Source organism: Kitasatospora sp. NPDC059747, from assembly GCF_042732955.1.
Taxonomy (GTDB): domain Bacteria; phylum Actinomycetota; class Actinomycetes; order Streptomycetales; family Streptomycetaceae; genus Kitasatospora.
In genome coordinates this window covers 68410-157040 of record NZ_JBHWGV010000006.1, presented here as the reverse complement: position 1 = coordinate 157040, position 88631 = coordinate 68410, and the positions used below count along the sequence as shown (strand labels likewise).

Sequence of the window (88631 nt, the reverse complement as noted above, 5' to 3'; positions counted from 1 at the left end):
GGCCGCCACCCTCACCACCACCGACCTCGCCCGCCTCGCCCGCACCGGCATCACCCCCCTCACCACCACCGAAGCCCTCACCCACTTCGACACGGTCCTCGGCTCGAACCCGGCACTCGCCGTACCCGCGAGGTTCGACACGGCCGCGCTGCGGGCACTCGGCGACCCGGGCAGGATGGCACCGGTCCTGCGCGGTCTGGTCCCGCTGCGGGTGCCGCCGGCCCCGGCGGGCCGCCCCGCGGCCTCGGCCCCGGCCGGCGGGGACAACACCCCGCCCTGGGTGCGAACGCTCTCCGGGACCGCCGAGGCCGACCGGCCGAGGACCGTCCGCGAGCTGGTGCGGGCGAGGGTCACCGAGGTCCTGGGCCGGCCGGCGAACCGCCCGGTGCCCACCGACCGCGGGCTGATGGACCTCGGGTTCGACTCCCTCACCGCCGTCGACCTGCGCAACCGGATCGGCGCGGACACCGGCCTCCGGCTGCCCACCACCGTGCTCTTCGACCATCCGACGGTCGACGCGCTCGCCGCCCACGTACACGGGGAACTGGCCGACCGGCTCCCGGGCGCCACGGCGGAACTACTCACCCGGATCGCCGAGTTGGAGGCCGCCGTCGACGGCACCGGCACGCCGCTCGACGAGGAGGCGCGCGAACGCGTCACCGCCCGCCTGTCCTCCGTCCTGGCCCGGCTCTCGCCCGACCCGCACGGCACCGGCCCCGCCACCACGACCGCACAGGTCGAGCACGCCTCCGACGACGAGCTGTTCGAGCTCATCGACGGACAGCTCGGCCTCGACTGACCCGCACCCCACATTCCGGTACCACATCCCGTACGACGCACGACGAGGAGAGTTGACGTCTCATGACGAGCGAGGCGACGAACGAGGCCAGGCTCCGCGACTATCTCAAGCGCGTGACGAACGACCTGCTGCAGACCAAGCAGCGCCTGACCGAGGTGGAGGCCGAGCGGCAGGAGCCGATCGCGATCGTCGGCATGGCCTGCCGCTACCCGGGCGGGGTGCGCACCCCGGAACAGCTGTGGCGGCTCGTCGAGTCGGGCACGGACGCGATATCCGCCTTCCCCGACAACCGGGGCTGGGACATCGCCGGGTTGTACGACCCGGACCCGGACCGGGTCGGCCGGACCTACACCCGCGAGGGCGGGTTCCTGCACGACGCCGACCGGTTCGACCCCGCGTTCTTCGGCATCAGCCCGCGTGAAGCCGTCAGCATGGACCCGCAGCAGCGGCTGCTGCTGGAGACCGCGTGGGAGGCGTTCGAGCGGGCCGGCATCGACCCGACCTCACTGCACGGCTCGCGCACCGGCGTCTACGCCGGCGTGATGTACGCGGACTACGGCGGCCGGATCAGGAAGGCGCCGGACGACCTGGAGGGCTACGTCGGCACCGGCAGCGCGGGCTCGGTCGCCTCCGGCCGGATCTCCTACACCTTCGGGCTGGAGGGGCCGGCGGTCACGATCGACACCGCGTGCTCGTCCTCGCTGGTCGCGCTGCACCTCGCGGTGCAGTCCCTGCGGCGGGGCGAGTGCGACCTGGCGCTCGCCGGCGGCGCGACCGTGCTCGCCACACCCGGGCTGTTCGTGGAGTTCAGCCGGCAGCGCGGACTGTCCGCCGACGGCCGCTGCAAGGCCTTCGCCGCGGCGGCCGACGGCACCGGCTGGGGCGAGGGCGCGGGCCTGCTGCTCGTCGAGCGCCTCTCCGACGCCCGCCGCAACGGCCACCACGTGCACGCCGTGATCCGCGGCACGGCGGCCAACCAGGACGGCACGAGCGGTCAGCTCTCGGCGCCCAACGGACCCTCACAGCAGCGGGTGATCCGCGCCGCGCTCGCCGACGCCGGGCTCACGGGCGCCGACGTCGACGCGGTCGAGGCCCACGGCACCGGCACCCGCCTCGGCGACCCCATCGAAGCCCAGGCGCTCCTCGCCACCTACGGACAGGACCGGCCCGCCGAACACCCCCTCCTGCTCGGCTCCTTGAAGTCCAACATCGGCCACACCCAGGCCGCCGCAGGAGTCGGCGGAATCATCAAGATGGTCGAGGCCATGCGCCACGGCCTCCTGCCGCGCACCCTGCACGTCGACGAACCCACCCCCCACGTCGACTGGACCACCGGCGCCGTCGAACTCCTCACCGACAACACCGCATGGCCCGCACACGACCGCCCCCGCCGCGCCGCCGTCTCCTCCTTCGGCATCAGCGGCACCAACGCCCACGTCATCCTCGAACAGGACCGCATCGAGGACACCGAGCCGGTGGGGCCGGTCACGCCCGCCACCGGCCCGACCGTGTTCCTGCTCTCCGCCCACACCGAACAAGCCCTCCAGGAACAGGCCCGCCAACTCCACACCTACACCCACACCCACCCCGACACCGACCCCGCCGTCATCGCCCACACCCTCACCACCGGCCGCGCCACCCACACCCACCGCGCCGCCATCACCACCACCCCCCACAACACCCGCGAACAACTCCTCACCGCCCTCAACGCCCTCGCCACCAACACCCCCCACCCCCACCTCACCACCGCCACCGCCACCCCACCCGGCCGCACCGTCTTCGTCTTCCCCGGCCAAGGCCCCCAATGGGACGGCATGGCCCGCGAACTCCTCACCACCTCACCCGTCTTCACCCAACACCTCACCACCACCGCCAACGCCATCCAAACCCACACCGGCTGGAACCTCCTCGACGTCCTCAACGGCCACCCCGACGCACCCCCCACCGACCGCGTCGACGTCATCCAACCCGCCCTCTTCGCCATCAACACCAGCCTCGCCAAACTCTGGCAACACCACGGCATCCACCCCGACACCGTCATCGGCCACTCCCAAGGCGAAATAGCCGCCGCCTACATCGCCGGCGCCCTCACCCTCCACGACGCCACAAAAATCGTCACCCTCCGCGCCCAAACCCTCCGAACCCTCGCCGGCACCGGCGCCATGGCCTCCATCCCCCTCACCCCCGACCAAACCCAAACCCACCTCGACAACCACCCCGACCTCCACATCGCCGCCATCAACGGCCCCACCACCACCATCATCGCCGGCAACCCCCACACCCTCACCCAACTCGTCACCCACCTCAACAACCACAACATCCAAGCCCGCACCATCAACGTCGACTACGCCTCACACACACCCCACGTCCACCCCCTCCAACACACCCTCAACACCCTCCTCCACGACATCACCCCCCAACCCACCACCACCAACTTCTACTCCACCCTCACCAACACCTACCTCGACCCCACCCACCTCACCCCCGACTACTGGTACCAAAACCTCGCCAACCCCGTCCTCTTCCAACCCGCCCTCCAAACCCTCCACAACGACGGCCACACCACCTACATCGAAATCAGCCCCCACCCCGTCCTCACCACCGCCATCCACGACACCACCACCCCCACCCACCCCCACACCACCCCCACCATCACCGGCACCCTCCGCCGCAACGAAGGCAACCTCCACCGCTTCCACCAATCCCTCGCCCACCTCCACACCCACGGCCACACCATCACCTGGAACCCCACCACCACCCCCACCACCCACACCCCACCCCCCAACCTCCCCACCTACCCCTTCCAACACCAGCGCTACTGGCTGGAGGACGCCGCCACCGGCACCGACCCCGAGCACCTGGGACTGCAGAGCACACACCACCCGCTGCTCACGACCGCCACCACCCTCGGCGGCGGCGACGCACTCCTGCTCACCGGCCGCATCTCCCACCAGACCCACGGCTGGCTCACCGAGACCGACCTCAACGGGACGGTCCCGCTCGAACTCGCCCTCCAGGCGGGCCGCCCGCACGAACTCGCCGTCGAACGGCTCACGCTCACCACACCACTCGTCCTGCCCCCCGCGGGCGGCGTGGACCTGCAACTCACCGTCGGCGCCCCGGACGACGACGGCCGCCGGGACGTCACCCTCTACGCCCGCCCGTACGAGGACGCGGCGGACGACGATCCGCTGCTGCGCCCCTGGACGACCTACGCCACCGGCACACTCGTGCCCGCACCGGCCGACCGCGCGCCGGACCCCCTCACCGCCTGGCCGCCCGTCGGGGCCACCGCGCTCGACGATGCGGCACCGGACGGACCCGCCCGGCTCTGGCAGCACGGGGAACTGATCTACGCGGAGCTCTCCGCACCCGAGGAGGCGGCCCCCGAGGCCGGCCGCTACGGCCTGCACCCCGCCCTGCTCACCGCCGCGCTCCAGCCGCTGCTCGGCGAGGCCGACGAGTCCGCCGCACCCGCCGACTGGCGCGGCGTGACCCTGCACGCCGTCGGCTCCGGCACGCTCAGGGTCCGGATCTCGCCCCGGGCCGGCTCCTTCGCGCTCGACCTCGCCGACGCGACCGGTGCCCCCGTCGCCACCGTCGAGTCGGTCGGACTGCGCCCCGTGCGGCAGGCCGACCGCGTCCGCCACGACTGGCTGCTCGGCCTGGATTGGCCCGAGCTCGAAACCGACTCCCCGGCCGCCCCGGCGATCGGCTCCTGGACGGTGAGCGGCGAGACCCCGCCCGGCCTCGCGGAGGCTTTTGGCGCGGCCGGCTTCGTCCCCTACCCGGAGGCCTACGGGACCGCCGGGGACGACACGACGACCCCGGCGCCCGAAACGGCGGTGCCCGAGGTGACGGTCCTGACGGCCCGTTCCGCGAGCGACCTGCTGCCGCGGCTCCAGGAACTGCTCGCCGACGACCGGGCGGAGTCGACCGGCCTCGTGGTGCTCACCCGGCACGCCGTCACGACCCACCGGGAGGACGTCCAGGACCTCGCGCCCGCGCCGGTCTGGGGCGTGGTCAGGGCCGCCCAGGCCGAACACCCCGGTCGGATCACGCTCGTCGACCTCGACGACGCCCGGTCCTCGCTGCGCTCCCTGCCCGCCGCCCTGGCCACCGGTGAACCCCAGCTCGCCCTCCGCGAGGGCGGGATCAGGATCCCCCGACTGGTCAGGAACACCCCCGAGGACCACGCGGACGCTCCGGTCGAGGACGCCGCGCCCGCCGGCGCCGGCACGGTGATCGTCTCCGGCGGCGGGGACCTCGCCGCCGCCGCCGCCGAGCACGCCGTCTCCACGCAGGGCGCCCGGCACCTGCTGCTGCTCGATGCCGACGAGGGCCTCGCGGAGCGGCTGACCGCGCTCGGCGCCGAGGTGCTCGTCGCCGAGGGCGGCGCGGGCGACCGCGACTGCCTCGCCGCCGCCCTCGCCGCCCTGCCCGCCGCCCACCCGCCGACCGGCGTGATCCACGCGGCCACGTCCGCACCCCGGACGGTGCTGCTCTCCACCGACCCCGAGACGTTCTCGGACGCCCTGCGCGCGGCCGTCGCCCCCGCCTGGAACCTCCACGAGCTGACGCTCGGACTCGACCTGACCTCGTTCGTGCTGCTCGCGCCCGACACCTCCGCCACCCTCGGCGGCACCGGGCAGACCTCCCGCGCGGCCCTCGGCGCCTACCACGACGCCCTCGCACACCACCGCCGCGCGCTGGGCCTGCCCGGACTCTCCCTCGCCTGGGGCCCGCGCGAGGAGGACGACCCCTCGGCCGTCCGGGGACTCGCCCGGTTCACCGCCGACCAGGTCGCGACCGCCCTGACCGCCGTCCGGCACACCCGGCCGCGCGCCGCGCTGCTCCCCGTCCGGCTGGACCGGACCGCCCTGGCCCGGCAGGCCGAGGCGGGACTGCTGCCCCCGGTGCTGCGCTCGCTGGTCCGGACCGTCCGGACCGCGGCCACCACCACCGCGCAGGCGGACACCCTCGCCTCCGCGCTGGCCGGGCGGCCCGAGTCCGAACAGCGCCGCCTGCTGCTCGACCTGATCCGCCGCCAGGTCGCCGCCGTCCTCGGCCACACCACGACGGAGGCGGTGGACGCCGCGCGGGCCTTCAAGGACGCCGGCTTCGACTCGCTGACCGCCGTCGAACTGCGCAACCGGCTGAGCACCGCGACCGGCCTGAAGCTGCCGAGCACCCTGATCTTCGACCACCCGTCCCCGCAGGCACTGGCCGCCCACCTGCACGCCGAGCTGCTGGGCACCGCCGGCACGGCGGCCGTCCGCGTCGCCACCGCCCACGACGGGGAGCCGATCGCCATCGTGGCGATGGCCTGCCGCTACCCGGGCGGGGTCCGCACGCCGGAGGACCTGTGGCAGGTGGTGGTGTCCGAGAGCGACGTCATCTCACCGTTCCCGACCAACCGCGGCTGGGACCTGGACCGCCTGTTCGACCCGGACCCGGAGCACGCCGGCACCTCGTACGCCCGTGAGGGCGGGTTCCTGCACGACGCCGACCGGTTCGACCCCGCGTTCTTCGGCATCAGCCCGCGCGAGGCGACCAGCATGGACCCGCAGCACCGGCTGCTGCTGGAGACCGCGTGGGAGGCGTTCGAGCGGGCCGGCATCGACCCGACCTCGCTGCACGGCTCGCGGACCGGCGTCTTCGCGGGAGTCGTCTACACCGACTACGGCTCGCGCGTGAAACTGCCCGCCGACATGGAGGGCTACCTGGGCTTCGGCAGCGCCGGCAGCATCGCCTCGGGCCGGATCTCCTACACGCTCGGCCTGGAGGGGCCGGCGGTCACGGTCGACACAGCGTGCTCGTCCTCGCTGGTCGCGCTGCACCTCGCGGTGCAGTCCCTGCGGCGCGGCGAGTGCGACCTGGCGCTCGCCGGCGGCGCGACCGTGCTCGCCAACCCGGACATCTTCATCGGTTTCAGCCGCCAGCGCGGACTCGCCAGGGACGGACGCGTCAAGGCGTTCGCCGCGGCGGCCGATGGCACGTCGTTCGGTGAGGGCGTGGGCCTGCTGCTGGTCGAGCGCCTCTCCGACGCCCGCCGCAACGGCCACCACGTGCTCGCCGTGATCCGCGGCACCGCGACCAACCAGGACGGCGCGTCCAACGGCATCACCGCCCCGAACGGGCCCTCGCAGCAGCGGGTGATCCGCGCCGCGCTCGCCGACGCCGGGCTCACGACCGCCGACGTCGACGCCATGGAGGCACACGGCACCGGCACGACGCTGGGCGACCCGATCGAGGCCCAGGCCATCCTGGCCACCTACGGGCAGGACCGGCCCGCCGGACGTCCGCTGCTGCTGGGCTCGTTGAAGTCCAACATCGGCCACACCCAGGCCGCCGCAGGAGTCGGCGGAATCATCAAGATGGTCGAGGCCATGCGCCACGGCCTCCTGCCCCGCACCATCAACGTCGACGAGCCCACCCCGCACGTCGACTGGACCGCCGGCGCCGTCGAACTCCTCACCGAGGCAAGGGAATGGGCCCCCGGTGACCGTCCGCGGCGAGCAGGTGTGTCGGGCTTCGGGATGAGCGGCACCAACGCCCACGTCATCGTGGAGGAGGCGCCCGCGCTGGCGGAGGCCCCGACCACCGAGCCGGTGGGGCCGGTCACGCCCGCCACCGGCCCGACCGTGTTCCTGCTCTCCGCCCACACCGAACAAGCCCTCCAGGAACAGGCCCGCCAACTCCACACCTACACCCACACCCACCCCGACACCGACCCCGCCGCCATCGCCCACACCCTCACCACCGGCCGCGCCACCCACACCCACCGCGCCGCCATCACCACCACCCCCCACAACACCCGCGAACAACTCCTCACCGCCCTCAACGCCCTCGCCACCAACACCCCCCACCCCCACCTCACCACCGCCACCGCCACCCCACCCGGCCGCACCGTCTTCGTCTTCCCCGGCCAAGGCCCCCAATGGGACGGCATGGCCCGCGAACTCCTCACCACCTCACCCGTCTTCACCCAACACCTCACCACCACCGCCAACGCCATCCAAACCCACACCGGCTGGAACCTCCTCGACGTCCTCAACGGCCACCCCGACGCACCCCCCACCGACCGCGTCGACGTCATCCAACCCGCCCTCTTCGCCATCAACACCAGCCTCGCCAAACTCTGGCAACACCACGGCATCCACCCCGACACCGTCATCGGCCACTCCCAAGGCGAAATAGCCGCCGCCTACATCGCCGGCGCCCTCACCCTCCACGACGCCACAAAAATCGTCACCCTCCGCGCCCAAACCCTCCGAACCCTCGCCGGCACCGGCGCCATGGCCTCCATCCCCCTCACCCCCGACCAAACCCAAACCCACCTCGACAACCACCCCGACCTCCACATCGCCGCCATCAACGGCCCCACCACCACCATCATCGCCGGCAACCCCCACACCCTCACCCAACACGTCACCCACCTCAACAACCACAACATCCAATCCCGCACCAACAACGACGACTACGCCTCACACACACACCACCTCCACCCCCTCCAACACACCCTCAACACCCTCCTCCACGACATCACCCCCCAACCCACCACCACCAACTTCTACTCCACCCTCACCAACACCTACCTCGACCCCACCCACCTCACCCCCGACTACTGGTACCAAAACCTCGCCAACCCCGTCCTCGTCCAACCCGCCATCCAAACCCTCCACAACGACGGCCACACCACCTACATCGAAATCAGCCCCCACCCCGTCCTCACCACCGCCATCCACGACACCACCACCCACACCAACCCCCACACCACCCCCACCATCACCGGCACCCTCCGCCGCAACGAAGGCAACCTCCACCGCTTCCACCAATCCCTCGCCCACCTCCACACCCACGGCCACACCATCACCTGGAACCCCACCACCACCCCCACCACCCACACCCCACCCCCCAACCTCCCCACCTACCCCTTCCAACACCAGCGCTACTGGCTGGAAGGCCCTGCGGCCAACAGCGACGCGGGGAGCCTCGGCCTCGACTCGGCCGACCACCCGTTCCTGACCGGTGCCACCACACTCGCCACCGACGGCGCACTGCTGCTCACCGGTCGCGTCTCCCACCAGTCCCACGGCTGGCTCGCCGACCACGCCGTGAGCGGCACCCCGTTGCTGCCCGCGACCGCGTTCCTCGAACTCGCCCTTCAGGCCGCCCAGCAGGTCGGCGGCAACGGGGTGGAGGAGCTCACCCTGGAGGCGCCCCTGGTGCTGCCCGAGCGCGGTGGTGTGCGGCTGCAGGTGTCGGTGGAGGCACCCGACGAAGACGGCCGCCGCGGCGTCAGCGTCCACTCCCGGCCCGACGCTGCCGAGCCGGACGCCCCGTGGCTGCGGCACGCCTCCGGCGTCCTGGCCCCCGAGGCGCCGGCCGCGACCGCGTCGGCCGCGGGAGCGCCGGAGTGGCCGCCGCCCGGCGCGACCCCGCTGGACGCCGACGGGCTCTACGAGGAACTCGCCGCGCTGGGCTACGAGTACGGTCCTGCATTCCGCAACCTCACCGCGGCCTGGAAGGCCGGGGACAGCGTCCACGGCGAGGTGTCGCTGAGCCCCGAACACCACGCCGAGGCCGCCCGCTTCGCGCTGCACCCCGCGCTGCTCGACTCCGCCCTGCACACCATGGGGCTCGGCGACTTCCTCGGCACCGGTGTGCGGCTGCCGTTCAGCTGGTCCGGGGTCGCCCTGCACGCCGCCGGGGCCACCGCCCTCCGCGTGACCGTCGCACCGGGGACCGGCGGCGAGGACACCGTCACGGTCTCCGTCTCGGACCCCACCGGTGCCCTGGTGGCGACGGCGGAACGGCTCACCCTGCGGCCGGTCGCGCCCGGCGGGCTGCGGTCCGCCTCGCCCCGGGCCGGGGCCGACGGGCTCCACGTGCTCGAGTGGACCGAGTTGCCGGAGCCCGGCCCGGCCGTGCCCCCGCCGTACGAGCTCCTGGAGACCGAGACGGCGTCCGCCGCGGGCGAGCCCGTCCCGCACGCCGCCCGCGGCGCCGTGCTCGCGGTGCTCGCACGGCTCCGGCAGTGGCTGGCCGACCAGGAGCGGGACGAGGAGACCCGCCTGGTGGTCCTCACCCGCCGTGCGGTGCCGGCCGCCCCCGGCGACCCCGTCGACCTCACCGCCGCACCGCTGTGGGGCCTGGTGCGGTCCGCGGCCACCGAGCACCCGGAGCGGATCGTCCTGGTCGACAGCGACGGCGAACCCGCCTCCGAGCTGGTCCTCGCCGCCGCGCTGGCCACCGGCGAGCCCCAGTTCGCCCTCCGGGACGGCCGGGTCCTCGTGCCGAGGCTGGCCAGGACGGCACCGGAACCGGCGCTCACCACCCCGGAGGACGGCTCCGCCTGGCGTCTGGAGACCCCCGGCGGGTCGCCCGACGACCTGCACGCGGCCCCGTACCCGGCGGCCGGGGCCCCGCTCGGCGCCGGGGAGGTCCGGATCGCGGTCCGCGCGGCCGGGCTCAACTTCCGGGACGTGCTCACCTCGCTCGGTGTGGTCCCGGTCGGCGCGCCGCTCGGCACCGAGGCCGCCGGGACCGTGCTGGAGCTCGGCCCCGGTGTCACCGGACTGGCCGTCGGGGACCGGGTGTTCGGCCTGGTGCCGGGCGCGGTGGGACCGGTGGCCGTCGCCGACCGGCGGCTGGTCGCCCGGATGCCGGCCGACTGGTCCTTCGCCGCCGCCGCGGGTGTGCCCGCCGTCTTCACCACCGCCTACTACGGGCTCGTGGAACTGGCCCGGGTGCGGCCCGGCGAGCGGGTGCTGATCCACTCCGGAGCGGGCGGCGTCGGTCTGGCCGCCCTCCAGGTCGCCCGGCACCTCGGCGCCGAGGTGTTCGCCACGGCGAGTCCGGGCAAGTGGGGCGCGCTGCGCGCCCTCGGGCTGGACGACGAGCACCTGGCGTCCTCCCGGAGCACCGCGTTCGAGCAGCGGGTGCTCACGACGACCGGCGGCCACGGTGTCGACGTCGTCCTCAACTCGCTGACCGGGGAGTTCATCGACGCCTCGCTGCGACTGCTCGGCCCCGGCGGCCGGTTCGTCGAAATGGGCATCGCCGACCTGCGCGACCAGGCGGCCGTCACGGCGGCCCGGCCGGGGGTCGAGTACCAGCCCTTCGAACTGCTCGGCATGGACCCCGACCGGGTCGGCGAGGTGCTGGCCCGCGTGCTCGACCTGTTCGAGCAGGGGGCGCTGACGCCGCTGCCCGTCACCACGTGGGACGTCCGCCACGCACCTGCCGCGTTCCGCTACTTCGGGCAGGCCCGGCAGGTCGGGAAGGTCGTGCTCACGCTCCCCGCGGCCCCCGTCGGCGAGGGCACCGTCCTGGTCACCGGCGGCACCGGCACCCTGGGGGCGGCCCTGGCCCGCCACCTGGTGACCGAGCACGGTGTGCGGCACCTCCTGCTGACCGGCCGCCGCGGCCCCGACGCCCCCGGTGCCGACCGACTCGTCGCCGAACTCACCGCGCTGGGCGCACACGTGCGGATCGCCACCTGCGACGCGGCCGACCGGGAGGCGCTCGCCCGACTGCTCGACGGCATCGCTCCCGAACACCCGCTCACCGGTGTCGTCCACGCCGCCGGCGTCCTGGACGACGGCGTCCTCGCGTCCCTGACCGACGAGAAGGTGGAGGCGGTGCTGCGGCCCAAGGTGGACGCGGCCTGGAACCTGCACGAGCTGACCCGCCGTCTCGACCTGTCCTGGTTCGTGCTGTTCTCCTCCGCCTCCGGCCTGCTCGGCGGCGCGGGACAGGCCAACTACGCGGCCGCGAACGTCTTCCTGGACGCCCTCGCCCGCGAGCGGCGCGCCGAGGGCCTGCCCGCGGTGTCCCTCGCCTGGGGCATGTGGGAGGACGCGAGCGGGATGACCGGGCACCTGGCCGCGGCGGACCTGGCCCGCATCGCCCGCGGCGGCCTGGTCCCGATGCCGCTGCCCGTCGGCCTGGCACTGTTCGACGCATCGCTCGCGGACGGCCGGCCGTTCCTGGTCCCGGCACCGCTGGACACCGCGGGACTGCGCGCACGGGCCGGCAGCGGCGAACTCCCGGCGGTGCTCCGCTCGATGGTGCGCGGCCAGGTCGTGCGACGGGCCGCCCAGGGCGTCGCCGCGTCCGCCGCCACCCTCGCGGACCGACTGGCCGCGCTGCGCGGTCCCGAACGGGCTCAGGTGCTCCTGCGCCTCGTCCGCGAGCAGGTCGCGGCCGTGCTCGGCCACCTGAACCCGGACGACGTCGACGCCGACCGGGCCTTCAAGGAGGCCGGCTTCGACTCGCTGACCGCGGTCGAGCTGCGCAACCGGATCGGCACCGCCACCGGGCTGCGGCTGCCGACCACTCTGGTGTTCGACCACCCGACCCCGGCGGCGCTCGCCGGCCACCTGCTCACGCTGATCGCACCGGACGACGCCGCGGCCGAACTGGACCGGCTCCTCGCCTCGGTGAGTGTCGACAGCGGGGAGTTCCCGAGGCTGCGGGAGCGGCTGCGCGCCGCCCTGTGGCGGTGGGACGAACTGGCCGCCGGCCCCTCCGAGGAGCCGGAGGTCGACCTCGAAACGGCGACCGACGAGGAACTGTTCCGCGCGCTCGACGAGGAACTGGATGCGTCCTGACCCCGAGCGCGCCCCGACCAAGCCGACGCCAGCAGAAGAGAGAGTGCGACAGTGGTGAGCAACGAAGACCGGCTCCGCGACTACCTGAAGAGGGCCACGGCCGACCTGCGCCAGGCCAACAAGCGGATCCGGGAACTGGAGGACCGGGAGCACGAGCCGATCGCCGTGGTGGGCATGGCCTGCCGCCTCCCCGGCGGTGCCGACTCCCCGGAGGCCCTGTGGCGGCTGGTCGCCGAGGAGCGCGACGTCGTCTCCGGCTTCCCCGAGGACCGCGGCTGGGACCTGGCGTCGCTCTACGACCCGGACCCCGACCGGGCCGGCACCACGTACACCCGCGAGGGCGGGTTCCTCGACCGGGCCGGCGGGTTCGACGCCGCGTTCTTCGGCATGGGGCCGCGCGAGGCGGTGGCCGCGGACCCCCAGCACCGGCTGCTGCTGGAGGTGGCGTGGGAGACGTTCGAGCGGGCCGGCATCGCACCGGACTCGCTGCGCGGCAGCCGGACCGGCGTCTTCGCGGGTCTGGTCTCCCAGGCGTACGTCCCGCCGCCGGACCGGGTGCCCGCGGGGTACGAGGGCCACCTGATGACCGGGAACGCGACCAGCGTCGCCTCCGGCCGGGTCGCCTACCACCTGGGGCTCGAAGGACCCGCCGTCACCCTCGACACGGCCTGTTCGTCCTCGCTCGTCGCGATGCACCTCGCGGCGCAGTCGCTGCGGCGCGGCGAGAGCGACCTGGCGCTGGCCGGCGGCGTCACGGTGATGGCGACCCCGATGCTGCTGGTGGAGTTCAGCCGGCAGCGCGGTCTCTCCGCGGACGCCCGCTGCAAGGCGTTCGCCGCGGCGGCCGACGGCACCGGGTTCGCCGAGGGCGCCGGCCTGGTGCTGCTGGAGCGCCTTTCCGACGCCCGCCGCAACGGCCGCCGGATCCTGGCCCTGCTGCGCGGTTCCGCGGTCAACCAGGACGGCGCGAGCAACGGCCTGACCGCTCCCAACGGCCCCACCCAGGAGCGGGTGATCCACCAGGCCCTGGCCGACGCCCGACTGGCTCCCCAGCAGGTGGACGCGGTGGAGGCGCACGGCACCGGCACCCGCTTGGGGGACCCGATCGAGGCACAGGCCCTGCTCGCCGCGTACGGGCAGGGCAGGCCGGAGGGCGAGCCGCTGCTGACGGGCTCGCTCAAGTCGAACATCGGTCACACCCAGGCCGCCGCGGGCGTCGCGGGCGTCATCAAGATGGTGGAGGCCATGCGGCACGGCGTGCTGCCGCGCACCCTGCACGTCGACGAGCCGACCCCGCACGTCGACTGGTCGGCCGGCTCCGTCGAACTGCTCACCGAGGCCCTGCCGTGGCCCGACCGGGGCCGACCGCGCCGCGCCGGGGTGTCCTCCTTCGGCATCAGCGGGACCAACGCACACGTGATCCTCGAACAGGCTCCGCCGGACCCGGACCAGGACCCGACGGCCGAGGACGCCCACCTGGACGGTCCGGCCCCGCTCGCGCCCTGGCCGCTGTCGGGGCGCACCGAATCGGCGCTGCGCGCCCAGGCCGCCCGGCTGCACGACCACCTGACTGGGGCCCCGGACACCGCCCCCGCCGAGGTGGGCCGCACCCTCGCGCTCGGCCGGACGGCGTTCAAGCACCGCGCGGTCGTCCTGCCCGGCTCCCCCGCGGAGCGGCTCGCCGCGCTGGCCGCTCTCGCGGCCGGCCGGCCGGCCCCCCACGCGGTGCGGGGAACGGCGGCCGAGCGCCTGCCCACCGCCTACCTGTTCACCGGCCAGGGAAGCCAGCGGATCGGCATGGGACGGGAGTTGTACGAGAGCAGGCCGGCCTTCCGGGTCGCGCTCGACGAGGTGTGCGAGGCCTTCGTACCGCTGCTCGACCGTCCGTTGAAGTCGCTGCTGTTCGCGGCACCGGACAGTCCGGAGGCCGCATTGCTCGACCGCACCGAGTACGCCCAGCCCGCCCTCTTCGCCCTGGAGACCGCGCTCTTCCGTCTCCTCGGCGACCTGCTGCCCGAGCCGGACCGGGTGGCCGGACACTCGCTCGGCGGTCTCACCGCGGTCCACGCGGCCGGGGTGCTGTCGACGGCCGACGCGGCCGCCCTGGTCGCCGCGCGCGGCCGGTTGATGCAGGAACTCCCGGCCGGCGGGCTGATGGCCGCCTGCGAGGCGTCCGAGGAGGAGGTGCTCGCCGTCCTCGCCGAGTACGACGGCCGGGCCGACCTCGCGGCCGTCAACGGGCCCGGCTCGGCCGTGGTATCCGGCGACGCGGACGCGGTGCGCGAGATCGTCGCCCGGTTCGGGGCCCAGGGCCGCAGGACCCGCCTGCTCCGCGTCAGCCACGCCTTCCACTCGCACCACATGGACGGGGCGCTCGACCGGCTGCGCCCGGTGGTGGAGGGGCTCGACTTCCGCCCGCCCGCGATCCCGGTCGTCTCCGACCTGACGGGGCGGCCGGTCACCGTCGACGAACTGCGGCAGCCGGAGTACTGGGCCCGCCAGCTCCGCTCGCCGGTGCGTTTCGGCGCCGTGGTCGCCACGCTGCACGAGGCCGGGACCAGGGCGTTCGTGGAGGTCGGCCCGGACGCCGTGCTCACCCCCATGGTGGGGGCCTGCCTGCCGGACGCGGCTCCGGTGGTCACACCGGTCCTGCTGCCCGACCGGCCGGAGGAGGAGTCCCTGGTCACCGCGGTGTCGCGACTGCACGCCGCGGGCGGGTCGGTCCGCTGGGACGCCTGGTACGGCGACCACCACCCGGTGCCCGCCGAGTTGCCGACCTACCCGTTCGAGCACCGGAACTACTGGTGGACGGACGTCACCGTCCCGGCCGGCCCCACCGCGGCCTCCGGGGCGGCTGTCTCCGGAGCTCCGGCCCAACCACGGCAGGACTCCGGGGCACCGGCCGACCAGGCCGACCAGAGCGGCCTGGTCGACGAGCTGTCGCTGCTGGACCTCGTCCGCGTCCACGCGGCCGAGGTGCTCGGCCACTCCGCCCCCGGCGAGATCGCGGCCGACGACAACTTCCTCGACATCGGCTTCTCGTCCTTCTCCGCCCTGGAGGTGCGCAACCGCCTCTGCGAGGCCACCGGACTGCTGCTGCCGGCGGTCCTGCTGTACGACCACCCGACACCCGCCGCCGTGGTCACCTTCCTGGAGGAGCAGCTCGCGGCGGCCTGACGCCAAGAGCGGTGGGGGGGGGGGGGGGGCCCGGCCCCCCCCCCCCCCCCGCCCGCCCCGGGGGCCCACCCAATCCCCCGCGCCCCCGCGATCACACAAGCACACCCCCCCGCGGGGCTCTCTCCCCCTCGGTGGCGGGCGGGGGGGGGGCGCGCCCCGGGGGGGGGGGGGGGGGGGGGGCCCCCCCCCCCCCCCCACCACGGCCCTTCCGGTACCGTTCGCGACTACCAGGCGACGGGCAGCCGGTAGACCCCTTGCACGGAGCCGCCCGGCTTGACGGCCAGCGCCTCGACCGGCTCCGTCGGCCGCAGGCCCGGTATCCGGACCGCCAGTTCGTACAGCGCGATCTCCAGCTCGGCACGTGCCAGGTTCTGCCCGATGCACTGGTGGACACCGTAGCCGAACGCCAGGTGGCGCCGGTCGGCCCGGCGGATGTCGAGGCGGTCGGGGTCGGAGAAGACCTCCGCGGACCGGTTGGCCGCCGCGTTCGGCAGGTAGACCCCCTCGCCCTCGCGGATGACGACACCGCCGATCTCGATGTCCGCGGCCGCGACCCGCTGCAGCTCGTCCGCGACGGAGAGGAACCTGAGCAGCTCCTCGACCGCACCCGCGGCGGCGCCCTCGTCGGCCCGGAGCAGGGCCAGCTGCTCCGGGTGCACCAGCAGCGTCAGGACGCTGAGCGCGAGCATGTTCGCGGTCGTCTCGTGCCCGGCGACGAGCATGAACATCGCGATCGAGGTCAGTTCGGTCCGCCCCAGCTCACCGGTGGCGAGGCGGTCCGCGATCAGTTCGTCGAGCAGCCCCTCCCCCGGTCGCGCCTGCTTCACCGAGATCAGCTCGTCGAAGTACGCCATCAGTGCGGCGCTCGCCGCGGCCGCCTCCTCCGCCGTGCTGCTGGCCAGCACCATGCGGCGGGTCTGCTCCTCGAAGAACTCGTGGTCGGCGTACGGGACACCGAGCAGCTCGCAGATGACGGTGGACGGCACCGGCAGCGCGAACTCCTGGACGAGGTCCGCCTGCGGCCGCTCCTTCGCCAGCATGGCGTCGATCCGCTCCCCGACGATCCGCCGGATCGCCGGCCGGAGGCCGTTCACCCGCTTCACGGTGAAACTGGGGATCAGCATGCGCCGCTGCACGTCGTGCTCCGGCGGGTCCATGCCCACCAGCGCCGTGAGCTTCGCCGCCGCCATCCTCGGCACGAGCACCGGGAAGTCCGGGCGCGCCCGGTCGGAGGAGAGCCGCGGATCGATCAGCAGTCGCCGCGCCTCCTCGTACCCGGTGACCACCCAGGCCGTCCGGCCGTCGAACAGCCGGACCCGGGCCACCGGACCGGCCTCCCTCAGCCGCCCGTAGCCGGCCGGCGGGTGGTAGGGGCAGCCGCGCGTCATCGGGAAGTCCGGCAGCGTCTCCACGCCCGTCGCTGCGCCCGTCGTCTCACTGGTCATTCGATCCCCAGAACCCTCGGGTCACGGCCGGCTCTCGGCCGAAGCCCCCGGATTCTCCGCCGCCGGGGTAAGGCGGTTCTGAAGCCGGAGGCCCGACGGTCTCAGCGGGTGCGGCGCCTGGTGGCCGGCGGTGGGGTGAGGCGGACGGGCTGGTCGACCGGGGCGTTCTCGATGTCGTCGAGCTGGGCGAGGACCGTGGTGCGCAGGTCGGCGTAGTCCTCGAAGTCGTGGTCGTGGAAGAGGGTGTGGCCCGTCCACATCAGGTTGGCGCACACCCGGGCGGGGACGCGCCCGGTCTGCGCGCCCATGCCCACCAGGGCGACGGAGCGGATGCTGCCGGGGGCCTTGCGATTCTGCTGGTGGACCGCCTGGAACGCGGCGGCGCACGCGAGGGCCACGTTGAGCGTCTCGCTGACGTTCTGCGAGGACTCCTCCATCGTCGGGGCGGAGATCAGGAACTTCGGGTGCTCCGCCCCGGACGGCACGCACACCGCAGCGCCCACCGGGAGGTGACCGGCGAAGCCGGTGCGTATCGCGCGCTGGACGCGCAGCTGGATGCCGGCGCCGAGGTGGCGCTTGACGGCGGCGTCGGTGCCGCCGTCCATCCGGCCGCGGGAGTTGGTGGGGCTGACCCAGGCGTCGACCTTCTCGTCGAGGATCGAGCCGGTGCGGATCTCGACCCCGGGCGTGTCGGCGAAGGCGGCCCGCCACGCCCGCACCACGGTCGAGTTGAGGTCGGTCAGTACCACCCTGAGCGGCGGCTGCGTGCGGTCCATGGGCGTGCTCCGATCGGGATCGCGTTCGTCATCTCGTTGGTCGTCGCGTTCGTCATCGCGTTCGTCGTCGCGTTCGTCGACGGCTTCGTCGTCGCGTTCTTCCAACGGACCCGAAGCTAGCGCGCCGCACTGACAAACCCGGCCGGCGCCGTTGTCGGTGGGTCCTCGTACTGTCGGCAGCGACTTCCCGACGTCAGCACCGCGTGAGAACCCAGGAGTTGTGCCGCCATGAGCGAAGCCACCGCCCAGCCCGACCCGAACGACCCGCTCGCCCTCGCCGACCTGTTCAAGGGCGGCGGCGAGCCCTGGCTGCCGCTGCTCAAGCCGGTCATCGAGGCGCAGCCGGACGCGGCCTCCTTCATCGGCCCGAACCGCGCCCCCGAGGTCGTGCCGGTCCGCGAGCTGACCTTCCAGGCGCTCAAACCCAACGCGCCGCACCAGTGGAAGGTGGTGGTCTTCGGCCAGAACCCGTACCCCCGGCCGGAGAGCGCCACCGGCATCGCGATGTTCGACAACACCTTCCACGACTGGAAGGACAGCCAGTTCGGCCGGGTCGTCAGCATCCGCTGCATCATCAAGGCCGCGGCCATGTGGAAGTACGGCATCCCCAAGAAGACGCCGATCGCCGACATACGCGCGCTGCTGAAGGAGCGGGACACCGTCCAGCCGCCGGAGTGGTTCCAGGCGATGCTCACCCAGGGCGTGCTGCTGCTCAACGCTGCCCTGACGGCGAGCAGCAGCGGCGGGGCGGGCCCCGACCGGCACACCGCGTTCTGGCGGCCGGTGGCGGAGCGGATCGTCGAGGAGATCCTCAGCGCGAAGCAGCAGGCCGCCGAGGAGGACCGCGCCGTCGTCTTCGCGTGGTGGGGCGCGCACGCGCGCAGCCTGAAGCGGGTCGTGCAGCGGCTGGAGAAGAAGTACCCCGGTGTCGAGGTCCGGCACATCGACCACGCCAACCCGGCCGCGCAGGGCGACATCTTCTGCGACGACGAGCACTTCGGCACGGTGAACGCCGCCCTCGCCTCGCTCGGCCTCGACGAGGTCGACTGGCTGCCGAGCAAGGGCTGGAACCAGCAGGCGGCCGAGGGCGGCCAGGCGGACGACGGCGTCGCCGAGCGCATGGGCGCGTTCATCGCGTCCACGATGGAACTGCACCAGCTGTACCTCGAACGCCTCGCGAGCGTGAAGGACGAGGGCCTCGAACTCCCGGCGATCACCGGGGTGTTCGATACGCCCCTGATGGACTTCCGGGACGCCGTCGGCCCGGTCGCCGAGCTGCTGCGCGGCCTCGGCGGGCACGTCGAGCGCTCGCACGAGTTCGGCAAGCGGCGGGCGGACGCCGACGCGGGCCGGGGGCTCTCCGGCGACGCGATCGCCGCGCTGTACCTCTACACGTGCGAGTCGGCGTTCTACCGGGAGATCAACGCCGTCCTGCGCTCCCCCGACCGTGCGAAGGTCGTGCCGTACCTCCCCTACCTGCGCCTGCTGTTCGCGGCGGTGTCCGGGCTGCCGGCGCGCACCGCGCCGCTGTGGCGCGGGGTGCCGCTGGACCTCCGCGCCCAGTACCCGCTCGGGCGGACGGTGACGTGGTGGGGCGTCTCCTCGTGCACCTCCGAGCTCGGCGTGGCCCGGTCGTTCCTCGGCAGCCGCGGGAAGCGGACGCTCTTCGAGGTGGTTCCGGCCCGGGCGGTGGGCATCCGCGACTTCTCGTCGTTCACGGGAGAGGAGGAGTTCATCCTCCTGCCGGGCACGCAGCTGAAGGTGACGGAGGTGAAGGCCGAGCGCGGCGGCCTGTGCACCGTCCGCCTGACGGAGGTGGAGGAGGAGCCGCTGGTGTCCTGAGTCGGAGCGCGAGCCAATCGCGGTCATGGGCGCGTCGCCGTGCGGCGGGGCGGTCGGCGCGGTTGTCTGTCCGGATGCGGATCATGAACCAGGGGCGACGGGCGGTCGGCCGATGGGTGCTCGTGCTCGCCGTCGGCGGCGGGCTGGCGGCGTGCGGGCCCGCGACGGACGCCACGGACCGGGCCCCGGCGGCCGCGGACCGGCCCGCTCCCGAGGGGCTCGGCCCGGCCGCGCCGACGCGGATCCGGATCCCCCGGATCGGCGTGGACGCGCCGGTCGCGGGGGTCGGGCTCGACGGCCGGGGGCACCTGGAGCCGCCGTCCGAGACCGACCGGAACCTGGCCGGCTGGTACCACGACGGCGTCTCCCCCGGCCAGGTCGGCACGGCCGTCGTGCTCGGGCACGTCGACACCCGTCAGGGCCCCGCGGTGTTCCGGCGGCTGGGCACGCTGCACCGGGGCGACCTGATCGACATCACCCGCGCCGACCGGCACACCGCCCGGTTCGCGGTCGACGCCGTCCAGGCCGACACGAAGGCCGGCTTCCCGGACGACCGCGCCTACGCCGCGGCGGCCGACGCCCAACTGCGGCTGGTCACCTGCGACGGCGACGCCACCGGCGCCCACGGCGACATCGTCATCTACGCCCACCTGGCCGAGACGGACTGACACCACCGGGGCGACGGCCTCACCACGGCCGCGCACGACCGGGCCGCGCACGACCGGGCGGCGCTCACCTCCGCGCGTGCCCGAGGTACGTGACCAACGGCCGGGCGCCCGCCGCGAGGACGAAGTCGACCAGCGGCGGGATCTCGTCGTCGGTGATCCGCCCGGCCCTGCGGGCACGGATCGCCCGGACGAGCGCGCGCGGGTCGCGCGGCTTGAACTCCCGGACGTCCTGGTTGCGCAGGCCGTGGCGGGCCAGGGCCGCGGTCAGTTCGGCCGGGGTGCGCAGCCGGTCGGCGGCGTAGCGGCCCGGGGGCATGATGCGGGTCATCGGGAGGGCCTGGAACGCGCCGAGGTAGACCAGCCGCGCGAGCGGCGTCCGGTTGACGGTGTCGTAGACGAGGGTGCCGCCGGGGCGCAGGACACGGGCGGTGTGCCCGAGGACGCGGTCGAGGTCGGCGGTGACCTCGAAGGTGTCCGCGACGTAGACGAGGTCGAACTCCCCGTCGGAAAACGGCAGTTCCTCGGCGGTTGCGGTCTCGTCGGCGATCGCCAGCCCGTCCCGCGCGTGGGCTGCCCGCGCCGCCGCGGTGGCCACCGGGGACGGGTCGACGGCGGTCACCCGGTAGCCGAGGCGGGCGAGTGCGGCGGCGGGCAGGCCGCGACCGCCGCCGACGACCAGGGCCGGACGCCCGCCGCCGTCCGGGGCGACCTCGGCGAGGTACGCCGTGCGGACGGCCTGGAAGGCGAGGGCGCGGATGTGCCGGCCGTCGATGGCACCGGGGTGCGCTGAGTCGAGCTCGATGTGCGGGGTGGTGCCCATGGCGATGCTCCTAACTGCTCGGGTCCGGGCCCGGTGCCGGACCCGGCCCCCGGATGGAGGTCGGGCCCTGACCCGGAGTCGGGGTCCTGCCCCGGAGCCGGAGTCCTGACCCGGAGTCAATGTTGCGTTCCCTGAGGAAACCTAACAGGGACAGGTTCCCTCAGGGAACCCAGGAACCGGTCTAGGCTGGCCGCCATGACCCGCACCTCCCTCGCCGACGTCGCCTGCTCGATCGCGCGCGCCACCGACCTGTTCGGCGACGCCTGGACGGCCCTGATCATGCGGGACGTCCTCGCGGGCATCGGCCGCTTCGACGACCTGGCGCACGACCTGGGCATCTCCCGCAAGACCCTGGCCGCCCGGCTCGCCCGGCTGGTCGACGAGGGCGTGCTCGTCCGCGAGCGCTACCAGGACCACCCGCCGCGCGAGCACTACCGCGCCACCGAGAAGGGCGCCGACCTGCACGCCGTCCTGCTCGCCCTGATGAACTGGGGCGACCGCTGGTACGCGGGCGAGGCGGGACCGCCGGCCCGCGTCCGCCACCTGGACTGCGGCCACGCCGCCACCCCCGTCATGGCCTGCGGGAACTGCGGAGAACCGGTCACCGCCGCCAACACCACCGCGCTCCCCGGCCCCGGCGGCCGGACCGGTCCGGGCACCCGCGCCCTCGGTCCGCTGCTCGCCGCCCGCGGCCGGGACGACGCGGCTCACCCGATCGTCACCACCCGCGCCCAGGCGGGAGGCCCGGGCGGGGGCTCGTAGTCCGGGTCCTTCTCCGCCCACCTCGGGGTGCCCCGGGGGAACAGCCCGACGACCGTCCGGCACGGCGGCTTGGTCGACGGCCACGGCGTCTGGCCGTCCGTCAGCGCCACGATGACGTCGGGCCGCGTGCGCAGCGCCGCCGTGAACCCCTCCCGCATGTCCGTGCCGCCCCCGCCGATCAGCGGGATGCCCTCGGCCTTGCACAGCGGGTGCACCGTCCCCACGGCCGCGTCGCAGGAGAGCACCGTCACCAGGTCCCGCCGACCGCCTACCGCGCGGGCGATCGCCGCGACCTCCAGCAGGGCGCTGCCCAGTTCGGCGTCGCTGACCGACCCCGAGGTGTCCACCACCACCGCCACCCGGGGCGGACGGCGGCGCAGGCTCGGCAGGACGATCCCGGGCAGGCTCACCGAGCGCCGGGCCGGGCGGCCGTACGAGTAGTCCTGGCCCACACCGCCGCCCGAGGCCGCCGAGCGGACCGCCGCACCGAGCAGCTCCCGCCACGGCTGCGGCGGGTGGAACGCCTCCTCGGCCCAGCGCCGCCAGCCCTCCGGGGCGTTCCCCGGCCGGCCCGCGATGCCCTCGGCCACCCGGAAGCGCACCGCGTCCCGCTCCTGCCGGCTGAGCCCGTGGGCGCCGTCCGGGCCCAGGTCCCACGGGCGCGGCCGGCCGTCGACGCCGCTGCCGCAGTCGAGCCAGGCCAGGTGCTCGGTGAGCTGCCCGAGCCGGAACCGCCCGAGGTAGTCCTCCATCAGTTCGCCCGCCGGCAGCTCCAGGTCCGCCGGGACGACGGCTCCCTCGGGGCACACGAGGCCGTCGCCGTAGACGTCGTCGTTGATCTCGCAGTCGGCCGCGATGTTCATCCGCAGCTGCTCCGCCGGACCGGTCAGCCCGTGCCGCTTCGCGTAGCGCGCGCTGCGCCCGTGGTGGTCGCGCAGGAGGTGCGACACCTCGTGCACCCACACCCCGGCGAGGTCCTCGACCGGTGTCCGGGCGACGAAGCCCGGGGAGACGTAGCAGCGCCAGTGGGCGTCGACGGCCATCGTGGGCACGTCCCTCGACTCCGCCACGTGCAGGGCGAACAGCGCCGTCGCCAGGTAGGGGCGGGCCCGGGCGGCCATCAGGCGGGCGGCGAAGAGCTTGTCGACGTCGAGACCGAGGGCGGCCGCGCTCACCGTCGCCGTCACCGGCCGCCCTTGCCCGCGAGCGCCGCCACCCGGTCCGCCACCCGGCCCGCCGCCGCGTCCGCGCGCCGGGACAGCGTCACCGCCCCGGCGAGCCGGTCGATCGCGGCCGGCACGTCCCAGTCGTCGCGGCGCAGCGAGGCGAGCGTGGTGGCGGGGACGACCACGACGTCCGGGGCGCCGGTCTCCATCGCGCGGACGAGCAACGCCCAGGCCGCGTCCCAGCGTTCGCGCGTCGCCCGGTTGCGGACGGCGGCCACGACGCCGTCGAGGACGGCCTGGCGCAGGTCGCCGCGCTCGGGCAGGCCGGCGGCGGCCGGGTCGGCGAGGAGGTCCTCCGGGTCCGGCAGGTCCATCCGGTCGATGCTCGCGAGGAGTTCCAGCCCGGGGCCGTCCCCGACGGTGCCGCGCACGAGCAGCGACAGGACGTCCCGCGAGGAGCCGGCGGCCGTGGCGAAGGCGATCAGGCGCAGCGCCATGTCCCAGCTGCGCGGGGACGGCCAGGCGCCGCCGCGGCGGGCCTCGCTGCTCGGCAGCTGGTGGACGAGCTTGGGACGGGCGGCGAGCAGCCCGCAGACGGCGCGCCGGGCGAAGGCCACCGCCTCGGGGAGGGCGGCCCGGTCGAGGCTCGGCAGGGTGGCGCGCGGCCAGGTGCCGCCGAGGCCGCGGACGACGACCTCGTGGTCGTGGACCCACTGGAGGTGGACGAAGCGGTTGGCGAGCGGCGGGCTCAGCTCCCAGCCGTCGGCGGCCGAGGAACGCGGGTTGGCGGCGGCCACGATCCGCACACCGGGCGGGAGTTGGAGGGCGCCGATGCGGCGCTCCAGGACCAGCCGGAGCAGCGCGGCCTGCACGGCGGGCGGCGCGGTGGACAGCTCGTCGAGGAACAGCAGCCCGCGCCCGGCCCGGACGAGGCGCACCGCCCAGTCCGGCGGGGCCAGCGGGACGCCCTGTTCGGCGGGGTCGTCGCCGACGATCGGCAGTCCGGAGAAGTCGGAGGGTTCGTGGACGCTGGCGATCACGGTGGTGAGCGGGAGGTCGAGGGAGGTGGCGAGCTGGGTGAGGGCGGCGGTCTTGCCGATGCCCGGCTCGCCCCAGAGGAGCACGGGGAGGTCGGCGGCCACGGCGAGGGTCAGGGCCTCCAGCTGGTCGTCCGGGCGGAGTTCGGTGGCGGTGTCGGCAAGGAGTGCCAACAGGTCCGCGGCGACGGTGAGTTCGGAGTTTTCGGGCAGGACGGAAAGAGCCATGGGGATCACCTTTTTGACGGAGGGTCAGTAGCAGCGGCTGTGCCGCGAGCACCAGGAGTGGAGGGGGCGGGGCCTGGGCGGGCAGTGACCGCCGGTCAGGCCGGCGCGGTAGAGGCCGTACGCGATCCGGCGCTGCGCCGCGGCCTCCAGTTCGTCCCGCAGCGGTCCGTCGCGCAGCACGGCGGCCGGGCCGAGCAGTTCCTCGACGACGGCGAGGGCCCCGGCGGTGTCGCCGTGGTCCAGGAGTTCACGGACGCCGTCGAGCCCGGCCGGGCTCCTGTGGGTGAGGTCGATCGCCCGCAAGCACGGCAGGGGCGGGCCCCCGAGGCCGACGAGCAGCTCCTCGCGGCGGAGCTCCTCGGGGTCGTGGTCGAGCGCGGCCAACACCCCGTCCACCAGCCCGATCCGGTGCCGGGAGCCCCGGCAGTCGACGAACCGCGGCCCGTCGGGGGGCCGCATCCGGGCCGCCGGGACGTGACCGGCCACCAGGGCGGCGGCCACCAGCGGGTGCAACCGGTCGGGCTCGACGAGCCCGGCGCGCAGCAGTTCCACGTCCGGCGGGATCCACGTCGCCGCGTCGGGCAGCACCGGCAGCCCGTCCGTCACGCCGGGCGCGGGCGTGCCGTCGACGCCGAGGACGAGCCGGTGGCGGCCCCCGAGCCGGACGGCGACGGGGCCCGCGGGCAGCCCGTCGGCCGCCAGCAGGACGCGCGCCTCCGCCGCCCAGCGGTCGACGGCGCACGGCAGGCCCGGCGGCACGGCCGGATGCACCGGCTGCGCCGCGCCGTCGCCGCCGCGCGCGCCCAACTCGCCTGCGCGGTCGGCGTCCCAGAGGTGCCGGTGCAGGTCGAGCCGGTAGCGGCGGCTCGGCCGCGGATGCGGATGCGCGCCCGCGTCCGCGCCGTCGGACCACAGCGCGAGACTGATCCGCTGGCCGCCGTCCGCCCACGCGGGCGGGGTGCGGACCACCAGGTGCACGGGGCTCCGCCCGTCGCGCCCGGTGCCGGCGTACCGGGCGAGCGGGACGGTCAGGCCGGCCCGCAGCAGCCCGTCCGGAGCGGTCCTGGGCAGGTGCCAGCGCAGCAGGTCGGGCGCCAACCTACGGAGGTCGGCGCGGAGTTGCTCGACGAACGCGCGGCCGTGGGCACGGGCGGCGGTCTTGAGGTCGAGGTCGACGTCGAGCCGCGCGGCGGCGCACGCCCCGGCCCAGTCGCCGGTGCGGCGGCGGGCGGTCGCGGACTCGATCATGGTGGGCGGCACGGCGAACTCGCGCACGCGCAGCCAGCGGAGGAGACGGGGATCCCGGTTCGCGGAGTGAGTGGCCATCAGCACTCACCTTGCGCGGACGGGACCTCCATCCTGAGAGAGGAGAGAGTCGTCATCGCCGGGGAGCATAGCCGCACGGCCGCCGATCCGCCAACGCCTTCCCCGGGAAAACCCGTTCACAGCTCTACGAGCACCTTGCCCCGGCTGGCCGCCCGGTCCGTGTACAGGCTCCGGTAGGCGGCCGGGATGCTGTCGAAGCCGCGGTGCACGGTCTGCTCGTAGGCGATCTCGCCCCGGCGCACCAGGCCGCCCACCTCCTCCCGCAGGCCCGCCCAGTTCTCGTCGGTGAACCACTCCGGCGCGAAGATCCCGCGGATCGTCGTCCGCGGGAACATGATCATCGGCAGCAGCCGCGGCCCGGTCCAGTCCCCGCCGACCTGGCTGGCCCACTGCCAGCACACCGCGACCCGGCTGTCGATGTTCAGCATCGTGAACACGACGTCGGTCAGCGTCCCGCCGAGGTTGTCGAAGTACCGGTCGACGCCGGCCGGCGCCGCCTTGGCCAGGTCCTCGCGCAGCCGCTCGGGGTCGTCCCCGTCGCGGTACAGCACGACCGCGTCGAAGCCGAGCCCGCTCAGCCGGGCCACCTTGGCGGGCGAGCCGGTCGTGCCCACCACCCGGGCGCCGCGCAGCCGCGCCAGCTGGCCGACCAGCGAGCCGACCGAGCCGGACGCGCCGCCGACCACGACGGTGTCCCCGGGCCGGACGTCCAGGAACTTCGTCACCGTCGCCCACGCCGTCATGCCCGAGCCGCCCAGCACACCGAGCACCGTCGACAGCGGCAGCGCCTCGTCGTAGTGCGCGGGGTCGAGCAGCCGGTACTCGGGGAAGACCATCGGGAACGTCCCGGTCTGCCACGGCGTCGCGGCGCCCGTCCCGATGACGTGGCTGCGCCAGCCGCCGAAGCCGTGCACCAGGTCGCCGACGGCGAACCGCGCCCGCGGCCCCGCCTCGACCACCTCCATGACGGAGTCGCCGCCCGCGTGGTCGCCGATGGGCGTGTCCAGGGTGATCCCCTGGAGGTACGGGTCCACCGAGACGTACCGGGTGCGGAACAGCATCTCGTCCGGGGCCAGCCGGACCTCGACGTCCTCGACCACCTTCTCGTACGTCCGCTCGACGTCCGGTACGCCCTCGACGTGCTCGCGGACGATCCACTTCTCGATCCGAACCACAGGTGTGCTCCTCAGAACTCAGAACCGACCGAAGAACTCAGAACCGACCGACACGGTCGACGAGATGGGTGGGCGGCGGGGCGATGTCGTCCACCGAAGCGGTGAACGGGCGGCCCTCGTCGTGGCAGATGAACTGCATGACGTGCCGGCCGGAGGCGGCGGCCCGGATCAGGCCGCCGGTGGTGGCCCACACCCCGGAGAGGTAGAAGTCGCGCAGGCCGGGCAGCACCGGGCCGTTGCGCTTGATCTCCTCCTCCATGGTCTCGCCGCTCTCCACGAAGGGCTGCCAGCCGAGCACCGAGCCGTCGTAGTTGCCGGTGTAGCGCAGCTGGGTCAGCGGGGTCGACACGTCCTTGACGGTGATCGCGGACCGGATGCCGGGGTGGTGGCGTTCGAGCAGCTCGATGACGGCGTCGCGCACCCGCCGCTTCTCCCGCTGGTACTCCCGGCCGCGCCCGACCGGCAGGGTGTGCAGCTCCTCGCCGCGGCGGATCCGGGCGGCCTGCTCGGGGCCGGTGCTCAGCGCCCGCCAGGGGGCGATGTCGCTGAAGTAGCTCGCGAACACGACGCCGGTGCCGGCCGGGGAGAGCTCCGGGTAGTGGCGGCTGCGGAACTGGATGTTGATGCTCGGGTGCCGGATCCCGGTGAGCCGCCCGGCGAGGTCCTCGTCGAGCAGGTACGTCGTGCACGGGTCGCCGACCGGGAACGGCTCGCGCAGGCCGAGGAAGACGGCGACGTAGCCGGGGAAGACCTGGTCCCGCTGGTCGATGCACTCGGTGTACAGGCGGCGGTACGTGTCGTTCAGGTAGCGGCCCTTGAGCAGGTCCATCACCGTCGCCCGGCCGTCGCAGGCCGACACCACGACGTCCGCCGGGATCTCGGTGCCGTCGCTCAGCCGCACCCCCACCGCGCGGTCGTCCTCGACGAGGATCTCCACCACCTTGGTGTTGCACAGCAGTTCGCCACCGAGCCGCCGGTAACGGTCCTCGATCGAGCGCGCCAGCCCGAGCGAACCTCCCTCCGGCACCCCGGCCGACAGGCCCTCGTGGGCGGCCAGCTGGAAGTAGAACGGCAGCACCGGGAAGTTGGGGTGCTTCTCGTAGAGGATGAAGTTGAACGCCTCGCGCAGCAAGGGGTCCTGGAAGCGCTGAGAGTAGTCCGTCATGAGGACGCCGAGCGAGCGGCGGATGAGGTTGAAGTACGGGACGAACGACGCCAGCATCCGGTACCGCGCCCAGCGGCTCATCAGCCCGACCGGGCTGAGGAACGGGTAGAGCGTGAGGCAGCGGCGGAACCGGCGCAGGTCCCCGCAGAACTGCCTGATCGGGCGGGCGTCGGCCGGCGAGAGGCCGAGCAGGTGCGCCTCCAGCCGGTCCGGGTCGGAGTAGAAGTAGACCGCCCGGCCGTCCCGCCCGCGCACGACGTTGAAGGCGTCGAAGTTGCGCATCCGCTTGCCCTGGAGGGCGCCCAGCTCCAGCCAGATCTGGTGCATCTCGTTGCCCGGACCGCTGCCGAGCAGCCAGCTGATGGTGGGGTCGAACGTGAAGTCGCCGCGCTCCCAGCCGGTGCAGCAGCCGCCGGGGATCTCGTGCATCTCCAGCACCTTGGTGCGGTAGCCGTTCATCTGGCCGTAGCAACCGGTGGACAGGCCGCTGAGGCCGCCTCCGACGATCACCATGTCCGGCCTGGTCGTCGAACTCATTCCGCCGCTCCCACGGTCGTCTCCACGGCCCCGAGGTCCGCCCGGCCGAGCCGCGGCACCCGGCCCCACTTGCCGGGGTGCCAGGGCTCCTGGTCGTCGCTGGGCCAGGCCCGGAACTCCAGGCCGAGTTCCCGGCAGAGGTACTGGACGGCGAACCGCCCGCTGGTGGCCGCCCGGATCAGGCCGCCCATGCCGACCCACTGGCCCGCCATCGAGAAGCCGCTCAGCCCCGGCAGCCGCATGCGGTCCTTGTTGACCAGCCGGTTGGCGGCGTCCTCGGCGTCGGAGAACGCCTGCCAGGCGAGGATGCTGCCGTAGGTGTTGCCGGTGAACCGCTCGGTCGTGACGGGCGAGGCCACGGTGAGCAGCTCGATCCGGCCCGCCAGCCCCGGGTGCGTCCGCTCCAGGAACTCCCGGACGAAGTCGGCGACTTCCTGCTTCCTCGCGCGGTACGCCCGGCGGTCGGCCGCGCGGAGCGCCTTCCACGAGGCGTGGTCGCTGAAGTACATGCAGTGCAGGATCGACTTGCCCGGCGGCGCGAACCCGTCGCCGTAGCGCGAACGCAGCTGCACCACGAGGCTGTCCTGGAGCGCGCCGGGCAGCCGGGCGCCCTCCTCGGGGGTGAGCAGGTACGTCGTGCTGTGCGCCCCGCCGGGCGGCAGCGGGCCGTCGACGCCGACGAAGACCGAGACGGCGGCCGGGTACAAGTTGCCCGGGCTGTCGAGGAGTTCGTGGTAGAGCCGGTCCGCCGTCGGGCTCGTCCAGCGGCCCTCCAGCAGGCGGTCGACGGTGGTCGGGCCGTCGCACGCGGACACCACGTGGTCGGCGTAGTGCGTGCTGCCGTCCCGCAGCCGCACCCCGACCGCCCGGCCGTCCTCGACCAGGATCCGCTCGACCCGGCGGCGGTAGCCGACCACCCCGCCGAGCGAGGTGTAGCGCTCCTCCACCGAGCGGGCCAGCCCGAGCGAACCGCCCTGCGGGAAACCGGCGTTGCCGTTGTGCGCGGCGGCCAGCGTGTACAGGTACGGCAGCAGCGGGAAGCCGGCCGGCTCCTGGAGGAACATGTTGGGCAGGGCCCGCCGGAGCAGCGGGTCCTGGAAGCGGTCGGCGAAGCCCCGCATCGGGGTGGTCGCGGTGCGCCAGAACAGCCGGAACGCGGGCAGGACGGCGCGCGCGGTGCGCAGGCGCTGGGCCGCCGTCCGCAGTGGCGGGGGCGTCACCTCCCAGGGCAGGTCGAGCGCGGCGAAGCGGCGGAAGTCCTTGCAGAAGGAGCGGATCAGCGGCGCGTCGGCCGGGGAGGTCTCCAGCAGGTGCCGTTCGAGCCGGTCGGGGTCGTTGTAGAAGGTGACGGCCCGGCCGTGCTCGTCGACGACGCGGTTGAAGACGTCGAACTCGGTCACCGACTTGCCGTCCAGCGCGCCGAGTTCGCGCCACACCTGGTGACCGCCGGCGCCCGGTGCGGTGCCGATCAGCCAGTCGATGCAGTAGTCGAAGAGGTAGCCGTCGCGGGACCATGCGGTGCAGCAGCCGCCGGGCAGCACGTGCTTCTCGAAGATGCGCGTCTCCATGCCGCTCATCTGCGCGTAGCAGCCGGTGGCGAGGCCCGCGATGCCCGCGCCGATGACGATCACCCGGGGCGGGCCGCCGGGAGGGCGCTCCCGGGCGGTCCAGTCCTGGCCGCGGTCAGGCGTGGCCATCGGCGCCGCCTCCGGCCAGGATCGTGCCCGCCAACTCGGCGTTCCGGGCGGCGAATTCGCCGTCCATCATCTCGGCGTGGGTGCCGTGCCCGCCGAGCACCGCGGTGCCCGCGGTGGAGGCGCCCTGCCAGGAGCCACCCGACCCGCCCGTGTGGAGGACCACCTGCTCGCGGTCGCAGACCACGGTGAGCGGAGCGACGACGGTGCCGGTGTTGGGTGTTCGGCTGCAGAACTCCAGGTAGTCCCGGGCCTGTTCGAGGGTCTCCTGGGCGACGATCGTCGACCCGGTGTGCCGATGCAGGTGCTCGCGGAGCTCCCGCTCGAACGCGGCGAGGTGCTCCTCGCCGAGCGCGTAGGCCTCCGTGATCCGGTAGGAGTCCAGGACGACGACGGCGCTCACCGCGCGGCCGCGCCGCTCCAGCTCCTTGGCCACCTCGAAGGCGAGGTTGCCGCCGAGCGAGTAGCCGAGCAGGGCGTACGGGCCGTCCTCGTGCAGCGCCTCGACGAGGTCCGCGTACCGGGCCGCCTTGTCCTCCCCGGAGAGGTAGTTGAAGGCGGCGATCCGGTGGCCGGGCAGGTGCGCGGCGAGCTGGCGGTAGACCAGGCCGTGCCCGCCGGCGGGCGGGAAGCAGAACACCGTCCGCTCGGGCGGCGCGTCCCGGTTGAACCACAAGTGGGGCTCGCCGCCCGCCGCCTCGCCGGTGATGATCTGCTCGACGGCGCGCGCCATGCCGTGCAGGGTGGTGACCGCGAAGAGCCGGCCGACCGGGACGGCGATGTTGAACTCGGTCCGCAGGTGGTGGATGAGCTCGATCAACCGGATGGAGCTGCCGCCGAGTTCGAAGAAGTCGTCCTGCAGGCCGACCCCGTCCACCCCGAGCAGCGCCTCCCAGTGGGCGGCCATCCGGGTCTCGTAGAGCGTGACCGGGGGCTCGTGCCGGTCGCCGCCGGCCTCGACGCGCGGTTCCGGCAGCGCGGCGAGGTCGACCTTGCCGCTCGACGTCAGTGGCAGGGCGGGCAGTTCGGTGAACCAGGACGGGATCATGAAGGTGGGAAGCCGCTCGGACAGGTGGCGCCGCAGCTCGCCGCGGTCCAGTACGGAACCCTCCGCCGGGACGCAGTACGCGCACAGGACGGCCTCGCCCGCCACGTCCTGACGGATCGTCACGCACACCTGCGCCAGTTCCGGCCGGTCGGCCAACTGGGCCTCGACCTCGCCGAGTTCGATCCGGTGGCCGCGCACCTTCACCTGGTTGTCGATCCGGCCGAGCAGGTGCGCGGTGCCCCCGGCGTCCCAGTGGCCGAGGTCGCCGGTGCGGTAGAGCCGGACCGGCCCGTCCAGGTCGAGGGTGGTGAAGCGCTCGGCGGTCTGCCCGGGGTCGTTCGGGTACCCGTCGGCCACGCCCGCGCCGCCGATCCACAGTTCGCCGGGGACGCCCGGCGGCACCGGCTCGCCGTGGCGGTCGAGGATGTAGAGCGCGCTGTTGGGGAACGGCCGCCCGATGGGCACCAGCCGGCCCGGCTCCAGGGCGTCCACCGGCCCCTCGAAGTAGGTGCTGTCCACGGTGGCCTCGGTCAGGCCGTAGGAGTTGACCACCCGGGTCCGCGGGCCGCACAGGGCGCTCAGCCGGGCGTGCTCGCCGGCCTTCCAGAGGTCGGAGCCGACGACCAGCAGCCGCAGGAAGTCCAGCCGCAGGCCCTCGCGTTCGCAGTGGGCGAGCAGGGCGCGGGCGACCGCCGGGACGAACTCACCGCCGTCGACGGCCTCTTCGCGCATCGTCCGGTACAGCCGGGCGGGGTCGAAGAGCAGCTCCCGGTCGACCAGGACGAGCGTGCCGCCCGAGCCGAGCGCCCGGGCGAGGTCGCCGGTGAAGACGTCGAAGGAGACGCCGGCCATCTGCAGGTGCACCCGGACGTCGGTGTCCAGCCGGTACTCGGCCCGCCAGCCCGCGGCGACCGCGGCGAGGCTGCGGTGGGCCACCCGGACGGCCTTCGGGCGGCCGGTCGAGCCGGAGGTGTGGATCACGTACGCGGGCCGGTCCGGGTCGGTGCCGGGCAGCGGGGCGTCCTCGGCCGCCGGCCCCGCCAGGTCCTCCAGGGTCACCAGCGGGACGGGCAGCCCCGCCGGGGCCGGGAGCTCCTGGTCGACGACGACGAGGACGGCGCCCGCGTCGGCGACCTGGTAGGCGAGGCGGTCGGCCGGGTGCCCGGGGTCGAGCGGCAGGTAGGCGGCGCCCGCCCGCCAGACCGCGAGCAGCGTGCCGATCAGCTCGGGCGACTTGGCCAGGCAGACCGCCACCACCGAGCCCTCCCGCACGCCGAGTTCGCGCAGCCGCAGGGCGGCCCGCTGGGAGCGGTGGTCGAGCTCCGCGTAGGTGAGCCGCCGCGCCTCGGCTGGCCCCGTGCGGCCGGGCGCCACCACGGCGACGGCCTCGGGGTGTTCGGCGGCGGCCTTGGCGAACAGGTCGGGCAGCGGCACGTCGTGGTCCAGGACGCGTCCGGCGCCGCTGAACTCGGTGAGCACGAGCCGCCGTTCGTCCGCGCCGAGCATCGGCAGCCGGTCGGTGGGCCGCTCGGCGGCGGCGCGCGTCATGGCGTCCACGAGGTTGCGGTAGTGCCCGGCCATCCGCTCGACGGTCGGGGCGTCGAAGAGGTCGGAGTTGTACTTGAACACGCAGTGGAAGCAGCCGTCCGCCGCCTCCTCGTAGGCGGAGAGCGTCAGGTCGAACTGGCCTTCTTCCTCAGGAAGTTCGATGTAGTCGAGGCGGTAGCCGTCGCGCTCGACGGCGACCTTGTGGGTGAGCAGGATGAACATCGCCTGGAACACCGCCGAGCGGCTGGGGTCGTGCTGGAGCCCCAACTGCTCGACCAGCAGCACGAACGGGTACTCCTGGTTGTCCAGCCCGCCGAGCACCGTCTCCCGGACCCGCCCCAGCAGCTCGGCGACCGTCGGCTCCCCGGCCAGGCTCACGTGCAGCGGCAGCGGGTTGACGAAGTACCCGTAGACGGAGGCGAATTCCTCTTGCGTGCGCCCGGTCACCGGGCTGCCGACGATGATGTCCTCCTGCCCGGACCAGCGGTTCAGCAGCAGGTAGTAGGCGCTCAGCAGGACCATGAACGGCGTGGCGTTGTGCGCGCGGGCCAGCTCGTGCACACGCGCACTGAGCTCGGCGTCCAGCTGGAAGAAGACCGACGCGCCGTTGTGCGTCTGCACGGCCGGCCGCGGCCGGTCGGTGGGCAGGCTGAGGATCGGCACCTCGGCGGGCAGGTGGCCGCGCCAGTAGTCGAGCATCCGGCGGGCCTCGGGACCGGCCAGGAAGCGGTTCTGGTGGTTGAGGAAGTCGAGGTAGCGGGCGGGCACCGGCGGCAGCTCGGGCGTGCGGCCCGCCGTCAGCGCCTCGTAGACCTCGAACAGCTCCTCGATGAAGGTGAACGTCGAGATCGCGTCCGACACGATGTGGTGGACGGCCTTCATCAGCACCCAGTGCTCCGGCCCGCGCCGGAACATCCGCAGCCGCACCAGCGGGTCGCGCTCCAGGTCGTACGGCTTGCGGTACTCCGCGACGATCAGGTCCCGGACCTCCGCCCAGGGCCGGCCCTCGACGTCGACCAGTGCCGTGTCGACGACGGCCTCGTCCCGGATCCGCTGCACCGGGCGGCCCTCCTCCGCGGTGAAGGCGGCGCGCAGCGCGGGATGGCGGGCGACGACGGCGCGGAAGGCCTCGGCGAACAGGCCGGGGTCGATCGCGGTGCGGACCTCGACGGCGCCGCCGATGTTGTAGGCGAAGCCGTCGGGGTGGAGCTGCTTGAGGAACCAGAGCGCCTTCTGGTTGTGGGTGAGCGGGTAGCACCGCTCGTCGGTGTGCAGGTCGACGGCCGCGCGCGCGGCCGTGCCGTCGTCGGCGGCCAGGGCGGCGAGGCCGTCGTGCAGGAGGTCCAGCAGTTCGCCGGCCGGGCCGTTGCTCAGCAGGGCCACCACCGGCAGCGCGACGCCGAGTTCGCCGAGGACGCGGGCGCGCAGCTCCATGGCGAGCAGCGAGTCCAGGCCGTGCGCGCCGAGCCGGGTGTCCTCGTCGATCCGCTCGGCGCCGATCCGCAGCACCGCGGCGACGGCGGCGGCGAAGCGCTCGGCGACCAAGGCATGGCGGCCCGCCGGGTCGGCGGCGCGGAAGGCGGCCAGGAGGCCGCCGGTCTCGGCCTGGGCGGGTTCGGCGGCGTCGGCCGCCAGGTCGGCGACGAGCGGCGGCGGCGCGGGGTACCAGGCGAGGAAGACCGGCCAGTCGACGACGGTCGCGACGAGCAGCTGGGCCCGGTCCTGCCCGATCACCCGTTCCAGGACGGCGGTGCCGGCCTCGGGCGGGAGCGAGCTCATGCCGCGGGCGTCCCGGTAGTGGGCGACGAGGCCGAGCTCCTCGATCATGCCGGTGGCCCACGGGCCCCAGTCGAGGCTGATCGCGGGCAGGCCGTCGGCGCGGCGGTGGTGGGCGAGCGCGTCGAGGAAGGCGTTGCCCGCCGCGTAGTTGGTCTGTCCGGCGGTGGTGAGCAGGGAGGCGACGGAGGCGAACAGCACGAAGTGGTCGAGCGGTTCGTCGCGGAGCAGCCGGTGCAGGAGGTGGCCGCCGGCCACCTTGGGCAGGTAGCCGGCGTCGAAGGCCGCGCGGTCCATCTGCGGGAGCAGGGTGTCGCGGACCTGTCCGGCGAGGTGGAACGCGCCCCGGACGGGCGGGAGTTGGCGGTCCCGGTAGTCGGCGAGCCAGGCGCCGAGGGCGGTCTCGTCGGTGACGTCCACCGGCGCCACGAGGGCCTCGGCACCGAGTGCCTCCAGCTCGCGCAGGAAGGCGATGCGGGCACCGGCCGGGCTGTCGGGGTCGGTGTGCCGCCACTGGTCGCGCCCGGGCAGGGCGGTGCGGCCGAGCAGAATCAGCCGCCGGGCGCCGCGCCGCACGAGGGTGCGGCACAGCAGCCGGCCGAGGGCGCCGAACGCCCCGGTGACGAGGTAGCTGCCGTCGGGCCGCAGGCTCAGCGGCAGCGGCTTGGTGAGCCCCTCGGCGGGGCGCAGCCGGCTGGTGAGGCGGCGGCCGCCGCGCAGGGCGATCTCCTGCTCGCCGTGCGCGGCCGACGCGGTCAGTTCGCGCAGCAGCGCGTCGACCTCGTCGAGCAGGTCCGTGGGGGCGTCGAGGCCGATCGGCCTTCCGCGCCCGGTGGCGCCGTCCAGGTCGATCAACGTGCCGCGCTGGGCGACGAGTTCCTGTTGCCACAGCACCCGGCCGAGGCCCCACGCGGGGGCGCCGAGCGGTTCGACGCGGTCGTCGGGGCCGGTGGCCTGGGTGCCGCGGGTGACGATGTGCAGCCGTCCGTCCGGTCGCGCGTCGGGCAGGGCCTGGGCGAGGGCGACGAGCGAGTAGGTGCCGAGGCCGGCCAGGCGGTCGAGGTCGGTGTGGAGGGAGTCGTCCAGGCGGGGCTGGTCGAGGTTCCAGAGGTGGGCGACCGTACGGAACGCGGGGTCGAGGTCGGCGAGGAGGCGGGTGAAGTCCTCGGCCGCCCCAGGGCGGACGGTGGAGCCTTCGGGGGTGTGCCGGTAGCCGTCGCCGGGCCGCACGAGGTGGCAGCGGATGCCGCGCTCCCCCGCCCGGGCGGCCAGGCGTTCGGCGAGGCCGCCCGCGTCGGCGAGCAGGACGAGGCCTCCGGCGTCGGTCTCCTCGGACTCCCCGGCCTCCTCGGGCCCCTGCACCTCCTCGGACTCCTGTGCCTCCACCCAGGCGAGTTCGGTGAGCCAGCCGTCGATGGTGGCGAGGCCGACGGAGGAGGCGGCGCGGGCGACGTCGGCGACGCGGAAGCCGGTGATCCGGCCGAGCGGGGCACCGTCCTCGGCGTACACGGCGAGGTCGCCGAGGAGCTCGTCCCCGGTGTCGCGGGTGACGGTCGCGTGGGCCCAGACCGGCTGGTCGCCGACCGGGCCGAGGCGCACCTCGCCGATCGACACCGGCAGCCGCACGCCGTCGCCGTCGCTCTGGAGCACCTGGGCGGCGAGGAGCGTCTGGAAGCACGCGTCGAGCAGCACCGGGTGCACGTGGTGGCCGGCGGCGTCCTCGACCGTGGGGCTGATCCGGGCGAGCGCCTCGCCGGGTGCCGTCCACACCTCGTCGACGGCCTGGAAGGCGGGGCCGTAGTGGTAGCCCCGGGCGGCCAGCGCGCGGTAGCAGTCGGCCTTCCCGTGACGGGTGCCGCGCGCGCGGACGGCGTCGGCGTCGAGCGCGGGCCCGTGGGCACGGCGCTGGCCGGTGCGGATCCGGCCGCTCGCGTGCACCACCGGGTCGGCGCCGGCGGGCAGCGACGCGACGCCGAACCGGCCGTCGTCCGGAAGGAAGGAGAACTGCGCCCTGGTGGGCTCCGCGTCGGAGAGCACCAGCGCCCGGGCGAGGTCGACGTCGGCGAGCACCGCGTCCGTCCCGCCGGTCAGCGTCCGGACGGCCTGGGCGGCCATCTCCAGGTAGCCCGCGGCCGGGAACACCGCGCTGCCCTCGATGCGGTGATCGGACAGGTACGGCAGCTTCTCGACGTCGAGCGCGATCTCCCAGGTCGGTTGCGCGGCGGCGGTCCGGCGGCCGAGCAGCGGGTGGTCCGACTCGCCGCGCCGGACCTGCTCGACCGGCTTCGGCTCGGCCCAGTACCGGTCGCGCCGCCACGGGTAGCAGGGCAGCGGCACCGCGCGGCCGGCCGGGTGGAGGGCCGGCCAGGACGGCTCCACCCCGAGGGTGTGCAGCTCGGCGAGGGTGCGGGCGACGCGCTCGGGCTCGTCCTCGCGGCGACGGACGGAGGGCAGCGCGCGGACGTCCGGGTCGCGGTCCGCCAGGCACTCGCGGATCGCGTGGCCGAGCACCGGGTGCGGGCCGACCTCCAGGTACAGCCCGTACCCGTCCTCGGCCATCAGCTCGACGGCGGCCCTGAAGCGCACCGGGTGGCGGACGTTGCGCCACCAGTACGCGGCGTCCAGCTCGGGCCCGAGGGCGCGGCCCTCGTCGGCGGTCAGGTAGAGCGGGACCTGCGCCGCGCGCGGCTTGATGCCCGCGAGCGCCGTCAGCAGCTCCTCGCGGATCGGGTCCATCCGCACGCTGTGGTAGGGGACTTCGACGTCCAGGAACTTCGCGAACACCCGCTCCTGCCGCAGTTCCTCGGCGAGGGCGCCGAGCGCGTCGGCGTCGCCCGCGAGGGTAACCGCGCTCGGTCCGTTCACGGCCGCCAGCGACACCCGCTCGCGGTGCGGGCGGATCCGGCGCTCCGCGTCGGCCTCCGGCAGGCCGACGGCGAGCATCGTGCCCGTCCCGGCGAGGCGGTGCTGGAGGCGGCTGCGGTGCAGCACCACCGTGACGGCGTCGGCCAGGTCGTACACCCCGGCCTCGTGGAACGCGGCGACCTCGCCGGTGCTGTGCCCGACGACCGCGTCCGGCCGCAGGCCGCGGCTCCGCCACAGCGCCGAAAGACCGACCTGGAGAGCGAAGTTGGCGGTCTGCGCGAGCCAGGTCTCGGCCATCCGCGACTCGCCCTCGCCGCGGGCGAGTTCGTCGAGCAGCGACCACCCGGCCTGCGCGCGGATCTCCCGGTCGCACGCGTCGACCGCCTCGCGGTAGACCGGCTCGCTCGCGTACAGCCCGCGGCCCATCGCCCACCACTGCGGCCCCATGCCGGTGAACACCCAGGCCAGCCGGCGCTGTCGGCGCTCGCGGGCCCGCCCCTGGACCACCCGGGGGTGCGGTTCGCCGCGCTCGTACGCGGCCAGCGCCTCGTCCAGGGACTCCCGGGAGGCGTACGCGACGGCGAGGCGCTCGGGCAGGTGCTCGCGCCGGTGCGCGAGGGTGTGCGCGAGGTCCACGAGGTCCGTGCCGTCGGCGAGTTCACGGCGGATGCCGGCGGCCAGCTCGGGCAGTGCGGCCGCGTCGCGGGCGCTCAGCGGTAGCACCGTGGACGCCGGCGCGGGCAGTGCCGCGGGATCCGGGGCGACGGGCTCGCGCGGCGGCGGCTCCTCCAGCAGGACGTGCGCGTTGGTGCCGCCGAAGCCGAAGGAGTTGACCCCCGCCCGCGCCGGCCCCTCGTGCTCGGGCCAGTCGACGGCGGTGCGCGGGATCTCGAACGGCAGCGCGTCGAGGTCGATGTCGGGGTTCGGCCGCTCCAGGTTGATGTGCGGCGGGATCCGCCGGTGCTCGAGCGCCAGCGCCGTCTTGATCAGCCCGGCCACTCCGGCGGCGGACTCGGCGTGCCCGATGTTGGTCTTGACCGAGCCGACGTAGCAGCGTTCCCCCGGCCGCCGCCCGACCGCGAGCACCCGGCCGAGCGCATTGGCCTCGATCGGGTCGCCGACCGGGGTCGAGGTGCCGTGCGCCTCGACGTACTGCAGGCCGCCGGGCCGCACCCCGGCCTCGGCGCACACCCGCTCGATCAGCGTGACCTGGGCGTCCGCCCGCGGCACGGTGATGCCGTTGGTGCGGCCGTCCTGGTTGACGCCGCTGCCGATGATCACCGCGTGCACCGGGTCGCCGTCGCGCAGCGCGTCCGACAGCCGGCGGAGCACCACCACGCCGACGCCCTCGGCCCGCACGTACCCGTCGGCGGCGGCGTCGAAGGCCCGCGAGCGGCCGTCCGCCGAGAGGAACCCGCCCTTCGTCTCGCCGATCGTGTACTGCGGCGCCATGTGCAGCAACGTGCCGCCGGCCAGGGCGAGTTCGGTCTCGCCGCGGAGCAGGCTCTGGCAGGCCAGGTGCACCGCGACCAGCGAGGAGCTGCACGCGGTGTCGATCGAGACGCTCGGGCCGCGGAAGTCGAAGCAGTGCGAGATCCGGTTCGACACCATCGTCATCATGGTGCCGGTGGCGGTGTGCGCGGCGAGCGTCTCGAAGCCGAGGTCGGCGAACTGGAGGATCTTGTAGTCCAGGGTGAACGCGCCGACGTACACCCCGACGTCCCGGCCCGCGAGCTCCGACGGCCGCTGCCCGCCGTCCTCCAGCGCCTCCCAGGTGACCTCCAGCAGCTTGCGCTGCTGCGGGTCCATGTAGGCGGCCTCGCGCGGGCTGATGGCGAAGAACTCCGGGTCGAAGGTGTCGAAGCCGTCGATGTACCCGCCCCGGCCGCCGATCAGCCGCCCCGGTTTGGCCCGGTCCCGGCTGCCCAGCGACGCGACGTCGTAGCGGTCGGCCGGCGTCGGGACGAGACAGTCCCGGCCCGCCAGCAGGTTGCGCCAGTACGACCGGTGGTCGTTGGCGTGGCCGGGCAGGCGGCAGCCGATCCCGGTGATCGCGATCCGTTCGCTGGGCACGTCGAGGGGCGAGGAGGTCATGGTCCAATCCGGGGGTTCGGTTCGCGTTCACGAATTCCCTGGACGGAGAAACTCGTTTCGACTGCGAACACGCGGTCCTATGGAAATCCGATTCCTAAGAAAATCCGATCACTACTGCCGGCGGGCACAGCGTGATTTATCACGCCTCGAATAATCCGGCAGAGACGGGTGGAAGCGGACATCTGACCCGACGGGCAATGGCGGACAGCACGTGCTCCCAGGCTTTTCGATGGCGGACGAACGGAAACGCCAGTGATGCTAGCCGGAGGCACCCACTACGAAGCTGATTCGACGTGCGGATTACACGAATGGCGGAATATTCCAGAGCGTCTTTGACGATCTTCTGGATCGATCGTGCACACCCCGGCAAAGCTGGTGGCAGACCCATTGGCCACGAACCCCGCCCACGGGGCCGCCGGAGGATCCATGTCCATCGATGAGCGCACGCTGATTCCCCTGCACCGCCGCAAGCCCGCCGCGCACGGCGCGCCCCGGCTCACCGCGCTGCCCAACGGCACGCCCGCCTGGCTGATCACCCGCTACCCCGACGTCCGGCAGGTGCTCACCGACCCGGCGTTCGGGCGGGCCGCGCTGTTCGCGCCGGACGCCCCGTCGCTCGGCTCCGTCTCCGGCCTGGAGGGCGACCCCGGCTTCATCAGCAACATCGACGGCCCGGAGCACCGGCAGCTGCGCGCCCTCATGCAGCAGGCCTTCACCCGCAAGGCCATCGACGCATGGACGCCCTGGCTGACCTCCGTGGTCGAGCGACTCGTCGACGACGTGGTCGACCAGGGCCCCCCGGCCGACCTGGTCGCCTCGCTGACCATGCCGCTGCCGGTCGACGTGATCAGCCGTCTGATGGGCGTGGAGGACGTCGACCGGCAGCGGCTGCGCCACTGGACCGACCACCTGTTCGCCGACCGCAGCCAACCCGTCGACGAAGTCCGGGCGGTGCTGGCCGAGTTCTACGCCTTCGCCGCCGAACTCCTGGACCGGCGGCGGCGCGAGCCCGGGGAGGATCTGGTCAGCCGCATGGTGGCGGCGGCCGACCAGCAGGGCGGCGTCTCCGAGGAGCGCATGGTCAAGCTGATCTGCGGGCTGATCGCCGGCGGCCACGAGACGACCGTCGCCACGCTCGGCAACTTCCTGGTCTACCTGCTCGACGAGCGCCCGGACGCCTGGCCCCGCCTCACCTCCGAGGATGCCGCCCAGGCGGCCGCCGACCGGCTGCTGCACACCATCCCGCTCGGCGACGGGCAGGGCGCCCTGCGCCGGTCCGTCCGGGAGACGGTGGTCGGCGGGGTGACGATCCCGGCCGGCGCGGTGGTGATCGTCGACCGGGCGAGCGCCAACCAGGACCCGGAGGTCTTCGCCACCGGCCTGGCCGGCGGACTCTTCGAACCGCTGGAGGCCACGACCCTGGCCTTCAGCGCCGGACCGCACCACTGCCTGGGAGCCTGGCTCTCCCGGCTCGAACTGCGCCTCGCCCTCCACCGCCTCGCCACCCGCCTCCCGGGCCTGCGGCTCGCCGAGCCCGTCGAGGCCATCGAGTGGCGCTGCGTGTTCTCCACCCGCAGCCCGCGCCGGCTCACGGTGACGTGGTGACGCCGGGCGGGCGACCGGGCGTCCGACCAGCCTTCAGCAGGCGCAGGAGATGCCCGAGCGCGGGGCCGTCAGGTCGTCGATCGGCCGCTGCTCGGTGCCGTTGTCGGTGTCGTACGCGAAGCCCTCGCGGGCCCAGTACTCGAAGCCGCCGAGCATCTCCTTCACCCGGTAGCCGAGCCGGGCGAAGGCGAGGGCGGCCCGGGTGGCGCCGTTGCAGCCGGGGCCCCAGCAGTAGGTGACGACGGTGGCCCCGCGGTCGACCAGCCGCGGGGCCAGCTCCGCGATGCGGGCGGTGGGCAGGTGCAGGGCGCCCGGGATGCGGCCCTGGGACCACGCCACCTCGCTGCGCGAGTCGACGACGACCAGGCCCGGGACACCGGCCACCAGGTCGGCGCGCACGTCCGAGACATCCGCTTCGAAGGTGAGGCGGGAGAGGAAGTGGGCGGCGGCGAGGGCCGGGTCGGCGGCGGGGACGGAGAGGACGGCGCTGGTCATCGGGGTTCTCCTGGGGTGGTGGCTCGGTGCGATGTGCTCATCCTGGCCCGCGCCCCGACCCGCCCACGAGTGTCGTGATCGCCTGTCTTCGTCAAGATCCCGCCAGCTCCCGATGGGCCGTGCCAGGGAGCTTTCAGAACCCCGCCAGCTCCGCGAGCCGGTGCGCCTCCACCGGCCGGTGTGCAGCCAATCGCTCGCGCAGGCCGCGCAGTTCGCGCCCGACCAGCGCCGGCAGGACCTCCTCCGGTGCCGCCTCCAGGGTGCGGCCGAGCAGCGCGACGGCAGTCTGCGGGTCGTGCGCGCACGCGTGACAGTCGGCGACCCGGACGGTGAACAGCAGCCGCGTGGACGGTAGTTGGGCAGGCCCGAGGAGGTGCAGCGCGCTCTCCGCGGCGGCCAGCGCGTGCCGGGCGAGCACCGGGTCGCCGACGGCGGCGGCAACATCCCGCAGGGCCGCAGCCGCGCCGGACTCGACCCGCATCCGCATGGAGGCGATGGAGAGCCACGGCGCGTCGGCCTCGTCGCGCGGCCCGATGTGGTCGAGGTGGAGCCGGGCGCGGCCGATGTGCCGGACGGTCTCGCGGACGTCGCCGGTCAGCGCGTGCGCCCTGGCCCGGCCGATCTGGCCCATCGCCGCCGCCCAGTGCCGCCCGGGCGCGACCCGGCCGGTCTCGCGGGCGTAGCCGAGGGCGGCCGCCGGATCGCCGTCGAGCCGGGCCAGGGTGCTCATGTCGCTGAGCGCGGCGACCTGGGTGGCCGTGTCGCCGGCGAGTTCGGCCCAGGTGAGCGCCCGGTCGAAGCAGGCCATGGCGGTCGCGTTGCGGCCGCCCTGCATGCGCAGCGCGCCGGCGGCGTGCGCGTACTCGGCGGCGAGGCGGGCCAGCGGGCGCCGCTGATCGGCGGAGGCGGACGCGGAGGCGAGCCGGGCGAGGACGGCGCGCAGGGTCCGCTCGACGGCGGCGGCGAGGCCGGGGTGGGCGGCGGTCTCGCCGGAGCGCAGCCGGGCGGCGAGGAGCCCGGTGAGGGCGTGTGCGGTGTCGGCGTCCAGGGGTGGCGGGGCGGCGGGGTCGGCCGCGCAGAACCCGGCGTGCAGGGCGGCGAGTTCGGCGGGTGCGGGCACGGCGCAGCCGTCGGCGCCGTGGAGGGGGCAGAGCAGTCCGTAGTCGGGCAGGCGGCGCGGCGGCGCGCACCACGGGGCTTGCGGGCCGCGCTCGTCGGGGTCGCCGGGCAGCGGCGGGCGGGTGAGGCCGGGGGCGAACGGCAGGACGGCGGCGTTGAGTTCGGCCTCCTCGGCCCGCGCGAGGGCGCCGCGCAGTTCGCCCCCGGCGGCGAGGAGGTCGTCGAGCCGGTCGGCGACGCGCGGGGTGACCCGGCGGGTGCCGTGCTCGATCTTGCTGACGGCGGTGTGGTCGTAGCCGATGCCGGCGCCGAGCTGGGCCTGGGTGAGTCCGGCCCGCCGCCGCCAGTGGCGCAGCCGGGCGCCGAACTCGCGCCAGGGCCCGTCCGGTTGGGGCGTCGACGGCTGGGGTGCGGACGGCCGGGCCGACGACGGCTGGGTCGTCGACGGCTGGGTCGTCGACGGCTGGGGCACGGCCACCCGGTTCCGGTGCACGGCTGCCTCCCGCGGTAGCGCTCCAACTCCGGCCCCCGGGACGTTCACGGACCGTCCGACGATGAGGACGGTACTCGATGGCACGCGATCCGTACATGACGTGGTCTCAACCAATTCGGGCTTCCGGACGACCCCGGGCGGACCCCCGGCGCCTTGACGGAATTTGCCAACCCTTGGGCACCCCCGCACCGCCCATTGACCCGGCCATGACGACATGTGAGGGTTCCGGCACCCGAGCGCGGACGGCCCGCCGCGAACCGCCGGCCCCCCCCCCCGGCCCCCGCCACCCGAACAGCGCAAGGGCCCGTGTGGCATGCCTCACGACGCCGATTTTCACCTGACGTTCCGTCAAAACGACTGACGCTCCATCACATCCGAACCACGACCCATCAGTTAACAACTGACGAACAGTCAGATTCGGTCACCCATAGTCGAGTTGCATGCGCTACCCGCCAGTAGCGCCCCCGTCACCCACCGCACCCCCGGGCTACCATCGGTCGGTTGTCTACTCCAGCCCCGGAGTGGAACGGGGCGAGGACAAGGAGTCACGGGCTGCCATGACAGGTGAAGCGAACCATCCGGTCGAACCGAACCAGCCTGACCAGCAGGACGCCTCGGCCCGAGCCGTCTTCCCCGGCCGCCCGGCGCCGGCCGCGCGCACGCTCGTCGACGTCCTCGACGCCACCGTGCGCAGCCACCCGAACGAGCCCGCCCTCGACGACGGCCGCACGGTGCTCAGCTACCGCGCCCTGGCCGCCGAGGTCGAGCAACTGCGCCGCCGCCTGGCCGCCGCCGGGATCGGCCGCGGCGACCGGGTGGGCGTGCGCGTGCCGTCCGGCACCAACGACCTGTACGTGTCGATCCTGGCCGTGCTCGCGGCCGGCGCCGCCTACGTCCCGGTGGACGCCGAGGACCCGGACGAGCGCGCGCAGCTGGTGTTCGGCGAGGCCGCCGTCGCCGGCGTGCTGGGCGCCGAGCGGGTCCTCACGACAATCGCCGAACCGACGACCCCCGAACCGACGACCCCCGAACCGACAACCGTCAAAACGACGACCCCCGAACCGACGACCGCCGAGCGCGCGCCCGCGCCAGAGCACCGCGCGCCCGCGCCGGAGCACCGCACCACCCGCCCCACCCCGGCCGACGACGCCTGGATCATCTTCACGTCGGGCTCCACCGGCCGCCCCAAGGGCGTCGCCGTCACCCACCGCAACGCCGCCGCGTTCGTCGACGCCGAGGCCGCGCTCTTCCTGCAGGAGGAGCCGATCGGCCCGGGCGACCGCGTGATGGCGGGCCTGTCCGTCGCGTTCGACGCCTCCTGCGAGGAGATGTGGCTGGCCTGGCGGCACGGCGCGTGCCTGGTGCCGGTGCCGCGCTCGCAGGTGCGCAGCGGGGCCGACCTCGGCCCGTGGCTGGCGGACCAGGAGATCACCGTGGTCTCCACCGTGCCGACGCTGGCCGCGCTGTGGCCGGCCGAGGCGCTGAACGAGGTGCGGCTGCTGATCTTCGGCGGCGAGGCCTGCCCGCCCGAGCTGGTGCAGCGGCTGGTCACCGAGGGCCGCGAGGTGTGGAACACCTACGGCCCGACCGAGGCGACCGTGGTGGCCTGCGCCGCGCTGCTGACCGGCGACGGCCCGGTGCGGATCGGCCTGCCGCTGGACGGCTGGGACCTCGTCGTGGTCGACGAGGCCGGGCAGCCGGTCGCGCCCGGCGGCACCGGGCAGCTGGTGATCGGCGGCGCCGGTCTGGCTCGGTACCTGGACCCGGAGAAGGACGCCGAGAAGTACGCGCCGCTGCCCTCGATGGGCTGGGAGCGCGCCTACCGCAGCGGGGACCTGGTCCAGGCCGACCCGGCCGGGCTGCTGTTCCTCGGCCGCACCGACGAGCAGATCAAGCTCGGCGGGCGCCGGATCGAGCTCGGCGAGGTCGACGCGGCGCTCCAGGCGCTGCCGGGCGTCGCGGGCGCGGCCGCCGCCGTCCGCACCGCGCGCGGCGGCAACCAGCTGCTGGTCGGCTACCTGGTCCTCCACGGCGCCGACGACGCACCGGGGGACCCGAACACCCACGAGCCCTTCGACCGCGAGAAGGCCGTCGAGCGCCTGCGCGCCGAGCTGCCCGCCGCGCTCGTCCCGCTGCTCGCTCCGGTCGACACGCTGCCCACCCGGACGTCCGGGAAGGTCGACCGCAACGCCCTGCCCTGGCCGCTGCCCGACCTGGAGACCGGCGGCCCGACCGAGCAGCTGTACGGCACCGAGGCCTGGCTGGCCGAGCAGTGGTCCGAGATCCTCGGGGTCACGGTCGGCGGCCCGCGCGACGACTTCTTCGCGATCGGCGGCAGCAGCCTGGCCGCGGCCCGGCTCACGACGCTGTTGCGCACCCGCTACCCGAGCGCGGCCGTCCTCGACATCTACCAGAACCCGACGCTGCGCAAGCTGGCCCGGCACCTGGAGCGCTCCGCCGCCGACGGGGGCGAGGCCCGGACGATCAGCCCGGTGCCGACCAGGGCCAAGCTGTTGCAGCTGCTCCTGATGCTCCCGCTGTTCACCGTGGTGGGCCTGCGCTGGACGGTCGCCCTGCTGGCGGCCGGCAACCTCCTCACCCACCTCGGCGACTACCCGTGGGCGCCCACCGCCTCCTGGTGGGCGGTCGGCGCGGGCGCGCTCGTGCTGTACACCCCGGCGGGCCGGCTCGCGATCGCGGCGGGCGGCGCCCGGCTGCTGCTGCGGGGCCTGCGCCCGGGCAGCTACCCACGCGGCGGCAGCACCCACCTGCGGCTGTGGGCCGCCGAGCGGCTGGCCGAGACGAGCGGCGCGACGGAGCTGTCCGGGGCCTGGCTGGTGCACTACGCCCGCGCGCTGGGCGCCAAGGTCGCGGCCGAGGTGGACCTGCACTCGCAGCCGCCGGTCACCGGCATGCTCAAGCTGGGCCGGGGCTGCGCGGTCGAGGCCGAGGTGGACCTGTGCGGCTACTGGCTGGACGGGGACCGGCTGGAGGTCGGCCAGGTCAAGGTCGGCTCGGGCGCCGTGGTCGGCACCCGGTCGACGCTGCTTCCGGGCGCCAGGATCGGCAAGCGCGCCCAGGTGGTGCCGGGCTCCAGCGTCACCGGCCAGGTCCCGACCGGCCAGCTCTGGGGCGGCGCGCCCGCCGTCAAGCTGGGCCGCGCGGAACGCGCGTGGCCGAAGGAGCGCCCGCTCCGCCGGGCCCGCTGGTCCGCGATGTACGGCGTCAGCGGCACGGCGCTGAGCCTGCTGCCGGTGCTGCCGGCGGCCGCCGCCCTCGCGCTGCTCTCCCTGTTCGTCCGCCCCGGCGACGACCTCGGCGCGGCCGTGCGCGGCGCCCTGCTCGGCCTGGTGCCCGCGACCCTGGCGTACGGCGCGGTGTACGCGGCGCAGCTGGTGGCCGCCGTCCGGCTGCTGAGCGTCGGCCTGGTCCCGGGCGTGCACGCCCTGCACGGCCGGGTCGGCTGGCAGGCGTGGACGGTCACCCAGCTGATGGACCGCGCCCGCGAGGTGCTGTTCCCGCTGTACGCGGGCCTGGTCACGCCGCTGTGGCTGCGGGCGCTCGGGATGCGGGTCGGCCGGGGCGCCGAGGTGTCCACGGTGCTGGCGCTGCCGAGCCTGACGACGGTCGGCGACGGGGCCTTCCTCGCGGACGACACCCTGATGGCGCCGTACGAGCTCGGCGGCGGCTGGCTGCGCCTGGGCGAGGCGAAGGTCGGCGAGCGGGCGTTCCTCGGCAACTCGGGGATGACGGCGCCCGGGCGGGCGGTGCCCAAGCGGGGCCTGGTCGGGGTGCTGTCGGCGACGCCGGAGAAGGCCAAGAAGGGCGGCTCGTACCTGGGCATGCCGCCGATGCGGCTGCCGCGCTCGGCGGACGAGTCGGACCAGAGCCTCACGTACGAGCCGCCGGCCCGGCTGCTGTGGGCGCGCGGGCTGGTCGAGCTGGCCCGGGTGGTGCCGGTGCTGGCCTCGGGCGCGCTCGGCGTGCTGACCGTCGCGGCGCTGTCCCGGCTGGCCGGCTCGTCGGCGCTGCTGGCCGCGGCGCTGTCGGGCCCGGTCCTGCTGGCGGCCGGCGCCGTGGCCTGCGCGGTCGCGGTGGTGGCCAAGTGGGTGCTGGTCGGCCGGTTCCGGGCGGTCGAGCACCCGTTGTGGAGCGGCTTCGTGTGGCGCAACGAGCTCGCCGACACCTTCGTCGAGGTGCTGGCCGTGCCGTGGCTGGTCGGCGCGGTGCCGGGCACGCCGCTGCTCAACCTGTGGCTGCGCGCGCTCGGCGCGCGGGTCGGACGCGGCGTGTGGTGCGAGAGCTACTGGCTGCCGGAGGCGGACCTGGTCACCCTCGGGGACGGGGTGAGCATCAACCGGGGCTGTGTCGTGCAGACCCACCTCTTCCACGACCGGATCATGCGGATGGATACTGTGGTCCTCCGCGAGGGCGCCACCCTGGGCCCGGGCGGGATCGTGCTGCCCGGCAGCACGGTGGGCGAGCGCAGCACGCTGGGCCCGGCCTCGCTGGTGATGCGGGCCGAGTCCGTCCCCGCCGACACGCGGTGGCTGGGCAACCCCATCGAGGCGTGGCAGCCCACGTCATGACCACCAGTCCCGGCCCGCAGGAAGCGCACCACGACCCCGTGAAGCCCAAGCACGTCCCGGCGGCCGCCGGAGCACCTGACCCGTACTTCCCGAACAGCGGCGACCACCGCTTCCGGGTGCACCGCTACGAGCTGGCGCTGGACTACCGGCCCGGACCCAACCGGCTCGGCGGCTCGGCCCGGCTGAGCGCGGTCGCGAACGCGGCGCTCGCCGAGTTCGCGCTGGACCTGGCCGAGTTCCGGATCGGGCGGGTGCTCGTGGACGGCAAGGCCGCCCGCTACACCCACCGCGGCGGCAAGCTGCGGGTCCGTCCGGCGAAGGCGCTGACGGCGGGCGCGGCGTTCACGGTCGAGGTGCACTACAGCGGCAATCCCCGGCCGGTGCGCAGCCCGTGGGGCGGCCTGGGCTGGGAGGAGCTGACGGAGGGCGCGCTGGTGGCCAGCCAGCCGGTCGGCGCGCCCTCGTGGTTCCCGTGCAACGACCGGCCGGCGGACAAGGCGACCTACCAGATAGCGGTCACCACGCCGTCGCCGTTCACGGTGGTGGCGAGCGGGCGGCTGCTGACCCGCACCACCCGGGCGTCCAGCACGACCTGGGTGTACGAGCAGAGCGCGCCGACCTCGTCGTACCTGGTGACGGTCTCGATCGGCCACTACCTGCCGGTGCCGCTCACCGAGCGCCCGGCGGTGCCGCAGACGGGGTACGTGCCCGAGCGGCTGGCGGCCTCGTTCGCCCGGGACTTCGGCCGCCAGCCCGCGATGATGGCGTACTTCACCGAGGTGTTCGGCCCGTACCCGTTCGGCGAGTACGCGGTGGTCGTCGCGGACGAGGAGCTGGACGTCCCGGTGGAGGCGCAGGGCGTCGCCACGTTCGGCACCAACCACCTCGGCGGCGGCTGGGAGCGGGAGCGGCTGGTCGCGCACGAGCTCGCGCACCAGTGGTTCGGCAACAGCGTCACGATCGCCGACTGGCGGCACATCTGGCTGAACGAGGGCTTCGCCAAGTACGCGGAGTGGCTCTGGTCCGAGCACGCGGGCGGCCCGGCGGCCGCCACCCACGCCGCCGCCGCGCACTCCCTGCTGGCGGGGCTCCCGCAGGACCTGCGGCTCGCCGACCCGAGCCGGAAGCTCATGTTCGACGACCGGCTCTACCAGCGCGGCGGCCTCGCCGTGCACGCGCTGCGGTGCGCGCTCGGCGACGTCGCCTTCTTCGGGATGCTGAAGGACTGGGCGAGCATCCACCGGCACGGCGTCGTGGCCACCGCCGACCTGGTCGGGCACGCCTCCCGCTACACCGAGGCGTCGCTCACGGACCTCTTCGACGCGTGGCTGCACCGGCCCGAACTCCCGCCGCTGCCGGGCGGCCCGGACGTCCCCCGGTGGCGGCAGGGCCTCCAGCGCTGGTACGGCCGCTCCGCGGACGACCGTTAATCACCGGAGACGGGCGCCGGACTGAACTACTGTCCGATCATGAGTACTCCGGAAGAGCACATGACGGACCTGCCCGAGGGGCTGCTGCCCACCACCCGCCGCGCCCTGTTCCACCGCACCGCCGTGGCCCAGGCCGAGGGCCGCACGCCCTCCCTGGTGGCCGCGGTGGTGCGCGACGGCCGCCCGGTCTGGAGCGGGGCCCGCAGCATGGTGGACGGGCACGCGCCGACCCCCGACGTCCAGTACCGGATCGGCTCGCTCACCAAGACCATGGTCGCCGTGCTGGTGCTGCGGCTGCGTGACGAGGGCCTGCTCGACCTGGCCGACCCGCTCGCCCGCCACCTGCCCGGCACCCCTGCCGACGACGCCACGATCGCCCAGCTGCTCGCGCACTCCGCCGGACTCGCCGCCGAGACGCCGGGCCCCTGGTGGGAGCGGACCGACGGCGCCCTGCGGCCCGCCCTCGGCGACCTGCTCGAAGCGCAGGAGCCGCTCAAGCACCCGGCCGGGCGCCGCCACCACTACTCCAACCCCGGCTACGCCCTGCTCGGCGCCCTGGTGGAGAAGCTGCGCGGCGAGCCCTGGTACGAGGCGCTGCGGCGCGAGGTGCTGGCCCCGCTCGGCATGGACCGCACCACGCTCCTGCCCGAGCAGCCGCACGCCGGCGGCTTCGCCGTCCACCCGTGGGCCGACGTCATGCTCCCCGAGCCCCTCACCGACACCGGGCTGATGGCCCCGGCCGGCCAACTCTGGTCGACCGCCTCCGACTTGGCCCGCTGGGCCGCCTTCCTCGCCGCCGGCGACGGCTTGGTGCTCTCCGCCGACACGATCGCCGAGATGTGCCGCCCGGCCGTCGGAGCGGACAATCCGGACTGGACCTCCGCCTACGGCCTCGGCCTCCAACTCCTGCGCCACGAAGGCCGGGTGCTGTACGGGCACACGGGCTCGGTGCCGGGCTTCGTCGCCGGGCTCTGGGTCAGCGCGCAGGACGGCCTCGCGGCCCTCGCCCTCACCAACGCCACCAGCGGCGCCAACGCCCCTCTGCTGGCCGCCCAGTTGATCGCCATCACCGCCGAGCACGAGCCGCGGATCCCGGCTCCCTGGCGCCCGCTGCCCGAGGTGGACCAGGACCTCCTCGCACTCACCGGCCCCTGGTACTGGGGCGCCGCCCCGCACGTCCTGCGGCTCACCGCCGACCGCAGCCTCGAACTCGGCCCGCTCGCCGGCGGCCACCGCAACTCCCGCTTCCGCGCCGAGCCGGACGGCACCTGGACCGGGCTCGACAACTACTACGCCGGCGAGACCCTGCGCGCCGTCCGCGCCGCCGACGGCACCGTGAGCCACCTCGACCTCGGCTCCTTCGTGCTCACCCGCGAGCCGTACGGCCCCGCCGACGCCGTCCCCGGCGGCGTGGACCCGGAGGGCTGGCGGGCGTACTGACCCCGCCCGCGCACACCCGAACGAGGGCCCCGCCGGGCGTACCCGGCGGGGCCCTGTCGTGTCCACCCCCACCCGGCGAGCGCCGAACGACCCGCAGGTGCCCCGCAGATGACCACCGGGCGAGGGTGGTCCCATTCAACAGCTGCACATCTGCCCTCCGCCGAACGGCAACGTGAATTCCAGCCGACTCGGACAGACATACCGGTGACCGGTTCGCGCCCGTGCCCAGCGCGTGCGAACCGGGCCGGTGCCACGAGAACCGCGGCACCGCCGCCCGTGCTGCCCTGGAGGGTCCGCCATGACCACCGTCCCCACGTACGCTCCGACCGCAGTCGCCCCCACCCACGACGCCCCGGCGGTGCCCGCCCAGCGCCAGGACCCCACGCCCGCGCCCACCTACACCGTCTCCCTCGCCCGCGACGAGGACGACGTCCGCGCCGCCCAGCGGCTGCGCCACCAGGTCTTCGCCGGCGAGCTCGGCGCCGTCCTGCACAGCCCGGTCGCCGGCCTCGACGTCGACCCCTTCGACGAGTACTGCGACCACCTGCTGGTCCGCGAGGGCCAGGACGGCACCGTCGTCGGCACCTACCGGCTGCTGCGCCCCGAAGCCGCCCGCCGGGCCGGACGGCTCTACTCCGACGGCGAGTTCGACCTCTCGGCGCTCGCCCCGGTCCGCCCCGGCCTGGTCGAGGTCGGCCGCTCCTGCATCAGCGCCGAGCACCGCGGCAACGGCGCCGTCATCAACCTCATGTGGGGCGGCATCGCCCGCTACATGGTCGAGACCGGCAACACCTGGCTCGGCGGCTGCTGCTCCGTCCCGCTCGACGACCGGGGCGCCACCGCCGCGCGCGTCTGGGACGCCGTCAGCGCCAAGCACCTGGCCCCCGAGGAGTACCGCGTCACCCCGCACCGCCGCTGGGACGCCGCCGGCGTGCCCCGCGCCGAGCGCGGCGCCCTGCCCGCGCTGCTCCGCGGCTACCTGCGCCTCGGCGCCTGGGTCTGCGGCGAGCCCGCCCACGACCCGGACTTCGACTGCGCCGACCTCTACGTGCTGCTGTCCCTGGAGCGCACCGACCCGCGCTACCTGCGGCACTTCCTCGCCGGCGTGCCCGGCCTGCCGTCGGTAACGACGAAGTGAGCGAGCGGTGGGGGCACCCCCGGCCGAAGGCTGGGGGAATGCGAGCCATTGAGCGGTGCGTGTTGCGCGAAGCGCCCCGCGAGCGGAGAGAGGCGGGCGCATGAGCGTGTGGCTGCCGAGCGCGCCCTGCCGCCCGGACACGTGCCTCGTCGAGGCCTCGCCGGAGGTCCCGCACCTCCGGCGGGCGCTGCGGCTCGCGCTCTGCCTGGCGGCGGTGGTCACGGGCGTCGCCCTCACCGTGCCGGTCCGCTTCCTCCCGCACGAGCCGCGGGACCGGATGATCCGGCTCTGGGCCCGCGCGCTGCTGCGCTCGCTCGGGGTCACCGTCCGCCTCGACAAGCCCACCGGCGCGGTCGGCGGCGGGATGCTGGTGGTCGCCAACCACGTGTCGTGGCTGGACATCCCGCTGATCGCCGCCGGGCGGCCGGGCCGCTCACTGGCCAAGACCGAGGTCCGGCGCTGGCCGGTGCTCGGGCCGCTGGTCGCCTGGGGCGGCACGGTGTTCCTCGACCGGGACCGGCTGCGCACCCTGCCGGACACGGTCGGGGCGGTCGCCCGGGAGCTGCGCGCCGGCCACCCGGTGATCGTCTTCCCGGAGGGGTCGACGTGGTGCGGGCGGGAGAGCGGGCGGTTCCGTCCGGCGCTCTTCCAGGCCGCCGTGGACACCGGCGCGTTCGTCCAGCCGGTGACGATCCGCTACCGGCTGGCGGACGGACGGCCGACCAGCGCGCCGGCCTTCGTCGGCGAGGACGGACTGCTCACCTCGCTCGCCCGGGTGGTCGCGGTGCGCGGGCTCGTCGCCGAGGTGACGTTCCTGCCGCCGATCCCGGCCCCCGAGCCGCAGCCCACCCGCTGGGGCGCCCGGCGGGAACTGGCCCGGGCGACGCAGGCGGCGGTCGAGGGGATCCGCTGAGACCCGGGCCGGGGCGCCGGGACACGGGGGGGGCCCCCGGGGGCGCCGCCCGGGGGGGCCCGCCCCCCCCCCCCGCGCCGCCCCCCCCCCGGGGGGGCGCCGGGGGGGGGGGGGCGGGGGCCCCGCGGGGGGGGGGGGGGGGGACCCGATGACCCCCCCCCGGTCACCCCCACCCGGGGCCTGGACCCCGGGGCCGTCCGCCGGGCTGTGCTCCGCACCCGCGTGGGCGTCCTCACCCGTCGGCGGGCCGGCGACCGGGCGGGCCCGGCCGAGGAGCAGCGCGACCAGGACGGCGGCGACGGCGAGCGCGCCCGCGCCGCAGCGCAGCGCGAGGTGGACACCGTCGACGAAGGCTCCGTCCACGGCCGCCTGGACCGGAGCGGGCAGCGCACCCGCCGCCCCCGTGCCGCGCCCGGCGGGCGCGTCCGCGATCGGGCCGACGGCGCCGGCCGGCACGCCGAGCCGGTGCAGGGAGGCGGTGAGGGTGTCCGTCATCCGGTTGGTCAGGACGGCGCCGAGCACCGCGATCCCGAGGACGCCACCGAGCTCCCGCAGCGTGTTGATGGTCGCCGAGGCCATCCCGGTCTGCGCCGGGGACACCCGCTGCAGCACGGCGATCGACACCGGGGTGAACGTCATCCCCATGCCGAGGCCCATCGTGAACAGCGTCCACAGGTACTCGACGTAGTGGGCCCGTTCGCCGTGGAAGGACAGCCCGAAGAGGCCGACCGCGCACAGCGAGACCCCGAGCACCAGCGGCAGCCGGGGGCCGTACGCGCTGGTCAGGCGGCTGGAGAGCGGCGCCGCGAACACGATCATCGCGGTCATCGGCAGCCCCGCGTAGCCCGCGTCCGAGGGGGCCCAGCCGAGCACGCCCTGCATGAGCAGCGGCAGGAAGAACAGCGCGCCGAACATCCCGAAGCTGACCATGAACCCGCTGAGCAGCGCGGCGTTCAGGGCGCCGTCGCGGAACAGCCGCAGCTCCAGCATCGGCTGGGGCACCCGCAGTTCGAGCACCAGGAAGGCGGCGAGCAGCACGGCCGCGGCGGCGCCGCAGGCGAGCACGCGGGTGTCGGTCCAGCCGCGGGACGGCCCTTCGATCAGCGCGTAGACGAGCGCGCCGAGGCCGGCCGCGGACAGGGCGAGGCCACCGAGGTCGATCCGCCGGGGGCGCGCGGGGATGTCGGGGAGCACGCGGGCGGCGAGCACGAGCCCGGCCACGCCGATCGGCACGTTGATCCAGAACACGCTGGCCCAGCCGAGGTGTTCGACCATCGGCCCGCCGAGCACCGGGCCGACGGACAGGCCCAGTGCCGAGACCCCGGACCACGTGCCGATCGCCCTGGCCCGCTCGCGCTCCCCGGTGAAGACCGTCCGCAGGATGGCGAGGCTGCCCGGGGTGAGCAGCGCGGCGCCGACGCCCTGCAGCATCCGGGCGGCGACCAGCACCTCGATCGTCCCGGCGAGCGCGGCGGCGGCGGAGCCGGCCGTGAACAGCGCGAGGCCGAGGCGGAACACCCGGGTGCGGCCGTACCGGTCACCGAGCGCGCCGCCGGTGAGGACGAGCGCGGCGTAGACGAGGCTGTAGCCCTCCGCGACCCACTGCAGGCCGCTGATGCCGGCGTCCAGGTCCTGCCCGATCCGCGGCAGGGCGTTGTTGACGATGACGTTGTCCAGCATGGACATGAACATGGTGACGCAGAGCGTCACGAGCGCGAGCCGCTTGCGGCGCGCGCCCGGCCCTCCCGACTCCTTCATCGGACTCCCCTCCAGATTCACCGGACTCCCCTCCGGACTTCTCCGCCCCTAACGGTGTTAGGGGCCCCGGTGGCACGCCAAGAGTGCCCCTAACACCGTTAGATTGCAAGCGGGATATCGTGAGGTCGCCGGGAGGAGCGCCGCGGGCGCGCCGGAACGGCACCGGACCAGCACCGGAAGACCCGGTCCGACCACAGGAGGCGTCCACACACCCATGCCGGAGAACGAGGGCGCCACGCCGGCGCTGACCAGGGAAGCGCTGGCGCAGGCGGCACTGAAGGTCCTGGAACGGGACGGCCTCGCCGGGCTGTCGATGCGCAAGGTCGCCGCCGAGGTCGGCGTCAAGGCCGCCTCGCTGTACTGGCACGTGCGCAACAAGGAGGAGCTGATCGACCTCCTCAACGACGCGATCATGGCCAAGGCCGAACCGCCGCCGCGCGAGGGCGGCTGGCGCGAGCAGCTCCACGGGTACTGCCGGATCCACCGCCGGCTGCTGCTCGACAACCGCGACGCCGCCAAGGTCGTGGCGGGCCGGTTGGGCCTGGGCCCGCACATGCTCGCGATCCTGGAGGAGCAGCTCGACCGCCTCCGCGAGGCCGGCTTCTCCAACGCCGACGCCGCGATGGTCACCTACCTGCTCGGCACCTTCGTCCAGGGCTTCGTCCTCCAGGAGCAGGCGCCGGTCTCCGCCGCCGAGGCCACCGGCAGCAGCAGCCGCCGGGACGCCGTGGACGCGGCCGCCGACCGCTTCCGCTCCCTGCCCGCCGCCGAGTTCCCCACCCTGGTCGAACTCGCCGGCGACCTCACCGAACCCGACATGGACGCCCGCTTCGAGTTCTGCGTCGCACGCGTCCTCGACGGCCTCGCCACCCTGCTCCCCCCGGAGTCGAGGTAGCGACGCCGGACGCCCCCCTCGTGGCGCCATAGCCGCTACCCACCGGCCGTGGTTCGCGCGCGAGTTCAGGGCGGGCGCGCTCGACACCTACGATACGAGGCATGTTCGCCTACGCTCCGGCCGTCCTGTTCTTCGTGCTGTTCGGGATAGGGGTGCTCCGCGACCGGCGCCGGTTCAGCAATGCCGTGCTGCTCGGGATCGCCGTCTCCTTCCTCTCGCTCGCCCTGCTCGCCGAACTGCGGCACGCACCCACGCTGGTGGCCGAGTTGGCGGCGCTCGCCATCGTGCTGCTGCCGGCGCTCGGCACGGTGGCCCTGGTCTGGTTCCTGCTCGCCAACGGCGTGACCATGATCCGCAAGGAGGGCGTGCGGCCCGCCAACCTGCTGTCGCTGCTGGCCGGCCTGGGCATCGTCGGCGTCCTCGGCCTGCTGGTCCTCGCGGTCGCCACCGGCTCGCACCGGCTCGGCATCCTCGCGGTCACGTCCGTGCTGGTGGTCGGCTACGTCTCCTTCCTGTTCGTGTGCTTCGTCGGCTACGCCTTCCTCTACGGCCGCCACCGGCCGCGCCGGGACGTCGACTTCGTCGTCGTGCTGGGCTCCGGGCTGATCGGCGGCGAGCGGGTGCCGCCGCTGCTGGCCAGCCGGCTGAACCGGGGCCGCGAGGTCTACGAGGAGCAGGCCGCGCGGGGCAACCCGCCGGTGCTCATCACCTCGGGCGGCCAGGGACCGGACGAGAAGCTCCCGGAGTCCCACGCGATGGCCGACTACCTGCTCGAACGCGGCTTCCCCGCCGAGCACGTCGCCCGCGAGGACCGCTCCCGCACCACCGAGGAGAACCTGCTCTTCAGCAAGGCCATCATGGAGGGCGCCAAGCCCGACTACCGCTGCGTCGTCGTCACCAACAACTTCCACGCCTTCCGGGCCGCCCTCACCGCCCGGAGGACCGGCGTCAACGGCCACGTCTTCGGCTCCCCCACCGCCGCGTACTACTGGCCCAGCGCGACCATCCGGGAGTTCGCCGCCGTCTTCCTCTCCCACAAGCTCGTCAACTTCGGCATCTGCGGCCTCCTGGCCGTCTGCGGGATCCTCGCCGCGCTCTGACGCCGCACACCGATCGGGTCCCGGCCGCCTCGTGGCGACCGGGACCCGATGTCGTCCATCTCCCCGAAGGGTCCCGGAAAGGCTACGGCCGGCGGCACCAAACCGCCGTCGGACGGTCCTCGCGCAGCAGGTCGTCCTGGTGGTTGCCGCCGTGGTTGATCATGATCGTCCGGTACTTGTCCTGGTGGAACACCCAGTACCAGTGCTGACCGCCGCTCGGGTCGTCCCGGCCGGGAACGGCCAGGAAGGCGTCCACCCGCGTGACGCCCTCCAGCGAGCGCCAGAGGCCGAGCTGCCGGTCGTCCCGCTGGAGCCGGTCCGGGTACGCCCGGCCGGAGCGGCCGACGGAGATCAGCCGGTAGCGCTGGCCCACCGGGGTGTTGTGGAACACCCAGTACCAGTGCGAGCCGTCGCCGGCGGGCCGCATGTCGGGGACGGGCAGGAAGGCGTCCACGTGCGTGACGGGAGTCGTCCCGCCGAACGAGCTCCACCGGCTCACCGGCTGGTCCTCGGCCACCACCCGGCTCGCGTACGGCTCGGAGGCGTCGATCGAGATGTAACGGTAGACCTGGTTGCCGCCCACCGTGTGGAAGACCCAGTAGTCGCACTTGCCGTCGACGCGCTGCTGGTCGAACACCGGCAGGATGGTGTCGATCCGGGTGACGCCCCTCAGTGCGGGCCAGGACGAGTACGGTCCGACGTTCCTGACCACGACCCCGGTGCGGTCGTCGACCGTGCCGGTGGTGAGCTGGCGGACCTCGGTGCCGCCGGCGCCGATCAGGCGGATCGTGCCCTGCTGGAACGTCCAGTAGCGGCCGTCCACGTCGGGCAGCGGCAGGACGCAGTCCATCGGCAGGTTCTGCGCCACGACCGGCTGCCTGCCGTCGTCGACGAGCTCGCCGTTGAGACGCCCCTGGGCGAGCCGGCGCAGCGTGGTGATGGAGGGCGTGAAGCAGTAGAGCGCGCCGCGGGTCTGGACGAACGGGCGGAAGTCCAGCCCGGTGGTGGCCCGTTCGCCCGCCGGGGACCTGCCCTCCCAGCTGACCCGGCCGTCGTTCACGGTGGCGAGCTGGCCGCTGACCAGCGGGTCCGGGCCGGGCTTGGCCTCGCGGCCGGGCGGGAAGTCCGGGTCGTTGATCCAGTTGGCCTGGATGAACTCGAACTGGCCCACCAGGTCGGACTGGTAGCAGACGAAGAGCAGGCCGCGCTGGGCGTCGGGGCCGAACTCGGGGATGTCGCTGGTCGGGTCGAAGGGCTTCCCGTAGGGGGCGCCGCGCCTCATGATCCGGCGGGCGTCGATGAAGGCCTCGTCGACCGGGACGCCGTCGACGAGCCCGGCGCGGGGATTGGTCTTGCGCAGGTGGGAGAAGAGCGGGGTGATCAGGCCGTCCGGGTCCTCCGGGTCGCCGAGGTACGTGAAGTCGTTGTCCGCTCCGGCGGCCGGGTCGCCGGGCTGCTGGTCGGGGTACTTGCACACCGGCGCCCCGTTGCGCCAGCGGCCCACCAGCCGGGCGGCGAACCAGTCCCGCTTCGTGTCCTCCGGCACCGCCTTGAGGTCCTTCAGCCGCCGCAGTTGGGCGTCGACCTGTGCCCACCAGCCGGCGACGTCCTGCTCCAGGCGGCGCACCACCTGGAAGGAGCCGTTGTGCATCCAGGCGGGGACGGTCTTGGCGGCGGCTGTCTCCGGGGCGTGCGTCGCGGCGAGCTTCTTCCCGATGACGAACTCGCCGGCCGGGATGATCCGGGTGCCGGGGTGCTTCTTCGAGTAGAAGACCGTCTCGGCCCCCTCGCCCGTGAACCGGTTGGGGTCGGGCTCGTCGAAGCCCTCGACCTCCGGCTCGCTGACGCCGTCCTTGAAGCCGAAGTGCTCCTTGCCCTTCTTGTCGCCCGCGAGGTGCTTGCCCTCCTGCTCGTAGACGACGACCGCGCCGGCCTGGCCGGCGGCCTGCTTCTGCTCCTTCACGGCGCTGTCGAGGCCCGCCGGGGTGTCGGAGGCGATGGTGAGCACCGCGTGGACGACCGGCTTGGTGGCGCAGCCGAACAGCCAGCGCTTCGGGTCGTTGTCGTCGGTGTCGCCGAGCGCGATCGACCGCGACGGGTCGGCCGGGCCCTGGATGAACGCCTCCAGCGTGTCGCCGGTCCTGGCCTCCGCCTTCAGGAGCTCCGGCTGCCCGGTGACGAACTGCAGGCCCTGGTAGGTGAAGCTGAGGCCCAGCCAGGTGGCCTTGAGCGCCGCCGGGTCACTGCCGCCGGAGGACTGACGGGCTTCGCTGAAGGTCTCGTTGAACCGGGCGACCTCCTGGGTGGTGGCGATCCTGGGGGTGATCTTCTCCAGCCAGCTCCGCGCCGCCGAGGCGTCGCTGAACTGGAGGAGCAGCAGGGTCATGTGGTCTTTCTTGAATCCGGCGAGGATGTCGCCCTGGATCTCGGTGTCTTGACGCAGACTCAGGTCTGGCACGGGGTGGCTCCGTTCGTCGGCTCCGTCGGCTCCGTCGGCTCCGTCGGAGTGGCGGGAGTGGTCGGCGTGGTGTCGGCTCGGCGTGGGCGTGTGTCTATAGGGCTGCCGGTGGGACTAGGGGTTCGGCGCCAGCTGGATCCACTTCGCCACGCTGGGCACGCCGGCGTCGTTGAGGAGGAAGATCATGTACCAGCCGGGCGGGGCGTCCGCGGCCGAGGCCGGGCTCTGGAAGACGAGTTGGCCGCCCGCGCGGCTCACCAGCTTGAGCTCCAGACGGCGCTGGCTGGTGTCCACCGAGTGCGTGGAGGTGATGGGCGCGAGCAGGACGGCGCGGGCGGCCTGGGTCGGCGAGTTGGTGTTGATCCGGAACGTGGTGCCGTAGCCCACGGGGTCGGTCGGGGCGGTCCGGATGTCCGGGCGGCCGCCGGGCTGGTGCAGGTACGGCGGCTCGTAGATCTCGATGGTGCCGTTGTTGCCGGCCTTGATGTCCGGGTTGTTGGCGATCTGCTGGAGCTCGTCGCCGGTGACCATGATCCGGCCGTCGGGCAGGACCACCGCGTTGGAGTGGTAGCCGCGCGGCAGCCGCTGCTTGGGGCCGAGGGCCCAGTTGCCGTCGGCGTCCCGGAGTTCGACCTGGCGGAAGCGGTCGTCGGGGACGTTCGGGTTGTAGTCGCCGAGGCCGTAGTCGCGGATGCCGACGGCCCCGTTGACGGTGAACAGGTTGCCGTTGGGAAAGATGAGCGTGTCGTCCTGGGCGCGGCCGAGGTTCCTCGGCTTCTCCTTGGTCCACTGGCCGCCCGAGAACTTGAAGGTGTTCGGGTCCTTGTGGTCGCCGCCGAGGACGAGCACCGAGTCCGGGCCGCTGGTGCCGTTGGGCAGGGCGACCGCCGAGCCGTACAGGCGGGTGAAGCCGTCGGGGCGGTTGGGCAGCGTGCCGCGGGTCTCGTTCACCGGGTCGAAGACGAACTGCTGGTCGGCGCTGCGGCCGAAGCCGTAGATCTTCCCGTCCCTGAGCGAGAACAGGTGCGGGTAGTCCATCCGGTAGGGCGCGTCCGCCTTCCACTGGTCCAGCGGGAGGTTCTCGGGCACGCTCGACTTGCCGTAGGAGACGTCGACGCCCTTGGCCGGGAAGCGTTCGACGATGGGGGTCGGGGTGCCGTAGCCGAGTTCGGACTGGCCGGACATGATGGTCTGCCGGCCGTCGGCCCCCGTGACCACGGACGGGTACCAGCGGCCGACCGCCATGTCCCGTTCCTGGTGCCAGGTCTCGGTCCACGGGTCGAAGACCAGGGCGAGCTTGGCACCGGTGCCGCCGTTGCCGCCGAGGTTGCCGCCGAAGACGCCGACCATGCCGTTGGGCAGGTAGGAGTGACCGGCGCAGAAGAACGGCGCGGGGCGCGGCTCGTCCAGGCCGTCCGGCATGTTGACGTCCGGCGGCGGGACGGCCTTGAACGTGCCCGGGTCGGTGTCGTTCACGGGCGGCGTCCACAGGTAGGCACGCCCGGCGTTCTGCTTGCCGATGACGTCGGTGGGCGCGGTCTCCTTCTGGGGGTTCTCCTCGACGGCCTCGAAGGAGAAGATCAGCACCTTGCCGGTGGGCAGCAGGGCGATGTGGTCCCCGTACTCGGGCGAGGGGATGTACTGCTTGAACCGGCCGAACTGCGCGGGGTCGTACTTCGCGTTGTCCTGCGCCTGGGTGGCGGTGAGCATGTTGAAGCGGTTGGTGCGGGTGGTCTGCGGGTAGCCGGTCTGAACGGCCCGCAGGCCGATCCGGTCCCGCGCCATCCCCTCGGCGGCCGGGCGTCCGAAGGCGGCCACCTCGTCCGCCCGGACCTCGGCCCGCACCTGCTCGTCGGTGATGCGCGGCGCGCCGGTCCCGGCGAAGGGGTCGGTCACCGCGGCGGCGACCGGTGCGGGCGAGGTCAGGATCGTGGTGGTCGACAGGACGACGGTGACGGCACTGGCCGCCAGCACCGCCCGGAGCCTTCTGCGCGAAGCTCCGGGTGACGTGGCGGGCAGGGTGCTGGGGGGTGTTCTGCGTGGCATGGGGTTCCTCGCGACATGTCGGTCAGGGCTGCTCGGCAGCCGCACGGATGACAGCGATTCGCGGCCAGTAGACCACGCTAGGTAGTCGTTCGTGAGCAGACACCCCAGTCGCCCCATGATCGGCTGTCGACACACCGTCACCGTGCGTGGTTCCTGGCGGGGCATCACCATCGTGCTGAAATGGCCGCGCACCCCACCCCCGGACCTCAGGAGCGCCTCGTGCCCAGGAAGACCAGGATCGCCGTCACCCTCGGGCGGGGAGACGCCGCCCCCCCCCCCCCGCGCGGCAGCGCGGCGGCGACGACGAGCATCCTCGCCCCGCAGTCGGTGACCGGCCCCACCCTCCGCGGCGGCGCCGACGGAAAACCGCACGAGTTGCTCTGCCCGCCCGACGAGAGCGTCTACGGCGGCGGGTTCAGCATCACTCCCGGCGAGAACCGCAGACTCGACCGCCAGCCGACCGACGTCCTGGAGAACCGCCCGAACGACGACGCCACCGGCTGGATCGTCGCCGTCCGCAAGGACGACTGCCCGCCGGAGGGTCAGAAGGGCGAGCCCCGGCCCGCCGACCTCACCATCCGCATCGTGTGCACCGACGGCGAGAACAACACCAGCCTCGGCGGCTGACGCGCCCGGCCGGCCGGAGGGCCCGCGGCATGTCGGCCGCCCACGGACCGGATCGGGCGGCCCCAACTCCTCGATCCGGTCCCGTCCCCGGCGCCGGCTCCGTCCCCGGCGCCCTTCCCGGCCCTTCGGCTCAGTCCGTCGAGCGCGGGCCCAGGATCGCGCACGTGGTGGTGGCGTGTGCGTACAGCTTGCCGGTCTCGGCACCGACCACCCTGGCCTCGGCGGTGGCGATCGTCCGGCCGAGGTGCACCACCTCGCCCTCGCAGCGCAGCAGGCCGGTGTCGGCGAACACCGGGCGCACCATGTGGACGTTCAACTGGGTGGTCGTGTAACCGAGTCCGGCGGGCAGGCGGCTCAGGACGGCGCAGCCGAGGGCCGAGTCGAGCAGGGTGGCGAGGAAGCCCCCGTGGACGGTGTTCATCGGGTTGTACAGGTGGTCACCGGGCTCGCCCTCGAACACCGCGAACCCCGGCTTGGCCGCGGTGAGGTGGAAGCCCAGCGTGCTGCAGATGGAGGGCTGGATCCGCCCGGCGATGATCTCCTGGAGGATCTCCTCACCGGTCAGGTGCGCGTAGTCGGTCAGTGGCGGACCGGCCGTCCACGTGTGGGTGCGGGTCCGCAGTTCCCCGGTGACCAGCGGATTCGGCTCGTCGGTAGCAACCTCTTGATTCGTCATGGGATCAACCTGCCTTGTTCCCGCCCTTCCCTCAAGTGTCGCCCGGCACCGGGAAGTCGGCGCCGAGACGGTCGGCTTCGGGGTGGTGGTGCACGCCATGCCGGGCCGCTGGACGGCGGTCGCGCGCCACATGGCCACGGTGCGCGGGAGCCGACACGCTGCACGGCATCCACGTCGACTCCTCCCCCACCCAGGAGCCTCCGATGTCCGTCCTCGCCGCGCTCGCCCGTACCTCCGCCGCCGCCGTGCTGACCGCCGGCACGCTCACCGGGACACTGGCCGCCGGGGCCGCTACTGCCTCCCCCACCGCCGCAGCCGCCGCGACCGTCTCCCCCGCCGACTCCCCGGCCGATTCCGCGGCCGGCACGTTCCAGCAGGTCACCGGTTTCGGCAGCAACCCCGGCAACCTCGCGATGTACGCCTACACCCCCGCCGGACTGCCCGCCGGCGCGCCGCTGGTGGTCGCGCTGCACGGCTGCCTCCAGACCGCCTCCGACTACTACCAGCACTCCGGCTGGACCAAGTTCGCCGACCTGTACGGCTTCGCCGTGGTGCTCCCCCAGACGAACGGCGCCAACAACAGCCTGTCGTGCTTCAGCTGGTTCGACGCGGCCAAGGACGCGCGGGGCACCGGAGAGGCCGCTTCGGTGGCCCAGATGGTCGCCAAGGCCGAGGCGCTGTACGGCTCGGACGGCCACCGGGTGTACGTCACCGGGCTCTCGGCCGGCGGCGGCCTGGCGGCCGACCTGCTGGCCGACTACCCGGACGTGTTCGCCGGCGGTGCGATCGACTCCGGCCTGCCCGCGCACTGCGCCACCACCCAGGGCGCCGCCTCCGCCTGCCAGAACAGCGACCAGGGCCTCACCCCCGCCCAGTGGGGCGACAAGGTCCGGTCCGCGGACCCGGGGTACACCGGGCCGTGGCCGCGGGTCGCGGTCTGGCAGGGCACCTCGGACACCGTCGTCCGGCCGGTGAACGCCACCGAACTGCGCGACCAGTGGACCGACGTCTGGGGCCTCCCCCAGCGCCCGACGTCGAGCCGCGCCCTGCCGGGCGGCACCACCGAGGAGCTGTACGCCGACCCGAGCGGCCGGCCCGCCGTGGCGGTGTACTCCGTCGCCGGGATGGGCCACGGCCTCGCCGTCGACCCGGGCTCCGGCGCCGATCAGTGCGGCGCGACCGGCAGTTACTTCCTCGGCACCATCTGCTCCTCCTACTACACCGCGCAGTTCTGGGGCCTGTCCGGTGGTGGCGGGCCCACCACCCCCGGTCTGCCGGCCCCGACCGGGCTGACCGCGTCCGCCGCCGGGCCGGACTCGATCGGCCTCTCCTGGCAGGCCGTCAGCGGCGCGGTGTCCTACCAGGTGCTCCGCGACGGCTCGCCGGCCGGCACCGCGACCGGCACCTCCTTCACCGACACCGGGCTGGCCCCCGGCACCTCGTACACCTACACCGTGGCGGCGGTGGACGCCTCGGGGACCCTGGGCGCCAGGTCGGCGGCGGTGACGGCGAGTACCAGCGGCAGCGCACCGCAGTGCTTCACCGACAGCAACTACGCCCAGGTGCAGGCCGGCCGGGCCACCCAGAGCGGCGGCCTCACCTACGCGCTCGGCTCGGGGCAGGACATGGGCCTCTGGAACACCTTCGTCACACACACCCTGCGGCAGACCGGACCCGGCTACTACGTCCTCGCGGACGGTCAGTGCTGAACGGCGCATCCGCCGCGCCTCCTCTCACGATCGCAGTCCCTCGAACAGGTCGGTCTCCGGCGGTTCGGCCACGGCCGGGACGCAGGACCGGGCGAGGTGGTAGTCCTCCGTCGGCCAGACCTCGCGCTCGATGTCCCGGGGGTGGGCCATGAAGGCCACCCCGGGCTCGACCTGGGTGGCGTGCGCGAGCATCGCGGCGTCCCTGACCACGAACTGCTCGGCGCACGCTATCCGCGTGGTGGTCGCGAGGGCGGGCGGGATGTCCGGCCAGCCGGCGAGCAACTCGCCCATGGCCGACGGGACGCCCCGTTCCGTCATCGCGTCGTGCATGGTCTGGAACCAGGCCCGGGAGAGCGCCAGGTGGTAGTAGAGCTTCGCCGCCTGCCACGGCTCCCCCGCCGCCGGATAGCGGTCCGGATCGGCGGCGGCCTCGAAGGCCTCGACCGAAACCCGGTGCGTCATCACGTGGTCCGGGTGCGGGTACCCGCCGGTCTCGTCGTACGTGATGACGACGTGCGGACGGAACTCCCGGATCAGGGCGACCAGCGGGGCCGCGGCCACCTCCAACTCCTGGGCCGCGAAGCAGTCCTCGGGCAGGTCCTCCCCGGGCCCGGGCATCCCGGAGTCGGTGAAGCCGAGGAACTGCTGGCGCACGCCCAGGATCTCGCGGGCGGCGGCCATCTCCTGGCGTCGGATCCGCGGGAGGTCGGCCCGCACCTCCGGGCGGTCCAGCGCCGGGTTGAGGACGGAGCCGCGTTCGCCGCCGGTGCAGGTGGCCACCAGGACGTCGACGCCCTCGGCCGCGTACCGGGCGAGCGTGGCCGCGCCCTTGCTGGACTCGTCGTCGGGGTGCGCGTGAACGGTGAGCAGGCGGAGTCCGCCGGGGTGCTTGGTGAACATGAGTACTCCTTGGAAGTTGATCATTGAGGTGAGCGAACGGGACCGCTGCGCGGTTCCCGGATGAGACGGCTCCCCTGTCGCGCCGTCAGACCTGCTTGCGGGTGCCCGGGTAGGAGCAGGGCGGGGGCTATCGAGAGGGCGGAGAGGGCCAGCACCCACCAGAAGGTGTCGCCGAAGGCCGCGGCCGGGTGGCCCGGGTGCCCGCTCCGGGCCTGCTGCAGGACCAGCGTCAGCACCGCGGTGCCGAGGGCGCCGCCGAGCCGGTTGAGCACGTTGACCGCGCTCGCGGCGGCCGGCACCTGGGCCTTCTCCACGCTGGAGTAGACCGCCGCCATCCCCGGTATGAGGATGATCCCCATGCCGACGCCACGCAGCGTCAGGGAGGCCGCCAGCAGCCAGTCCGCCGGACCGCCGCCCGCACCGAGCCGGGTGAAGGCGAGTGTGCCGAGCAGCGAGCAGGCGATGCCGAGCAGGATCAGCGGACGCGGTGCGAGCCGGTCCGCGATCCGCCCCGCCAGTAGCGAGGTGACCGCCGTGCCGAGGGCCTGCGGCGCCAGGAGCAGCCCGGCCTCCACCGCACCGGCGTGCTCCACCTGCTGGTAGTAGAGCGGCACCAGGAACATCGAGCTGTAGAGCGCCGCGCCCTGGAGGAAGGAGTTCGCCGTCGCGACCGCGAAGCCGCGCCGCGCGAAGAGCCGCAGGTCGATCAGCGGCGCCCGGCCCCCGCCGGCGGACGGGCGCAGCGCGTGCCACCCGTACGCGAGGAGGAGCAGGGCCCCCGCCGCGGCCGCCGCCGGGCCGGCCCAGCCGCCGTCAGCGATCACCGACAGCCCGTAGACCAGGCCCGTCAGGCCCGGGGAGAGCAGTGCCAGGCCGAGGCCGTCCAGCCGGGGACGGGCCTGCGCGGGACCGCCCTCCGACGGGAGCCAGCGGAGCGCCAGCAGCACGGTGACCAGCCCGACCGGGACGTTCAGCAGGAACATCCAGCGCCAGCTCAGGTGATCCAGCAGCACACCGCCGAGGATCGGACCGAGGACCGGCGCGAGACTGATCGGGAGCAGCAGCGTGCCCATGACCCGCCCGATCCTGGACGGACCGGCCGCCTGCACCATGAGCGTCTGCCCGAGTGGCTGGATCATCCCCCCGCCGACCCCTTGGAGGATCCGGAAGCCGATCAGGCTGCCCGTCGACCACGACAGCCCGCACAGCGCGGAGCCGAGGACGAACAGCACCACCGCCGCGAGCCACGCGCGCCGGGCGCCGAACCGCCCGGCGGCCCAGCCGGACAGCGGCGTGACCAGGGCTATCGCCAGCAGGTACCCGGTGGACACCCACTGGACCGCCGCCATCGAGCCGTGCAGGTCGCGGGCGACGGAGTCGATGCCCACGTTGACGATCGTGGTGTCCAGCAGTGCGAGCACCGGACCGAGCGCCAGCACCGCACCCATCTTCATCAGGCCCGGCGGCAGCGGCTCCCGCCCGGCGCGGACCGGCGCCCGCCCGGCCGTCCCCTCCGCCGGTTCCCTCTTCACCGTGGTGACCTTCGCGGTCATGGCCCCTCCCCGAGGTTCGACGTCGTGTCCACGCCCGTGCGGCCGAGGACTCCTCCGACGGCCTGTCCGGCCGCCGAGGAAGAACTTAGGTCGAACCCAGTGATTGGGTCAAGCATAATTTCTGTGCTCGACCCAGCGAACTGCGCTAGGCTCCCGCCATGACCGATAGCACCCCGAACCTGCGCGAGCTCAACAAGCGCCGAACCCGCGAGGCGATCTCGCACGCCGCGACCAGGCTCTTCATCGACCGGGGCTTCGAGCGGACCACCATCGCCGAGGTCGCGACGGCCGCCGGCGTCGCCAAGATGACCGTCACCAACCACTTCCCGCGCAAGGAGGACCTCTTCCTCGACCTGCACGAGGAGATGGTCGCCAGGTACGCCCGAGCGGTCGCCGACCGCGCCCCCGGCGAGTCCGCCCTCGCCGCGCTGCGCCGCGCCTGCCTGGCCGAGATCGACCGGTGCGACGCCGCGCTCGGCTTCTCCGGCGAGGCGTTCGCCCGCACCATCACCGAGAGCCCCGCGCTGACCGCCCGGCTGCGCGAGCTGCACGAGCAGGGCGAGACGGCGCTCGCCACCGCCCTGGCCGATGCCGCCCACGTGCCGGCCGGCGACTTCGAGAGCCGGGTCGCCGCCGGCCTGCTGGCGGCCGTCCCCCGGGCCGTCTCCGCCGAGGTGTTCCGCCGCACCCTGGCCGGGGAGGGCCACGAGGCCATCGCGGCGGCCGTCCGCCCGTCCGCCGCCCGCGCCTTCGACCGCCTGAAGGGCGCGCTCGGCGACTTCGCCGTCCGGGCCGACGAAGCCGGGGCGACCGACGAAGCCAAGGAAACCGAGGTGGTCAAGGCAATCGAGGAATGATCACGAACCGGGCGGGGCACGACCACCCGCCGGACCGCCGCCCGACCACGAACGAATGCACACCCGGCACCGAACCGAACACCCGCACCCCGATCGCCACTTGACGAAAGGTTGACCTGTTCACGGCAGAAAGTTGACGCCCGCCGCCCCTATCGTCGGCCCATGCCCATGCCCCCACAGCCCATCAGGCCGACGGCCCTGCCGGTCCTCCCCTACCGCAAGCCCACCCGCGGCCGGGACTACTGGGTCCTGGACAACGTCCTGCCCGATCCGGACGCCGTCCGCGAGCGCGTCCTGGCCCGCGGCGACTGGACCGAGGGCTACCCGCACCGCCCGGAGACCTGGCCCGGCCTGCGCACCATGCCCGGCCTGGAGCCCGGCGAGCTCGCCCGCGTCGAGGCCCAGGTCCGCAAGGCCACCGGCGCCTCCCGGCTCTGGGTCCAGAGCACACCGGGCGGCGGCACGCTCAACCACAACTGCGTCCAGGTCGTCGGCGCCGGCGAGTCGGAGTCCCGTCCGCACACCGACTCCCGGGCGCTCTGCCGCTACGCCGCCGTGCTCTACCTGAGCCCCGGCGCCCCCAAGGACGCCGGCACCAGCTTCTACCGCCAGCAGTTCCCCGGCGGCCGGCTCGGCGGCAACCTCGTCAACGCGCCGCACAACAACCTCGTGGAGGCGCTCGGCACCCGCCACGTGCCCGCCGACCACTTCACCGAGGACGTCCGCGTCCCGAACCGCTACAACCAGCTGCTCCTCTACCACGCCAACCTCATCCACAGCGCCACCACCTACTACGGCACCGAGCTGGCGGGCCGCCGGATGACGGCCGTCTTCTTCTGGATGGCCTGACGCGCCGCCGGCCGACCGTCCCGGCGGAGGGCCCGACGGACGGCCCGGCGGAGGGCCCGACGGACGGCCCGGCGGAGGGCCCGACGGACGGCCCGACGGACGGCCCGGCGGAGGGCCCGATGACCGTCCCGACGGACAACCCGACCGAACGGCACGCACCTTCACCATGGATCACCCGCGAGTCCTCCTGCTCGACGCCGCCCCCGGTCCGCTCCTCGACCGCGAACTGGAGCGCCTGACCGGCCACCGCCTGGCCGTCACGCTCAACCTCCGGCGCGTCGAGAACCGGGCGGGTGCCCGGTCCGCCTGGTCGGAGCTCGTCGAGTTCACCGACCTCGACCCCTTCGACGAGGCGGCCCTGATGGCCGAGTTCAGCCGCGGACCGGGCTTCGACGCGCTCAAGTCCCGCGCGGGCGTGCCCCTGCGCGCCGCCTTCCTCGCCGCGGCGACGGCCCCCGAACGACACCGCCCGCTGCGGGTGATCGGCCGTGCCGGAGCCGGCACCGACCACGTGGACCTGGCCGCCGCGGCCCGGTACGGCATCACCGTCACCCACACCCCGGGCTCCAACGCGAACGCCGTCGCCGAGTTCGCCCTCGCCCAACTGCTCACTCTCACAAGGGACCTGTCCGCCCACAACGAGAGGTCACACCGAGGCGCCTGGGGCGCACCCGCGACCCCGCCGCGCGAACTCTCCGAACTCACCCTCGGCATCGTGGGACCGGGCCTGATCGGCACGGCACTCGCGACACGCGCGTCCGCCCTCGGCATGACCGTCCAGGCACACGCGCGCCGTCCGACCGCGCCACCGATACGGCACGTCCCGTCTCTCGACACCCTCCTCGCCACCAGCGACGTCGTGTCCCTGCACCTCCCACTCACCCCGCAGACGCACCAATTGATCGGCCGACGCGAACTCGCCCTGCTCCGGCCGGGATCGATGCTCCTCAACACCGCGCGCGGCGGCATCGTCGACGAAGCGGCGCTCGCCGACGCCCTGCGCGACCCCACCCACCCCCTCGCGGCCGCCGCCGTGGACACCTTCGCCCACGAGCACGCCGCCTTCGCCTCGCCGCTATTCGGCCTGCCCAACGCCCTGCTCACCCCGCACGTCGCGGGCATGACCCGAACGGCCATGGCCGAGGCCGCCCTCCGCTGCGCCGACCACCTCGCCGCACTCCTCGCCGGACACCCCGAAGGCATCCCGGTCGTCTCACCCGCCCGGTAGCAGCACCCGGCCCGCGACCCCGCCGGCCGCCCCTGTCACGCCCCTGTCACAGAGCGCGCGAACCGCTTGACCCGGCCGGTCCCCGCCCGCCGACAGTGGGTCATGGACGAACGCTGCATCATCCTCGACATCGGCGGCGTGCTGGAGCACACGCCGCGAACCGGCTGGATTCCTTACTGGGAACGGAAGTTGGGCTTGCCGCCGGGCACCGTCGACCAGCGCCTGGAGGACGTCTGGCACGCCGGCTCGATCGGCGCCGTCGACGAGGCGGAGGTGCGCCGACAGGTGGCCGCCCGACTGCGCCTCGACCCTCCCCGGGCGACGGCGTTCATGGCCGACTTCTGGACGGAGTACCTCGGGACGCCGAACGTCGAACTCATCGCCCACGTACGCGACCTGCGGCACCGGACCCGGCTCGGGATCCTGAGCAACAGCTTCGTCGGCGCCCGCGAGCGCGAGGTGAGCCGCTACGGCTTCGACGAGCTCGTCGAGGACGCCGGGCACATCGTCTACTCACACGAGATCGGTGTGGAGAAGCCCGACCCGCAGGCCTTCGAGAAGGCTTGCACGATCCTCGGCGTCCGCGCCGCCGACTGCCTCTTCGTCGACGACCACGCGCCGAACGTCGAAACCGCCCTGACCCTGGGCATGCAGGCGCACCTGTTCGACGACAACCACCGGACGATCGCCCGCATCGCCGAATTCCTGTCCACTGACGGCGAGTTCCAAAACTGACGGCCGATAACCCATTGACTGAGTGAGTACTCACTCCGCATCATGGAGCCATGACCGAGACACCTGGCACCCAGCCCGCCCGACGCCGGGCACCCGCGATGGACCCGGAGCAGCGGCGCGCGATGATCGTCGCCGCCGCGCTCCCCCTCGTCGTCGAGTACGGCGCGTCCGTGACGACGGCCAAGATCGCCCGGGCCGCCGGCATCGGCGAGGGCACGATCTTCCGCGTCTTCGACGACAAGGACGCCCTCCTCGCCGCGTGCATGGCCGAGGTCCTCAACCCCGACGACACGATCACCCACCTCGCCGCGATCCCCCTGGACCAGCCCCTCGCCGACCGGCTGGCCGAGGCCGCCGACGTCGTGCGCGGACACCTGACCCGCATCGGAGCCGTGGCCGGAGCCCTCATGGCGGGCGGCCGGCTGGAGCGGCCCGGGCCCGGCCCGGACGGCAAGCTGCCCGACCGCGAAGCCGGACTGGCCCGGCCGCGCGCCGCCCTCGCCGCCCTGTTCGAGCCCGACCGCGACGCGCTGCGGCTCAGCCCGGAACGCCTCGCCGACGCCTTCCAGTTGATGATCATGTCCTCCGGCCGCCCCGGCGCCCCCGACCCGCTCACCACCGCCGAGCTCGTCGACCTCTTCCTCCACGGCGCCCTGCAGAGCACCCCGCGGTGACCGGACGCCAGGCGACTGCCCCGGACCGGACCCGTAGATCACCGCAACGTCGAGGCTCCGCAGCCGCCCCCGGGCCCAGCCGGAACACTCCGGCGGGCTGAGCCGCCCCGGCGTCCCGATGGCGGCGCCCCACCTCGGTGTAGGCGCCGCCATCGCACACCCGTACACCGGCCGCTCGGCCATCGGCGTCTGCCCGGGTTGGCGGCCGTCACCCCCGGGGAGGCTGAGCGGCATGAACCAGCCCGCACTCCCGATCACCGAAACGATCACCGAAACGACCGCCGGAACGACCGCCGAAGCAACCGCTGAAGCAATGGCCGAAGCGACCACCGAGACCGTCCGCCCCGACTGGGCGGAGATCGACGGGCTCCCGACGCTCGACCTCCTGCACCTCATGAACGCCGAGGACCGGACCGTCCCCGCGGCCGTCGCCGGGCAGCTGGAGCGCATCGCCGCCGTCGTGGACGGGGCCGCCGAGCGGATGCGGCGGGGCGGGCGCCTGATCTACGCGGGCGCCGGGACGGCCGGGCGGCTCGGGGTGCTGGACGCCGCCGAGTGTCCGCCGACCTTCGGCACCGACCCCGGCCGGGTCGTCGGGCTGATCGCCGGCGGTCCGGCGGCCGTCACGTCGGCGGCCGAGGGCGCCGAGGATCGCGCCGACCTCGCCGCGGCGGACCTGGCCGCCCTGGCACTCACCCCGGACGACACCGTGATCGGCGTCTCCGCCTCCGGCCGGACGCCCTACGCGGTGGCCGCCGTCCGGTGCGCCCGCGCCGCCGGTGCGCTCACCGCCGGGCTGGCGGGCAACCTCGGCTCGGCGCTCGTCGCGGCCGCCGAGCTGCCGATCGAGGTGGTCACCGGCCCGGAGGTCCTGGCCGGCTCGACCAGGCTCAAGGCGGGCACGGCGCAGAAGCTCGTGCTCAACCTCGTCTCGACGGCCGTCATGGTCCGCCTGGGCCGTACCTACGGAAATCTGATGGTCGACGTCCGCGCCACCAACGCCAAGCTGCGTGACCGCGCCCGCCGGATCGTCACCGAGGCCACCGGCGCCGCCGACGCGGAGGTGCGCCGCGCCCTGGCGGCGACCGACGGCCGGGCCAAGGACGCGGTCCTCGTCCTGCTCGCGGACGTCGACGCGCCGACCGCCGCCCGTCTGCTCGCGGACTGCGACGGCCGGCTCCGCGAAGCCCTCAAGCGCGCCTGAGGGGTCCTCAGCCGAACGTCAGCTCGGCCTTCCCGGCGACCGCCCCGAGCCGCGGGAAGGAGTGCGCCACCGGCGCGCGGTGCTCCTCCTCCGTGAGCGCGGTCATCGCGTCCTCGACGAACACGACCTCGTAGCCGAGGTCGACGGCCGCGCGGGCCGTCGACTCGACGCCGAGGTTGGTCGCGATGCCGGCCAGCACGACGGTCCTGACGCCCCGCGCCCGCAGCAACTCGTCCAGCCCGGTCGCGTGGAAAGCGCCGATCGTGCGCTTGACCACGACCTCGTCGGCCACCGCCGCGACCTCCGCGACCAGGTCGCTGCCCGGCGGCTGCTCGGCGACGTTCGGCCGCTCGACGCGCACGGCGACGACGGGGGCACCGGCCTCGCGGAAGACCCCGGCCAGCTCCAGCGAGGCCGCGAGGACCTCCGTGCCGGGGCGCGGGACGAGCGGGTTGGCGACGATCCGGTCCATCAGGTCGACGAGGACGAGCGCGGTGCTGCAGGCATCGAGGGTTCGCATGGCGCTCACGCTAGTGGATCTCCCGGCACCCGGAATCCGCCCCCTCTCCTCAAGCGGACTCCCCGACCTCCCCGACCTCCCCGACCTCCCTGACCTCGCCGGACTCCCCGGCCTCCCCGACCTCGCCGGACTCCCCGGCCTCCCGTGCGATCTCCGCACGGAACCCCTCGATCATGACCCGCAGCCCGTACTCGAAGTCGGCGTCGTGGTCGGCCATCCGCAGCACGTCGGCGGCCTCGCGCAGCAGCGGCAGGTCGCGAAGGGCGTCGTCGTCGTAGAGCGGCGTGTCGCGGTCCTCGGCGTCCTGCCGCCAGGCCTGCTCCTCGGTGACCCAGCCCATGATGTACCGGTCGACGGCGAGCAGCAGCCGCAGGGCCGTGCGCGGCCGCAGCCCGGCCCGGCAGAGGGCGCTCACCTGGGCCTCGACTGCCGGGAGTTCATCCTCGCTGGGCAGGGTGCCGGCGTGCACGCGCGCACCGTCGCGATAGGCGAGCAGCGCACGGCGCTTCGCGCGGGCGTCGGCGGCGATCCAGTCCGGCCAGTGCTGCGGGTCGGGGGTGCGGTCGGGCGGCAGGGCCTCGGCGAGCATGGCCTCGGCCATGAGGTCGAGCAGTTCCCGCTTGTTCTTGAAGTGCCAGTACAACGCCGGTGACTGGACGCCGAGTTCGCGCGCCAGGCGGCGGGTGGTGAGCCCGTCGATGCCGACCTCGTCGAGCAGTCGCAGCGCGGTGCGCACCACCTCGTCACGTTGCAGCGCCATGCCGACCGCCCTCCGAACCCGTTCCGCGTCGTTCGCCCGCCTTATTCGCTTGCCCACCAACTTTATCGCCGATAAGGTCGGCGCCGGAATTTATCAGTGATAAGGACAGCATCGAGGACCACACCCATGCCCACCCCGCCCTGGCTCGACACGGCGCCCTGGCGCTCCTCCCGGGACTTCCGCCTGACCTGGACCTCCGGCACGGTCACCCTGCTCGGCTCGGTCTTCACCATGACGGCGATCCCGCTCCAGATCGCCGACCTCACCGGCTCGCCGCTCGCCGTCGGCGCGGTCGGCGCGGTCGAACTCGTGCCGACGATCGTGTTCGGCCTGTACGGCGGCGTGCTCGCGGACCGCGCCGACCGCCGCACCGTCGCCCTCGTCACCGAGATCGCACTCGCCGTCCTCAGCGCGCTCCTCCTCGCCAACGCGCTGCTCGGCACGCCCGCGCTGTGGCCGCTGTACGCGGCGGCCGGGCTCGCGGCGGCGCTCCAGGGGCTCCAGCAGCCCTCGCTGGAGGCGATGATCCCGCGCCTCGTCCCGCACGATCAGCTGGTCGCGGCCGGTGCGCTGCTGTCACTGCGCTGGAGCGTCGCCGGACTGGCCGGCCCGGCCGCCGCCGGCCTGGTGATCGCGACGGCGGGCGTCCCGGTGGCGTACCTGGTCGACGTCGCCACCTTCCTGGTCTCGATCGCGCTGCTCGCCGCCGTCCGCCCGGTGCCGTCCGAGCGGGACGCCGAGGCCCCGCAGTGGCGCGAGTTCACCGAGGGCGCCCGGTACGCGGCCCGCAGGCCCGATCTGCTGGGCACCTACCTGGCCGACCTCGCGGCCACCGTCTTCGCCCTTCCCACCGCACTCTTCCCCTTCCTCGCACGGGAGTTGGACGCCGTATGGGCCCTCGGCCTGCTCTACGCCGCCTCGGCGGCGGGCAGCCTGGTCGCCGCCACCACCAGCGGCTGGACGAACCGCGTGCACCGGCACGGCCGCTTCGTGCTCCTCTCCGCCGCGGCGGTGGGCCTCGCGATGGCCGGCGCCGCAGCCGTGCCGCACCTGTGGGCCGTCCTCGCGTGCCTCGTCGTCGCGGGCGCCGCGAACTGGACCGGCGACACCTTCCGCAGCGCCATCTGGAACCAGTCCATTCCGGACGAACTCCGGGGCCGCACGGCCGGGCTGGAGATGCTCATCGGCTCCGCGGGACCGGCCCTCGGCGACCTGCGCGCCGGTGGACTCGCCGCCCGGCAGGGCATCCGCGCGGCACTGCGCACCGGCGGGCTCCTCTGCCTGACCAGCGCCGCCGCCCTCTCCGCCGCCCTGCCCGCCCTGTGGCGCTACGACCGCCGCACCGACCCGCACGTCCGGGCCGTCCGCGCGGCCGCGCAGGCCGAAGAGGCGGCGCGGTGACGCCACCGGGCCGCGCCGGGGCGGAGACGCCGCGTCCGGTCGCCGGCACTCGGCAGGCAGTACTCGGCAGGCTGTACTCGGCAGGCAGTGCGAGAACGATTGACGTGAATACGCCGCCCCGGCCGCACAACCGTTGACCCCTTCCCCATCAGGCGCTTGGCTCACTCCGGGCCGGCCGCCGGGGAGTCGAGCGCGGCCCGCCGATCCCAGGGGAGGGACCACGATGAACCGAGCACGCCCGACGCGCCACGTCCTGCGCGCCGCCTGCACACTGGCCGCGGCGGCGCTGGCCTGCGCGGCGGCCGCGCCCGCGCACGCCGACGCGCCCACCGGCGCCACCGAGCGGGTGACGGTCGGCACCCCGGGCTCGCAGCCCGACGGCGCCTCGAACGCGCAGGGCCTGAGCGCGGACGGCCGCTTCGCCGTCTTCACCTCCAGCGCCTCCAACCTCCTGCCCGGCAGCGGCAACGGCCGGACCAAGGTCTTCGTCCGCGACCTGTGGACGGGCAAGGTCGAACGGGAGGACGTCAGCACCGCCGGGGCCGACGCCGACCTCGACTCCTACGAGGCCACCATCAGCGGCAACGGCCGCTTCGTGGCGTTCACGTCCTCCGCGACGAACCTCGGCTCCGGCGCCGGCCGCGCCACCCCGGACGTCTACGTCCACGACCGCCTGACCGGGAGGACCGAGCCGGTCGCCGCCACCGATCCGGCGAAGCCCCAGACCGGCCACTCCGCCGGCACCCCGTCGATCAGCTGGGACGGCCGGTACGTCGCCTTCCAGTCCGACCGCACCGACCTCGCCCCCTCCGGCGTCACCCCGCACGGCGGCACCATCTACGTCACCGACCGTCGGACCGGGAAGACCCGCCTGGTCAGCATCGGCGCGGACGGCACCGCGGCCAACGGCTCCTCCGCCTCGCCGGTGATCAGCGCGGACGGCCGCACCGTCGGCTTCATCTCCAAGGCGACCAACCTCATCGCCCAGGACAAGCCCGGCACCCTCCCCGAGGACGCCTTCGGCGACCGGACCACCGCCGACGACCTCGCGCCCGGCAGCAGCACCAGCAGCACCGGCACCAGCACCAGCACGGGCAGCAGCCCCAGGATCCTCAAGCCCCGCAGCTACCCGTTCTACGTCCGCGACCTCGACGACGAGGAGACCCGCCTCGCCAGCCCGGACGGCAAGGGCGGCTCGCGCGGCGTGGAGAACCCGAGCCTCAGCCCCGACGGCCGGTTCGCGGTCTTCTCCGCCCCCGTCTTCCACGGCACCGGCCCGTGGGACCGTCACTTCGAGGTGTTCGTCCGCGACCTGGAGCAGGGCACCGAGCGCTCCGCCACCGTCGCCCTCCCGGGCACCACGGTCCGCTCCGACGCGTGGGAGGGCCGGATGACGGCGGACGACCGCTGGGTCTACTTCAGCTCGACGGCCGACGACCTCGTGCCCGGGGACACCAACAACGCCTCCGACGTCTTCCGGTTCGACCTGTGGAGCAACCGCACCGAGCGGGTCAGCGTGGCCACCGACGGCTCGCAGAGCACCGGCGGGTCGAGCGCCCCGTTCGTCGACGCGTTCGGCACCACGGTGCTGTTCACGTCGGAGGACGGCACCCTCGTGCCGGACGACTCCAACAAGCTCCCCGATGTGTTCGTCCACAGGTACCGGTTCTGACGGGCCGCCTCCGCCACCCCACCGGTTCTGACGGACCGCCACCGCCACCCCACCGGGCCTGCCGCGCGATCAACCGCGCAGCAGGCCCGTTCTGTTCACGTCAAGCGAATAGTTTCCACGACTCTGTTGACTGACACTTTGTCAACAGTTCACCATTCACGGTCTACCCGCATAGATCCCATGGTGGTGGCATGGACACACCGCCCGGCGAAGGAAGCCGGGCCGCCACAGGAAGCTCCCCACATGCTTCGTTCCCAGCGCCTCGCCCCCGCCGTGGCCGCCGTCGTCCTCACCGTCGGCGCGCTCGCAGCCGGCGGCACCGCGCACGCCGCCGCCCCCACCCAGCACCGCGCCGCAGCGCCGCTCGACCAGACCTGCTCGCAGGCCTACCTCCCGCTGCCCGACCCGGCCTGCACCCCCGGCGCCACCAACCCGGACGTCACCCAGGCCACCATCGACGACACCATCTGCGTGCCGGGCTACAGCACGTCCATCCGCCCGCCGTCCAGCTACACCACCAAGCTGAAGATCCAGCAGATCGCGGCGTACGGCTACAGCGACACCAACACGTCCGACTACGAGGAGGACCACTTCATCCCCCTCTCCCTCGGCGGCCACCCGACCGACCCGAACAACCTGTGGCCGCAGCCGCACTACGCCACCGGCAGCAACGGGTCGACCTCGACGGACAAGGACAGCGTCGAGTACAAGCTCTACCGCGCCGTCTGCAACCACCAGGTGGACCTCGTCCCCGCCCAGCAGGCGATCGTCACCGACTGGACCACCGCCCTGTCGGTCCTCGGCCTGAGCTGACGGCCCGGGTGAGGGGGCAGGACCACTGCCCCCTCACAGCGTCAACGCCCGCGCCGACGCCCGGATCGGAGCAGGGAGCTCGGTGACGCCCCGCAGGTAGCGGTCCACCGCCGCGGCCGCCGCCCGCCCCTCGGCGACCGCCCACACGATCAGCGACTGCCCGCGCCCCGCGTCGCCCGCGACGAACACGCCGTCCGCGCCCGTCGCGAAGCCGTCGTCCCGGGTCAGCGCGCCGTCCGGGCCGGTGGCGAGCCCGAGTTGGGGGATCAGCTCCTGGTCCGGCTCGGGCCCGGCGAAGCCCAGCGCGAGCAGCGCCAGCCCGGCCGGCAGGCTCCGCTCGGTGCCCGGCCGCGGCCCGCGGTCCGGCGGCTGCGCCTCGGCGAAGCGCACGGCCGCGAGCCGCCCGTCCGGGCCCGCCTCGAAGCCGACGGCCACCGCCGCGAACACCCGTGGCCCGGCCGCCGCCGCGCCCGCCTCCTCGTGCGAGGTCGTCTCCCGGTAGACCTTCGGGTGCACCGGCCACGGCTGCCCCGCCGCCCGGCGCTCCGGCGGGCGCGGGTTGATGTCGAGCTGGGTGACGGACGCTGCGCCCTGGCGCAGCGCCGTGCCGAGGCAGTCCGCGGCGGTGTCCCCGCCGCCGACGATCACGACGTGCCGGCCCTCGGCGGACAGCGGCGAGTCCGGGCGGTCGCCCTCGTCCACCCGGTTCGCCCAGGTCAGGTAGGCGATCGCCTGGTGCACGCCGGGCAGGTCGCGGCCCGGCAGCGGAAGTTCGCGGCAGGCCGTGGCGCCCACCGCGACCACCAGCGCGTCGCACCCGGCCCGCAGCTCCCCCGCCGCGACGTCCCGGCCGACGCGCACGCCGCACCGGAAGCCGGTGCCTTCTTCCCGCATCTGGTCGAGCCGCCGGTCGAGCCGGTGCTTCTCCAGCCGGAACGGCGGGATGCCGTAGCGCAGCAGCCCGCCGGGGCGGTCGGCCCGCTCGTACACCGTCGTGGCGTGCCCGGCGCGGGTGAGCTGCTGGGCCGCCGCCAGCCCGGCCGGGCCCGAGCCGACCACGGCCACCCGCCGCCCGCTCGGTACGTCCGGCGGGCGGGGCCGGTCCCAGCCGCTCTCCCACGCGCGGTCGGCGATCGCCAGCTCGACGTTCTTGATGGTCACGGCGGCGCCGTCGATCGCGAGCACGCACGCGCTCTCGCAGGGCGCCGGGCAGAGCCGGCCGGTGAACTCGGGGAAGTTGTTGGTGGCGAGCAGCCGGGAGGCCGCCGCCCGCCAGTCGCCGTCGGCCACCAGCCGGTTCCACTCGGGCACGATGTTCCCGAGCGGGCACGCGTCGTGGCAGAACGGGAGGCCGCAGTCCATGCACCGGCCCGCCTGCCCGCCGACCACCGGGAGCAGCGCCCCGGGCCGGTACACCTCGCGCCAGTCCCCCACCCGCTCGTGCGCGTCCCGCCGCGCCCGCTCCGCGCGCGGGGTGGTGAAGAAGGCCATCCGGTCTGCCATAGCGGCCTCCGGCAGGACGTGCCGTGCAGGGAACGTCCGGGGCGCGCCGGACGCGCCACCGTGTGGCCACCGTACGCCCACGAAGGGTGGGGGCGCGAGGGCGGCCGGACCTACGCGCGCCGGGTGAACTCCATGGTCCAGTTCGTCACCCAGGTCGCGCCGCCGTCCGTGGAGAAGGCCTGCTCCCAGCGCGCCGAGTCCGCCGTCACGCCCGACCACACGAACCGCGCCCGCACCGGCGTGCCGTCGTACTCGTCGTCCCCGAAGAACTCGCCGCGCCCGTCCGCCCACCGCCCGGCGACCGGCGGGAACAGCGTGCCCGTGCGGGTGCTGGACCAGTACAGCGACCACTCCTCGCGCGCCGGGTCGTACAGCCGCAGGGTGAGCCCGGAGAAGCCCTCGGTCGGGAAGTCGATCTCGTCGACGTTCGCGTTGCCGCCGAAGTGCCGCGAGCCCCGCGTCACGCCCGGGAACTCCTCCCACGGGCTGCGCGGGTCGAGGAAGTCGGCGCGGCGGCGGTTGGCCACGTCCCATTCGCCCACGAGGAAGTCGAAGTCGGTTCGTCCGGTGTTGTTCTCAAGTCCCATGCCTGGACGCTAAGCCGGGTTCCCTGACATCGTGTGTCAGTGAAGTCCGAGGGGTCCCCGTGAAGTCCGCCCGCATGCTGTCGATCCTGCTCCTCCTCCAGACCAACGGCCGGATGACCGCCCAGCGGCTGGCCGAGGAGCTGGAGGTCTCGGTGCGCACCGTCTACCGGGACGTCGAGGCGCTGCAGGCCGCCGGCGTGCCGCTGTACGCGGACGCCGGGCACGGCGGCGGGTACGAGGTGCTGGCCGGCTACCGCACCCGCCTCACCGGGCTCAACGCGGGCGAGGCCGAGGCGCTGTTCCTCGCCGGGCTGCCCGGCCCGGCCGCCGCCCTCGGGCTCGGCCCCGCCCTCGCCGCCGCCCAGCTCAAGCTGCGCGCCGCGCTGCCGCCCGGGCTGCGCGCGGACGCCGACCGGCTGCGCACCCGCTTCCACCTGGAGGCGCCCGGCTGGTACGCGGAGGACGACGAGGTGCCGTTCCTGGCGCAGGTCGCCGACGCCGTGTGGCGCGGCCGGGTGCTGCGGGTGCGCTACCGCCGCTGGAAGGCGCCGACGGACGTCGACCGCCGGCTGGAACCGTACGGCCTCGTCCTCAAGGCCGGCCGCTGGTACGTCGTCGCCGGGCCGGGGCCGCGCACCTACCGGGTCGACCAGATCCTCGAACTCACCGAGACCGACGAGGAGTTCACCATCCCCGACGACTTCTCCCTGGCGTCCCACTGGCGCCGCCACGAGGCCGACTTCCACGCCCGCCTGCACCGCGGCGAGGCCCTCGTCCTGCTCGCCCCCGGCGCCACCGCCCGCCTGAGCACCGCCGCCGCGCGCGCCGCCGAGGCCACCGGCGTCCCCGAGCCGGACGGCCGGACGCGGGCCGTGCTGCCGATCGAGTCGCTCGATCACGCCCACGCGGCCTTCCTCGCGCTCGGCACCGACATAGATGTCCTCGCCCCGCCCGAACTCCGCGCCCGCCTCGCCGCCACCGCCCGCGCCCTCGCCGACCGCTACGCCGACGGGTGAGCCCGCCGGCCGGCCCCGCCCCCCGCCTGGAACCGCCGTGCACACGCCAGGGAGAATCCCACGCATGACCCACACCGTGCTGATCGCCGAGGACGACCGCGCCATCCGCGACTCCCTCACCCGCGCCCTGCAGCTGGAGGGCTACCGCGTGCGCACCGCCGCGGACGGCGCCCGGACGCTGGCCGCCCTCGACGAGCAGCGCCCGGACGTCCTGGTCCTCGACGTGATGATGCCCGCCCCGGACGGCCTGGAGGTCTGCCGCCGGCTGCGCGCCGCGGGCGACCGCACGCCCGTGCTGATGCTCACCGCCCGGGTCGAGGTCCAGGACCGGATCGCCGGGCTCGACGCCGGCGCGGACGACTACCTGGTCAAGCCCTTCGACGTCGGCGAGCTGTTCGCCCGCCTGCGCGCCCTGCTGCGCCGCAACCCCCCGGAGCAGCCCGTCGAGGACGTCCTGGCCGTCGCCGACCTGCGGGTCGAACCGGGCGCCCGGCGGGCCTGGCGCGCGGGCGAGGAGCTGGAGCTGTCCAGGACCGAGTTCGACCTGCTGGAGCTGCTCACCCGGCACGCCGGCTCGGTGCTCGACCAGGCCACCGTCTACGAGCGGATCTGGGGCTACGACTTCGGCCCCGGCTCCAAGAACCTCGCGGTGTTCATCGGCTACCTGCGCCGCAAGCTCGACCGCCCCGGCCTGGCACCGCTGATCCACACCGTCCGCGGCGTCGGCTACACGCTGCGCGCCTCGTGACCCGCCCGCGCCGCTTCGACCCGCGCCGGCTCCGGCCGCGCCCGGGCCTGCGCACCACCATGTCGCTGGCGTTCGCCGCGCTGGCCGTCCTGGTGGCGGTGCTGATCGGCGCCCTCGGCTACCACGCCGCCGCCGCGCTGATCCGCGACGACGAGAAGGCCGACTTCACCACCGCGCTCCAGTCGGTGGGCAACCAGGTCACCCGGCAGACGCTGTACCCCGGCGACTTCAACGGGCCGACCGGTCTGAGCGAGCAGCTGCTGCGCCCGATCCGGGTCACCGCGCAGGCGCTCGACGCCAACGGCGCCGTCCTCCCGGGCAGCTCCCACGTCGTCCTCCCGGGCGCGCCGGACGACGGCGACCTCGCCCGGGCCACCGCCCCCGCCCGGACGGTGATCGGCGTGCGGCACGTCGGCGACGCGACCTACCGGGTCGGCGTCGTCTCGCTCGGCGGCGGCCGGGGTGCCGTCCAGGTCGTGCAGGAGACCGGCGACGTCGAGGACCTGCTGTACGCCCTGCGGGGTCAGATGGCGGCCGTGGTGGCCGCCGTCGCCCTGCTCGCGGGTGCGGCCGGCTGGCTGCTCGCCCGCCGGATCACCGGACGCCTGGTGCGGCTGACCGACGTCGCCGAACTGGTCGCCGACAGCGGCCGGCTGGACGTCCCGGTGCCGGCCGCCGGGAGCGACGAGGTCGGCCGGCTCGGCCGGGCCTTCGACCGGATGCTCGGCCGGCTCGCCACCGCCAAGGAGAACCAGCGCCGGCTGGTCCAGGACGCCGGGCACGAGCTGCGCACGCCGCTCACCAGCCTGCGCACCAACCTCTCGGTGCTCCCCAGCCTGGACCGCCTGCCGCCCGCCGAGCGCACCGCGCTGCTGGACGACCTGGCCGAGGAGGCCAAGGAGCTGACCCTGCTGGTGGACGAGCTCGTGGCGCTGGCCGCCGAGCAGAAGGCGGACGAGGACCCGGTCGACGTGGTGCTGGCGGACGTGGTCCGCGAGGCCGCCGCCCAGGCCCGCCGGCGCACCGGCCGCGAGATCGCCGTGGACGCCGACGCCACCGTGGTCACCGCCCGCCCGGACGCGCTGGCCCGCGCGGTGGGCAACCTGCTCGACAACGCGGCCAAGTTCGACCCGGCCGGGGCCGCCCCGATCGACGTCGTCGTGAGCGGTCCCAGGGTCGAGGTGCGCGACCGCGGTCCCGGCATCGACCCGGCCGACCTGGAGCGCGTCTTCGACCGCTTCTACCGGGCCACCGCCGCGCGCAGCCTGCCCGGTTCGGGACTCGGCCTGGCCATCGTCCACGAGGTCGCCACCTCGCACGGCGGCACCGCGTTCGCCGTCAACCGGGACGGCGGCGGCGCCGTCATCGGCTTCACCCTCGGCGACTGACGGGCCGCGGACGCGCGAACGGCCCCCGGCACTCCTCCAGAGTTCCGGGGGCCGTGGCGCGCGCGGGGGTCAGGCGGCGGCGAACAGCCCCCGGCCGAGCCAGTCGACGTCGTCCTTCACGCCCGGCAGGACGAAGAAGTACCCGCCGCCGGTCGGCGAGATGTAGTCCACCAGCGGCTCGCCGACGAGGCGGGTCTGGGTGGCCTCGAACTGCCGCACCACGTCCTGCTGGTAGCAGCAGAAGACGAGGCCCATGTCGAGGTTGCCGGCCTTGTCGATGCCGCGGTCGTAGTTGAAGCCGCGGCGCAGGATGCGCGAGGTGTCGGTGTCCGCGGTGCGCGGGTTGGCGAGGCGGATGTGCGCGTTGAGCGGGATCGCCTTGCCGTCCGGGTCCTTGGCGTAGTCCGGGGCGTCGTTCTCCTGGTGGCCGTCGAGCGGGGCGCCGGTGTCGCGGCGGCGGCCGAACATCTTCTCCTGCTCGGTGAGGGTGACGCGGTCCCAGAACTCGATCAGCATCCGGATGATCCGGATGACCTGGTAGCTGCCGCCGGTCGCCCACGCGGGCTCGCCCATGCCGTCGGTGACCCACACCAGCCGGTCCATCTCGCGGGCGGAGGCGGTGTCCGGGTTGACGATGCCGTCCTTGAAGCCGAGCAGGTTGCGCTGGGCGCCGTCGGGGCGGGACTGGTTCTGGAAGCCGTCGATCCGCCAGAGGATCTGCATCGCGCCGCGGGTGTGCCGGGTGATGTCGCGCAGGGCGTGCAGGACGGTGTCCTGGCGGTCGGCGCAGATCTGCAGCGAGAGGTCGCCGTGGAGCTCGGCGGCCTGCAGGTTGTCGTTGGGGAAGGTCTTCATCGGCGCGAGCTTGACGGGCTTGGCCTTGGCGAGGCCGTAGCGGTCGTCGAAGAGCGAGGCGCCGACGCCGACCGTCACGGTCAGGTTGTCGGTGGCCACGACCGGGCCGAGGAGGCCGCTGTCGGAGGGCGGCGCGCCGACGCCGAGGTCCGGCGGGGTGCCGCCGGCGGTGAGGAAGCGGATCCGCTCGGTCAGGGTCCTGAACAGGTCCTCCAGGGCCTTGCGGTCCTGGGCGATCACCTGGCAGGAGACGAAGGCCGCGTAGCCGGGCGCCGGGGTGGTGACGCCGGCCTGGTGCGCGCCGTGGAAGGGCACGACGCCGTTGGAGGCCTGGTGGCCGTCGCCCGCGGCGGCCGGCTCGGCGGAGAGCGTGAACGCCGCACCGGTGCCCGCCAGGACGGCCGCCCCCGCGCCCGCGCCGAGCGCCGCCCGCACGAAGCTGCGGCGGGCCGGGCCGGCCGGGCAGCCGCCCTGGCCGGCGGCCTCGGCGGCGGCCTGCTGCGCGGCGGCAGCGGCGGAAGCCCCGTGCGGGAACGGGCAGGAGCCGGTGGCTGCGGTGTGGTCGGTCATCAGGCGGCCTTCCGGATCTCGAGCAGGGCGGGGATGGGGGACAGGTCTTCGAGCAGCTGGCCGGTGGCGCCGTTGAGCCGGCGGCGGGCGTCGGCGGGCAGCTTGTCCAGCGGGGTCCAGCCGTCGGCGGTGCGGGCGGCCGCGACGAGGTCGCCGACGCGCTTCATCCCGGTGTTGACCCGGACGAGGACCTGCGGGTCGCGCTCGTCGAGCAGCGGCTGGAGGAGCGTCAGCAGCTCCTGGGTGCCGGCCAGGTTGGCCTGGGTGGTGGCGAGGCTGGTGCCGCTGCCCATGTCGGTGTCGCCGGTGAGCTCGAACTGGAGGGTGTTCTCCAGGATCTCGTGGGCGCGCAGCGGCAGGTCGGCCGGGTCGAAGTCCTGGGTGGGGAAGTCGTGCACGAGGGTGGCGACGTCGCGGGCGAGGCCGTCGGCGACGGGCGTGAGGTCCGCGGCGGACTGGCCGTGCCACAGGCCGTACTCCAGGCGCAGGAAGCCGGTGAAGCCCGGGTCCGCGGTCTTGTCGGGGAGCCCGTCGGCCCGGCCGTCGATCTTGCCGTCGAGGTCGGCGAAGGTGCCGTAGGCGGCGCCGAGCGAGGCGTACTGGAGGTGCGCGGTGAGCCAGTCCGCCCGGGCGGTCGCGAGGTCGCCGCCGTGGATGTCGGCCTGGAGCTTCTGGGACTGCGTCATGAGGGTCGCGAGGCCCTTGTTGACATAGTCCTTGTAGGCGTCGAGCGGGGCGTTGAGGTCGCCGTCGCCGACCGGCTTGACGGCCTTGACCTCGCTGCCGCCGGTGACGTGCACGGAGGCGGAGGTGACGGACTTGCCGCCGGTGGGCACGCAGCGCCAGGCGTAGTCGCCGGTGCCGATGGTGGCGGTCAGGGCGCGGGTGGTGCCGGGCGCGAGGCCCTCGACCTCGCCGTAGACGGCGCCGCTGGCCGGGTTGACCAGGTACACCTCGGAGACCTTGTCGCCGGTGTTGCGCATCTGGAAGACCTGCTGGCCGGGCAGCGGGGCGGTGAAGCCCTTGCCGCACTCCTGCTCGGAGACGGCGACGGTGGCGGCGCTGTCCTTCTTGCCGTCGCTGACGGCGATGACGGCTCCGGCGACGACGGCCGGGACGGCGACCAGCGCGGCCGGGAGCACCCACCGCGGCCGGCCGGAGGCGGCGGGCGCGGGGGTCCCGGCAGCCGTCCCGGTGGCCTTCTCCTCCGTCTGCTCGGCCGCCTGCTCGGCCGTCTTCTCCGCCGTCTGCTCGGCGGCGGGCGCGGCCTGGCCGGCGCGCAGGCCCTGCAGGAACAGCGTCATGACGATGCACAGGTAGGCGACGTAGGCGACGACCTGGAGGACCGTCATGGTGACGGTGAGGTTGAGCGTGCCCTGCACGAGCGTGGCGTACCAGGACTGCGCGTCCAGGTGCCCGCTGAGGTCGAACGCGTACGACGTGGAGCCGCCGACCAGCCCGGACTCCTGGAGGTCGCGCAGGCCGTAGCCGAGCACGCCCGCCGCGATGACGATCAGGCCGGCGCCGGTGATGGTGAAGAACCGGGTGAGGTTCATCTTGAGCGCGCGCCGGTACAGGCCCCAGCACAGGCCCGCGGCGAGCACCAGGCCGACCGCGGCGCCGATCAGCGGGCCGGTGGACTCACCCGCGGTGCGGACGTTGGTCCACAGGAAGAGGGAGGTCTCCAGGCCCTCGCGGGCGACGGCGAGGAAGCTGGTGAGCACCAGCGCGCCGGCGCCCAGCGCCAGCGAGGCCTCGACCTTCGAACGGATCTCGGCCGACAGGCTGCGCGCGGAGCGGCGCATCCAGAAGACCATGGCCGTGACGAAGCCGACCGCGATCAGGCTGAGGATCCCGCCGAACGCCTCCTGGGCGTGGCCGGACAGGTTCGCGGCGGTGAAGGTGAGCACCGCGCCGAAGCTGAGGCTGACGGCGACGGCCGCCGCGACGCCGGTCCACACCTGGGGCAGGCGCCCCTTGCGGTCGAACCGGACAAGGGTGGCCACCAGGATCGACACGATCAGGCCGGCCTCAAGGCCCTCCCGCAGCCCGATCAAAAAGCTGGGAAACGCTTCATCCCACATGCAGCGGGCTCCTCCCCCGGTCACCCCGGGTCGTACCTGTCCTCGGAGTCCCACCGCGGTGACGGGGGACGGCACAGCCGAACGCCCCGGACTGGTTCGGTCCAGGGCGCCTCGGCTTAGCTTAGGCAAACCTTAGAGGTGCAGGGAGCCACTGAACCCGCCGCCAAGGTAAGGGTTAGGTATGAAACCCACCTTCCGTCTCAGCATTCGACCCGGCCTCCGGCGCGCCGCCTTCCCGGCGCACCAGCGCTAGGACTCAGCCCCACCACTGCTCGGGAACGGTCTCCGGCTCGGCCGGGACGCCGACGGGATCCGGGACGGGCGCCACGTGCAGGTCGCCGCCGTCCGCCTCCGCGACCTCGTGGCCGGCCTCCCGCAGGACGACCGCCGCCGCTCCGAGGACGGCGGCGCGCACCCCTTCGGGCGAATCGCCGCCCGGCGGCCAGCCGACCACCACCCCCTCCGGACCGGGGCCGATCCGCAGCGGGGACGGGCCGGCGGCGTCGAGTCCGGCGCGGGAGAGGGTCGCGGTCACGTCAGCGAGGAGTTCACGGTGATCCACCATTGGCGCAGCGTAGGCCCGGGTTCCCGCGACCCCGGGCCGCGGCGCGCGCCGAAACGGTTCGGCGGCACCCGAGCGCAGCACCGGCCGCTTCCCGGACGGCCGATCGCGGGCCCCGGGACCCCCGTCCGGCCCGACACGAGCGGCCGGACGGGCCGATGGACGTGCACAGTCGGCCCCCTGCCGACAGCATGACAGAGTAAGCGATCCATCACCCTGAGCAACGGGACCAGCGGTCACCAGCACCGCGGGCCGGATCCGCCCGGCGGTCCCGTATCGAGAGGTCCCATGATCACATCACTCCGCCGGCCGGCGTTCTCGCCGACGGGCCTCCAGCACGGCACGCCGAGGACGCCGGGGAGCCCGTCGTGAGAACCGACCAGCAGTCGCAGCCGGGACCGGTGACCACCAGTACGCGTGACCAGCCCGCGAACAAGGCCGAGGCCCTCGCCGACTGGGCCGACGGCCGCCTCGGCATCTACTCCCTGGCGAAGGCCAACCTGCGCAAGATCTTCCCGGACCACTGGTCCTTCATGCTGGGCGAGATCGCGCTCTACACGTTCGTCATCATCATCCTGACCGGTGTCTGGCTGACGCTGTTCTTCAACCCGAGCATGGGCGAGGTCGTCTACAACGGCTCGTACGTCCCGCTCAAGGGCATCCAGATGTCGGAGGCCTACGCCTCCACGGTCAACATCAGCTTCGAGGTCCGCGGCGGCCTGCTGATGCGCCAGATCCACCACTGGGCGGCCATCGTCTTCATCGCCGCGATGCTGACGCACATGATGCGCGTCTTCTTCACCGGGGCGTTCCGCAAGCCTCGCGAGGTCAACTGGGTCTTCGGCGCGCTGCTGCTCTTCCTCGGCATGTTCGACGGCTTCATGGGCTACTCGCTGCCGGACGACCTGCTCTCCGGCACCGGCATCCGCTTCATGGAGGGCGCCGTCCTGGCGGTGCCGATCGTCGGCACGTACCTGCAGTTCTTCATGTTCGGCGGGGAGTTCCCCGGGCACGACATCATCCCGCGGCTGTTCACCGTCCACATCCTGCTGATCCCCGGGATCATGGTGGGCCTGCTCGCGGCGCACCTGATCCTGGTCTTCTACCACAAGCACACCCACTTCGCGGGGCCCGGCCGCACCAACGACAACGTCGTCGGCATGCCGCTGCTGCCGGTCTACACCGCCAAGGCGGGCGGGTTCTTCTTCCTGGTGTTCGGCATCATCGCGCTCATGTCGGCGATCGCGACGGTCAACCCGATCTGGGCCTACGGGCCCTACCGCCCCGACCAGGTGTCCACCGACGCCCAGCCGGACTGGTACATGGGCTTCTCCGAGGGCCTGATCCGTGTCATGCCGGGCTGGGAGATCAGCGTCTGGGGCGGCCACACCCTGAACCTCGGGGTGTTCGTCCCGCTGATGGTCTTCCCGACCGTCCTGCTGGTCATCTGGTGCTACCCGTTCCTGGAGGCGTGGGTCACCGGGGACCGCGGCGAGCACCACATCGCCGACCGGCCGCGCAACGCTCCGGTGCGCACGGCCTTCGGCGCGGCCTGGATCAGCCTGTACCTGATCCTGCTGGCCGGCGGCGGCAACGACCTGCTCGCGACGCACTTCCACCTGTCGATCAACGCGATCACCTACGCGGTGCGGATCTGCTTCTTCGCGCTGCCGGTGGTCGTCTTCGTGATCACCAAGCGGTGGTGCATGGGCCTCCAGCGCCGCGACAAGGAGAAGGTGCTGCACGGCCGCGAGACCGGCGTCATCCAGCGGCTCCAGCACGGCGAGTTCATCGAGGTGCACGCGCCGCTGCCGCAGGGCCGGATGTACACCCTCACCTCGCACGACCAGCCGGAGCCGGTAGAGCTGGAGCCCGAGGTGGACGAGAACGGCGTGGCCCGCAGGGCCGGGCTGTTCACCCGCGCGCGGGCGAAGCTGTCGCGCGGCTTCTACGGCGAGGGCAGCCGGATCGCCAAGCCGACCGTCGAGGAGCACCAGGAGATCAGCAGCGGCCACGGCCACCACTGATCCCCGCACGCGCCGAGGGGCCGCCCCCCCACCGGGGGGGGGGCCCCCCGCGGGGGGCGGGCCGTGGG

Annotated in this window: 53 protein-coding genes and 1 pseudogene; 29 read left to right on the top strand and 25 right to left on the bottom strand. The window is 74.1% G+C overall.

Annotation, left to right across the window (positions count from 1 at the left end):
* From ACFV4G_RS04745 to ACFV4G_RS04735, 3 genes are all read left to right on the top strand, one after another.
* Window positions 1–799, top strand: a 799-nt coding sequence (locus ACFV4G_RS04745; protein ID WP_380436452.1) for a beta-ketoacyl reductase, incomplete at its 5' end; no start/stop codon positions are given.
* Window positions 800–912: 113 nt separating this feature from the next.
* Window positions 913–12417: an SDR family NAD(P)-dependent oxidoreductase gene (locus ACFV4G_RS04740; protein WP_380436462.1), complete on the top strand. Its 11505-nt coding sequence runs from the start codon at window positions 913–915 to the stop codon at window positions 12415–12417.
* 54 nt (window positions 12418–12471) lie between these two features.
* A complete protein-coding gene (locus tag ACFV4G_RS04735) occupies window positions 12472–15594 on the top strand; it encodes a type I polyketide synthase (RefSeq protein WP_380436450.1) in 3123 nt (1040 codons plus the stop codon).
* A 224-nt stretch (window positions 15595–15818) separates the two neighbouring features.
* On the opposite strand, the gene ACFV4G_RS04730 is transcribed toward ACFV4G_RS04735, so the two are convergent.
* Both ACFV4G_RS04730 and ACFV4G_RS04725 read right to left on the bottom strand, forming a co-directional pair.
* The gene (locus tag ACFV4G_RS04730; protein ID WP_380436448.1) at window positions 15819–17039 is read right to left on the bottom strand and encodes a cytochrome P450; all 1221 of its coding nucleotides are present in this window, start codon (window positions 17037–17039) and stop codon (window positions 15819–15821) included.
* A gap of 101 nt (window positions 17040–17140) precedes the next feature.
* Window positions 17141–17815, bottom strand: coding sequence for a macro domain-containing protein (locus tag ACFV4G_RS04725; RefSeq protein ID WP_380436446.1), 675 nt, complete (start codon window positions 17813–17815; stop codon window positions 17141–17143).
* A 228-nt stretch (window positions 17816–18043) separates the two neighbouring features.
* On the opposite strand from ACFV4G_RS04725, the gene ACFV4G_RS04720 reads away from it, so the two are divergent.
* Both ACFV4G_RS04720 and ACFV4G_RS04715 read left to right on the top strand, forming a co-directional pair.
* Window positions 18044–19657 carry an ADP-ribosyltransferase domain-containing protein gene (locus ACFV4G_RS04720; protein ID WP_380436444.1) on the top strand — a complete coding sequence of 538 codons (1614 nt, stop codon included), beginning with the start codon at window positions 18044–18046 and terminating at the stop codon, window positions 19655–19657.
* 83 nt (window positions 19658–19740) lie between these two features.
* The gene (locus ACFV4G_RS04715) at window positions 19741–20325 is read left to right on the top strand and encodes a class F sortase (RefSeq protein WP_380436442.1); all 585 of its coding nucleotides are present in this window, start codon (window positions 19741–19743) and stop codon (window positions 20323–20325) included.
* Window positions 20326–20389: 64 nt separating this feature from the next.
* On the opposite strand, the gene ACFV4G_RS04710 is transcribed toward ACFV4G_RS04715, so the two are convergent.
* The gene (locus ACFV4G_RS04710; RefSeq protein WP_380436440.1) at window positions 20390–21145 is read right to left on the bottom strand and encodes a methyltransferase domain-containing protein; all 756 of its coding nucleotides are present in this window, start codon (window positions 21143–21145) and stop codon (window positions 20390–20392) included.
* A gap of 195 nt (window positions 21146–21340) precedes the next feature.
* Here ACFV4G_RS04710 and ACFV4G_RS04705 point away from each other — a divergent pair, with 195 nt between their 5' ends.
* Complete coding sequence (locus ACFV4G_RS04705) at window positions 21341–21907, top strand: winged helix-turn-helix transcriptional regulator (protein WP_380436438.1); 567 nt, start codon at window positions 21341–21343, stop codon at window positions 21905–21907.
* On the opposite strand, the gene ACFV4G_RS04700 is transcribed toward ACFV4G_RS04705, so the two are convergent.
* From ACFV4G_RS04700 to ACFV4G_RS04670, 7 genes are all read right to left on the bottom strand, one after another.
* Window positions 21853–23094, bottom strand: coding sequence for a VWA-like domain-containing protein (locus tag ACFV4G_RS04700; protein ID WP_380436436.1), 1242 nt, complete (start codon window positions 23092–23094; stop codon window positions 21853–21855). The two genes, ACFV4G_RS04705 and ACFV4G_RS04700, sit on opposite strands and share 55 nt — an antisense overlap.
* On the bottom strand, window positions 23091–24338 hold the full coding sequence (locus ACFV4G_RS04695) for an AAA family ATPase (protein ID WP_380436434.1): 1248 nt from the start codon (window positions 24336–24338) through the stop codon (window positions 23091–23093). The genes ACFV4G_RS04700 and ACFV4G_RS04695 overlap by 4 nt, the downstream gene beginning before the upstream one ends.
* A gap of 24 nt (window positions 24339–24362) precedes the next feature.
* Complete coding sequence (locus ACFV4G_RS04690; protein ID WP_380436432.1) at window positions 24363–25664, bottom strand: hypothetical protein; 1302 nt, start codon at window positions 25662–25664, stop codon at window positions 24363–24365.
* 116 nt (window positions 25665–25780) lie between these two features.
* Window positions 25781–26839 (bottom strand): MDR family NADP-dependent oxidoreductase, encoded by a 1059-nt coding sequence (locus ACFV4G_RS04685; protein WP_380436430.1) that lies wholly within the window; start codon window positions 26837–26839, stop codon window positions 25781–25783.
* Between the two features lie 37 nt (window positions 26840–26876).
* Complete coding sequence (locus tag ACFV4G_RS04680) at window positions 26877–28517, bottom strand: phytoene desaturase family protein (RefSeq protein ID WP_380436460.1); 1641 nt, start codon at window positions 28515–28517, stop codon at window positions 26877–26879.
* A gap of 20 nt (window positions 28518–28537) precedes the next feature.
* On the bottom strand, window positions 28538–30238 hold the full coding sequence (locus ACFV4G_RS04675) for a phytoene desaturase family protein (RefSeq protein WP_380436428.1): 1701 nt from the start codon (window positions 30236–30238) through the stop codon (window positions 28538–28540).
* Entirely contained in the window at window positions 30225–39566 is a 9342-nt protein-coding gene (locus ACFV4G_RS04670) for an amino acid adenylation domain-containing protein (RefSeq protein ID WP_380436426.1), read from the bottom strand. Before ACFV4G_RS04670 ends, ACFV4G_RS04675 begins: the two co-directional genes overlap by 14 nt.
* A 426-nt stretch (window positions 39567–39992) precedes the next feature.
* Between ACFV4G_RS04670 and ACFV4G_RS04665 the strand changes: the two genes are divergently transcribed.
* Complete coding sequence (locus tag ACFV4G_RS04665) at window positions 39993–41171, top strand: cytochrome P450 (RefSeq protein WP_380436424.1); 1179 nt, start codon at window positions 39993–39995, stop codon at window positions 41169–41171.
* 33 nt (window positions 41172–41204) lie between these two features.
* On the opposite strand, the gene ACFV4G_RS04660 is transcribed toward ACFV4G_RS04665, so the two are convergent.
* Window positions 41205–41666: a rhodanese-like domain-containing protein gene (locus ACFV4G_RS04660; protein ID WP_380436422.1), complete on the bottom strand. Its 462-nt coding sequence runs from the start codon at window positions 41664–41666 to the stop codon at window positions 41205–41207.
* A 133-nt stretch (window positions 41667–41799) separates the two neighbouring features.
* Window positions 41800–43278, bottom strand: a complete 1479-nt coding sequence (locus ACFV4G_RS04655) for a helix-turn-helix domain-containing protein (protein ID WP_380436420.1) — start codon at window positions 43276–43278, stop codon at window positions 41800–41802.
* Between the two features lie 557 nt (window positions 43279–43835).
* On the opposite strand from ACFV4G_RS04655, the gene ACFV4G_RS04650 reads away from it, so the two are divergent.
* The 5 genes from ACFV4G_RS04650 to ACFV4G_RS04630 all read left to right on the top strand — a co-directional run bounded on the left by ACFV4G_RS04650 (window position 43836) and on the right by ACFV4G_RS04630 (window position 52788).
* A complete protein-coding gene (locus ACFV4G_RS04650) occupies window positions 43836–47867 on the top strand; it encodes a Pls/PosA family non-ribosomal peptide synthetase (protein ID WP_380436418.1) in 4032 nt (1343 codons plus the stop codon).
* Window positions 47864–49297: a M1 family metallopeptidase gene (locus tag ACFV4G_RS04645; RefSeq protein ID WP_380436416.1), complete on the top strand. Its 1434-nt coding sequence runs from the start codon at window positions 47864–47866 to the stop codon at window positions 49295–49297. Before ACFV4G_RS04650 ends, ACFV4G_RS04645 begins: the two co-directional genes overlap by 4 nt.
* A gap of 39 nt (window positions 49298–49336) precedes the next feature.
* Entirely contained in the window at window positions 49337–50737 is a 1401-nt protein-coding gene (locus ACFV4G_RS04640; protein ID WP_380436414.1) for a serine hydrolase domain-containing protein, read from the top strand.
* A gap of 298 nt (window positions 50738–51035) precedes the next feature.
* Window positions 51036–51875, top strand: coding sequence for a GNAT family N-acetyltransferase (locus tag ACFV4G_RS04635; protein WP_380436412.1), 840 nt, complete (start codon window positions 51036–51038; stop codon window positions 51873–51875).
* Between the two features lie 100 nt (window positions 51876–51975).
* On the top strand, window positions 51976–52788 hold the full coding sequence (locus ACFV4G_RS04630) for a lysophospholipid acyltransferase family protein (protein WP_380436410.1): 813 nt from the start codon (window positions 51976–51978) through the stop codon (window positions 52786–52788).
* 498 nt (window positions 52789–53286) lie between these two features.
* On the opposite strand, the pseudogene ACFV4G_RS04625 reads toward ACFV4G_RS04630, so the two are convergent.
* Window positions 53287–54546: pseudogene (locus tag ACFV4G_RS04625) on the bottom strand (MFS transporter); the annotation flags it as partial.
* A gap of 214 nt (window positions 54547–54760) precedes the next feature.
* Between ACFV4G_RS04625 and ACFV4G_RS04620 the strand changes: the two are divergent.
* Entirely contained in the window at window positions 54761–55441 is a 681-nt protein-coding gene (locus ACFV4G_RS04620; RefSeq protein ID WP_380436408.1) for a TetR/AcrR family transcriptional regulator, read from the top strand.
* A gap of 101 nt (window positions 55442–55542) precedes the next feature.
* Window positions 55543–56541, top strand: a complete 999-nt coding sequence (locus tag ACFV4G_RS04615) for a YdcF family protein (protein ID WP_380436406.1) — start codon at window positions 55543–55545, stop codon at window positions 56539–56541.
* A gap of 82 nt (window positions 56542–56623) precedes the next feature.
* On the opposite strand, the gene ACFV4G_RS04610 is transcribed toward ACFV4G_RS04615, so the two are convergent.
* Both ACFV4G_RS04610 and ACFV4G_RS04605 read right to left on the bottom strand, forming a co-directional pair.
* Window positions 56624–58999, bottom strand: coding sequence for a Dyp-type peroxidase (locus ACFV4G_RS04610; protein WP_380436404.1), 2376 nt, complete (start codon window positions 58997–58999; stop codon window positions 56624–56626).
* 114 nt (window positions 59000–59113) lie between these two features.
* A complete protein-coding gene (locus tag ACFV4G_RS04605) occupies window positions 59114–60973 on the bottom strand; it encodes a galactose oxidase-like domain-containing protein (protein ID WP_380436402.1) in 1860 nt (619 codons plus the stop codon).
* A gap of 291 nt (window positions 60974–61264) precedes the next feature.
* Here ACFV4G_RS04605 and ACFV4G_RS04600 point away from each other — a divergent pair, with 291 nt between their 5' ends.
* Window positions 61265–61672, top strand: coding sequence for a hypothetical protein (locus ACFV4G_RS04600; RefSeq protein ID WP_380436400.1), 408 nt, complete (start codon window positions 61265–61267; stop codon window positions 61670–61672).
* Window positions 61673–61802: 130 nt separating this feature from the next.
* Here ACFV4G_RS04600 and ACFV4G_RS04595 read toward each other — a convergent pair whose 3' ends face one another.
* Window positions 61803–62348, bottom strand: a complete 546-nt coding sequence (locus tag ACFV4G_RS04595) for a PaaI family thioesterase (RefSeq protein ID WP_380436398.1) — start codon at window positions 62346–62348, stop codon at window positions 61803–61805.
* A gap of 203 nt (window positions 62349–62551) precedes the next feature.
* Here ACFV4G_RS04595 and ACFV4G_RS04590 point away from each other — a divergent pair, with 203 nt between their 5' ends.
* Window positions 62552–64057, top strand: coding sequence for a PHB depolymerase family esterase (locus ACFV4G_RS04590; RefSeq protein ID WP_380436396.1), 1506 nt, complete (start codon window positions 62552–62554; stop codon window positions 64055–64057).
* Window positions 64058–64081: 24 nt separating this feature from the next.
* Here the strand turns inward: ACFV4G_RS04590 and mca are convergent, their stop codons facing one another.
* Complete coding sequence (gene mca, locus ACFV4G_RS04585; RefSeq protein WP_380436394.1) at window positions 64082–64957, bottom strand: mycothiol conjugate amidase Mca; 876 nt, start codon at window positions 64955–64957, stop codon at window positions 64082–64084.
* 20 nt (window positions 64958–64977) lie between these two features.
* Entirely contained in the window at window positions 64978–66510 is a 1533-nt protein-coding gene (locus ACFV4G_RS04580; RefSeq protein WP_380436392.1) for an MDR family MFS transporter, read from the bottom strand.
* 158 nt (window positions 66511–66668) lie between these two features.
* Between ACFV4G_RS04580 and ACFV4G_RS04575 the strand changes: the two genes are divergently transcribed.
* The 6 genes from ACFV4G_RS04575 (at window position 66669) to murQ (ending at window position 72057) form a co-directional block, all read left to right on the top strand.
* Window positions 66669–67367: a TetR/AcrR family transcriptional regulator gene (locus ACFV4G_RS04575; RefSeq protein ID WP_380436390.1), complete on the top strand. Its 699-nt coding sequence runs from the start codon at window positions 66669–66671 to the stop codon at window positions 67365–67367.
* 168 nt (window positions 67368–67535) lie between these two features.
* Window positions 67536–68216 (top strand): DUF6445 family protein, encoded by a 681-nt coding sequence (locus ACFV4G_RS04570; RefSeq protein ID WP_380436458.1) that lies wholly within the window; start codon window positions 67536–67538, stop codon window positions 68214–68216.
* 166 nt (window positions 68217–68382) lie between these two features.
* A complete protein-coding gene (locus ACFV4G_RS04565; protein ID WP_380436388.1) occupies window positions 68383–69444 on the top strand; it encodes an NAD(P)-dependent oxidoreductase in 1062 nt (353 codons plus the stop codon).
* Between the two features lie 102 nt (window positions 69445–69546).
* The gene (locus ACFV4G_RS04560; RefSeq protein ID WP_380436386.1) at window positions 69547–70179 is read left to right on the top strand and encodes an HAD family hydrolase; all 633 of its coding nucleotides are present in this window, start codon (window positions 69547–69549) and stop codon (window positions 70177–70179) included.
* Between the two features lie 50 nt (window positions 70180–70229).
* The gene (locus ACFV4G_RS04555; protein WP_380436384.1) at window positions 70230–70853 is read left to right on the top strand and encodes a TetR/AcrR family transcriptional regulator; all 624 of its coding nucleotides are present in this window, start codon (window positions 70230–70232) and stop codon (window positions 70851–70853) included.
* A gap of 232 nt (window positions 70854–71085) precedes the next feature.
* The gene (gene murQ, locus ACFV4G_RS04550; RefSeq protein WP_380436382.1) at window positions 71086–72057 is read left to right on the top strand and encodes an N-acetylmuramic acid 6-phosphate etherase; all 972 of its coding nucleotides are present in this window, start codon (window positions 71086–71088) and stop codon (window positions 72055–72057) included.
* A gap of 7 nt (window positions 72058–72064) precedes the next feature.
* Here the strand turns inward: murQ and ACFV4G_RS04545 are convergent, their stop codons facing one another.
* Entirely contained in the window at window positions 72065–72577 is a 513-nt protein-coding gene (locus ACFV4G_RS04545) for an isochorismatase family protein (protein WP_380436380.1), read from the bottom strand.
* A gap of 49 nt (window positions 72578–72626) precedes the next feature.
* On the bottom strand, window positions 72627–73337 hold the full coding sequence (locus ACFV4G_RS04540) for a TetR/AcrR family transcriptional regulator C-terminal domain-containing protein (RefSeq protein WP_380436378.1): 711 nt from the start codon (window positions 73335–73337) through the stop codon (window positions 72627–72629).
* 126 nt (window positions 73338–73463) lie between these two features.
* Here ACFV4G_RS04540 and ACFV4G_RS04535 point away from each other — a divergent pair, with 126 nt between their 5' ends.
* The 3 genes from ACFV4G_RS04535 (at window position 73464) to ACFV4G_RS04525 (ending at window position 77223) form a co-directional block, all read left to right on the top strand.
* Window positions 73464–74738: an MFS transporter gene (locus ACFV4G_RS04535; protein ID WP_380436376.1), complete on the top strand. Its 1275-nt coding sequence runs from the start codon at window positions 73464–73466 to the stop codon at window positions 74736–74738.
* A gap of 223 nt (window positions 74739–74961) precedes the next feature.
* Window positions 74962–76410 carry a TolB family protein gene (locus tag ACFV4G_RS04530; RefSeq protein ID WP_380436374.1) on the top strand — a complete coding sequence of 483 codons (1449 nt, stop codon included), beginning with the start codon at window positions 74962–74964 and terminating at the stop codon, window positions 76408–76410.
* A 243-nt stretch (window positions 76411–76653) separates the two neighbouring features.
* Window positions 76654–77223 (top strand): hypothetical protein, encoded by a 570-nt coding sequence (locus ACFV4G_RS04525; RefSeq protein ID WP_380436372.1) that lies wholly within the window; start codon window positions 76654–76656, stop codon window positions 77221–77223.
* A 33-nt stretch (window positions 77224–77256) separates the two neighbouring features.
* Here ACFV4G_RS04525 and ACFV4G_RS04520 read toward each other — a convergent pair whose 3' ends face one another.
* Together ACFV4G_RS04520 and ACFV4G_RS04515 are read right to left on the bottom strand one after the other, a co-directional pair.
* A complete protein-coding gene (locus ACFV4G_RS04520; protein WP_380436370.1) occupies window positions 77257–78726 on the bottom strand; it encodes a glutamate synthase subunit beta in 1470 nt (489 codons plus the stop codon).
* A 110-nt stretch (window positions 78727–78836) separates the two neighbouring features.
* Window positions 78837–79313 (bottom strand): hypothetical protein, encoded by a 477-nt coding sequence (locus ACFV4G_RS04515; RefSeq protein WP_380436369.1) that lies wholly within the window; start codon window positions 79311–79313, stop codon window positions 78837–78839.
* Between the two features lie 59 nt (window positions 79314–79372).
* Between ACFV4G_RS04515 and ACFV4G_RS04510 the strand changes: the two genes are divergently transcribed.
* The 3 genes from ACFV4G_RS04510 (at window position 79373) to ACFV4G_RS04500 (ending at window position 82465) form a co-directional block, all read left to right on the top strand.
* The gene (locus ACFV4G_RS04510; RefSeq protein WP_380436368.1) at window positions 79373–80329 is read left to right on the top strand and encodes a helix-turn-helix transcriptional regulator; all 957 of its coding nucleotides are present in this window, start codon (window positions 79373–79375) and stop codon (window positions 80327–80329) included.
* A gap of 64 nt (window positions 80330–80393) precedes the next feature.
* On the top strand, window positions 80394–81077 hold the full coding sequence (locus ACFV4G_RS04505) for a response regulator transcription factor (RefSeq protein ID WP_359971215.1): 684 nt from the start codon (window positions 80394–80396) through the stop codon (window positions 81075–81077).
* The gene (locus ACFV4G_RS04500) at window positions 81074–82465 is read left to right on the top strand and encodes an ATP-binding protein (protein WP_380436367.1); all 1392 of its coding nucleotides are present in this window, start codon (window positions 81074–81076) and stop codon (window positions 82463–82465) included. The genes ACFV4G_RS04505 and ACFV4G_RS04500 overlap by 4 nt, the downstream gene beginning before the upstream one ends.
* A gap of 69 nt (window positions 82466–82534) precedes the next feature.
* On the opposite strand, the gene efeB is transcribed toward ACFV4G_RS04500, so the two are convergent.
* From efeB to ACFV4G_RS04485, 3 genes are all read right to left on the bottom strand, one after another.
* Complete coding sequence (efeB, locus tag ACFV4G_RS04495) at window positions 82535–83890, bottom strand: iron uptake transporter deferrochelatase/peroxidase subunit (RefSeq protein ID WP_380436365.1); 1356 nt, start codon at window positions 83888–83890, stop codon at window positions 82535–82537.
* Window positions 83890–85974, bottom strand: a complete 2085-nt coding sequence (efeU, locus tag ACFV4G_RS04490; RefSeq protein WP_380436363.1) for an iron uptake transporter permease EfeU — start codon at window positions 85972–85974, stop codon at window positions 83890–83892. Before efeU ends, efeB begins: the two co-directional genes overlap by 1 nt.
* Before the next feature lie 256 nt (window positions 85975–86230).
* On the bottom strand, window positions 86231–86539 hold the full coding sequence (locus ACFV4G_RS04485) for a hypothetical protein (RefSeq protein ID WP_380436361.1): 309 nt from the start codon (window positions 86537–86539) through the stop codon (window positions 86231–86233).
* Between the two features lie 398 nt (window positions 86540–86937).
* Here ACFV4G_RS04485 and ACFV4G_RS04480 point away from each other — a divergent pair, with 398 nt between their 5' ends.
* Window positions 86938–88563 carry a cytochrome bc complex cytochrome b subunit gene (locus tag ACFV4G_RS04480; RefSeq protein WP_380436456.1) on the top strand — a complete coding sequence of 542 codons (1626 nt, stop codon included), beginning with the start codon at window positions 86938–86940 and terminating at the stop codon, window positions 88561–88563.
* Window positions 88564–88631: the final 68 nt, after the last annotated feature.

Coding starts and splice junctions, on each gene's coding strand:
- murQ (WP_380436382.1), top strand. CDS start 71,086: ATGAACCAGCCCGCACTCCCGATCACCGAAACGATCACCGAAACGACC.
- ACFV4G_RS04670 (WP_380436426.1), bottom strand. CDS start 39,566: ATGACCTCCTCGCCCCTCGACGTGCCCAGCGAACGGATCGCGATCACC.
- ACFV4G_RS04520 (WP_380436370.1), bottom strand. CDS start 78,726: ATGGCAGACCGGATGGCCTTCTTCACCACCCCGCGCGCGGAGCGGGCG.
- ACFV4G_RS04665 (WP_380436424.1), top strand. CDS start 39,993: ATGTCCATCGATGAGCGCACGCTGATTCCCCTGCACCGCCGCAAGCCC.
- ACFV4G_RS04645 (WP_380436416.1), top strand. CDS start 47,864: ATGACCACCAGTCCCGGCCCGCAGGAAGCGCACCACGACCCCGTGAAG.
- ACFV4G_RS04635 (WP_380436412.1), top strand. CDS start 51,036: ATGACCACCGTCCCCACGTACGCTCCGACCGCAGTCGCCCCCACCCAC.
- ACFV4G_RS04695 (WP_380436434.1), bottom strand. CDS start 24,338: ATGGCTCTTTCCGTCCTGCCCGAAAACTCCGAACTCACCGTCGCCGCG.
- ACFV4G_RS04575 (WP_380436390.1), top strand. CDS start 66,669: ATGACCGATAGCACCCCGAACCTGCGCGAGCTCAACAAGCGCCGAACC.
- ACFV4G_RS04555 (WP_380436384.1), top strand. CDS start 70,230: ATGACCGAGACACCTGGCACCCAGCCCGCCCGACGCCGGGCACCCGCG.
- ACFV4G_RS04595 (WP_380436398.1), bottom strand. CDS start 62,348: ATGACGAATCAAGAGGTTGCTACCGACGAGCCGAATCCGCTGGTCACC.
- ACFV4G_RS04675 (WP_380436428.1), bottom strand. CDS start 30,238: ATGGCCACGCCTGACCGCGGCCAGGACTGGACCGCCCGGGAGCGCCCT.
- ACFV4G_RS04485 (WP_380436361.1), bottom strand. CDS start 86,539: ATGGTGGATCACCGTGAACTCCTCGCTGACGTGACCGCGACCCTCTCC.
- mca (WP_380436394.1), bottom strand. CDS start 64,957: ATGTTCACCAAGCACCCCGGCGGACTCCGCCTGCTCACCGTTCACGCG.
- ACFV4G_RS04580 (WP_380436392.1), bottom strand. CDS start 66,510: ATGACCGCGAAGGTCACCACGGTGAAGAGGGAACCGGCGGAGGGGACG.
- ACFV4G_RS04515 (WP_380436369.1), bottom strand. CDS start 79,313: ATGGGACTTGAGAACAACACCGGACGAACCGACTTCGACTTCCTCGTG.
- ACFV4G_RS04545 (WP_380436380.1), bottom strand. CDS start 72,577: ATGCGAACCCTCGATGCCTGCAGCACCGCGCTCGTCCTCGTCGACCTG.
- ACFV4G_RS04715 (WP_380436442.1), top strand. CDS start 19,741: ATGAACCAGGGGCGACGGGCGGTCGGCCGATGGGTGCTCGTGCTCGCC.
- ACFV4G_RS04525 (WP_380436372.1), top strand. CDS start 76,654: ATGCTTCGTTCCCAGCGCCTCGCCCCCGCCGTGGCCGCCGTCGTCCTC.
- ACFV4G_RS04530 (WP_380436374.1), top strand. CDS start 74,962: ATGAACCGAGCACGCCCGACGCGCCACGTCCTGCGCGCCGCCTGCACA.
- ACFV4G_RS04620 (WP_380436408.1), top strand. CDS start 54,761: ATGCCGGAGAACGAGGGCGCCACGCCGGCGCTGACCAGGGAAGCGCTG.
- ACFV4G_RS04570 (WP_380436458.1), top strand. CDS start 67,536: ATGCCCCCACAGCCCATCAGGCCGACGGCCCTGCCGGTCCTCCCCTAC.
- ACFV4G_RS04565 (WP_380436388.1), top strand. CDS start 68,383: ATGGATCACCCGCGAGTCCTCCTGCTCGACGCCGCCCCCGGTCCGCTC.
- ACFV4G_RS04560 (WP_380436386.1), top strand. CDS start 69,547: ATGGACGAACGCTGCATCATCCTCGACATCGGCGGCGTGCTGGAGCAC.
- ACFV4G_RS04710 (WP_380436440.1), bottom strand. CDS start 21,145: ATGGGCACCACCCCGCACATCGAGCTCGACTCAGCGCACCCCGGTGCC.
- ACFV4G_RS04690 (WP_380436432.1), bottom strand. CDS start 25,664: ATGGCCACTCACTCCGCGAACCGGGATCCCCGTCTCCTCCGCTGGCTG.
- ACFV4G_RS04725 (WP_380436446.1), bottom strand. CDS start 17,815: ATGGACCGCACGCAGCCGCCGCTCAGGGTGGTACTGACCGACCTCAAC.
- ACFV4G_RS04640 (WP_380436414.1), top strand. CDS start 49,337: ATGAGTACTCCGGAAGAGCACATGACGGACCTGCCCGAGGGGCTGCTG.
- ACFV4G_RS04615 (WP_380436406.1), top strand. CDS start 55,543: ATGTTCGCCTACGCTCCGGCCGTCCTGTTCTTCGTGCTGTTCGGGATA.
- ACFV4G_RS04720 (WP_380436444.1), top strand. CDS start 18,044: ATGAGCGAAGCCACCGCCCAGCCCGACCCGAACGACCCGCTCGCCCTC.
- ACFV4G_RS04535 (WP_380436376.1), top strand. CDS start 73,464: ATGCCCACCCCGCCCTGGCTCGACACGGCGCCCTGGCGCTCCTCCCGG.
- ACFV4G_RS04630 (WP_380436410.1), top strand. CDS start 51,976: ATGAGCGTGTGGCTGCCGAGCGCGCCCTGCCGCCCGGACACGTGCCTC.
- efeU (WP_380436363.1), bottom strand. CDS start 85,974: ATGTGGGATGAAGCGTTTCCCAGCTTTTTGATCGGGCTGCGGGAGGGC.
- efeB (WP_380436365.1), bottom strand. CDS start 83,890: ATGACCGACCACACCGCAGCCACCGGCTCCTGCCCGTTCCCGCACGGG.
- ACFV4G_RS04730 (WP_380436448.1), bottom strand. CDS start 17,039: ATGACCAGTGAGACGACGGGCGCAGCGACGGGCGTGGAGACGCTGCCG.
- ACFV4G_RS04660 (WP_380436422.1), bottom strand. CDS start 41,666: ATGACCAGCGCCGTCCTCTCCGTCCCCGCCGCCGACCCGGCCCTCGCC.
- ACFV4G_RS04590 (WP_380436396.1), top strand. CDS start 62,552: ATGTCCGTCCTCGCCGCGCTCGCCCGTACCTCCGCCGCCGCCGTGCTG.
- ACFV4G_RS04680 (WP_380436460.1), bottom strand. CDS start 28,517: ATGGTGATCGTCGGAGGCGGCCTCAGCGGCCTGTCCACCGGTTGCTAC.
- ACFV4G_RS04540 (WP_380436378.1), bottom strand. CDS start 73,337: ATGGCGCTGCAACGTGACGAGGTGGTGCGCACCGCGCTGCGACTGCTC.
- ACFV4G_RS04650 (WP_380436418.1), top strand. CDS start 43,836: ATGACAGGTGAAGCGAACCATCCGGTCGAACCGAACCAGCCTGACCAG.
- ACFV4G_RS04705 (WP_380436438.1), top strand. CDS start 21,341: ATGACCCGCACCTCCCTCGCCGACGTCGCCTGCTCGATCGCGCGCGCC.
- ACFV4G_RS04505 (WP_359971215.1), top strand. CDS start 80,394: ATGACCCACACCGTGCTGATCGCCGAGGACGACCGCGCCATCCGCGAC.